The sequence below is a fragment of the Natrinema salifodinae genome, from assembly GCF_900110455.1.
In the GTDB taxonomy this organism is placed as follows: Archaea; Halobacteriota; Halobacteria; order Halobacteriales; family Natrialbaceae; genus Natrinema; species Natrinema salifodinae.
Genome location: NZ_FOIS01000004.1, coordinates 671,970 through 785,490, shown reverse-complemented (window position 1 = coordinate 785,490; position 113,521 = coordinate 671,970). Strand labels below are relative to the sequence as shown.

General features: G+C 67.4%; 107 protein-coding genes (2 of these 107 only partly in view). 51 read left to right on the top strand and 56 right to left on the bottom strand.

Going from position 1 to position 113,521, the window contains the following annotated elements; translation table 11 throughout:
• From leuS to BMY29_RS18090, 5 genes are all read left to right on the top strand, one after another.
• Positions 1-670: the final stretch of a leucine--tRNA ligase gene (gene leuS, locus BMY29_RS18110; RefSeq protein ID WP_049991521.1), read on the top strand. Its footprint begins 1,979 nt before the window's first position; only the last 670 of its 2,649 coding nucleotides appear in the window; its start codon lies off the left edge, out of view; its stop codon occupies positions 668-670.
• A 331-nt stretch (positions 671-1,001) separates the two neighbouring features.
• The gene (locus BMY29_RS18105; protein WP_049991522.1) at positions 1,002-3,278 is read left to right on the top strand and encodes a methyl-accepting chemotaxis protein; all 2,277 of its coding nucleotides are present in this window, start codon (positions 1,002-1,004) and stop codon (positions 3,276-3,278) included.
• Positions 3,275-4,039: a bacteriorhodopsin gene (locus tag BMY29_RS18100; protein ID WP_049991523.1), complete on the top strand. Its 765-nt coding sequence runs from the start codon at positions 3,275-3,277 to the stop codon at positions 4,037-4,039. Before BMY29_RS18105 ends, BMY29_RS18100 begins: the two co-directional genes overlap by 4 nt.
• Before the next feature lie 174 nt (positions 4,040-4,213).
• Positions 4,214-4,975 carry a YqjF family protein gene (locus BMY29_RS18095; protein WP_049991524.1) on the top strand — a complete coding sequence of 254 codons (762 nt, stop codon included), beginning with the start codon at positions 4,214-4,216 and terminating at the stop codon, positions 4,973-4,975.
• Positions 4,976-5,121: 146 nt separating this feature from the next.
• The gene (locus BMY29_RS18090) at positions 5,122-6,564 is read left to right on the top strand and encodes a sugar porter family MFS transporter (RefSeq protein WP_081985502.1); all 1,443 of its coding nucleotides are present in this window, start codon (positions 5,122-5,124) and stop codon (positions 6,562-6,564) included.
• Positions 6,565-6,682: 118 nt separating this feature from the next.
• Here BMY29_RS18090 and BMY29_RS18085 read toward each other — a convergent pair whose 3' ends face one another.
• From BMY29_RS18085 to BMY29_RS18075, 3 genes are all read right to left on the bottom strand, one after another.
• Positions 6,683-7,675 (bottom strand): ornithine cyclodeaminase family protein, encoded by a 993-nt coding sequence (locus BMY29_RS18085; RefSeq protein ID WP_049991526.1) that lies wholly within the window; start codon positions 7,673-7,675, stop codon positions 6,683-6,685.
• Between the two features lie 286 nt (positions 7,676-7,961).
• Positions 7,962-9,623, bottom strand: coding sequence for a thermosome subunit alpha (gene thsA, locus BMY29_RS18080; protein ID WP_049991527.1), 1,662 nt, complete (start codon positions 9,621-9,623; stop codon positions 7,962-7,964).
• Between the two features lie 367 nt (positions 9,624-9,990).
• Complete coding sequence (locus BMY29_RS18075; RefSeq protein WP_049991528.1) at positions 9,991-10,548, bottom strand: KH domain-containing protein; 558 nt, start codon at positions 10,546-10,548, stop codon at positions 9,991-9,993.
• A 112-nt stretch (positions 10,549-10,660) separates the two neighbouring features.
• On the opposite strand from BMY29_RS18075, the gene BMY29_RS18070 reads away from it, so the two are divergent.
• On the top strand, positions 10,661-11,425 hold the full coding sequence (locus tag BMY29_RS18070; protein ID WP_049991529.1) for a proteasome assembly chaperone family protein: 765 nt from the start codon (positions 10,661-10,663) through the stop codon (positions 11,423-11,425).
• A 27-nt stretch (positions 11,426-11,452) separates the two neighbouring features.
• Here the strand turns inward: BMY29_RS18070 and BMY29_RS18065 are convergent, their stop codons facing one another.
• A complete protein-coding gene (locus BMY29_RS18065; protein ID WP_049991530.1) occupies positions 11,453-11,956 on the bottom strand; it encodes a metallophosphoesterase in 504 nt (167 codons plus the stop codon).
• Between the two features lie 271 nt (positions 11,957-12,227).
• Here BMY29_RS18065 and BMY29_RS18060 point away from each other — a divergent pair, with 271 nt between their 5' ends.
• Positions 12,228-13,838, top strand: a complete 1,611-nt coding sequence (locus tag BMY29_RS18060) for a bifunctional metallophosphatase/5'-nucleotidase (protein WP_049991531.1) — start codon at positions 12,228-12,230, stop codon at positions 13,836-13,838.
• A 42-nt stretch (positions 13,839-13,880) separates the two neighbouring features.
• Here BMY29_RS18060 and rio1 read toward each other — a convergent pair whose 3' ends face one another.
• Entirely contained in the window at positions 13,881-14,750 is an 870-nt protein-coding gene (rio1, locus tag BMY29_RS18055) for a serine/threonine-protein kinase Rio1 (RefSeq protein ID WP_049991532.1), read from the bottom strand.
• A gap of 102 nt (positions 14,751-14,852) precedes the next feature.
• On the opposite strand from rio1, the gene BMY29_RS18050 reads away from it, so the two are divergent.
• The 4 genes from BMY29_RS18050 to ligA all read left to right on the top strand — a co-directional run bounded on the left by BMY29_RS18050 (position 14,853) and on the right by ligA (position 19,295).
• Entirely contained in the window at positions 14,853-15,245 is a 393-nt protein-coding gene (locus tag BMY29_RS18050; RefSeq protein ID WP_049991533.1) for a 2Fe-2S iron-sulfur cluster-binding protein, read from the top strand.
• 71 nt (positions 15,246-15,316) lie between these two features.
• Entirely contained in the window at positions 15,317-16,723 is a 1,407-nt protein-coding gene (locus BMY29_RS18045; protein ID WP_049991535.1) for a selenium-binding protein SBP56-related protein, read from the top strand.
• A gap of 25 nt (positions 16,724-16,748) precedes the next feature.
• A complete protein-coding gene (locus BMY29_RS18040; RefSeq protein WP_049991534.1) occupies positions 16,749-17,126 on the top strand; it encodes a 2Fe-2S iron-sulfur cluster-binding protein in 378 nt (125 codons plus the stop codon).
• A 90-nt stretch (positions 17,127-17,216) separates the two neighbouring features.
• Complete coding sequence (gene ligA / locus BMY29_RS18035) at positions 17,217-19,295, top strand: NAD-dependent DNA ligase LigA (protein WP_049991910.1); 2,079 nt, start codon at positions 17,217-17,219, stop codon at positions 19,293-19,295.
• A gap of 33 nt (positions 19,296-19,328) precedes the next feature.
• On the opposite strand, the gene BMY29_RS18030 is transcribed toward ligA, so the two are convergent.
• From BMY29_RS18030 to BMY29_RS18005, 6 genes are all read right to left on the bottom strand, one after another.
• Positions 19,329-19,928: a GNAT family N-acetyltransferase gene (locus tag BMY29_RS18030; RefSeq protein ID WP_049991911.1), complete on the bottom strand. Its 600-nt coding sequence runs from the start codon at positions 19,926-19,928 to the stop codon at positions 19,329-19,331.
• 149 nt (positions 19,929-20,077) lie between these two features.
• Positions 20,078-20,269: a hypothetical protein gene (locus BMY29_RS18025; protein ID WP_049991912.1), complete on the bottom strand. Its 192-nt coding sequence runs from the start codon at positions 20,267-20,269 to the stop codon at positions 20,078-20,080.
• A 54-nt stretch (positions 20,270-20,323) separates the two neighbouring features.
• Entirely contained in the window at positions 20,324-21,319 is a 996-nt protein-coding gene (locus BMY29_RS18020) for an ArsA family ATPase (RefSeq protein ID WP_049991939.1), read from the bottom strand.
• Between the two features lie 99 nt (positions 21,320-21,418).
• Complete coding sequence (locus BMY29_RS18015) at positions 21,419-22,381, bottom strand: ABC transporter permease (protein WP_049991913.1); 963 nt, start codon at positions 22,379-22,381, stop codon at positions 21,419-21,421.
• Complete coding sequence (locus tag BMY29_RS18010) at positions 22,378-23,310, bottom strand: ABC transporter ATP-binding protein (RefSeq protein WP_049991914.1); 933 nt, start codon at positions 23,308-23,310, stop codon at positions 22,378-22,380. The genes BMY29_RS18015 and BMY29_RS18010 overlap by 4 nt, the downstream gene beginning before the upstream one ends.
• A 124-nt stretch (positions 23,311-23,434) precedes the next feature.
• Positions 23,435-23,704: a DUF7967 family protein gene (locus tag BMY29_RS18005; protein WP_049991915.1), complete on the bottom strand. Its 270-nt coding sequence runs from the start codon at positions 23,702-23,704 to the stop codon at positions 23,435-23,437.
• A 132-nt stretch (positions 23,705-23,836) separates the two neighbouring features.
• Between BMY29_RS18005 and BMY29_RS18000 the strand changes: the two genes are divergently transcribed.
• The 7 genes from BMY29_RS18000 to BMY29_RS17970 all read left to right on the top strand — a co-directional run bounded on the left by BMY29_RS18000 (position 23,837) and on the right by BMY29_RS17970 (position 30,940).
• A complete protein-coding gene (locus BMY29_RS18000) occupies positions 23,837-24,562 on the top strand; it encodes a hypothetical protein (protein WP_143067738.1) in 726 nt (241 codons plus the stop codon).
• A 26-nt stretch (positions 24,563-24,588) separates the two neighbouring features.
• Positions 24,589-26,355: an excinuclease ABC subunit C gene (locus BMY29_RS17995; protein ID WP_049991916.1), complete on the top strand. Its 1,767-nt coding sequence runs from the start codon at positions 24,589-24,591 to the stop codon at positions 26,353-26,355.
• 115 nt (positions 26,356-26,470) lie between these two features.
• A complete protein-coding gene (locus BMY29_RS17990; RefSeq protein WP_049991917.1) occupies positions 26,471-27,049 on the top strand; it encodes a DUF192 domain-containing protein in 579 nt (192 codons plus the stop codon).
• A 91-nt stretch (positions 27,050-27,140) separates the two neighbouring features.
• The gene (locus BMY29_RS17985) at positions 27,141-27,434 is read left to right on the top strand and encodes an SUI1 family translation initiation factor (RefSeq protein ID WP_049991918.1); all 294 of its coding nucleotides are present in this window, start codon (positions 27,141-27,143) and stop codon (positions 27,432-27,434) included.
• Between the two features lie 193 nt (positions 27,435-27,627).
• On the top strand, positions 27,628-28,110 hold the full coding sequence (locus BMY29_RS17980; protein ID WP_049991919.1) for a GNAT family N-acetyltransferase: 483 nt from the start codon (positions 27,628-27,630) through the stop codon (positions 28,108-28,110).
• Positions 28,111-28,195: 85 nt separating this feature from the next.
• Entirely contained in the window at positions 28,196-29,521 is a 1,326-nt protein-coding gene (nrfD, locus tag BMY29_RS17975) for an NrfD/PsrC family molybdoenzyme membrane anchor subunit (protein WP_049991920.1), read from the top strand.
• A gap of 192 nt (positions 29,522-29,713) precedes the next feature.
• Positions 29,714-30,940, top strand: coding sequence for a putative manganese transporter (locus tag BMY29_RS17970; protein ID WP_049991921.1), 1,227 nt, complete (start codon positions 29,714-29,716; stop codon positions 30,938-30,940).
• A gap of 43 nt (positions 30,941-30,983) precedes the next feature.
• Here BMY29_RS17970 and uvrB read toward each other — a convergent pair whose 3' ends face one another.
• Positions 30,984-33,047: an excinuclease ABC subunit UvrB gene (gene uvrB / locus BMY29_RS17965; RefSeq protein ID WP_049991922.1), complete on the bottom strand. Its 2,064-nt coding sequence runs from the start codon at positions 33,045-33,047 to the stop codon at positions 30,984-30,986.
• Positions 33,048-33,290: 243 nt separating this feature from the next.
• On the opposite strand from uvrB, the gene BMY29_RS17960 reads away from it, so the two are divergent.
• Positions 33,291-33,557 (top strand): DUF7553 family protein, encoded by a 267-nt coding sequence (locus BMY29_RS17960; protein ID WP_049991923.1) that lies wholly within the window; start codon positions 33,291-33,293, stop codon positions 33,555-33,557.
• A gap of 131 nt (positions 33,558-33,688) precedes the next feature.
• On the opposite strand, the gene BMY29_RS17955 is transcribed toward BMY29_RS17960, so the two are convergent.
• From BMY29_RS17955 to BMY29_RS17935, 6 genes are all read right to left on the bottom strand, one after another.
• Positions 33,689-34,111 (bottom strand): DUF2267 domain-containing protein, encoded by a 423-nt coding sequence (locus BMY29_RS17955; RefSeq protein WP_049991924.1) that lies wholly within the window; start codon positions 34,109-34,111, stop codon positions 33,689-33,691.
• A gap of 87 nt (positions 34,112-34,198) precedes the next feature.
• Positions 34,199-34,597 (bottom strand): DUF2267 domain-containing protein, encoded by a 399-nt coding sequence (locus BMY29_RS17950; RefSeq protein WP_049991925.1) that lies wholly within the window; start codon positions 34,595-34,597, stop codon positions 34,199-34,201.
• A gap of 122 nt (positions 34,598-34,719) precedes the next feature.
• Positions 34,720-35,817: a saccharopine dehydrogenase family protein gene (locus BMY29_RS17945; protein WP_049991926.1), complete on the bottom strand. Its 1,098-nt coding sequence runs from the start codon at positions 35,815-35,817 to the stop codon at positions 34,720-34,722.
• A 122-nt stretch (positions 35,818-35,939) separates the two neighbouring features.
• Positions 35,940-37,070: an ORC1-type DNA replication protein gene (locus BMY29_RS17940; protein WP_049991927.1), complete on the bottom strand. Its 1,131-nt coding sequence runs from the start codon at positions 37,068-37,070 to the stop codon at positions 35,940-35,942.
• A 60-nt stretch (positions 37,071-37,130) separates the two neighbouring features.
• A complete protein-coding gene (locus tag BMY29_RS20725) occupies positions 37,131-37,298 on the bottom strand; it encodes a DUF1059 domain-containing protein (RefSeq protein WP_143067737.1) in 168 nt (55 codons plus the stop codon).
• A 252-nt stretch (positions 37,299-37,550) separates the two neighbouring features.
• The gene (locus BMY29_RS17935) at positions 37,551-39,611 is read right to left on the bottom strand and encodes a MutS-related protein (RefSeq protein WP_049991928.1); all 2,061 of its coding nucleotides are present in this window, start codon (positions 39,609-39,611) and stop codon (positions 37,551-37,553) included.
• 79 nt (positions 39,612-39,690) lie between these two features.
• On the opposite strand from BMY29_RS17935, the gene BMY29_RS17930 reads away from it, so the two are divergent.
• The 3 genes from BMY29_RS17930 to BMY29_RS17920 all read left to right on the top strand — a co-directional run bounded on the left by BMY29_RS17930 (position 39,691) and on the right by BMY29_RS17920 (position 42,797).
• Positions 39,691-41,316, top strand: a complete 1,626-nt coding sequence (locus tag BMY29_RS17930) for a SagB/ThcOx family dehydrogenase (RefSeq protein WP_049991929.1) — start codon at positions 39,691-39,693, stop codon at positions 41,314-41,316.
• 210 nt (positions 41,317-41,526) lie between these two features.
• Positions 41,527-42,486: a DUF368 domain-containing protein gene (locus BMY29_RS17925; protein ID WP_049991930.1), complete on the top strand. Its 960-nt coding sequence runs from the start codon at positions 41,527-41,529 to the stop codon at positions 42,484-42,486.
• An 80-nt stretch (positions 42,487-42,566) separates the two neighbouring features.
• Positions 42,567-42,797, top strand: a complete 231-nt coding sequence (locus tag BMY29_RS17920; protein ID WP_049991931.1) for a hypothetical protein — start codon at positions 42,567-42,569, stop codon at positions 42,795-42,797.
• 25 nt (positions 42,798-42,822) lie between these two features.
• Here the strand turns inward: BMY29_RS17920 and BMY29_RS17915 are convergent, their stop codons facing one another.
• From BMY29_RS17915 to BMY29_RS17905, 3 genes are all read right to left on the bottom strand, one after another.
• A complete protein-coding gene (locus BMY29_RS17915) occupies positions 42,823-43,164 on the bottom strand; it encodes a hypothetical protein (protein WP_049991932.1) in 342 nt (113 codons plus the stop codon).
• A 104-nt stretch (positions 43,165-43,268) separates the two neighbouring features.
• The gene (locus tag BMY29_RS17910) at positions 43,269-44,213 is read right to left on the bottom strand and encodes a metallophosphoesterase family protein (protein ID WP_049991933.1); all 945 of its coding nucleotides are present in this window, start codon (positions 44,211-44,213) and stop codon (positions 43,269-43,271) included.
• 95 nt (positions 44,214-44,308) lie between these two features.
• A complete protein-coding gene (locus BMY29_RS17905; protein WP_049991934.1) occupies positions 44,309-45,298 on the bottom strand; it encodes an aldo/keto reductase in 990 nt (329 codons plus the stop codon).
• 202 nt (positions 45,299-45,500) lie between these two features.
• Between BMY29_RS17905 and BMY29_RS17900 the strand changes: the two genes are divergently transcribed.
• Genes BMY29_RS17900 through BMY29_RS17890 form a run of 3 tightly spaced genes read left to right on the top strand, consistent with a single transcriptional unit; the run spans position 45,501 to position 46,982 of the window.
• Positions 45,501-45,830, top strand: coding sequence for a DUF5789 family protein (locus tag BMY29_RS17900; RefSeq protein ID WP_049991935.1), 330 nt, complete (start codon positions 45,501-45,503; stop codon positions 45,828-45,830).
• 40 nt (positions 45,831-45,870) lie between these two features.
• Complete coding sequence (locus tag BMY29_RS17895) at positions 45,871-46,458, top strand: YciE/YciF ferroxidase family protein (RefSeq protein ID WP_049991936.1); 588 nt, start codon at positions 45,871-45,873, stop codon at positions 46,456-46,458.
• A 14-nt stretch (positions 46,459-46,472) separates the two neighbouring features.
• Entirely contained in the window at positions 46,473-46,982 is a 510-nt protein-coding gene (locus BMY29_RS17890; RefSeq protein ID WP_049991937.1) for a YciE/YciF ferroxidase family protein, read from the top strand.
• Between the two features lie 10 nt (positions 46,983-46,992).
• Here BMY29_RS17890 and BMY29_RS17885 read toward each other — a convergent pair whose 3' ends face one another.
• Positions 46,993-47,580, bottom strand: coding sequence for a cupin domain-containing protein (locus tag BMY29_RS17885; RefSeq protein ID WP_049991938.1), 588 nt, complete (start codon positions 47,578-47,580; stop codon positions 46,993-46,995).
• A 374-nt stretch (positions 47,581-47,954) separates the two neighbouring features.
• On the opposite strand from BMY29_RS17885, the gene BMY29_RS17880 reads away from it, so the two are divergent.
• Complete coding sequence (locus tag BMY29_RS17880) at positions 47,955-49,136, top strand: glutamate-cysteine ligase family protein (protein WP_049991941.1); 1,182 nt, start codon at positions 47,955-47,957, stop codon at positions 49,134-49,136.
• A 50-nt stretch (positions 49,137-49,186) separates the two neighbouring features.
• Here the strand turns inward: BMY29_RS17880 and BMY29_RS17875 are convergent, their stop codons facing one another.
• Entirely contained in the window at positions 49,187-49,759 is a 573-nt protein-coding gene (locus tag BMY29_RS17875; protein ID WP_049991942.1) for a DUF6789 family protein, read from the bottom strand.
• Positions 49,760-49,877: 118 nt separating this feature from the next.
• Between BMY29_RS17875 and BMY29_RS17870 the strand changes: the two genes are divergently transcribed.
• The 3 genes from BMY29_RS17870 (at position 49,878) to BMY29_RS17860 (ending at position 52,424) form a co-directional block, all read left to right on the top strand.
• Positions 49,878-50,846: a Gfo/Idh/MocA family protein gene (locus BMY29_RS17870; RefSeq protein WP_081985515.1), complete on the top strand. Its 969-nt coding sequence runs from the start codon at positions 49,878-49,880 to the stop codon at positions 50,844-50,846.
• 123 nt (positions 50,847-50,969) lie between these two features.
• Positions 50,970-51,812 (top strand): ATP-dependent sacrificial sulfur transferase LarE, encoded by an 843-nt coding sequence (gene larE, locus BMY29_RS17865; RefSeq protein ID WP_049991966.1) that lies wholly within the window; start codon positions 50,970-50,972, stop codon positions 51,810-51,812.
• A 255-nt stretch (positions 51,813-52,067) separates the two neighbouring features.
• The gene (locus BMY29_RS17860; RefSeq protein WP_049991944.1) at positions 52,068-52,424 is read left to right on the top strand and encodes a hypothetical protein; all 357 of its coding nucleotides are present in this window, start codon (positions 52,068-52,070) and stop codon (positions 52,422-52,424) included.
• Positions 52,425-52,550: 126 nt separating this feature from the next.
• Here BMY29_RS17860 and BMY29_RS17855 read toward each other — a convergent pair whose 3' ends face one another.
• From BMY29_RS17855 to BMY29_RS17835, 5 genes are all read right to left on the bottom strand, one after another.
• Complete coding sequence (locus BMY29_RS17855) at positions 52,551-52,835, bottom strand: amphi-Trp domain-containing protein (protein WP_049991945.1); 285 nt, start codon at positions 52,833-52,835, stop codon at positions 52,551-52,553.
• Between the two features lie 100 nt (positions 52,836-52,935).
• Positions 52,936-54,786 carry a nitrite/sulfite reductase gene (locus BMY29_RS17850; RefSeq protein WP_049991946.1) on the bottom strand — a complete coding sequence of 617 codons (1,851 nt, stop codon included), beginning with the start codon at positions 54,784-54,786 and terminating at the stop codon, positions 52,936-52,938.
• A 394-nt stretch (positions 54,787-55,180) separates the two neighbouring features.
• Entirely contained in the window at positions 55,181-56,554 is a 1,374-nt protein-coding gene (locus BMY29_RS17845) for an MFS transporter (RefSeq protein ID WP_081985516.1), read from the bottom strand.
• A gap of 6 nt (positions 56,555-56,560) precedes the next feature.
• Positions 56,561-58,732, bottom strand: coding sequence for an assimilatory nitrate reductase NasA (gene nasA / locus BMY29_RS17840; protein ID WP_074854847.1), 2,172 nt, complete (start codon positions 58,730-58,732; stop codon positions 56,561-56,563).
• Between the two features lie 353 nt (positions 58,733-59,085).
• The gene (locus BMY29_RS17835; protein ID WP_049991947.1) at positions 59,086-60,087 is read right to left on the bottom strand and encodes a twin-arginine translocase subunit TatC; all 1,002 of its coding nucleotides are present in this window, start codon (positions 60,085-60,087) and stop codon (positions 59,086-59,088) included.
• Between the two features lie 140 nt (positions 60,088-60,227).
• Here BMY29_RS17835 and BMY29_RS17830 point away from each other — a divergent pair, with 140 nt between their 5' ends.
• The 3 genes from BMY29_RS17830 (at position 60,228) to BMY29_RS17820 (ending at position 63,810) form a co-directional block, all read left to right on the top strand.
• On the top strand, positions 60,228-62,582 hold the full coding sequence (locus tag BMY29_RS17830; RefSeq protein ID WP_049991948.1) for a twin-arginine translocase subunit TatC: 2,355 nt from the start codon (positions 60,228-60,230) through the stop codon (positions 62,580-62,582).
• A 105-nt stretch (positions 62,583-62,687) separates the two neighbouring features.
• On the top strand, positions 62,688-62,864 hold the full coding sequence (locus BMY29_RS17825) for a ribbon-helix-helix domain-containing protein (protein WP_049991949.1): 177 nt from the start codon (positions 62,688-62,690) through the stop codon (positions 62,862-62,864).
• 316 nt (positions 62,865-63,180) lie between these two features.
• Positions 63,181-63,810: a hypothetical protein gene (locus BMY29_RS17820; protein ID WP_049991950.1), complete on the top strand. Its 630-nt coding sequence runs from the start codon at positions 63,181-63,183 to the stop codon at positions 63,808-63,810.
• Positions 63,811-63,834: 24 nt separating this feature from the next.
• On the opposite strand, the gene BMY29_RS17815 is transcribed toward BMY29_RS17820, so the two are convergent.
• Complete coding sequence (locus BMY29_RS17815) at positions 63,835-64,659, bottom strand: 23S rRNA (uridine(2552)-2'-O)-methyltransferase (protein ID WP_049991951.1); 825 nt, start codon at positions 64,657-64,659, stop codon at positions 63,835-63,837.
• Positions 64,660-64,756: 97 nt separating this feature from the next.
• On the bottom strand, positions 64,757-65,734 hold the full coding sequence (locus BMY29_RS17810; RefSeq protein WP_049991952.1) for a DUF106 domain-containing protein: 978 nt from the start codon (positions 65,732-65,734) through the stop codon (positions 64,757-64,759).
• Between the two features lie 189 nt (positions 65,735-65,923).
• Here BMY29_RS17810 and BMY29_RS17805 point away from each other — a divergent pair, with 189 nt between their 5' ends.
• The gene (locus BMY29_RS17805; RefSeq protein ID WP_049991953.1) at positions 65,924-66,823 is read left to right on the top strand and encodes a polysaccharide deacetylase family protein; all 900 of its coding nucleotides are present in this window, start codon (positions 65,924-65,926) and stop codon (positions 66,821-66,823) included.
• Between the two features lie 37 nt (positions 66,824-66,860).
• Here the strand turns inward: BMY29_RS17805 and BMY29_RS17800 are convergent, their stop codons facing one another.
• Positions 66,861-67,871 carry an asparaginase gene (locus tag BMY29_RS17800; RefSeq protein WP_049991954.1) on the bottom strand — a complete coding sequence of 337 codons (1,011 nt, stop codon included), beginning with the start codon at positions 67,869-67,871 and terminating at the stop codon, positions 66,861-66,863.
• A gap of 143 nt (positions 67,872-68,014) precedes the next feature.
• Here BMY29_RS17800 and BMY29_RS17795 point away from each other — a divergent pair, with 143 nt between their 5' ends.
• Both BMY29_RS17795 and BMY29_RS17790 read left to right on the top strand, forming a co-directional pair.
• Positions 68,015-68,758: a DNA polymerase sliding clamp gene (locus BMY29_RS17795; protein WP_049991955.1), complete on the top strand. Its 744-nt coding sequence runs from the start codon at positions 68,015-68,017 to the stop codon at positions 68,756-68,758.
• A gap of 185 nt (positions 68,759-68,943) precedes the next feature.
• Entirely contained in the window at positions 68,944-69,249 is a 306-nt protein-coding gene (locus BMY29_RS17790) for a HalOD1 output domain-containing protein (RefSeq protein ID WP_049991956.1), read from the top strand.
• Here the strand turns inward: BMY29_RS17790 and BMY29_RS17785 are convergent.
• Positions 69,246-70,148, bottom strand: a complete 903-nt coding sequence (locus tag BMY29_RS17785) for an alpha/beta fold hydrolase (RefSeq protein ID WP_049991957.1) — start codon at positions 70,146-70,148, stop codon at positions 69,246-69,248. The genes BMY29_RS17790 and BMY29_RS17785 overlap by 4 nt on opposite strands.
• 244 nt (positions 70,149-70,392) lie before the next feature.
• Here BMY29_RS17785 and priL point away from each other — a divergent pair, with 244 nt between their 5' ends.
• Entirely contained in the window at positions 70,393-71,481 is a 1,089-nt protein-coding gene (priL, locus tag BMY29_RS17780) for a DNA primase regulatory subunit PriL (RefSeq protein WP_049991958.1), read from the top strand.
• 45 nt (positions 71,482-71,526) lie between these two features.
• Here the strand turns inward: priL and BMY29_RS17775 are convergent, their stop codons facing one another.
• On the bottom strand, positions 71,527-71,793 hold the full coding sequence (locus tag BMY29_RS17775) for a DUF7472 family protein (RefSeq protein WP_049991959.1): 267 nt from the start codon (positions 71,791-71,793) through the stop codon (positions 71,527-71,529).
• Positions 71,794-71,998: 205 nt separating this feature from the next.
• Between BMY29_RS17775 and BMY29_RS17770 the strand changes: the two genes are divergently transcribed.
• Positions 71,999-72,622, top strand: coding sequence for an SWIM zinc finger family protein (locus BMY29_RS17770; protein ID WP_074854833.1), 624 nt, complete (start codon positions 71,999-72,001; stop codon positions 72,620-72,622).
• 115 nt (positions 72,623-72,737) lie between these two features.
• On the opposite strand, the gene hjc is transcribed toward BMY29_RS17770, so the two are convergent.
• From hjc to BMY29_RS17755, 3 genes are all read right to left on the bottom strand, one after another.
• Positions 72,738-73,256: a Holliday junction resolvase Hjc gene (gene hjc, locus BMY29_RS17765; protein ID WP_049991961.1), complete on the bottom strand. Its 519-nt coding sequence runs from the start codon at positions 73,254-73,256 to the stop codon at positions 72,738-72,740.
• A 109-nt stretch (positions 73,257-73,365) separates the two neighbouring features.
• Positions 73,366-74,178: a CPBP family intramembrane glutamic endopeptidase gene (locus BMY29_RS17760; protein ID WP_049991962.1), complete on the bottom strand. Its 813-nt coding sequence runs from the start codon at positions 74,176-74,178 to the stop codon at positions 73,366-73,368.
• A gap of 106 nt (positions 74,179-74,284) precedes the next feature.
• Positions 74,285-78,655 carry a PAS domain S-box protein gene (locus tag BMY29_RS17755; RefSeq protein WP_049991963.1) on the bottom strand — a complete coding sequence of 1,457 codons (4,371 nt, stop codon included), beginning with the start codon at positions 78,653-78,655 and terminating at the stop codon, positions 74,285-74,287.
• 280 nt (positions 78,656-78,935) lie between these two features.
• On the opposite strand from BMY29_RS17755, the gene BMY29_RS17750 reads away from it, so the two are divergent.
• A complete protein-coding gene (locus BMY29_RS17750) occupies positions 78,936-79,193 on the top strand; it encodes a HalOD1 output domain-containing protein (protein ID WP_049991964.1) in 258 nt (85 codons plus the stop codon).
• A gap of 159 nt (positions 79,194-79,352) precedes the next feature.
• Here the strand turns inward: BMY29_RS17750 and BMY29_RS17745 are convergent, their stop codons facing one another.
• From BMY29_RS17745 to BMY29_RS17735, 3 genes are all read right to left on the bottom strand, one after another.
• Positions 79,353-80,636 (bottom strand): adenosylhomocysteinase, encoded by a 1,284-nt coding sequence (locus tag BMY29_RS17745; RefSeq protein ID WP_049991965.1) that lies wholly within the window; start codon positions 80,634-80,636, stop codon positions 79,353-79,355.
• A gap of 258 nt (positions 80,637-80,894) precedes the next feature.
• Entirely contained in the window at positions 80,895-81,677 is a 783-nt protein-coding gene (locus BMY29_RS17740) for a hypothetical protein (RefSeq protein WP_049989483.1), read from the bottom strand.
• 129 nt (positions 81,678-81,806) lie between these two features.
• Positions 81,807-83,102, bottom strand: a complete 1,296-nt coding sequence (locus BMY29_RS17735) for an amidohydrolase (protein WP_049989484.1) — start codon at positions 83,100-83,102, stop codon at positions 81,807-81,809.
• A gap of 109 nt (positions 83,103-83,211) precedes the next feature.
• Between BMY29_RS17735 and BMY29_RS17730 the strand changes: the two genes are divergently transcribed.
• Positions 83,212-83,883 (top strand): stage II sporulation protein M, encoded by a 672-nt coding sequence (locus BMY29_RS17730; protein ID WP_049989350.1) that lies wholly within the window; start codon positions 83,212-83,214, stop codon positions 83,881-83,883.
• A gap of 111 nt (positions 83,884-83,994) precedes the next feature.
• Positions 83,995-85,059: a DUF4382 domain-containing protein gene (locus tag BMY29_RS17725; protein WP_074854831.1), complete on the top strand. Its 1,065-nt coding sequence runs from the start codon at positions 83,995-83,997 to the stop codon at positions 85,057-85,059.
• A gap of 86 nt (positions 85,060-85,145) precedes the next feature.
• Here the strand turns inward: BMY29_RS17725 and BMY29_RS17720 are convergent, their stop codons facing one another.
• Both BMY29_RS17720 and BMY29_RS17715 read right to left on the bottom strand, forming a co-directional pair.
• Positions 85,146-87,749, bottom strand: a complete 2,604-nt coding sequence (locus BMY29_RS17720) for a heavy metal translocating P-type ATPase (protein ID WP_049989351.1) — start codon at positions 87,747-87,749, stop codon at positions 85,146-85,148.
• Between the two features lie 84 nt (positions 87,750-87,833).
• Complete coding sequence (locus BMY29_RS17715) at positions 87,834-88,424, bottom strand: AsnC family transcriptional regulator (protein WP_049989352.1); 591 nt, start codon at positions 88,422-88,424, stop codon at positions 87,834-87,836.
• A gap of 126 nt (positions 88,425-88,550) precedes the next feature.
• Here BMY29_RS17715 and BMY29_RS17710 point away from each other — a divergent pair, with 126 nt between their 5' ends.
• Entirely contained in the window at positions 88,551-88,748 is a 198-nt protein-coding gene (locus tag BMY29_RS17710) for a heavy-metal-associated domain-containing protein (RefSeq protein ID WP_049989353.1), read from the top strand.
• A 2-nt stretch (positions 88,749-88,750) separates the two neighbouring features.
• Here the strand turns inward: BMY29_RS17710 and BMY29_RS17705 are convergent, their stop codons facing one another.
• Together BMY29_RS17705 and BMY29_RS17700 are read right to left on the bottom strand one after the other, a co-directional pair.
• On the bottom strand, positions 88,751-89,029 hold the full coding sequence (locus BMY29_RS17705) for a hypothetical protein (protein ID WP_049989354.1): 279 nt from the start codon (positions 89,027-89,029) through the stop codon (positions 88,751-88,753).
• Between the two features lie 74 nt (positions 89,030-89,103).
• Positions 89,104-91,479, bottom strand: coding sequence for a heavy metal translocating P-type ATPase (locus BMY29_RS17700; RefSeq protein ID WP_049989355.1), 2,376 nt, complete (start codon positions 91,477-91,479; stop codon positions 89,104-89,106).
• 145 nt (positions 91,480-91,624) lie between these two features.
• On the opposite strand from BMY29_RS17700, the gene hisG reads away from it, so the two are divergent.
• Positions 91,625-92,512: an ATP phosphoribosyltransferase gene (gene hisG, locus BMY29_RS17695; RefSeq protein ID WP_049989356.1), complete on the top strand. Its 888-nt coding sequence runs from the start codon at positions 91,625-91,627 to the stop codon at positions 92,510-92,512.
• Between the two features lie 202 nt (positions 92,513-92,714).
• Here the strand turns inward: hisG and BMY29_RS17690 are convergent, their stop codons facing one another.
• Positions 92,715-93,140 carry a DUF7344 domain-containing protein gene (locus BMY29_RS17690; protein ID WP_049989357.1) on the bottom strand — a complete coding sequence of 142 codons (426 nt, stop codon included), beginning with the start codon at positions 93,138-93,140 and terminating at the stop codon, positions 92,715-92,717.
• A 407-nt stretch (positions 93,141-93,547) separates the two neighbouring features.
• Complete coding sequence (locus tag BMY29_RS17680; protein ID WP_006671604.1) at positions 93,548-94,108, bottom strand: TATA-box-binding protein; 561 nt, start codon at positions 94,106-94,108, stop codon at positions 93,548-93,550.
• Positions 94,109-94,314: 206 nt separating this feature from the next.
• On the opposite strand from BMY29_RS17680, the gene BMY29_RS17675 reads away from it, so the two are divergent.
• Positions 94,315-95,412 (top strand): THUMP domain-containing protein, encoded by a 1,098-nt coding sequence (locus BMY29_RS17675; RefSeq protein ID WP_049989359.1) that lies wholly within the window; start codon positions 94,315-94,317, stop codon positions 95,410-95,412.
• 4 nt (positions 95,413-95,416) lie between these two features.
• Here the strand turns inward: BMY29_RS17675 and BMY29_RS17670 are convergent, their stop codons facing one another.
• From BMY29_RS17670 to BMY29_RS17660, 3 genes are all read right to left on the bottom strand, one after another.
• Positions 95,417-95,860 carry an acyl-CoA thioesterase gene (locus BMY29_RS17670; RefSeq protein ID WP_049989360.1) on the bottom strand — a complete coding sequence of 148 codons (444 nt, stop codon included), beginning with the start codon at positions 95,858-95,860 and terminating at the stop codon, positions 95,417-95,419.
• An 85-nt stretch (positions 95,861-95,945) separates the two neighbouring features.
• The gene (locus BMY29_RS17665; protein ID WP_049989361.1) at positions 95,946-96,950 is read right to left on the bottom strand and encodes an AAA family ATPase; all 1,005 of its coding nucleotides are present in this window, start codon (positions 96,948-96,950) and stop codon (positions 95,946-95,948) included.
• Positions 96,951-97,000: 50 nt separating this feature from the next.
• Complete coding sequence (locus BMY29_RS17660) at positions 97,001-98,143, bottom strand: DUF7282 domain-containing protein (RefSeq protein WP_049989362.1); 1,143 nt, start codon at positions 98,141-98,143, stop codon at positions 97,001-97,003.
• 374 nt (positions 98,144-98,517) lie between these two features.
• Here BMY29_RS17660 and rnz point away from each other — a divergent pair, with 374 nt between their 5' ends.
• The gene (rnz, locus tag BMY29_RS17655) at positions 98,518-99,474 is read left to right on the top strand and encodes a ribonuclease Z (protein ID WP_049989363.1); all 957 of its coding nucleotides are present in this window, start codon (positions 98,518-98,520) and stop codon (positions 99,472-99,474) included.
• A 77-nt stretch (positions 99,475-99,551) separates the two neighbouring features.
• On the top strand, positions 99,552-101,525 hold the full coding sequence (locus BMY29_RS17650; protein ID WP_049989364.1) for a DUF460 domain-containing protein: 1,974 nt from the start codon (positions 99,552-99,554) through the stop codon (positions 101,523-101,525).
• A gap of 21 nt (positions 101,526-101,546) precedes the next feature.
• Here the strand turns inward: BMY29_RS17650 and BMY29_RS17645 are convergent, their stop codons facing one another.
• On the bottom strand, positions 101,547-101,807 hold the full coding sequence (locus BMY29_RS17645) for a DUF8015 family protein (protein WP_049989365.1): 261 nt from the start codon (positions 101,805-101,807) through the stop codon (positions 101,547-101,549).
• A 94-nt stretch (positions 101,808-101,901) separates the two neighbouring features.
• Positions 101,902-102,081, bottom strand: coding sequence for a DUF7470 family protein (locus tag BMY29_RS17640; protein WP_049989366.1), 180 nt, complete (start codon positions 102,079-102,081; stop codon positions 101,902-101,904).
• A 137-nt stretch (positions 102,082-102,218) separates the two neighbouring features.
• Between BMY29_RS17640 and eif1A the strand changes: the two genes are divergently transcribed.
• A complete protein-coding gene (eif1A, locus tag BMY29_RS17635; RefSeq protein ID WP_049989367.1) occupies positions 102,219-102,509 on the top strand; it encodes a translation initiation factor eIF-1A in 291 nt (96 codons plus the stop codon).
• A 715-nt stretch (positions 102,510-103,224) separates the two neighbouring features.
• Positions 103,225-103,470 (top strand): hypothetical protein, encoded by a 246-nt coding sequence (locus tag BMY29_RS17630; protein WP_143067736.1) that lies wholly within the window; start codon positions 103,225-103,227, stop codon positions 103,468-103,470.
• A 691-nt stretch (positions 103,471-104,161) separates the two neighbouring features.
• Here BMY29_RS17630 and BMY29_RS17620 read toward each other — a convergent pair.
• The 3 genes from BMY29_RS17620 to BMY29_RS17610 form a co-directional block, all read right to left on the bottom strand.
• The gene (locus tag BMY29_RS17620) at positions 104,162-105,274 is read right to left on the bottom strand and encodes a pyridoxal-phosphate-dependent aminotransferase family protein (RefSeq protein ID WP_049989370.1); all 1,113 of its coding nucleotides are present in this window, start codon (positions 105,272-105,274) and stop codon (positions 104,162-104,164) included.
• A gap of 298 nt (positions 105,275-105,572) precedes the next feature.
• Positions 105,573-106,115, bottom strand: coding sequence for a plastocyanin/azurin family copper-binding protein (locus tag BMY29_RS17615; protein ID WP_049989371.1), 543 nt, complete (start codon positions 106,113-106,115; stop codon positions 105,573-105,575).
• Positions 106,116-106,242: 127 nt separating this feature from the next.
• Positions 106,243-107,481, bottom strand: coding sequence for an MFS transporter (locus tag BMY29_RS17610; protein ID WP_049989372.1), 1,239 nt, complete (start codon positions 107,479-107,481; stop codon positions 106,243-106,245).
• 143 nt (positions 107,482-107,624) lie between these two features.
• On the opposite strand from BMY29_RS17610, the gene BMY29_RS17605 reads away from it, so the two are divergent.
• Positions 107,625-108,203, top strand: a complete 579-nt coding sequence (locus tag BMY29_RS17605) for a DUF6517 family protein (protein WP_241471261.1) — start codon at positions 107,625-107,627, stop codon at positions 108,201-108,203.
• Here BMY29_RS17605 and BMY29_RS17600 read toward each other — a convergent pair.
• On the bottom strand, positions 108,182-108,520 hold the full coding sequence (locus tag BMY29_RS17600) for a DsrE family protein (protein ID WP_049989373.1): 339 nt from the start codon (positions 108,518-108,520) through the stop codon (positions 108,182-108,184). The two genes, BMY29_RS17605 and BMY29_RS17600, sit on opposite strands and share 22 nt — an antisense overlap.
• 200 nt (positions 108,521-108,720) lie before the next feature.
• Here BMY29_RS17600 and BMY29_RS17595 point away from each other — a divergent pair, with 200 nt between their 5' ends.
• From BMY29_RS17595 to BMY29_RS17585, 3 genes are all read left to right on the top strand, one after another.
• Entirely contained in the window at positions 108,721-110,064 is a 1,344-nt protein-coding gene (locus tag BMY29_RS17595) for an O-acetylhomoserine aminocarboxypropyltransferase/cysteine synthase family protein (protein ID WP_049989374.1), read from the top strand.
• Complete coding sequence (gene metX, locus BMY29_RS17590; protein ID WP_049989375.1) at positions 110,061-111,311, top strand: homoserine O-acetyltransferase MetX; 1,251 nt, start codon at positions 110,061-110,063, stop codon at positions 111,309-111,311. The genes BMY29_RS17595 and metX overlap by 4 nt, the downstream gene beginning before the upstream one ends.
• A 138-nt stretch (positions 111,312-111,449) precedes the next feature.
• Positions 111,450-112,247 (top strand): DUF7978 family protein, encoded by a 798-nt coding sequence (locus BMY29_RS17585; protein ID WP_049989376.1) that lies wholly within the window; start codon positions 111,450-111,452, stop codon positions 112,245-112,247.
• Positions 112,248-112,415: 168 nt separating this feature from the next.
• On the opposite strand, the gene BMY29_RS17580 is transcribed toward BMY29_RS17585, so the two are convergent.
• Both BMY29_RS17580 and serB read right to left on the bottom strand, forming a co-directional pair.
• Positions 112,416-112,805, bottom strand: coding sequence for a hypothetical protein (locus tag BMY29_RS17580; RefSeq protein ID WP_049989485.1), 390 nt, complete (start codon positions 112,803-112,805; stop codon positions 112,416-112,418).
• Positions 112,806-113,002: 197 nt separating this feature from the next.
• Positions 113,003-113,521 carry the 3' portion of a phosphoserine phosphatase SerB gene (gene serB / locus BMY29_RS17575; protein ID WP_049989486.1) on the bottom strand. 132 nt of this gene lie beyond the right edge of the window, so only the last 519 of its 651 coding nucleotides appear in the window; its start codon lies off the right edge, out of view; it ends in the stop codon at positions 113,003-113,005.

Below are 113,521 nucleotides of genomic sequence, written 5' to 3'. Positions count from 1 at the left end.
CGACGAGTACGACGACCTGACGTTCAACAAGGCCCTGCGCGAGACCCAGGATCTGACGCGAACGCTGCGCCAGTACGCCGACTACACCGAGCCCCACGCCGAAACGTACGAGCGCGGGCTGTCGGCCGTCGTCCGCCTGCTCTCGCCGGTCGCACCCCACCTGGCCGAGGAGCTGTACGCGGAACTGGGCAACGACGGGTTCGTCGCCGACGCCCCGTGGCCGACCGCCGAGATCGACCGCGACCGCGTCGCCAATCGACGGCGCCTGGTCGAGAACACGCGCGAGGACATCCGCGACATCGTCGAGGTGGCCGGCATCGAGGACCCGCAGGCGATCGACGTCGTCATCGCGCCCGAGTGGAAGTACGACGCCTTAGAGATCGCGATCGAGAGCGACGCCGACAACCTGATCGGCGAGCTCATGCAGGAATCGCACATCCGCGAACAGGGTGACGCCGCCGCCGACTACGGCCAGGACCTCCAGGCCGAACGGGAGGCGCTCTCGATGACGCTGGCCCCCGAGGCGGAGCACGCGGCCCTCGAGTCGGCCGCCTGGCTGATCGAACGCGAGTTCGAGGCGCCGGTGACCGTCGTCCGGGCCGACGAAGCCGACGACGACGTGCTCGCGAACGCCGAGCCCGGCCGGCCGGCGATCGAGATCGACGACTGACGCCGCGATCCGAGCCGCTCTCGGTCCCGCGGCTCGACGAGCGAAACCGACCGCTGTTTTCCCGTCGACACGGGACGAAAAACGGATTCGAAGCGGGGTTGCGCCATCGGTCCCGAAGCTGTTGCTCGTAAACGAAATTTTAGTTCATTCGACACTATTGCGAGAGAAATGATATTCGGTCGTCAACGGCTGGCGATGGAATTGTGACACGATCGTAACTGACACACTATCGAGAAAATCAAGCTAATCGATACATTCAATTGGTGTGGGTGAGCAGTAGTCGAGAAGGCACCGAGCAGCGTCGCGCTGCTCGAACCACGCATGTGACAATATGGCACTTGAGGACTATATCCCTGATCGGCTCAGAGAAACGTACAGCGTAAAGATCGGACTGCTCTTCCTGGTGGTCGCCGTGATGTCGATTCTCGTCACCGGGCTCTTCTTCGGCCACGTCACCGGTTCCGTCGGCCCGGAAGCCGAGGGCCACTTCAGCGACCGGACCGACGACCGCAGCGACGTCGCCGGCGCCTGGCTCGAGACCAATGCCGAAACGGCGTCCGGCCTGGCGACGGACGCGGTCGTCCAGGAGGGGGAGTCGGGCGCGGTTGGCGAGCGACTCGCGGCGGTGCAGTCGGCGCGATCGGATCGGGTCGCGGAAATACACTATCTCGACGGCGACGGGAGCGTCCTCGCAAGTAGCGACGACGCGGCCGTCGGCGAGAATTTCTTCGCGACGGCCGGAATCGAGGGTGCGACGGACGGGCCGAGCAGTCCCCATCAGGGGCTGACGACCGACGACTCGGTCCTCTCGTTCGTCGCCGACGTCGACGGCGAGCAGCGGTACGTGGCCGTTTCGGCTCCCGTCGACGCGTTCGCGTCGATCCTCGAAACCGGCGGGGACGGAGACGGGAGCGCCCGGACGGTCGTCACCGACGCCGACGGCGAGCCGATCGCGGCGGTCGGCCACGAGGCGTCGGTCGGCGACGACGCGGTGCTCGCCGCGATCCCGACGGCGGGAGACGGCGTCGCGACCGGCGTCCCCGAGGGCACCGACACGGAGTTCGCGGCGACGGCGGCGACGATCGACGCCGGCGGCGAGCCGCTGACGGTCACGACCTACGACACCGCGACGGCCGTCTACGGCCCGCAGCTGACCGCGACGTCGTCGCTGCTCGCCCTGCTCATGGTCTTCGTTCTCCATCTCGGTCTCGTCGGCGTCGTCATGGGCGGAAACGTCTCGCTGAACCTCCGGCAACTCGGGAACAAGGCCGAGCGGATGGGGAACGGCGACCTCGCCGTCGACTTCGAGACCAACCGGGTCGACGAGGTCGGCGTCCTCTACGGCTCGTTCGCCTCGATGCGGGACTCCTTGCGGGAGACGCTCACCGATCTCGAGAGTCAGCGCGAACGCGCCCGTGAGGCCCAACAGCGGACCGAACGGCGCAACCACGAACTCGAGACCGAGGCCGAGCGCTACAGCGAGGTCATGGCGGCGTGTGCCGACGGCGACCTCGAACAGCGACTCGAGCCCAAGACCGACCACGACGCGATGGTGTCGATCGCCGAGGCGTTCAACGAGATGATCGCCGACCTCGAGGACGCGATCGCGCAGGTCACGGAGATCTCGGCGGACGTCGCTCAGACGAGCACCGAGGTCCAGAGTAGTTCCGACGAGATCCGGCGGGCGAGCCAGGAGGTCAGCACGTCGGTCCAGGAGATCTCGGACGGCTCCGCGAGCCAGGCCGAGGACCTGTCGATGGCGACGACCGAGGTCAAGGAGATGTCCGCGACAGTCGAGGAGGTCGCCGCCGCGACGAGTACCATCGCCGAACAGTCCAGCGCAGTCGACGAACTGGCCACGGACGGCCAGCGGGCGGCCGCCGAGACGACCGCGGAGATGCACGCGGCCAGCGAGCGAACGGAAGCCGTCGCGGAGACGGTCCGCTCGCTCGACGACGAGGCCGAACAGATCCAGCAAGTCGTCGAACTCATCGACGAGATCGCCGCCCAGACCAACATGCTCGCGTTGAACGCGGCCATCGAGTCCGCCCGGTCCGAAAGCGCCTCGAGCGAGAGCGGCGGCTTTCAGGCCGTCGCCGACGAGGTCAAGGAACTCGCCGAACAGACGCAGGCGGCAGTCGAGGACATCGAACGCATGATCGAATCGATACAAGGGCGGGCGGCGACGAGCGCAGTACAGATCGAGGAAGCCGAGACGACTATCGGCACCGCTACCGAGCAGGTCGACGATCTCTCGGCGAAGCTCGATCGGATCGCAACCGAAATCGAACAGGTCGCCGCCGGCGTCGAGGAGATCGACCAGGCGACCGACGAGCAGGCCGACTCCGCCGAGGAACTGGCGACGATCGTCCAGGACGTCGCCAGCGTCGCCGACGAGACGACCTCGCAGGCCCAGCAGGTGGCGGCGGCCGCCGAGGAGACAACCGCGACGATCAGCGACGTCTCGGCCGAGGCGACGCGGCTCGACGAGCGGGCGGCGGACCTGGCCGACGCGGTCGACGAATTCTCCGTCTCGACGGGAACCGAACCGGAGGCGGATCCAGCCGCCGCTCCCGCGGGGACGGACCAAGGAGGTGAGAGCCGATGATCCCCGAACTCCAGCTCTACCGGATCGCCTTCTACGTGATGACGGCCGCAATCGTCGGCTTCCTCGGGTGGATCGCGCTGCTACCCTCGGGGAAGCGGCGGTACTACCTCCCGGTCCCGATCATCTGCGGGACGCTCGCGCTCTCGAACCTCGGGATGTCGCTCGAACTGTTCCGGATCACGACCGCGAGCGGCCAGCCGATCCCGATGACCAGGTACATCGACTACCTGGTCGCGACGATCATCATGGTCGTCGTCGCCGGGTGGATCGCCGGAGCCAGCCGGCGGACGCTGGTCGCGACGGCCGTTCTGGTCGCGGCGTGGGTCGGCTCGACGGCTGCGCGCTATCTCCTCGAACCGCCGCTGAACGCGGCGGCTGGCCTCGTCACGATCGGATCCCTCGCTGCGCTCGTCTACCTGATCGTCTGGCCGCTCACGAGACGCTCCAGCGAACAGAGCGGCGAACGGGTCCTCCTCTACGGAAAGCTCCGGAACCTACTGGTGCTGCTGTGGGTGTTCTACCTGGTCATCGGCTTCGTCTCCCGTCAGGGACTGGGGCTGCTCGACGCCTTCAGCGGGATCTTCTTCGCGGCCTATCTCGATGCCCTCACCCGGATCGGGTTCGGGATTCTCGTGTTGCGCGCGACCGACGCCATGGACCAGGTGATCGACGGCAGCGGATCGACCGACGCGGGCGACGACGGGTCGGGCGGCGTCACCCTCGAGACGGGCTCCGAACCGGGTATCGATCCGGCCGACTGACGACCGCTTCCGGGCCCGTGATTTCACGGGTTTGATTCCCACTCCGCGGATCCGCGATTCGCGCTCTTTTTCGAGACTCCAACGAGGGCTGAACCGCCATCGGACCTAACAGCTGCCTATCCATTTTATACGCCGGTCCGTCGTACGGGTTCGACAGCACCTGTTGGTTCGAGGATGATCGAACAACGCACGGATCCCTTCCGATGGACGTTCGCAGACGGGTCGTCGCCGAAAGCACCTCACGTCGCCTCGATGACGTGGCGGGACGGGCTGTTCGTTCACTGGCCGGTCGATCCCGACGAGCTCCGGCCCCACGTGCCGAGTCAGCTGACCCTCGAGACGCGAGACGGCCGCGCCTGGCTGAGCGTGGTCCCGTTCGTGCTCACGAACGTCGGGCTCCGGGGGACGCCGTCGATCGCGCGCCTGGCCTTCGCCGAACTCAACGTGCGGACGTACGTCAGGTATCGGGGCGACCCCGGCCTGTTCTTCTTCAGCATCGACGTCGGGAGTCCGCTAATCGCCGCGGCGGTCGGGCGGACGACGCGATTACCCGTCTATCGCGCGCGGATGCGCGTGGGCGCGACAGAAAACGATCATGTCGCCTTCGCCAGCGAGCGCACGGCGTCGAAGACTGAAGGCGGCGCTCCCGCCCGGTTCGCCGCGACCTACCGACCGGATGGGGAGGTTTTCACCGCGGAGCCGGACTCCCTCGACTACTGGCTCACGGCGCGGCGCCGGTTCTACGCGCCGGAGTCGGACGGCATCCTGTCCGGTGAGATCTCCCACGACCCGTGGCCGCTCCAGCCCGCGGCCGTGACGATCGGCGAAAACACGATGTTCGAAGCGGCTAATCTTCCGCAACCGACGAGCGAGTGCATCGCTCACTACTGCAAAGAGCTCGATATGACGGGATCGATCCCCCGTCGACTCGGGTAACGTGAAACTCGATATCTCGTCACGAGGTAGCGGACCACAATTATAGTCAGTCGGAAAGGTAGATAATATAATTTGATTACATATCTGAGCGAGGATCGGTGGGTTTGTTAACTATGGTCTGAAACAATCTTCAATAGCAAATAGCAATGTCGACGACACACACAGGAGCGACCGGTAATGGACGGAATCCGTTCGTTTACGTCGTCGCGGCCCTGGCCGCGCTCAACGGGCTACTGTTCGGATTCGACACCGGCGTCATCTCTGGCGCGATGTTGTACATTCGAAACACGTTCGACCTAACGACGCTGTTCGGCGTCTCGTTCAGCGCGTCGTTCATCGAAGGGATCATCGTCAGCGGGGCGATGGTCGGCGCGATCATCGGTGCAGCCGTCGGCGGTCGGATCGCTGACCGCCTCGGTCGGCGGCGGCTCATCCTCGTTGGGGCCGTCATCTTCTTCGTGGGCTCGCTCATCATGGCGATCGCCCCGACCGCCGAGGTGCTGATCATCGGTCGGATCATCGACGGCATCGGGGTCGGCTTCGCCTCCGTCGTCGGCCCGCTGTACATCTCCGAGATCGCACCGCCGAAGATCCGCGGCTCGCTGGTCTCGCTGAACCAACTGACGATCACCAGCGGCATCCTCATCGCGTATCTCGTCAACTACGCGTTCTCCGCCGGCGGCGAGTGGCGCTGGATGCTCGGCCTCGGCATGGTCCCCGCGGCCGTCCTCTTCGTCGGTATGCTCTTCATGCCCGCGAGCCCCCGCTGGCTCTACGAGCAGGGCCGCGAAACCGACGCCCGCGAAGTGCTGTCCAAGACCCGCGTCGAGAGCCAGATCGACGCCGAACTGCAGGAGATCAAAGAGACGATCCACACCGAATCCGGCACCCTCAGCGACCTGCTTCAGCCGTGGGTGCGACCGATGCTGGTCGTCGGGGTCGGCCTGGCGGCCTTCCAGCAGGTGACCGGCATCAACACGGTCATGTACTACGCGCCGACGATCCTCGAGTCGACCGGCTTCGGCGACAGCGCGTCGATCCTCGCGACCGTCGGCATCGGTGCCGTCAACGTCGCCATGACCGTCGTCGCGGTCCTGCTGATCGACCGCACCGGCCGCCGCCCGCTGTTGCTCTCGGGCCTGGCCGGCATGACCGTCATGCTGGCGATCCTCGGGATCGTGTTCTACCTGCCCGGCCTCTCCGGCACCATCGGCTGGGTTGCGACCGGGAGCCTAATGTTGTACGTGGCCAGCTTCGCGATCGGTCTCGGCCCGGTCTTCTGGCTGATGATCTCCGAGATCTACCCGATGGAAGTTCGGGGGACGGCGATGGGCGTCGTCACGGTCATCAACTGGGCCGGCAACTTGATCGTCTCGCTGACCTTCCTCGGCCTGGTCGACACGCTCGGGCAGTCCGGCACGTTCTGGCTGTACGGCCTGCTCTCCCTGTTCGCGCTGGGCTTCTGTTACCAGCTCGTCCCCGAGACGAAAGGACGGTCGCTCGAGGAGATCGAGGCCGATCTCCGCGAGACGGCGGTCGGTCGCGATGCCGGCGGCGACCAGGCTGGAACCGCGAAGTCTGACGACTGACACCGCAGTCTACCGATTGCGGTCCGCGATCACGCTGCTTTTTCGCCGAAGATAGCGGGGAGAGACGGTGCGCCGTCGCGAGCGGAACGGAGACGACGACGCGAGGACGGCCGGGCGGCTACTGATCGGTGTCGATCATTCCGAACTCGTAGCCGTCGCCGTCCGCACTGGCGTTCTCGTAGACTACGCGGGCGGCCGCGACGTCCTGGATCGCGAGCCCGGTCGAGTCGAAGACCGTGATCCCGGTATCGTCGGTCCGGCCTGCCTTCGCACCGACGACGAGTTCGCCGATCTCGCCGTAGATGTCCGCGTCGGTCAGGGTTCCCTCACCGTACGGGACGTTGATCTCGCCCGAGTGGGTACACTGCTCGTGGTCGTCGATGACGATCCGAGCCGCCTCCAGAAGTTCGTCGGTCAGTTCGTGTTTCCCCTCGGCGTCGGCACCGATGGCGTTGACGTGCGTGTGCTCGCCGACGTCGTCTAGCCCCACGATCGGGTCCTCGACCGGCGTCACCGTCGACAGAACGTCGCAGCTACCGGCCTCGGCGATCGATCCGGCGCGAACCTCGAACCGGTCCTCGTAGGTCTCGACGAACCGTTGGACGCGGTCCTCGTCGGGATCCGAGACGACGACCTTCTCGATCGGGCGGACCTCGCTGATCGCCTCGAGTTGCGTGTACGACTGGACGCCGGCTCCGACCAGGCCGAGGCTCGAGGCGCCCTCGACGGCCAGCTGGTCGGTGGCGACGGCGGCCGCGGCGCCGGTCCGTTTCATCGTGAGCGTCGTCCCGTCCATGATCGCGAGCGGAAACGCGGTCTCGGGATCGGAGTAGATCATCGTCCCCAGGACCGTCGGCAGGTCGTGGTCCGCGGGGTTGTCCGGGTGGACGTTGACCCACTTCACGCCGGCCGCGTCCCACTCGCCCGTGTCGAGGTAGGCGGGCATCGACCGGAAGTCCCCGTTGTACCGGGGCAGGTCGATGTAGGACTTCGCGGGCATCTGCGTGTCGCCGCGCTCGAAGGCCCCGAACGCCCCCTCGACCGCGTCGATGACGTCGGCCAGGCGCGCGTGGTCGTCGACCGCGTCGCTGTCCAGTAGAAGCGTGTTCATGACGGCAGATTTTGCGAGCGGCCACTTAAGTCGTACTACCCGTTACGGTGCGGGAGACTCCCAAGCAGGTCGAAATCGGCGTCGGCGGACGGCGGACTGCGGGAGTGCGATCGAAGCGCGAAAACGGAAATTCGGGAGCGTGGTCCGCGAACGGTCGGCGAAAAGCGGGGCCGACGCGAGTCGGAGAGATGGGCCGTCGCGGTTGATCGATGATCGGTCCGACAAACGCGCGCCAGCGTGGCGCGGTGCAGGTGGTCGGTGTGTGGGTGGCTCGTGGCCGGCCGGCTTACATCATGCCGCCCATGCCGCCGCCCATACCGCCCATGCCGCCCATGCCGCCGCCGGGGCCGCCGGGCATCTCCTCGTCGTCGTCGTTGTCCTCGACGGCGAGGTCGCCCGCGGCGATGACGTCGTCGATGCGCAGCAGCATGACGGCCGCCTCGGTGGCGGACTCGATGGCCTGGGTCTTCACGCGCAGCGGCTCGTAGACGCCCTCGGCGTCCATGTCGATGGTGTCGCCGGTGTAGGCGTCCAGGCCGGCAGCGGTGTCGCCGCCGTCGTGGGCGCTACGCAGTTCGACCAGCGAGTCGATGGGGTCGAGTCCAGCGTTCTCGGCCAGCGTGCGCGGGATGACTTCGAGCGCGTCGGCGAAGGCCTCGACGGCGAGTTGCTCGCGGCCGCCGACGGAGTCGGCGTAGTCACGGAGCGCGAGCGAGAGGTCGATCTCGGGCGCGCCGCCGCCGGCGAGAACCTTGCCGTCCTCGATGGTCGTCCGGACGACGCCCAGCGAGTCCTCGATGGCGCGGTCGATCTCGTCGATGACGTGCTCGGTGCCGCCGCGGAGGATGAGGGTGACGGCCTTGGCGTCGTCGACGTCCTCGACGAAGATGCGCTGGTCGCCGGCGATCTCCTTCTGGGCGACGCTGCCGGCGAAGCCGAGGTCGTCCTCGGTCAGGTCGTCGACGTTCGAGACGGGGCGAGCACCGGTCGCGCGGGCCAGCTGGGTCTGGTCGCTGGACTTGACGCGGCGGACCGCGATGATGCCCTCCTGGGCGAGGTAGTGCTGGGCCATGTCGTCGATGCCGCCGTCGACGAAGACGACGTCGGCGCCGACGTCGGCGATCTGCTCGGCCATCTCGCGCAGCTGGGCCTCCTCCTGCTCTAAGAACTGCTCGAGCTGGTCGGGGTCGGTGACGTTGACCTCAGCGTCGATTTCGGTCTCCTTGACCTCGAGGTCGCCGTCGATGATCGCGACGTTGGCGTCCTCGGTGAAGTAGGGCATGTTCTCGGAGACGCGCTCCTTGTCGACGATGACGCCCTCGACGAGCTCCGAGTTCTCGATGGAGCCGCCGACGACCTTCTCGACTTTGATGTTGTCCGTATCGACGCCGTCGTCGTCCGCGACTGCGCGGACGGCGTCGACGACGAGTTCGGAGAGCAGGTCCTTGGCGCTCTCGGCGCCTTTGCCGGTCATCGCCGTCGCGGCGATCTGCTCGAGGACGTCCGTGTCGTCCTCGTCGACGTCGATGGCGATCTCTTCGAGGGCCTCCGTGGCCTGCTCGGCGGCCTCGCGGTACCCCTGGGCGAGGGTGGTCGCGTGGATGTCCTGGTCGAGGAGGTCCTCGGCCTGGCTGAGGAGTTCGCCGGCGACGACGACGGCACTGGTCGTCCCGTCACCGACCTCGTCCTCCTGGGTCTCCGCGACTTCGACGATCATGTCGGCCGCGGGGTGGTCGATGTCCATCTCCGAGAGGAGCGTGACGCCGTCGTTCGTGACGACGACGTTGCCCGTCGAGTCGACGAGCATCTTGTCCATCCCCTTCGGGCCGAGCGTCGTCCGTACCGACTCGGCGACGGCCTTCCCGGCCTGGATGTTCATCGACTGCGCGTCTTTCCCGGAGGTTCGCTGGCTCTCCTCCGAGAGAACGATGAGGGGCTGGTTGCCCATCTGCTGTTGTGCCATGGTCACCGAAGGATTGATTGCTATTCTATATAATTCTTTTGCTGCCGGTCTAATCGGGCCCCGAAAACCGGCCCCCGTCTTGCGTTTCCGATCCGATGGCAGTTCTGGTATTTATAGCAATACGCGAGAAGGGCCTCGAGCCCGACGTGTCGCTCCGACAGTAATTCGGGAGACGATCTCCCTCCCACGGACCACCTCGGACGGCGCCGCGGCTGTTCGAGCAACTCGCTGAACCCGGTTCGTCGTCGGTTGCGAAGGACGAGGGTCGATCGAAGTCGACGCTATCGAAGAAGCGATTAGAGACGAGACGTGGCGAGATGAGAAGTAGCAACGAACGGACCGATCGTACCGATCAGGACTGCCCGCCGGGGAACCGGTGGTACTCCATTCCCTGATGTTTCATCTCGTTGTGCTTCTCCTCGAGGAAGGAGTAGACGGCACCGTGGGGCGCACCGTCTAAGAGCATCTCGGCCGCGCTGCGGACGGCGTCGACCTCCTGTGGCGCGCCGATGATCCCGAGCGTCGAGCCGTAGATGACGACGTCGGCCCCGGTCAGTTCCTCCATGAGTTCGCGGGTTCGGCCGCCCTCACCGATGAGCCGCCCCTTCTTCCGTTTCATGTCGTTCTTGTTGCGGGCGGCGGCGTCGATGTCGACCACGTCGAACAACATCATGTCGTCCTCGAGCAGTCGCATCGCGTCCTCGGGGGCGAATCCGCGCCCGATGGCGCGGACGATCTCGGGGCCCTTGAGGCCGCGGACGGGATCGCCGACGGTCTCGACGGCGACGGAGCCGTTCTCCGAGTCGATGTCGAGTCGAACTTCCGCTTCCGCTTCGATCTCGCGCATCGTTTCGCCTCCTTCGCCGATGAGAACGCCGATGCGGTCCTGCGGAATCTTCACGTGCTGCATACGGTACGATACTGGCTGGGCGAGGTTAAGGCCTTGGTCCGCGAGTCCCGGGCGGACGCGGCGGGAAGACCCACGGCGGTGGTATAAGGGCTGGTCCGGCGTAGCAACGCACATGGCCCCGGCTCCCGATCCGACCTACGAAGTGTCCGTTTCGACCGACGACCCGCTCGCGGGACCGCTGCTCGTCGGCCTCTCGAACGTCGGCCTGGCGGGACTCACCGCGGTCGACCACCTCGTCACGCACCTCGAGTTCGACCAGGTCGGTCACGTTCGATCCCGCGGGCTCCCGGACATCACCCCGGTCGAGGACGGCGAACCGCGACACCCGATGCGCCTCTACACGTCGCCGGCGGGCGACTACTGCGTCCTGCTGAGCGAGCTATTTGTGCCGGTCTGGGCGGCCGACGTGTTCGCGGACGGCCTCCTCGAGTGGATCGACGCGACCGAGATCGACGAACTGGCCGTCTTTCACGGTATCCCGTATCCGCACGGACCGGAAGAACACGACGTCTTCTCCGTCGCGACGCCGGAGTACCGAGAGCGACGGCTCGGCGGGACGGACGTATCGCCGGCCAGCGGCGGCGTCCTCGACGGCGTCGCCGGCGAACTGACGGCTCGCAGTCTCGAAGGGGAGGCCCCGCCGCTGGGCGCGTACATTACGCCGACGCACCCGCCCGGTCCGGACCTCGGAGCGGCGCTCCGGTACCTGGGCCTGCTGGAGACCGTTTACGGACTCGAGATCGACGACGAACAGCTACGCGAACATGCCGCGGAACTGCAGCGGTACTTTGCCGAACTTGCGGACCGCATGGAAGCGCTCGAATCGCAAGAGGGGATCGCCAATCAGAGCTTCCCGGAGGATCGGATGTTCATGTGAGGGGGCGGGGCCGGCGACGCGGCGGCGCTACTCGCGTACCGATCGGAACCGAACCGACTCCGAGCGCGTGTCGACGATCGCGACGGTTCGGTCGTCCTCGGACTGCGGCAGGAAGTGCGCACCGGGGTTGAGCACCGTCGTCCGCCCCTCCGCCGAGAGTTCGCGCTCGTGGTGGTGGCCGTAACAGACGAAGTCGTAGGTCTCGCCGGCGGCGATCGCCTCGACCTCTGCGAGCTGTTCGCCGTGGAGGACGGCGAACGAGAGCCCGTCGAACTCGATGTCGGCGAAGCGTCCGTGCAGCTGGCTCTCGCCGCCCAGCGAGTCGAATGCACCCTGGAGGTTCGCGACATCGCCGTCGTTGTTCCCGAGGACGCCGTGAAGTTCGAAGTCCTCGAAGTAGGGCACCATCAACGGTGCGACGAAGTCGCCGCAGTGAATGACGGTCTCGACGCCTTCCGCCTCGAAAATCTCGGTCGCGCGCTCGGTCGCTTCGACGTTGTCGTGCGTGTCCGAGACGATGCCGACGTTCATACGCGTTCGCGCGAGGGCGAGCCACTAAGGCGTTCGGGCGTTCGACGAACCGTGACGCCTCAAGCGAGAGTAAGATGCGAAACGACCGGACCGCAATCGATCGCGGTGCCCGCCGCGTATCGACGGCGGTCAGTACGACTACGGAGAACTCGGTACCGGACCCCTGATCTCCCCACAGATCGGCGATCGTCAGTCCGGTACGTATCCGTACCGTCGTTACATATATAAATTCCAGTAGACATATTAGCGGGACTTCCGAGGGAGTTCGTATATGCCATCGGAACCCGCGGACGGGATCGACAGACGGCGGCTCCTGAAAGGCGTCGGCTCCGCGAGCGTCGCCGCACTGGCGGGCTGTGCGTTCGACGACACGTCGGACTTGGCCGACGGAGAGACGGACGGCTCGAGCGGAGACGATACCGACGAACCGACGACCGTCCGACTCCTCCACGACACCCACCTCCACGGCTCGATGGGCGACCTGGAGGAGTCGCTCAACGTCGCGAACTACTTCGGCCTGATGGCGGACCAGGCGGCGGCCGCACCCGAGGGCAACGCGCTGGTCGTCGGCAACGGCGACGACCTGCACACGTCCGTCGAGTCGTCGGTCTTCGACGGGGAACACATGGTCGAGTTGCTCAACGCCAGCCCGCTGGCCTACGACACGTTCGGCAACCACGAGTTCGATAACGGGCCGGCAAGTCTGCGCGAGAACGTCGCCGACAGCGAGTTCACCTGGGTGAGCGCGAACGTCCGCGACGACCGGACCGGCGAGGTGTTCGCGGCCGAGGAGGGAGCCAAGCGGTACGCCCTCGAGGAAATCGACGGCGTCCGGTTCGGGATCACCGGGCTCGCGCCGGCCGACACCCCCGACGTCACCTCCGTCGGCGAGCACGTCGAGGTGCGCGACCCCGAGACCGCAGCCGAGGCGGTTGTCGCCGACCTGCGGGACGAGGGCGCGGACGTCGTCCTCCTGCTCTCGCACCTCGCCAGCCCCGTCGCGGCGGATCTGGTCGCAGCCGTCGACGGCATCGACGTCGCCGTCGGCGACCACGCCGCGATGGTGTACGACGAGCCGAAGGAGATCGACGACGCCGTCGTCTCGGTCGTCGGCGACGAGTTCGAATACGTCGGCCAACTGGATCTCGACGTCGGGAGCGACGGGGTCACCGACCACTCGTTCGAGCGGTACGACCTCGACGCGCAGGTCGAGGCGGAGGACGTCGACCCCCACGAGGACGTCCGGTCGCTGCTCGCGGACTACCAGCGCGAACTCGAGTCTGAGCTCGACGTGGTGATCGGCGAGACCGACGTGCCGCTCGACGCGCGGACCGAAACCGTCCGCAGCGAGGAGTCGAACCTCGGAAACTGGCTGGCCGACGTCGTGCGCGCGGACGTCGACGCCGATGTCGCGCTCCAGAACGGCGGCGGCATCCGCAGCGATCAGTTGTACGAGGCCGGCGAACTCACCAGGCGAACGATCGTCGACATCCTGCCGTTCCCGAACCGCACCGCGAAACTCGAGGTGTCGGGCGCGACCCTCCGCGAGGCGATCGAACGCGGCGTGAGCGCGGTCGCGGAGGGCCACGGCCGGTTCCCGCAGGTCAGCGGGATGGCCTACGCCTACGAGCCGGACGCGCCCGCGGGCGACCGCGTCGAGGCGATTACCGTCGACGGGGAGCCGCTCGCGGACGACGCGACGTACGAGCTCGCCACGAACGATTTCGTCGCGAGCGGCGGCGACGGCTACGAAGTACTCGCGGACGCCGACGTGCTCGTGCCCGCGGACGAAGGGACGCTCCTGTCGGCGCTCGCGATCGAAACGATTCGAGAGGAAGCAGTCATCGCACCCGAAACGGAGGGGCGGATCGAAATCGTCTGAGGGAGACGTTCGAGGCGGTCGGGAAGCGGCGGCCGGTGGAGCTCAGTCGCGCGACGGATCCGGCTCCGGACTCGTGACGAACTCGAGTAAGTCGTCCGGATCGGTCTCGAGCCCCTGGCGGGAGAAGAAACTGGCCACGTTCCGGCAGTCGCGCTCCAGAAAGTCGCGGCTGTTGGGGTGGTGGACCGTGACGGCCTGGCCGAGGTCGATGAGCACGAGTTGACCCTCGTCGAAGACGACGTTGTACTCGCTGAGATCGCCGTGGATCAGGCCGGCCGAATAGAGCCGGCGCATGTACTCGCGCATGACCTCGTAGGCGGTCTCGGGGTTCTCGATCTGGACCTCGCCGAGCCGCCTGGCGCGGCCGTCCTCGTTGCCGATGTACTCCATGACGAGGACGTTGCGCTCGGCGGCGATCGGTTCCGGGACCCGGACGCCGGCTTTCTTCGCGCGCCGGAGGTTCGCCAGCTCCTTCTTGGTCCAGGCGAGGACGACGTCTTTCTTCTTGCCGCCCAGGCCCTCGAACCTGGGGTCGCCCTCGAGGTAGTCGCGCATCTGCCGGAAGTTCGAGGCGTTGATCCGGTAGACCTTGACCGCGACCTCGCGGTCGTCGCCCAGCGCGTGGTAAACGTTGGCCTCCTTGCCCGTCGAGAGCGGCCCGCCGAAGGCCTCGACGTAGCCGTCCTGGACCAGCTTGTACAGCGCCGCGAACGTCGCATCGTCGAACACCGACTGCTCGACCTTGAACTGGTCGGCGTCCTTGATCCGCTCTTGGAACTGGTTGAACTCGCGGTCGCGCTTGCGGGCGATCCGGTCCGCCTCGGTGTCCGAGACGTCGATCTCCTCCCACTCGTCGCCCGGGGTCTCCGCTTCCTCGAGGTCGACCAGGCCGTACTCCGTTCCCTGTCCCATCTGTCCGCGCCTACGGGCCGGGTGCGGGTAAAGACTGGGTTCCCGCCCGTCCGTCGCACGCCAGTGCTTTTCCCCGACAGCCCCGAACCAGCGAATCGAACGATGACCCGCTACGACGTCACCCTCGAGTGGCCCGACGGCCGAACGCAAACGATCGACGCGTCTGCGGACGAGACGGTCCTCGACGCGGCCCAGCGGTGCGGCGTTCGGCTGCCGTACGACTGCCGCGAGGGGACCTGCATCACCTGCGTCGGCCGGCTGATCGGACTCGAAAACGGAACCGACGGCGACGAGACCGATACCGACGCGGACGGGGCCGCGCAGCCTCCCGACCCCGCGGACGCGTTCACCTATCGGCGGTCGCCGGCGGCGTTAACGGACGACGAGCGGGCCGACGGCTACGTCCTGCTCTGTATCGCACACCCGCGAGCCGACTGCCGCATCGAAGTCGGACCCAGGGTCCGGGCGGCGGTCGGCGACAGTCCGTGGGCGTAACTCTCGCGTCGCTTTCGTCCCGACGCGACACCCCGAACAGACTTATTTACGTGTTCGTGGTCGGGAACACCATGAGTGACGTGAGCACACCAGACGACGCCGAATCAGGGCACGACCACGAGCACCACCACGACCACGAGGGACCCGGCTACGCGACGCCCCAGGCCGCCATCGAGGAGGGCGACCGAGAGAAGCTGGCCTACGTGATGAGCCTCTACGTCGGGACGGACATCGACGCGTCCGACTTCGTAGCGGTCGTCGATATCGACCCCGACTCCGACACGTACTGCGAGATCGTCGACCGGATCGAACTCCCCAACCGCGGCGACGAACTCCATCACTTCGGGTGGAACGCCTGTTCCTCGTCGTGTCACATGGAGGGGCTCGAGCGTCGACACCTGATCGTCCCTGGCCAGCGCTCCTCGCGGATCCACGTGATCGACGCGAAAGACCGGCGGAATCCCGAATTAGTCGAGGTGATCGAACCCGAGGAGGTCTTCGAGTACGACCTCTCGGCGCCCCACACCGTTCACTGCGTCCCGGACGGCCAGATCCTGATCAGCATGCTCGGGGACGCCGACGGCGACCTCCCCGGCGGCTTCCTCGAACTGAACGAGGACTTCGAGATCGAAGGTCGGTGGGACCCGCCTGGCGAGATCGAGATGAACTACGATTACTGGTACCAGCCCCGCCAGAACGTGATGGTCTCCAGCGAGTGGGCCGCGCCGAAGACCTACTACCCCGGGTTCGACCTCGACGACGTCGAAGCGGGGGAGTACGGACAGCAGCTCCACTTCTGGGACTGGGAGGAGGGCACGGTCGAGCAGACCATCGATCTCGGCGAGGAGGGGCTGATCCCGCTGGAGGTGCGATTCCTCCACACGCCGGAGTCGACCCACGGGTTCGTCGGAGCCGCGCTCTCGTCGAACATCTTCCACTTCTGGCGGGACGAGGAAGCCGGCGAGTACCGCGCGGAGAAGGTGATCGACTTCGAATCCCGCGAGCACCCCGACTGGGACATGCCGGTGCCCGCGCTGCCGACGGACATCCTGATCTCGATGGACGACCGCTACCTGTTCGGCTCGAACTGGCTCCACGGCGAGGTTTGGATGTACGACATCTCGGATCCGTCGAACCCGCGACGGGCCGACTCGCTGTCGGTCGGCGGCACCTTCGGTGAGGTACAGGAGGTTCAGGGCCGCGAACTGGCCGCCGGCCCGCAGATGGTGCAACTCTCGCTGGACGGCGAGCGGCTCTACTGGACCACCTCGCTGTTCTCCTCGTGGGACGAGCAGTTCTACCCCGAGGAGGGCGAGCAGGGCTCGGTGATGCTGAAGGCCGACGTCGACCCCCGGAACGGCACCCTCGAACTCGACGAGGACTTCCTCGTCGACTGGGGCGAGTGTCCCGACGGGCCGGCCCGCGCCCACGAGATCCGGTGGCCGGACGGCGACTGCACGAGCGACGTCTGGCAGTGACCGAAGCGAGGTGGCGACCGGGTCCATGACGAGCCACGACGTGACGCTCGAGTGGCCCGACGGTCGAACGCGACGCATCGACGTCCGCGAGGACGAGACGGTCCTCGAGGCCGCCGAGTTCGCCGGGGCCGTGCTCCCGTACGGCTGTCGCACCGGCGCCTGCGGGACCTGTACCGGACGGTTACTCGAGGCCGGCGGAACGGACCGCTCGGACGGGGACGGCGACGGGAGCGAGACCGGCGTCGACGACGCCTTCGCGTACCGGCGGCTCCCCCGCGCGCTAAAGGACCGACACCGAGAGGCCGGCTACGTGCTGCTGTGTCTCGCCTCGCCGCGGACCGACTGTCGGATCGCAGTCGGCGCGAGCGTCCACACCGAACTGGTGGACAACCCCTGGAAGTGATGCGACCGGCTCGGTTCCGCGAGCCGAGACCAGGCCGACGGCGCGGCGCGGTCAGTAACGTTAACGGGAGCGAGCGGCTACTCCCGGGCAATGTCAGTCGCCGACGAGGACGAGGAGAACCCCTACCTCCGGGATCCGCCAACCGACTTCGCGCCGGTCGCGGAGCTCTCGGAGGCGGAGGCCGAGCGCCAGGTCGAGCAGTTGCGCCAGGCCATCCGCGAGCACGACCGCCGGTACTACGTCGAGAACGATCCGATCATCGCCGACCGGTCCTACGACGCGCTGTTCGCCAGGCTGCGCGAACTCGAGGCAGCCTTCGACCTCGACCATCCCGACAGCCCGACGCGCAGCGTCAGCGGCGAGCCCATTGAGGAGTTTGACACGGTCGAGCACGTCGCGCCGATGCTCTCGATCGACAACAGCGGGGAGGAGGCGGACGTCCGGGAGTTCGACGAGCGCGTCCGCCGCGAGGTCGGGGACGTCCGGTACGTCTGCGAGCCGAAGTTCGACGGCGTCTCGATGGAGTTCGTCTACGAGGACGGCAGCCTCGAACGCGCCGTGACCCGCGGAGACGGCCGCGAGGGCGACGACGTGACGCGCAATGCCCGCACCATCGGCTCCGTCCCGCAGCGGCTCCGCGGCGACCACCCCGACTTCCTGACCGTCCGCGGCGAGGTCTACATGCCCAAGGACGACTTCCAGGCGCACAACCGCGAGCGCATCGAGCGCGGCGAGGAGCCCTTCGCGAACCCGCGCAACGCCACCGCCGGCACGATCCGACAGCTCGACCCCTCGATCGTCGCCGAGCGGCCGCTCGCGGTCTTCTACTTCGACGTGCTCGACGCCAGCGATCTCGAGGACAGCCACCGGGACGAACTCGAACGCTTTCCCGAGTACGGCCTGCGGACCAACGACCGCGTGGAAGTCGTCGACGACATCGAGAGCGCGATCGACTACCGAAATCGGTTGCTCGAGGAACGTGACGACTTGGACTACGAGATCGACGGCGTCGTGATCAAGGTCGACGACCGCGAGGCTCGGGAGGAACTCGGCCGGACGGCCCGCCACGACCGCTGGGCGTTCGCCTACAAGTTCCCCGCCCGCGCGGAGGTCACGACGATCGCCGACGTGGCGGTCCAGGTCGGCCGCACCGGCCGGCTCACGCCCGTCGCCCTACTCGATCCGGTCGACGTCGGCGGCGTCACGGTCTCGCGGGCGAGCCTCCACAATCCGGAGGAGATCGCCGAGAAGAACGTGAACGTCGGCGACACCGTCCGCGTCCAGCGCGCGGGCGACGTCATCCCCTACGTCGAGGAGGTCGTCGAGAAAACCAACGAGGGCCACTACGAACTGCCCGACAGCTGCCCGATCTGTGGCAGCCCGGTCGAGCGCGACGGCCCCATCGCGTTCTGTACCGGCGGGCTGACCTGCGACGCGCAGCTCCGGCGATCGATCGAGTACTACGCGAGCGACGACGGCCTCGACATCGAGGGTTTAGGCGAGCAGAGCGTCCGCCAGCTGGTCGACGCCGGCCTGGTCGCGTCCGTCGCGGACCTCTACGAACTCGACCGCGAGGCCCTCACCGACCTCGAGGGCTGGGGTGAGACCAGCGCCGAGAACCTCCTCGCAGAGCTCGAGACGAGCCGCGAACCGCCCCTTCCGGACTTCATCTCTGCGCTGGGCATCCCCCTCATCGGGCCGACGACCGCCCGCGAACTCGCCCGCGAGTTCGGCACCTTCGAGGACGTTCGCCAGGCGGCGAAAAACGAACCCGAGCGCCTCGAGGACGTCGACGACGTGGGCGAGACCGTCGCCGAGACGATCCACGAGTTCTTCGCGAGCGAGGCAAACGCCGCCGCGGTCGACGACGTGCTCGCCCACGTTTCCCCGCAGGAGGCCGACACCGGCGTCGGCGGGGACGAACTCGACGGTCTCACCTTCGTCTTCACCGGCTCGCTCGAAGCCATGACCAGAGGCGACGCGCAAGAACTCGTCGAAGCCCACGGCGCAAACGCGACGGGCAGCGTCTCGGGCAACACCAACTACCTGGTCGCCGGCGAGAGTCCGGGGGCGACGAAGCTGGAGGACGCGGAGGCGAACGACGTGCCGATCCTCGACGAGGCGGCGTTTCGCGAGTTGCTGACCGATCGCGGGATCGACCTCGAGTAACCGAACCCGACTGCGGGCCGCTCGGTCGGGGCGCTACGGGGAACGGTTCCGCTCCCACTCCTCGCGAGAGATGCTGTACCTGATCGAATCGCGCGGCTGGCCGTCGACGACGATGTCGTTGCGAATCCGTCCCTCCTTGCGGCCGCCGAACCGCTCCACGTACGACTCGATGGCGCGCCGCGAGTTCTCGTTGTCGGGATCGTGCGTCACCGCGACGACGTCCAGATCGAGCCAATCGAACGCGAGTTCGAGCAGCCGACCGGCCCGCTCGCCGGAATACCCCCGCCCCCAGAACGGTGTCCGAAGCCAGACGCCGAGGGTCCCCAAGCGGCGATCCCAGTCGGGTTCGAGGCCGGCGAGGCCGGCCAGCTCGCCGGCGCGGTCGCCCTCCATCGGCTGAAGCACGTAGATCGCGTCCTCACCGGCCTCGAACCGCTCCCCGCACTCGGCGACCCAGTCGAACGCGTCCTTGGGATTTTCGTACGGGTCCCAGGTGACGTATTCCGTGATGGCCTCAATATCGGGTGCGTCCGCCCGGGCGTGCTCGTACAGCTCGAACGGGTCGACCGTCTCGGGGTGGAGCCGCTCGTATCGGAGCCGCTCGCTTTCCATCTCGGCGGGGAAGATCGACATACCACGCGCATTCGTGTAACTACAGAAAAGCTTGTTTGTCGGAACGCATCACCCGTGACGGTCGTCTAAAGACACGGTTTCGATCCGCTCCGCGATCCCGACGCGAAGCAACGCTTCTCCGGTCCGACGGCGCAACGGTGCGACAGCGCTCACCGCCGTCTGGCGAGTGCAACCGCGACGGCGACGGTCGCAGCGGCGACGCCGATCACCGTCGGCAGGGGCTGTCCCGATCCCAACTCCCAGCCGAAAACGTGCGTGCCGACGACTGCGACGAGCGCGACGGCCAGGCCGATCGTCGTGAGGAGCGGGGACGCGTTCGAGGATCGATCGAAGGATGCCACGGTCGAACGCCGGGTCTCCGAGAGGATAGACCTAAGCCGGGCGACACCGCCCGCTCAGTCCGGCAGTCGGTCCGCGACGACCGCGAGCGACTCGCGGCCTTGGACCTCTCCCTCGAGCTCCGGCAGCGTCAGGACGTCGAGTTCGGGAAACGTCGCCCGGATCTCGGCGAGTCGCTCCTCGTGGCGCTCCCTGCGCTCGCGACAGCGCGGACAGCCCTCGTGGGGGGCCTCGAACACGCGGTTCACGACCAGGCGTTCCACCGACACGCCGGCCTCGCGGAGCCGCGCGACGAGCCGTTCGGACTCCGAAATCGCCATCGACTGCGGGAGGAGGACGACACGGAACTCCGTGCGCTCGGGGTCGACCAACAGCTCGCGGGCGCGCTCGAGGCGTGCCTGAAACGCCGCCAGGCTCTCTTCCTCGTCGTCGGATCCACCCAGCATCGACATCGGACCGAACATCGCCGTCCGGGCCGCGGTCCCGATCCGGCGCGCCTGGCCGCGCAGCGAGCGGGTCGTCTCGAGCGCCCGGCTCATCACGTCGGGCATGTCGAACAGCCGGAGGGTGTGGCCCGTCGGCGCGGTGTCGAAGACGACGACGTCCCACTCGCCCGAGTCGACGTACTCGACTAAGAGGTCGAGCGCGGCGATCTCGTCGCTGCCGGCCGGCGCGCCGCCGGCGAAGAGTCGCTCGACCTCCGCGTCGGAGAGGCTGATCCCGGCGCTGCGGAGGTCAGCGGCGAGCGCCCGCGCCAGCGTTTCGTAGCGCTCGCGCTGGGTCTCGGGGTCGATCTCAACGGCCCAGAGACTGCCCGCCGCCGCCCGATCGGCCCCGTCGGCGCGCGCTGGCGAGGGTTCGATTCCGTCGAGTTCGGTCGGCTCCGACCCGAGGTCGGCCTCGAACGAGTCCGCCAGGGAGTGGGCGGGATCGGTCGAGACGACGAGCGTCTCTCGGCCCGCGCCGGCCAGCGAGAGCCCCGTGGCCGCGGCGCAGGTCGTCTTGCCGACGCCGCCCTTGCCGCCGTAGAAGATGCAGTGGGTGTCGGTCACGGCCGCGCGTACCACTGCGGGAACCGTAAACGGACCACCCGAGCGAGAACGAGTCGAACGCGCCGAAGAACGGGATCGGACCGCAGGCGTCGATGGCGATCAGATGTCGACGCGGTCGAACCGGTAGAGCGCGACGGCGATCGGGACGACGATCCAGAACAGGAGGATGACGAAGGAGAACCAGTCCTCCAGGAAGAAGGGGACGCCGTTCGGATAGGCGACGTCCCGGACGGTCGTACCGAGCTCCTCACCCGAGAGCGCGCTGAAGATCGTGATCGTGTTCTGGTATGCGTTGCCCGGATCGATCATGTCGATGAACTGGGCCCAGCTGGGCAGTCGAGTCAGTTCGACCTGTTGACCGCCCAGCCCGGAGACGGTGTACGTGACGCCCTCAATGTACCCGCGGTTCATCAGGAGCTGTAGCGCCTGCTGGATCGAGTTCCAGACGATGTAGAACAGGACGAAGACGCCGAACATCCCCGCGCCGGCCATCGTCGTCGAACGGGTCAGCGACGACAGCGAGACGGCGATGCTCATGTACGCGAGCGCGTAGAGGAGTGTCATCGCCAGGAAGGCGATGTACGCGGAGAGCGAGAACTCCGAGACCGCGAACGCGACGGCGACCATGGCGATGAGAAAGCCGATGATGAGCGACAGCGAGAGCACGGCCGTCCGGCCCAGCAGCTTCCCGAGAAGGACGTCCTTCCGGGAGTGGGGCAGCGAGAGCAGGACCTTGATGCTCCCGGTCTCGCGCTCGCCGGCGATAGATTTCCAGCCGAGTACGAGCGCGATCAACGGAATGATCAGCTTACACACCTGGCTGACCATCGAGATGAAGTTGAGCGTCGTGAAATCGTCTGGATTCGCCCACGAGAGGAAGCCGGCCAGGACGGCCATCAGCGTGAAGAAGAACGCGCTCAGGCCCCAGAACAGCCACGACCGGACCGAGTCCTGAAAGTCCTTCTTCGCGATCGTCCGGACGCTCTCTATGTTGACCGAACTCGTCGGCGCACCGCCCGCGCTCGACTGCGTTTCGGGTGCGGTTCCGGTTTCGGAACTCATCGCGCTTCCACCCCCGTGCCGGCGCCCGTGGTATACGACTGGAAGACGTCGTCGAGCGAGGCTTCAGTCGTCGAGAAGTCCCGCACGTCGATGCCGCGGTCCTCGAGCGCCGAGAGGACCGCCGTCTTCGAGCCGTCGACCTGCACGACGATCGTCGGGGGCTCCCGGCCCTCGACGGTTGCGCCGCCGACGTCGGGGAGCGAGCGGATCGCCTGAAGGGCGTCGTCGTCGATCCGGTCGACGGTGACCCGCAGCGAGGTGCCGCCCTCGACGGAGTCGCGAAGCCCCTCGACGGAGTCGACGGCGACCATCTGGCCGTCCCGGAGGATGCCGACGCGGTCGCAGACCGCTTCGACCTGCTCCATGATGTGACTCGAGAAGAAGACGGTCGCACCCCGCTCGTTCTCCTCGCGGACGATTTCGCGCATCTCGCGGGCTCCGTTGGGGTCGAGGCCGGTGGACGGCTCGTCTAAGATCAGGATATCGGGCTCGCCGACCAGGGCCATCGCGAGCATGAGCCGCTGGGACATCCCTTTCGAGTACCCGCCGGCTTTCCTGTCGATCGCGTCGACCAGGCCGACCCGCTCGAGTAACGCCTCGGGCTCGTCGGCGGCGCCCTTGGACTCGATGGCAAACTCGAGGTGCTGGCGGGCGGTCAGCCGGTCGTAGAGTTCGACGCCTTCGGGGAGAACGCCGGTGCGCTGGCGGATCTCCCGGCTGCGTCGTTGGGCGTCCATACCGAGGACGCTGACCTCGCCGGCGGTCGGGCGGGCGAAATCGAGGATGACGTTGATCGTCGTCGACTTACCGGCGCCGTTCGGACCGAGGAAGCCGAACACCTCGCCCTCGCGGACCCGAAAGGAAAGGTCCTCGAGCGCGAGGGTCTGACCGTAGGACTTGGTCAGGTCGTCGACTGTGATAGCGGCCATGTCCGTGTGGTCGCGGCGTTTCCCGATAAGGTTTATGACACGCCTATTACAGGCGAAACCATCCGTTTCGGGATCGGTATTGCCTCGGTTCCGCCGGTTCGACCGACGCTACCCGAAGAACTCCTCAGATCGGATCGTTCGGATCGTACCGGTCGGCGGTCCGATCGACCTCCGCGGCGTACCGCTCGCGCGTCTCCTCGTCGGGAACGTCTTCGAGTTCGTCCTCAGGGATCTCGGTGGCCGCGGTGACCTCGGCCCCGGTCCGCAGCGCCGTCGAGGACCGCTGGCGCTGCTGGTAGCGCGAGCCGTCCGGCGTCGCGTAGACGAGGGTTACGAAGTCGCGGTCGCCCAGTTCCCGTTCGACGAGCCAGCACCGTACCGTCGAGTCGCTCATGCGCGTCGGGTTGGCGGTCGAGCACCGAGAATGTACCGCGTCGAAGCCGCCGTCCGATCGGAAGGGGGAGCCTACGCGAGAAACGAGCCCGAGCGTACTTGTGGGTCGGCGTCGGACCAGCGACGAGCACCGATGGCCCGGATCAGCAGCGAGCGCGCCGACCGCGTCGACCGGTGGACCGAGCGCGTCGACCAGCTGTGTCGCGACGGCGAGACCGTCGAGCACCGCGTCGACCTCGCGTCCGCGACGGTCGCGGTCACCAGCCACCGCGTGCTGGCGTTCACGCCCGACGCCGACGGGCCGAACTTCCGCCACGTCGAGCGGCCGAACGTCGGCACCGTCACACTCGAGACGACCAACCGACTGGGACTACTCTGCTGGGCGCTCGTCGCCGCGTTCGTCGGCGTCGCGTTACTCGAAACGGCGACGGCCGCCGACTTCACCGCGCTCGTTCCCGGCGTCGATCCTCCCGCTACCGGATCGCTGCCCGGCGCGGGCCGGGTTGCACAACTCGCCGAAGGTGCGCTCGGAGCGGTCGAGACGGCCCTCCTGGTGGTGGAGTGGGGCATCCTTGCGATCGGGGGGATCGCGATCGTCCTCGCGGCCGTCCTCGTCGGGGCGTACATCCGGTCGCGTTCGCAGCGGCTCGTGCTCAGGGTCAGCGGTGACGAGGACCTGGTACTGTCCGTCGGCGACGCCGAGTTCGGGGCCGACGACATCACCGAACTCGAGGCCGCGATTCGTCCGGGGTCGGCGTCGGAGACGGAATTGGAGCCGAGCCCCACACATGAGGGTACAAGCGACGGCCGGAGCGAGCGGCGCGCCGACGACCGGCGCGGTCCCGAGGAGTCAGCCTGAAATTCGCCGACTTCCTAGGGCCGCCGATGAACGCCGACGGGGTTCGCGAGCGTGCCGGATCGTTGCCGCGAGAGCCCGGCGTCTACCAGTTTCGGGAGGACGATACCACCCTCTACGTCGGGAAAGCGGTCGACCTGCGGGATCGGGTGCGGTCCTACGCCGATCCCCGAAGCGCCCGGATCCGCCGGATGGTCGACCGCGCTGACGATATCGAGATCGCCGTCACCGACACCGAGACGCAGGCGCTGTTGCTCGAGGCGAACCTGATCAAGCGCCACCAGCCTCGCTACAACGTCCGACTGAAGGACGACAAGTCCTACCCGATGATCCAGTTGACGGCCCACGAGGCCCCCAAAATCGAGATCACCCGCGATCCCGACGGCGAGGCGAAAGGCGCCCCGGGTGCGAGCGGGCCGACCGTCTTCGGTCCGTTCACGAACAAGGGCCAGGTCGAGACCGTCGTGAAGGCCCTGCGGGAGACCTACGGCGTCCGCGGCTGTTCGGACCACAAGTACGCGGGCCGCGACCGGCCCTGCCTCGACTACGAGATGGGGCTGTGTACCGCACCCTGCACTCGCGAAATCGACCTCGAGAGCTACGGCGAGGACGTCACCGCCGTCGAGCGCTTCCTCGAGGGCGAGACCGGTATCCTCGCCGACCCGCTGCGCCGCGAGATGGAAGCTGCCGCACAGGACCAGAACTTCGAGCGCGCGGCGAACCTCCGAGACCGGCTCGAAACCGTCGAGGCCTTTCACGGCGAGGGCGGCGAGGCGGTCCAGTCGGTCGGCGACGAGCGGGCCGTCGACGTCCTCGGCGTCGCCATCGAAGGCGAGGACGCCACCGTTGCCAGGCTGCGCGCCGAGGACGGAAAGCTGATCGACCGGGACCGCCACACGCTCGAGGCCCCGGCGACCGAGGACGGCGAGGCGGTCCCGAGCGTCCTGGCAGCCTTCATCGTCCAGTACTACGCCGAGCGCCGGCTGCCGGACGCCCTCCTCCTCCCCGAGCGCCACGGCGACGCGGAGGTCGCCGCCTGGCTCGACACCGAGGGCGTTGCCGTCCGCGTGCCGGGTGCGGGCCGGGAGGCCAAGCTCGTCGACCTCGCGCTGAAGAACGCCAGGCGCAACGCGGGCCGGCGCGACGAGTGCGGGATGCTCGCGGACGCGCTCGACCTCGACGCGGCCCGGCGAATCGAGGGGTTCGACGTGAGCCACGCCCAGGGGAAGTCGGCGGTCGGTAGTAACGTCACCTTCGTCGACGGCAGCGCCGAGAAGGCCGACTACCGGCGGAAGAAGCTGACCGACCAGAACGACGACTACGACAACATGCGGACCCTCCTCGAGTGGCGCGCCAGGCGGGCCGTCGAGGGGCGGGACGACCGACCCGATCCGGACCTGCTGCTGATCGACGGCGGCGAGGGGCAACTCGAGGCCGCCCGCGATGCGCTCGCCGATGCGGGCTGGGACGTGCCGGCGGTCGGCCTGGCGAAGGCCGAGGAGCGGGTGATCACGCCCCGCCGGGAGTTCTCGTGGCCGAGCGACGCGCCGCACCTGCATCTCCTCCAGCGGGTACGCGACGAGGCCCACCGCTTTGCGGTGCAGTATCACCAGACGATCCGCGACGAGGTGAAGACGGTGCTCGACGATGTCAAGGGCGTCGGCCCCGAGACGCGCAAGCGACTACTCGGTCGGTTCGGCAGCGTCGAGAACGTCCGCGAGGCGAGCGTCGAGGACCTCCGGAGCGTCGAGGGAATCGGCGAAAAAACCGCCGAGACGATCAAGTCGCGACTCTAAGGCGGCTCGGTGCAATATCGCCGGTCGGGTAACCGACGGCTCGAATGGACAGACCCGCTGAGTGTAATCGATAGCTGACAAAAACCACTTATCCCGGATCGTTGGAACGGCTGACATGAAAGACACGTGGACTCGGCGACATGTGCTCGGGCTCGCCGGGACAGTCGCGGCCGCCGGCTGTCTGAATGCGATCGATCCGAGCGACGAGACGGACGAGCCGACCGACGGCGACGAGACCGAACCGGGCAACGGAACGGAGGCCGACGACGGCGACGACGAGGAATCGACGGTCCACGCGGACTACGAAACGACCGAGGTCACGGTCGGTACGCCCGAGGGTGACGAACTGGGCGAGGTGACGGCGGCGATTGCCGACACGGACGACCTGCGATTCCTCGGCTTGAGCGATACCGAGGAACTCCCCGAGGACCGCGGGATGCTGTTCGTCTACGAGTCGGTCGAGGACCGCACCTTCGTCATGCGGGAGATGGACTTCGGGATCGATATAATCTACGCCGACGCGGACGGCACGATCACCGGAATCCACCACGCGTCCGAACCCGGCCCGGACGAGGACGGGAACGAGCAGGAATATCCCGGTCGAGGCCAGTACGTGCTCGAGGTCAACTACGAGTGGACGAGTGAACGCGACGTCAGCGAGGGGGACGTACTGGCGTTCGATCTGGACGGGTAATCGGCGCTCTCCTCGCCCCGTCTCGTCGCCGCGGCGTGCTCTTGCGAACGCAAGGACAGGGCTATCCCCTGTCACCCACCCATGTGACTATATGGCAGACGACGAACTCGACGACCTGCTCGACGAACTCGACACACACGGCGACCTCGAGACCTCCCAGCAGGTGCTGTCGATCCGCACCGAGAGCCGGCGCTACGACAAGCCGGTGACGATCATCGAGGGGTTCGACCTCCCGGACTCGGAAGTCAAGTCGATCGCATCGGATCTGAAGAGTTCGATGGGGACGGGCGGGACGGTCGACGACGGCCGCATCGAACTCCAGGGCGACCACCGCGACCGCGTTCCGGACCTGCTCCGCGATCGGGGGTTCGACGTCCAAGAGTGACGGAACGAGGCGACGTATCGCGTACCGCGTCGGTCCCCGCACGAACCCGGCACCGTCACCGTCGCTGCCGACCGATTCCGACAGTCACTCGCGCGTTCTTCGGGGGAGGGCGAGCGGACCGGCGACAGGTGGAAATTCCGTACCTAACTGAGACGGTGAAACCACTTTGCCACTCGCCGTGGTAGCGCGCAGCATGGATATCAGACCAGCTAGCCGCGACGATCGCGAGCGCATCAGGACCGTCGCCCGCGACACCTGGCACGACACCTACGACGAACTCGACGGCGAGACCATCGACGAAACGATCGACGAGTGGTACGGCGACGAGGCCCTCGAGACGGCGCTGTCGAAGCCTGGGACCGCCTTCCTCGTCGCGGAGAAAGAGCGCGAAATCGTCGGTTTCACCCACGGCGTCGTCACCGAGGAGGAGGGCGACGTCCTCCGGATGTCCGTCCATCCGGACCACCAGGGCGAGGGGATCGGCACCGCGCTGTACGAGCACCTTCGCGAGGACTTACAGGACTTCAACATGGAACGGATGCGCGCGATCGACCTGGCCTCGAACGAGGGCGGCCGGAAGTTCTACGAGACTCACGGATTCGAACAGACCGACGAGGACGAGGTCGAGATCGGCGGCGAGCAGCGGCGGGAAGTGGTCTACACGCTCGAACTGTAGCCGACCGTCCCGTTCGCGTTGTGCCGTGCTTGCAAGTGCATAGCAGGGACGCAAGTGAACCGGTAATGACGAGCACTGTAGCACGATGGGGACGAAAACGCCGAGCGAGGCCGACATCCTGCGACCGATCGGAACGACCTCGAAAACGTACTTCGCGCTGGTCGCTATCGCGGGACTGGCGTTCACCGCCTTTCTCGTCGGCTGGGGGTACCAGATGGCGAAGGGCATGGCCGTCACCGGCCTCGGTGACTGGGGGAGCGGCGGCGGCGCAACCTGGGGCATCTACATCGGCGCGTTCATCTGGTGGGTCGGCATCGCCCACGGCGGGATCATCCTCTCGGCCGCCGTCCGCCTGCTGGGCATGGATCGGTACATGCCGGTCGCACGACTCGCCGAGTTGTTGACCATCGCCGGCCTCTCGGCCGCCAGCTTCTACATTATCGTTCATCTCGGTCGCCCGGACCGGATGGTCACGAGCGTCGTCGGCCACTACCACGTCACGGTCCACGCCTCGCCGCTGGTGTGGGACGTGACGGTCATCACGGCGTACTTCGTGTTGACGGCGACCTACCTCGGCCTGACGCTGCGCTACGACGTCAGTCGTCTGCGCGATGACCTGCCGGACCGGCTCGATCCGATTTACAAGCTCATGACGATCGGCTACACCGAGCGGGAGGATCGGGTCGTCGAGCGGATGGTCTGGTGGCTCGCGCTCGCGATCATCATCATGGCCCCGCTGTTGCTCCACGGCGGCGTCATTCCGTGGCTGTTCGCCGTGATCCCGACGATGCCGACCTGGTTCGGCGGCGTCCAGGGGCCGCAGTTCCTCACCATCGCCCTGACTTCGGCGATCAGCGGCGTTATCCTGCTCTCGTTCGCCTTCCGCCGCGCCTACGACTGGGATCACATCATCACCGACGACATCTTCCGCGGGCTGTTGCTGTGGCTCGGCTTCTTCTGTCTCCTCTTCCTGTGGCTGCAGCTCCAGCAGAACATCACCGGGCTGTTCACGGCGCCCGTCGACCTCACGCACGCGGCCGAGGCCAGGGCCACCGAACCGCTCTACCTCCTCGCGATGGGACTGGTCTTCGTCGTGCTGACGTACATCTTCGCCCAGGCGCTCCGCCCGGAACTATTTACGAAGCGACGAGCCGCCGTCGCCGGGATCGCGGTGCTCGCCGCGACGCTCACCGAGAAGGTGCTGTTCGTCGTCGAGGGGTTCCTGCACCCCACGTTCGACATCTACCACGCGACGCCAGGCGTGTACATTCCGAGCCTGATCGAGATCGCGTCGATCACTGGGACGATCGGCATGGTCGGCCTGTTCTTCCTCAGCGTCGCCAAGGTGTTCCCGGTCGTCGAACTCCACGCGATCGAACACCTGCGGGACGACCACGAATCCCACGACTAGCGACGCGGCGCTCCTTCCTCGACGTCTTCGTTCCCACCGAATTCCGCACATTCGTCCCCTCCTTCCCAGCGGTCCGCGGGGTCGTATCGCCCGATTGTAACTACCGGCAGCTATTTAGCGCATGGTGCTAAACCTATTTTTAGATATGTCTAATCCTCTCGCGGTGCGGCCACCGATCGCAGGTGATCGCCCGTGAACGAGCTGCTGACGGTCCTCCTCGAGTCGCTGCGGGACGGCTACGTTCAGGTGAGTGCGTTCGTCGCGGTGACGGTGCTCGCGTTCGGCCTGGTCCAGTACCGAACGGACGGTGCCGCGCTCGCCGCGGTCGAGGACAACGAGCGACTGCAGGTGCTGTTCGGCGGCCTGCTCGGACTGACGCCGGGCTGTGGCGGCGCGATCGTCGTGATGCCGCTGTACGTCCGCGGGACGGTCAGTTTCGGCACCGTCGTCGCGACGCTGGGTGCGACCGCGGGCGACTCGGCGTTCGTTATCCTCGCGCTCGCACCGGAGGCCGCCCTGTACGCCTACGCCATCGCCTTCGCGGCGTCCGTGGTCACGGGGTACCTGGTCGATTCGGTCGGCCTGGGCGTCTCGCGGGTCGACGCCGCCGTCACGCAGCTCTCGCCCGCCGCGACGCCGGACGGCGGCACCGTCGTCAACAGCGGGGTCGGGCCGAACCCGGCCCACGACTACGCCGGCCCGGCCCCGACCCACGCCCACGAGAGCGGCCCCGATCGGCACTCTCGAGTCCTCACGCCGATCTCACACCTCGCACACGTCGCGTGGTGGCTCGCCGCCGTCGCGGGGCTGGTCCTCGGAACGCTCTATCTGCTCCGGGGCGGTCCCGAGGTCCCGATCGCGGTCGGCCTCGGATTCGACGGGCTCTTCACCGTCACCGGGATCGTCGGCGCACTCCTGTCGCTGTATCTCTACGTCGTCGGCCGCCACTACGTCGGCGAGGGGGAGATCGCACGGGCTCGAGACTCCTTCGCGTCGGTGTACGATACGCTCACTCACGCGGCGATGGAGACCAGTTTCGTCACCGTCTGGGTGCTCGTGGCCTTCCTCGTCTACGAGTATTTCGTCCTCCTCACGGGGGCGAACATCGCCACGCTCGCGGCGGCGGCCGGCGTCCTGGCGCCGATCGGCGGCGCGGCCGTGGGGCTGATCCCCGGCTGCGGCCCGCAGATCCTGCTGGCGAGCGTCTACGCCGAGGGCGGGCTGCCCTTTTCGGCGCTGACCGCCAACGCGATCGCTCAGGACGGCGACGCCCTGTTTCCGTTACTGGCGGTCGACGCAAAGGCCGCTATCGTGGCCACGATCTACAACTTCCTGCCAGCCGTCGTCGTCGGCGTCGCGCTCCACCTGCTGTGGGGCCCCGTCTTCGGGATGGCGGAGTTCGGGTTCGGCGTGCTCTGATCGGGCGGATCGAACTTGATAGAAATAGGGCCGTGCCCGCGCGTCAGAACTCCTCGGTCGGCGGCGCGATCCCCTCGTCCTCGTCGCCGCCCTCGAGGTCGAACTCTTCTCGGACCTCGCGAATCCGGTCGCGGATGTCGGCGGCGAGTTCGAACTCGAGGTTGCTCGCGGCCTCCTGCATCTGCTGCTCGAGTTCGTCGACGTAGCGGGCGGCCTCATCCTCGTCCTCGAGCGACTTGCCCGAGACCTCGCTGGTGTCTGTCTTGCTGCCGGGCAGGTTCGTCTCGCCGATCTCCTTCTCGATCGTCGTCGGCTCGAAGCCGTGCTCCTCGTTGTACTCCCGCTGGATCTCGCGGCGGCGCTGGGTCTCCTCGATCGCCGACTCCATCGCGTTCGAGGGCTCGTCGGCGTAGAGGACGACCTCGCCGTTGACGTTCCGGGCCGCCCGGCCCATCGTCTGGACGAGCGTCGTCTCCGACCGGAGGAAGCCCTCCTGGTCGGCGTCCAGAATGGCGACCAGGCTCACCTCGGGGATGTCCAGGCCCTCCCGCAGGAGGTTGATCCCGACGAGCACGTCGATTTCGCCCAACCGCAGCGAGCGGATGATCTCGTGGCGCTCTAAGGTGTCCGTCTCGTCGTGCATATAGGCGACGTCGACGCCTGCTTCTTCGAGGTACTCCGTGAGATCCTCGGCCATCCGCTTCGTGAGCGTCGTGACCAGCGTTCGCTCGTCGCGCTCGATGCGCTCGTCGATGCGGTCCATCAGGTCGTCGACCTGGCCGCTCGCCGGCGAGACCTCGACCTTCGGGTCGACCAGGTGGGTCGGCCGAACGATCTGTTCGACGACCCGGTCGCTGTGCTCGTCTTCGTAGTCGCCAGGCGTCGCGCTCACGTACAGCGTCTGGTCGGTCTTCTCCTCGAACTCCTCGAAGGTCAGCGGGCGGTTGTCGTAGGCCGTGGGGAGGCGAAAGCCGTTCTCGACCAGCGAGTCCTTCCGGGACTTGTCGCCGGCGTACTGTCCGCGGATCTGCGGGAGGGTGACGTGGGACTCGTCGACCACGGTGAGGAAGTCGTCGGGGAAGTAGTCGAGCAGGGTGTACGGCGCGTCGCCGGACTCGCGATCGGAGAGGTAGACCGAGTAGTTCTCGATGCCGGAACAGTAGCCGGTCTCCTGCATCATCTCGAGGTCGAAGGTAGTGCGCTCATCGATGCGCTGGGCGGCGATCATGTCGCCCTGGCGCTCGAAATAGGAGATGCGCTTGTCGAGATCCTCGCGGATCTCGTCCATCGCGCGCTCGAGTTTCGTCTCGGGGATCGAGTAGTGCTCCGCCGGGTGGACGAGCACGGCCTGCTGGTCGCCTTTGGTCTCGCCCTCGAGGGGATCGACCTTGACCATGCGGTCGATCTCGTCGCCCCAGAGTTCCACGCGGACCGCGTACCGGCCGTACATCGGGTAGATCTCGATGGTATCGCCGCGCACGCGGAAGGTCCCCTGCGTGAAGTCGACGTCGTTGCGCTCGTAGTTCAGATCGACGAGCTGGGCGAGCAGTTCGTCGCGGCCGATCTCCTGGCCGACCTCGAGGCGCAGGGACATGTCGACGTAGTTGCGCGGATCACCGAGGCCGTAGATGGCGGAGACGGAGGCGACGACGATGACGTCCTCGCGTGTAAGGAGCGAGCGGGTCGCGCTGTGGCGAAGCCGGTCGATCTCGTCGTTGATCGAGGCGTCCTTGTCGATGTAGGTGTCGGTCTGCTCGACGTAGGCCTCGGGCTGGTAGTAGTCGTAGTAGGAGACGAAGTACTCGACGGCGTTGTCCGGGAACAGGGTCCGGAACTCCTCGTAGAGTTGGGCCGCCAGCGTCTTGTTGTGGGCGATGACCAAGGTCGGCTTCTGGATCTCCTCGATCGTCCACGAGACGGTGTTCGTCTTGCCCGAGCCGGTCACCCCGAGCAGGGTCTGTTTGTCCATGCCCGACCGGAACCCGTCGGCCAACCCCTCGATCGCGTCGGGCTGGTCGCCGGCGGGTTCGAAGGGCGCGTCGACCTCGAACGGACGGTCGACGTCGGGACGATCCGGCTGAAGCGGACCGCGAGAATCGGAACTCATTATCTATCGATAGCAGGAGTTCGAGGCACTTTACCCGCTCGCATGTGAGCCGCGACCGCGTGACGGTCGCGCGGCGCGCCGACGCCGCACTGATGGGGTCCCGCCGCGGCGGGCGAGAATCGGGGCAAGAGGACCCGTAGGCTGAGAATACGACCGCGTACGCTCCACTTTCGGCCGCCACCGACCTCGTACGTGGACAGTGCTCGCCCAACCGTTATGACTCGCCTCGCCGTGGCTCGGCATATGACGGAGCAACTCCAGCAGGCTCGCGACGACCTCGAAGAGGCGGCGAAGTCAGCCGACGACGACGTCCGCGACGATATTCGAGAAACCACCGACGCGTTCGCCGACTACGTGATGGGCGACACCGAACCCGATCACGCCCTCCTCGACGAACGGCTCAACACGCTCCGCCAGGTCCGCGAGCGAGCGGACGGCAACACCCGAGACAAGGTCGAATCGGCCATCGAGTCGGTCGAAGACTACCGCGAAACAGTCGACCAGGCCTGACGCTGGCCGACGCCGACCTGTCGACCGAAGCTTGCGGTCAATAGTCGAACCAAAACGAGGCGGCGGCTGCGAACGGCGCGCCGTTCGCGGTCGAAATCGAGATTGGGACCGGACCGGAGCGTCTCGAGGGATCAGTACTCGCCAGGCGTCCGATCCGCCACGTCGACGTCCGCGTCCGTCTCCGCGAGCAGTTCTTCGAAGCCGTAGTGACGGAACTGGTCGGCCACGGCCGCGCGGTCGCTTTCGTCGATCGCTTCGAGGACCGTCCCCAGGACGGTCGTCGCCGCTTCCTCGCCGTGGAGATCGACGGTGTCCATGCGCTGGTCGATCCGCGAGATAAACTCCTCCTCGGAGAAGCGCTGGCCGGACTCGCCCTGGGTGAGGTACCGGCCCAGGTCGCCCGGTAGCTGCGCGGCCAGATCCTCGGCCTCGTCCGCGCTCAGTCGCTCGCCGAGCGTCTGGAGGACCGCTCGCGTGGCGTCGCCGGCCGATTCTTCGTCCGCGTCGGCGGCAGCGCGATCGCTCACCTTCTCGAGCAGTTCTGCCTGTTCCATGTCCGTGTCAACGGCGATGTCGTCCCTCACGGTTCGGGCGGCACGTGCCGGGTTCGTGCGCACCGTCGGCCGGACGCCGCTCTCGTCCTAACTCGTGGCGCCGGGCCCGGACTCCGGTACGATCGCCTCGAACCCGAGCTCGTCGAGCCGTTCGCGCAGGCCGTCGGCCTCGTCCTCGTCGATGTGTTCGAGCAGCGTGCCGACGACTGCCCGTGCAAGCCGCTCCGGATCCTCGACCGCGGCGCGGTCGGTGCGCTCCGCGACGCGCTCGAGGAACTCGTCGTAGGAGAGGCTCCGGCCCGACGCCCCGTCGGTGAGGTGATCGCCGATCTCGTCGGGCAACTCGCCGTCGATTCGCTGGAGCCGCGTCTCGTCTACCCGCTCGCCCAGCGCGGACAACACCGCCTGGGTCGCGTCCCGCGCGTCGGCTTCGTCTGAAAGCGTCGCCTGGCGTTCGACGGCTTGATAGAAGTCGTGGCGCTCCATATCGGCCGCTTGGACGGAGCCGCCCGTGGCGATTGGGCCGGCGACTGCCGGCAGGGAGCCGGACGGAACGGGACGGCGCCCAGTGGCGATTCGCTCGCGGATCGCCTGATCGCTTCGGACCGCTATCTGAGCAGCGGATTGACCGGCGAGGACGCGTCCGGCGTCGACTCGTCGAAGAAGCCCTCCACGCCGTCGAGTTCGAAGACGAAGTCGGCGCCGAACGCGCCGGCCGGCGTCTGGAACCCGGCGTCGGCGTCGCCCGCGAGGACGCGCTCGGCGACCGTCACCGCGCCGTCGACGGTGACGACGTACGGGTCGGGCGTCCGCAGCCGGGAGACGACGCGCTCGCCGTCCGCACCCTCGGTCCGCGCTTCGCCCCAGATGTACGCCGACCCACGCCGGCGCGCCCGCTCGGAGGGGCCGTCGCGGACGCCTGCCGCCTGCTTCAGTAGCCACCGGACCGGTTTCGACTCGAACACCGGCGCGAGGTAGCGATGCAGTTTCAACCCGAGGCGAGCGGGCTGGGGCATCACCGCGTACATCTCGACGTTCGGGATCCCGGTCGTGTAATGGGTCGTCGAGATATCCCCCATCGGCATCGTCACCGCTGGCCGCTCGCCGCGACCGAAGTCGATCTCCCGGGTCCGCCAGGCCGTCGGCACGCCCTCGAGGCGGCCGTCGCGACGGACGGCGCCGCCGGTGTCGGCACCCTCGATGACCGTCCTGACGGTGCCGATCGACGGGATCCGGAACGCGTCGACGCCCAGCGCGAGCGCGTCCGCGTCGGCCAGCCGATCCGCGAGGTGGGCGGCCAGGCAGTCGATCGGAATCGTCGAGAGGGCGGCGGCCGGCAAGAGGGTGATCCCGGCCTCGGTCGCGTCCGCGTCACGATCGCGGATCGCCTCGATGACGGGTATCTCGCCGGTGATGTCCACGTAGTCCGTTCCGCTCCGGAGACAGCCCTCGACGAGCGGTTCGGCGGTGTTCGAGAACGGGCCGGCGCAGTTCAAGAGGCAGTCGACGTCCGCGAGCGCCTCGGCGACGGTGTCGGGGTCCCCGAGATCGAATCGCCGACCCGCCTGGCCCAACTCGTCCACCTGCTCGCGAAGCTGCTCGCGGTCGCGGCCGGCCAGAATCGGGTCGAGCCCGCGGTCGATCGCCTCGCGGGCGACCAGGGTCCCGACGTAGCCGTACGAGCCGTATATCAGGAGCGTTGACATGCTGTGCGCCGGCTACAGTCCGTCGGCGGTTAAGCAGCGGGCCGGAATAGGACGGAGGTGGAAGAGGAGGAGACCACGAGTCGGCCCTGCGACGGGACAGCCGAGAGCGCGCGGAGTCGCCGTCACTCGAGTCGTTCGAGCACCGCGTCCTTCTCGTAGGACAGCGAGAGCGACCGCGAACGGCCGCGACCGTCGACGTCCGCGTAGTCGGCGTCGATCAGCCCGAGCTGGTCGAGCTTGTTGACGATCTCGGAGTAGCGCGTGTACCCCAGATCGGTCTCTTCCCGGAAGGCCTCGTAGACCTCGCCGGCCTGGCGGCCGTCGTTGTCGGCGATCACTTCGAGCAGCGTCTGCTCGGTGTCGGTCAGCCCCGACAGCGAGCGCGAGAGGTTGATGTACTTGGACTTCTCGTAGGCATCCTCGACGTCCTGGCGCTCGACGGTGCGGCTGGCGCGCATCTCGGCGGTGAGCCCCGCCCGACGCAGTAGGTCGATGCCGACTCGGAGGTCGCCGCTCTCGGCCGTGAGATCGGCGACGTACTCGAGCGTGCTCCGGGAGATGACGCCGTCGTTGAACCCGCGCTCGACGCGCTCGGCGAGGATGTCGACGATCTCGGGCTGGTCGTAGACCGGGAAGTAGACGTCCTCCGGACGGAAGACGCTCTGGACCCGCGAGTCGAGTTCCTCGATCACGTCCAGCGCGGGGTCGGAGGAGACGACGATGACGCCGATCTTCGCGCCGGGGTACTCCTCGTGGGCTCGCAACAGCGAGTACAGCGTATCCGAGGCCTCGTTCTCGTAGAAGAGGTAGTTGACGTCGTCCAGGGCGACGACGAGTACTTTGTCCTCCTCGACGAGTTTCTCGGTGATCTGGCCGAATAACTTCTTGAACGAGATCCCCGAGGACGGCGGCTCGTAGTCGAACGTGCCCTCGAACAGCCGGGAGAACACGGAGTACCGCGTCGAGTTGACCTGACAGTTGACGCGGATCGTCCGGACGTCGCTCGTCTGGGCGCCCACCTCGTCGAACAGCTTCTGGATCGCGGTCGTCTTCCCCGTCCCGGGCGGTCCGCGAGCCATGACGTTTAGCGGTCGCGACCCCCGCACCGCCGGGCGCAGCGCGTACGTCAGGCTCTCGGTCTGGCCCTCGCGGTGCTTGAACGTCTCGGGGACGTAGTCGATTTCGAAGACGTGTTCGTCCCTGAACACGGATTCGTCCCACGACAACATCCCCTCCTCGGGGTCGTCTGCCATCACTTTCACCACGCTGTCGGAGCTACTTAGATGTTTGCCGAATCGACGGCGCGAGCCGCCTCAGGCGGCCTCGATCCGCTCGAGCCACCGATTGAGATCGGCCGGCGCGATCCGACTCCGGTGGGCGACCCGAGCGTGGGCCCGCGCGAGCCGCGCCGCCTCGTGGTCGGCGTCGCAGCGGAGCTCGAAGGAGCAGCCGTTCCTGGGACACTGGAATTCGTACGGCATGCGCTAGCACAGGGAACGCGGGGCGGTAGGTATTACACTTGCATACCCCAGCGAGTTTAACGACTCGCCGACCGTCTCGAACGGCGACCGGCCGATCGACGGCCGCCGCGCCGACTCACAGAGCCAGCCGCGACCGCCCTCGACGCATCGAGCAGCGCCGGCGAGACGGGCGCACTCGCGACTATTCACGAATTGGTCGTACGCAGCGCGCACTCACGGCAGCCAAGCCCGCACGCGAAGCGGCCCCGCCCGTCAGTCGAACTTCTCGAGCAGGCGATCGTAGAAGACCGGCTCCGGTTCGCCCTCGTCGGTGACCGCCGCCCCGCCGTTCGTCGCTACCCCGTCGCGGGCCTCGTCGGCTAACTTCTCGACGATCAGTTCCGGCGTCGAGCGCGCCAGATGGTCCTTGACCGGCGAGCGGTTCACCTCGAGTTCGCCGTCGACCAGTCCCACGGCTTCGATCCCGTCGACGGTTACGTCGAAGTCGGCCATCTCGCGGATTTCGTCGGCCAGGTGGGAGACGAACACCGCCGTTGCGCCGTTTTCCTCGAGCGCTTCGAGGATGCCGGCGATGATCTTCGCCGAGGCACCTGGTTCGGTGATGCTCTCGAGTTCGTCGACCAGGACGAGCGACCCCTCGCCGCCCTCCGCGAGGTCGGCGAACTCCCGGACGGTCGACTCGAAGGCGCCGGCGTCCAACGTCCCCTGGGTCTTGGCGTGGTAGTGCAGATCGTCGAACCGCCGCAGGCGGACGTTCTCGGCCGGGACCGGCAGCCCCATGTGCGCCAGAACGACCACGCTCGCGACGAGGTCCAGCGTGGACGTCTTCCCGCCGCTGTTGACACCCGAGAGCAAGGCGACGCCCGCGACGTCGTAGTCGACGGGATCGATCGCCGCCAGCGGTTCGTCGAGCAGGGGAGAGCGCCCGCCCTCGATGGCGAAGCCGACGGTATCGCCGCCCGCGCTCCCTACTTCGTCCGGGTCGACGAACTCCGGCATCGTACACTCGAAGTCCCGGGCGAACCTGGCGACGGCGAGTTCGACATCCAACTCGAGCGCGTCGCGGACCAGCTGCCGAGCGCCCGCCCGCTGATCGGCCAGGTCGGCCGCCAGTTCGCGCTTGAGCCGTCCGGCGCGTCGCTCCTTGGCCGCCGTGAGCTCCTCGCGAAGCCGACCGACCGCGTCCTCGTCGCGCTCGACCGGGAACGTCGGTTCGTCGCCGAAGGCCCGCCTGGCGATCTCGGCCTCGCCGGGGTCGAGATCGAGCGCGTCGATCAGGTGCTCGCGGGCCGCCTCGACGGCCGCGGCGTACTCGTCGGCCAGTTCCCGCGAGAGCAGGGAGTCGACGCCGGCCCCGCGCTCGACCAGCGAGAGCAGGTCCGAGCCCTCGATCGTGACGTCCTGCTCGCGGATCGCATCTCGGAGGCGGTCGTTCGCCGCGCTCTCGGCCGCGCTCGCCGCCGCGTCGAGGTCGTCGACCGCCGTCGTCAGCCGGTCGAGTTCGTCGTCGCCCGCGACCGTGCCGTCCTCGGCCAGCCGCGAGAGGCCGTCCTCGAGCGCGTCGAGGTCGCAGGCGGGCTCTAGGTCGGCGGCGCGGTGGACCTCGACCGCGGCCTGCAGCCGATCCCGATTGCGCGCGAAGAAGGCGAGCGGTCGCTCGGGGACGACCTCGGCCGGGTTCTCTAAGGCGTCGGGCCGAACCTGGACGTCGCCCTCGACGGTGACGCCGGCGAACGACTCGTCGAGCGCGATCACCGTCGAGTACCCCCGCGCGAGTTCGGCCAGGCCCTGCGCGTCCTCGACGACCTCGACGGAAAGTTCCGGGATCGCCGCCGCGGCTTCCGAGTACCGTTCGGCATCGGTCGTCGCCAGGCACCGTTCGCGGACCCGCACGTCGCCCGGCTCTCGGAGGGGTTCGACGCCCTCGAGAGCGTCGCGCACCTCGGGGTCGGGCTCGCGCTCGATCGCTTCGCGAGCGAACGTCTGGACCTCCGCGATGCGCGAGCGGCGGGGGCTCGGGTAGATCGTCTCGAGCCGCTGGGCGGCGTAGTCGGTGACCGTCCGCTCTTTGAGCAGTCCGAGGACCGCGCGGTAGACCTCCCTCGCGCGGTCGGTCGCGAGGAAGCCGCCGGGGTCGTCGTGGTCGAGTCGGATCGCGCCGCGCGCGATCCGGGCGGCCCGGCCCTGACTGATCCCCGGTGCGGTCGCGATCGCCGCGACGTCGCCCGTCCGAAGCGCGCGCTCGGGATCGTCGAGTTCAGACAGCGCTCGGGCCGTCTTCTCGCCAACGCCCGGAATCGACTCGAGGTCCATGTTCTCCAGCGGCGTATCTAACCGGAGCGAGAAAAACCTCCCGCCCGGGTTTTTCGTGGTTGCCGTGGTAGCGCGCCGCATGACGACCGGGGCGCTCGACTACCACGAGCGAACGAAGCACTCGCCCAGCAGCGTCCGCGAGGGCGGTCACGGCCTCGATTTCGACAACAAGCCGACGCCGTACAAGGAGTATACCGACCTCCCGAAGAAGACTCTGGCCGATCGGATCCGCCCGCCGCGACAGCCGGCGCTGGCGGCGATCGCCGAACCGACGCCTGACGGCGACCCGAGGCGAGAGTGCCGGCCGGACCTCGAAACCGTCACCACCCTGTGTTACTACGCCGCCGGCGTCACGAAGGAGATCGAAAAGCGCGGGCGCTCGCTGCGCTTTCGCGCCGCGGCGACCACCGGCGCGCTCTACCACGTCGACCTGTACGTCGTCTGCGGCGATCTCGACGGGCCTGGCGACGAGACCGGCGAACCGAGCCGCGATCTCGCGGCCGGCGTCTACCACTTCGATCCCCGGACGCTGTCCCTGGACGTCCTCCGCGAGGGGGACCACCGCGGCGCGCTCGCGAACGCCAGCGCGCACGAGGGCGTCGCCGACGCGCCCCTGACGATCGTCACGACCTCGACCTGGTGGCGCAACGCCTGGAAGTACGGGGATCGGACCTTCCGCCACGCCTTCTGGGACTCCGGCACGACGGTCGCGAACCTGCTGGCGGTCGCCCACGCGCTCGACTACCGCGCCGAGGTCGTCACCGGCTTCGCCGACCGACCCGTCGCCGACCTGCTCGGCGTCGATCCCGAGCACGAAGCGCCCCTGGAACTGGTCCCGATCGGCGCGGGCGACACCGTTTCCGGCTCCGACCCAGCATCGACTGCCGACGAGATCGAGTCGATCGATCCCGACACCGCGCCGCTCTCACCGAACGAGAAACGGTTTCCACTGATCCACGAGGCCTGGTCGGCCGGCGCGCTCGACGATGGGAGCGCGGCCGACGCCTGGCGGGCGTCGAAACCGGTGGGGACGATCGGCACGCGCGGGCCTGGCGACGGCGAGCGAGTGGCGCTCGAGCCAGTCGACCGCGAGACGGCCTCGGGCCGTCCGGTACACGAGACGATCCGCCGTCGGGGCTCCTGTCGCGAGTACGAGCGCGAGCCGATCAGTTTCCGGAAACTCTCGACGGTGCTCGATCGGGCCGTTCGCGGGGTGCCGATGGACGTGCGCCGCGCGGGCGAACGCGGCGAGTCCTCGAACGCGCGAGCGGAGGACGCGGGGGCCGAGCCGCCGCTGTCGTTCGTCGATCCGTACCTGCTCGTCAACGGCGTCGACGGCCTCGAGCCCGGCACCTATCACTACCAGCCGGCCGACGGCGAACTCGAGCGCCTCCGGGCCGGCGAACTCCGCAGTGAAGCGGGTCACCTCGCCCTGGACCAGCGCCTCGGCGCCGACGCGGCGGTCTGCATCTACTTCCTGACCGATCTCGAGGCGGTCGTCGACGCGCTCGGCGACCGCGGCTATCGAGCGGCTCAACTCGAGGCGGCGCTGACGGCGGGCCGGCTGTACCTCGGAACCTACGCTCACCGCGACCTGGGCGGGACCGGACTGACGTTCTACGACGACGTCGTCGCGGACTGCTTTGCGCCGCGGGCAGCGGGGCAGACGCCGATGTTCCTGTACACGATGGGACGGCCGGCCTGAGCGGCGACCGGTGTCCCGGTTCCTGCCGACTGGCAAGAGACGCGAAAGAGATGCGTTACCATGCGCTGTCGAGGGTGTGCACTTTTATACGCATCGACGGGGACGTCCCGGCTATGCAGCCAACACGGCGGCCCGATCGTTCGGGTTCGCGACGGTGGTGCCGAGCGGAGCCGATGCCGACCGCGAATCGGACGCACCGAGAGCGTACGCATGGTGTATGAGCGAACCGACGTCGTGATCGATCGCCTCGAACTGCTTCGGGCCTACGCCTACGGGCTCTGCATGGGCACGGCGGACGCGCTCCCGGGCGTCTCCGGGGGGACTGTCGCGCTCCTGCTCGGCTTCTACGGACGGCTGATCGCCGCCGTCACCGCGTTCACGCCCGGGCGGGCCATCGTGATCCTCCGCGGGTACCGTCCCGAGCGCCGCGACCGGGCGCGGGAGGCGCTGCTCGAGATGGATCTGCAGTTCCTGCTCCCGCTGGGCGTCGGGATGGTCACCGCGGTCGTCCTCATCGCCGACGTCGTCTCGTCGCTGGCCGAATCCCAACCGGTCGCGCTCTTCGGCTTCTTCACCGGGCTGATCGCGGCCTCGGCGATCACGCTGGGCCGGAGCCTCACGTTCGACTCGCCGAAACACGTCGCCGCCGCGGTGACGGGGGCCGGCATCGCGCTGGTGGTCGCCGCCGACCTCGTCGAACTGCCCGGCGGCGGCCCGGCCGTGATCGCGTTCGCCGGCGCGATCGCCGTCAGCGCGATGATCCTGCCGGGGGTCTCCGGCTCGCTGATCTTGATCCTGCTCGGCCAGTACGTCTTCCTCTCGTCGGAGCTGAGCGCGTTCGTTCGCGCCCTCGGCGACCTGCTCGGCGGCGGCTCGATCGCGGCCGTGACCGAGCCGGGGACGACCGTGGCGCTGTTCGTCGCCGGCGGCGTCGTCGGCCTGGTCACGATCGCTCGCGTCGTCCGGGCCGCGCTGGCCCGCCACCGCGGGATAACGCTGCTCTTCCTGGTGAGTCTCATCGCCGGCTCGGTGCCGGCTCCGCTGCACAACATCGGCGAGAGCTACGCCTGGACGACGGAAACGATCGCGCTGACCGCCGCGTGGGCGGCGCTGGGCGCGGTGATCCTGTTCGGGCTCGAGTACCTGGTCGGCGGGTTCGATCCGGAGTAAGCGGCCTGCCGTCTCGCTCGCGTTCTCCGGCTTGCGCGCTCCGGGACCTCCGTTATCGCGTCGCCTCGACTAGGACAGGTATGCCACTGACGAAACTCCTCGGTTCGAAAGCGACGCGATCGCTGACGGTCTTCTCGGTGCTCGCGGAGGCAAAACGCGAGTTCGGCCGCGGAAACAGGACGCGCGGCGTCCTCTTGCTCGGCGTCGCCGTCCTCGCCTGGAAGTGGACGGTCATCGGCCTGGCGGCGCAAGCCGTCGTCAAAGTGCTCCGTCGCGGTCGGCCGCCGACCGCGAGTGCAGCGCCGGCGTAACTGTCGGCGAGCCCCTCGAACGGCGTTAGTCCCCGAAGTCGGCGTCCTCGAAGTGCTCGTTCGCCAAATCGTCGATCATCTCCTCGATCTCCGCTCGCGTGTCCTCGTCGAGGTCTTCGACGGCGCCGACGCCGTGGCCGCCGCTTTTCGCCGTCTGCAGGGCGTTCTTGTTGAGGTTCCCGTCGGGGTCGACCACCGGGAGTTTGAGGTCCGTGAAGTTCTCCGGCGGGAAGCCCGACGACGAGAGGATGAAGTGGTCCGCGACCTCGCCGACGTCGTCGGTGTCAAAGTCCTCGAGTTGCGGTTCGGCCCACTCCTCGGACGTCGTGCCCGAGAAGTCGGGCTCGTGCATCTCGTAGTCGGTCATAAGTGAACACTACGTGCGCCGATAAATCGGCGTATTCCCTGCGTTTTCAACTTCGACGCGGTCGGCCTCGGCGACTCGATCGGAGGCGGATGCGGGTGCGAGTGCTACGCGAAGTCGTCGACGAGCGGCGCCGTCGCTAACTGCGCCGCCGAGAGCAACACGCGGTCCTTCTCGTGACCGTGTGCGATCGACTCGACCATGCCGTCGGCGTCGGTCAGCGGGACGAACCGGACCGTCGTCCCGCGCTCGTCGACCTCGAGCAGGAGGAGCGCGTGCGGGAACGAGGAGACCGCCGGGACGGTGAGTTCCGTGACGCCGTCGTCGCGCTGGACTGCGGGAAAGTGGAGGTGCCCGGTGACGACCAGCGCCGCGTCCCGCATCGCGAGCAGATCGACCAGCGGCTGCGGATTGGTGAACCCCGGCACGTCCCCCGCGACGGGTAACTCGGCGCTGTATCGCTCGTAGAGTTCGCCGGTCGCCGGGAGGTTGTGATGGACCGTCACGATCGCTGACTCGGGGTCGGCGTCGGTCAACACCTCGTCGAGCCACAGCAACTGGTCGGCGTCGATTCGCCCGTCCCACGTCTCCGCGGGCGAACCAGGCGTCGCGGCGTGACTGTCGAGTCCGATCACCTCGAGCCCGCCGAGTTCGACCCGAAACGGAAGTCCGTCGGGCGTGTACCGGGCTTCGAACTCGGGAATCGGCAGCGACTCGCGCTCGTCGAACGTCGTCGGAAAATCGTGGTTACCGGGGATCGCGACCGTCGGCGGATCGAACGCGGCGAGGTCGTCGAACAGGTCGAACTCCTCGGGGACGCCATTTCGGGTCAGATCCCCCGCGACGAGGACGCCGTCGACGGCCCGCTCGTTCACGCATTCGACGGCGGCCCGAAGGTGGCGCTCGGTCCGATGAAAGACCTTCCACGTCCCCGTGGCGTCGGTCGCGAGGTGGACGTCCGCGAGCACCGCGAGCCGCGTCGGCTCGGCCGCGGTCGGCCGCTCGAGCCTGGCGAGGACGCGGCCGTCGTGATCGTGGCACCGGTCCGTCATAGCGGAGCCGACGCGAGCGAGGCGGGTACTCCTTGCGCCGGCAGTCGTCGAGACCGACGGGCGCGGCGGGGGATTTCCAGTCCACTCGGGCCGCGCTACCAGCGGAGGTGGACGTGCTCGGCCACGTGCGCCTCGTAGACGTCCCGGACCGCACCGCGGACGCGGTTGGACAGCGGATCGAGCTCCGAGACGGCCGCGTTGCTCCGGACGTGTTCGGGCGAGGTCGTCCCGGGAATGACGGTCGAGACCGCCTCGTGATCGAGGATCCACCGGAGCGTGAGGTCGGCCATCGACAGCCCCCCGGGGACGTGGGGCTCGAGCGCCTCGACGGCGTCGTGGCCCGTCTCGTAGGGGACGCCGGCGAACGTCTCGCCGACGTCGAAGGCCTCGCCCTCGCGGTTGAAGTTCCGATGGTCGTCCGCGGGGAACGTCTGCTCCCGATCGAGCGCGCCCGTCAGCAGCCCCGACGCGTACGGGACCCGAACGATCACGCCGACGTCTTCCGTCCTCGCCCGGTCGAAGAACAGCTCCTTCGGGCGCTGGCGGAACGGGTTGAAGATGAGCTGGACGGTCTCGACGACGTCGTACTCGATTGCCTTGAGCCCCTCTTCGACCGTCTCGACGCTGACGCCCGCGTGGGCGATCTTGCCCTCGTCTTTCAGCCGGTCGAGCGCCGCGAAGGTCGACGGCTGGTAGTACGCCTCGGTCGGCGGACAGTGCAACTGGAGGAGATCGAGGGTTTCCTCGCGGAGGTACTCGCGGCTCCGATCGACGAACGACGAGAGGTGGTCGTAGTCGTAGCGATCGGCCTCGTGGGGATCGAGCCGGCGGCCGGCCTTCGTCGCGACGAAGACGTCGTCGTGAGCGTCGCACTCGTCGAGCACGCGACCGACGTGGCGCTCGCTGCGGCCGTCGCCGTACACGTCCGCGGTGTCGACGAAGTCGATCCCCGCGTCGAGGGCCGCACGGACGACCTCGCGGCCCGTCTCGTCGTCGACGTCGCCCCAGTCGCCGCCGATGTTCCAGGTCCCGAGGCCGACCTCGGAGACGGCCCGCCCGGTCGAACCGAGTCGTCGATGGTGCATGTGCGTGTGCGACCGGTTCGGGCGGACCGGCCTATGCCTTGGCCTGGCGGCAAGCCGTCGCGACGCCGTTCGGAATCGTACCGAGTTCGGATATCGAGAGTCCAGCGTAGAGTTCGTCTATTCAGCGTATAGGGCACCGCTGGCGAGCGGTCGTCGTTTGCAGGCTATAGTACTTTCCCGCCCATCGGGATAGGAGCGCCCGATGAGCCACATCGACGACGACGCCGACGAGATCAGATCCCTGGCGGTCGGCGAGATCAGTCAGCTGTTCGGGGGCGCGACGTTCCCGATGACGACCGACGAGGTGCTCGCGGAGTACGCCGACGTCGAGATCACGTACCCGCGCAACTCCGACTCGCTCGAGACGATCCTCGAGACGTCCGGTCACGAGACCTACGAGACGAGAGACGAACTCGAACTGGCGATCCTGAACGGGGTCGGGCGAGACGCCGTGGGCCGACCGCGGTACAGCGACCGCGGCGATAGCCCGCACGACACCGACGACCACATGCGACCGCGCCAGTCGTTCTGAACGCCGACCGCGTCCGATCACCGATCACGACACGAGAGCCATGAGCACGACTACGACCACGCCACGCGACGCACTCACGACCGAGTTAGAGCGCCTCTACTACGTCGAGCGGGAGCTCTGCGACGAGCTCGAGACGCTGGCGGCCGACGTCTCGATCGACGCGTTAGACGACGGCCGGGCGACCGGTTGTCGGGAACAGCTCTGCGAGACGATCGACGAGCACTGCTCGGAGACGCGGCGCCACTGCGAGCGCATCGAGAACGCGTTCGACGCGCTCGGCGAGGAGCCCGCGACCCGACGCGTCCCGGAGTTCGACGGCCTGATCGCCGACAAGGAGAAGTTCAACAACGTCGTCCTGAACGACGAACTCCGGCCGCTGTACTATGTCGAGACCGTCCTGAAGCTCGAAGCCCTTGAGTGTACGAGCTACGAGACGGCGCTGTCGCTCGCGAGCACGATAGAGGGCGAGGAGAGCGAGGCCGTCGTCGACGCCCTCCGGCCGAACTACGACGACGAGCGGGCGATGCGAACCGACGTCGAATCGCTGGCCGACGGCGGGGCCGTCGACAGACTGCTCGCGGCGAGCCCGGTCGACGACGCCAGGCGCGAGTCGCTCGATCGAATCTGAGTTTCCACACTACCATGAACGTCGAAACACTCGAGGACCTCTTCGGCTACCAGCTACAGCACGCCTACTACGTCGAACGGACCCACGTCGAACTGCTCGACGAGATGGCCGCCGACGCCCGGAACGACGACCTGGCCGAGCGGTTTGCGACCCACCGCGACGAGACCGAGCGCCAGGCCGAGCGACTGGAGGACGTGTTCGCGGCGATGGGCCGGCAGCCGCGGGCGAGCCGCTCGCGGGCCGTCGACGGGTTCGCGGCATCGCGGCGGAATCGCATCGAGTCGAGCGACGGAAACGAGGACGGCCAGGCGCCGCCGATGCACGTCGACCTCGGGATCGGGCTCGCGGCCGAGCGCCTCGAGATTCGTACCTACGAGGGGCTGCTCAGGCTGGCGGGCCGACTCGCCTACGCGGACGACGTCGTCGAACCGCTCGAAGCGACCCTCGCGGAGGAACGGGAGACCCGCCAGCGGCTCGAGGACGTCGAGACGGAGACGTCGATCGTCGACTCGCTGGAACACTGACCGGTCCCGGTCACTCCTTCGCAGCGGCGAACTCGGCCGGCGACCGAACCGCGAACCGGGGATACCGGGGACGGCGGCCGGCGAGCCGACCGATCGGTGCGGCGAGCGACGCCAGCGTCCGCTGGAGCGCCACCGGCACGCGCGCCAGAGCGAACTCCTCGCGGTAGGTGTCGGCCAGCACCGCGAGTTGAAGCGGGCCTGGCAGCCCCCAGTCGTTGGTCTTCCCCTCGCGAGCGAGCCCGAACAGCGTCTCGAAGAACGCCAGGCTCTCGAGCGCGGGCCGCAACTCGATTTCCGTGCGGACCGGTTCGTCGCCGTCGTTCCAGATGGTGTGTTCGGTCTCGGGGAGCACCGCGAATTTCGTTCCGGGAGTCGCCGTCCACTCGTCGCCGTCGATCCGGACGCCGAGCCGACCGCGCTCGACCGCGATCCGTTCGGTCTGGGTCGGGTGGACGTGGTCGACTTTTCCGACCGCGAACCCGCCGGGTTCGAGGACGTACTCGATCCGGAGCGCGGCGTCGGTCCGCTCGCGGACGGCGACCCGTTCGCCCGTCACGGGGTTCGCGATGACGGGTCCGGCGCCCGGACGCGGACTCATAGCGACCTCCGAGAGCGGGTGTCGGTGTCCGTCTCGCCGATCACAGTACTCATAGTACTAGACGGGCTTCGCCGCTGTCGCTGAAAAGCGTTCATCGCGCGAATGACGGCCGCCTCTCCGGGAGGGAGACGGACCGCGGAGCGACTCGTCGGGACGGATCGCCGCGACGGCGCGGCCGGCGATAAAGTACGACTGGCGGCTGCAGGGACCGATCACTTCGGCAGACCGAACTAATTCGGGACAACCACCAACGAGACCGGAACCGGCCAACCGAATCGGGCGACGTCTTTTCGAGGCGTATCGACGGCAGAGTGACCGATCGCCGAGCACCGCTCGCCGACTACCAACCGCCGATCGACCGGACGCACGCGAGTATGAAAACGAGCATCGAAGTCGAGTACTGGGTCGTCGACAGCGACGGAAACCTGACCGAACCGGGACCGCTCGCGGAGGTCTCCGAGCGGACGGAGCAGGAGTTCGTCGAACCGCTGTTCGAACTGAAGACGCCGCCCTGCGAGTCGGTCGCCGAACTCCGGTCGGCGCTCGTCACGGAACTCGAGGACGTCCTCGCCACCGCGGCCGAGGTCGACAAGCACCTGGTCCCGCTGGGAACGCCGATCAACGGCGACGCGATCGACCGCCGTCCCGGCGAGCGAGGGCGGATCCAGCAGGCGGTGCTCGGCGCGAACTTCGACTACGCGAAGTACTGCGCCGGGACGCACGTCCACATCGAGAAGCGCAACGTAACCGACCAGCTCAACGCGCTCATCGCCCTCGACCCGGCGCTCGCGCTGGTCAACTCCTCGCCGTACGTTCGGGGCGAACGGATCGCTAACGGCGCCCGCGCGTACTGCTATCGGCGGAAGAGCTACGAGGGGTTTCCGAACCACGGCCAGCTCTGGCGCTACGTCGAGAACGTCGGCCAGTGGCACCGCCGACTCGAGGAGTGCTACGAGGAGTTCGAGAACGCCGCGCTCGAGGCGGGCGTCGAGGCCGACGCCGTCGAGCGCAACTTCTCGCCCGACGACGTGGTCTGGACGCCCGTCCGCCTTCGCGACTCGATGCCGACCGTCGAGTGGCGCTCGCCCGACGCCGCCCTCCCGAGTCAACTGCTTCGCCTGGTCGACGACCTCGAGACGGTGATGGAGCGGCTCCATCACACGAACGTGCGGATCGCCGACGACGGGTACGGCGATGGCGGCGACGCCGGGACGACGGCCACCGCCGAAGCCGACGAGAGCGACGACGGCGGATCGGCGTCGCCTGGCGAGCCGGGGCCAGGCGGCCACGCGGGCTACGTCACGAGCAACGGGATCGTCCTGCCCGCGTTCGAGACCGTCTGGGACCTCGCGGAGACGGCGATGGACGCCGGCCTCGAGTCGACGCCCGTCGCGAACTACCTCCGGCGGATGGGCTTCTCAGTTGGAGACTACCATCCGATCGCGACGCGGGTCGACGGGCGTCAGTACGTGACGCAGGCCGACGCCCGCGAGCTGCGACTGGAGTACGCGAGTCGACTCGAGGAGGACGTCGAAGAACTACGTCGGTTGCTGTAGCCGATCGTCGACGGCGGGCGGCGGCCGCGTCTCGAGCCGCGCCGCGTCCGTCAGTTACCGTCGCCGTACTCGTACTCCCGGTCCGGGTCCGCGACGCCTTCGGTTCGGGAGCCGATCCAGGCGCCCAGCGAGAGGCCGTAAACCAGGTGCCCGGCGTGGAAGAGGGCGAGTTCGTCGGCGTCGAGGCGGATGTCGAGTAGTTCTTTCAGCATGACCTGGGCGCCGAACGCCGAGAGGACCATGCCGTAGATCGAGCCCCAGACGAGCCCGCGCTGTTCGGGCTCGATGGCCTCCCCAGCGTCGTACAGGGCGAACAGGCCGCCGAAGACCGCGCCCGAACTGACCCCGTAGAGCAGATGCAGGGCCAGGCCGGCGACCGGGTGCTCGTCGGGGTCGTCGTCGCCGGTGACGTACTGCGACCAGAAGTTCGCCGACGGGGGTAGCGACCGCAGGATCGGCAGCCGGAACGCGGTCATGATCAGCGTCGCGACGAATCCGGCCTGGATCCCGCGACCGACGGCGTCGGCGAGGTGTTCCTCGCGCGAGTGCTCGTCGACCTCGCTCGTGTGCCCTTCGGTCTCGGCGATCGAACGCAGGCGTCGCAGGTGATCTGACACAGCCATAGTGGTCCGGATAGCAATCCTACCACGGACGGCGCCTTAACCCTCCGGCGCGCTGTTTACTGGTCGCCGCTCGCCGATGCTGCTGGAATATTTATACGTGTTCGCGAAACACACGGGTATGGATTTCGGCGTCCTCAGTACGGCGGGCATCGCACAGAAGGCGTTCCTTCCGGGAATCGAGGCCAGCGGCCACGACGTGACGGCCATCGCCTCCCGCGACGAGGCCGACGCGCGCACCGTCGCGGCGGAGTACGGAATCGAGGACACCTACGGCGACTACGGCGACCTCATCGCAAACGCCGACGTCGACGCCGTCTACGTCCCGCTGCCGAACGCCCTGCACGCGGAGTGGACGAAGCGCGCGGCCGACGCCGGACTCGACGTGCTCTGCGAGAAGCCGCTGGCCGTCGACGCCGCGGAGGCGAGCGACGTCGTCGACTACTGCGCGGAGCGGGACGTGACCCTGATGGAGGCGTTCATGTACCAGTATCACCCGCGGACCGAGCGCGCGATCGCCCTGGCCCGGGACGAACTCGAGGACGTGCGCTCGGTGGCGGCGACGTTCAAATACCGGCTCGACCGGACCGAAGACATCCGTCTCTCGCCCGACCTGGCCGGCGGGAGCCTGATGGACGTCGGCTGCTACGCCGTTTCGCTGGTTCGCCAGGTCCTCGGCGAACCGGAGCGAGCGTACGCGAGCACGACCGACACCCGCGACGCCGGCGTCGACACGGAGCTGACCGGCGTCCTCGAGTACGCGGACGGCGCGACCGGTCGGGTCTCGTCCGGGTTCGACACGCGGGGCGTCCAGCGCTACCGCATCGAGGCGGCCAACGGCTGGGTCGAAGTCGAGAACGCGTTCGACGTGCCCGACGGCGAACTGCAACTCGAGTACCGGATCGACGGCCGTCGCGGCGTCGAGACGTTCGACCCGGTCGACCAGTTCCGCCTCGAAATCGACCACTTCGCCGACCGCGTCGCCGCCGGCCGGCCCCCGCGGACGGACGGCGACGAGGCGATCGCCAACATGCGGGCACTCGACGCGCTGTCGGAAAGCGCCGAGCGGGGCCAGCCCGTCGACCTCTGACCGCTGCGACCGCCGTGTGAGCGACCGCGCCGCGCGAGTCGCGTGGAACCGTCCGGCCAACCCGACCCGTTCGACCCGCCTGGCGACAACGTCCTTTTGCCCGTGCGGTTCGAACTCCGGTTCATGACAACGGTCGAGGCGAAACTCGAGGCCGCCCGCGACGATCTCGCGGCCCGCGACGGCGTCCTCGTGGCCTTCTCCGGTGGCGTCGACTCGAGCGCGGTGGCCGCGCTCGCCCACGACGCGCTCGGCGACGACGCCGTCGCCTGCACCGCCAAGAGCGAGACGCTCCCCGAGGCCGAACTCGAAGACGCCAGGCGCGTCGCCGACGAGATCGGAATCCGCCACGAGATCGTCTCCTTCTCCGAACTCGAGAGCGACGCGTTCGTCGAGAACGACGACGATCGCTGCTACCACTGCCGGACGATGCGACTCGGCGAGATGCTCGAGACCGCCCGCAGCCTGGGGGTTAGCACGGTCTGCGACGGGACGAACGCGGACGACCCGGGTGCGGGCCACCGGCCTGGCCTCCAGGCGGTCGAAGAACTTGACGTCCACTCACCGCTGCTGGCCCACGACGTCACGAAAGAGGAGGTCCGAGCGATCGCCGAGCACTACGACCTCTCGGTCGCCGACAAGCCCTCGATGGCCTGTCTCTCCTCGCGGATTCCGACCGGCCTCGAAGTCACGGAAGACCGGCTCACGCGGATCGAACGCGCCGAGGCGCTGGTGCGCCAGTGGGGGTTCGACCAGTTCCGTGTCCGCGACCACGACGGGCTCGCCCGGATCGAGGTCTCGCCGGACGAACTCGACCGCGCGCTGGAGCGCGAGTTCGTCGAGACGGTCCGCGCGGAGCTGTCGAAGCTCGGGTTCGACCACGTCACCCTCGATCTCCACGGCTACCGGACCGGGAGCGTCAGTCCCGAGACGGAATCCGATGCCGCCGAGTCATCGAGCGACGACTGAGATCGGCCGCCTGGTTTCCGACGATAGCCGCGGCTGACGACCGCCGACCGATCGCGACCGTCCCGGACGAATTCGACGCCAGTCCGACAGGAAATTAGCCGATCGTCCGCTTATTTTCGGCTCTCAGGAACGCATACCCAAAATATAATTCCGATTTCGGGAGAAAACCCATCATTGGTGAAGGTACTGGACTAGCGTCCGGTAATATTGCGTATTGCGATACGAACGTAGCCCTTGCCTCGGTATCAATGACCGATGGACGCCGACGTGCCGCCCGAGTGGAACGCAGAAGAGTGTCGGACCTACACCCCAGCCGACACGGACCGAGAAATGGAGTATCGGACGTATCGCCACGAGTCGGGCGACCTCCGACTCAAAGTCGCGCCGGCCTCGCTCGACGGCGAGGACCACCCCGGCTACGCGCTGACCGCGACGAGCTACCCCGGACTGGACCTCTCGGAGACGATCCGAATCAGGACCGTCCTGACCTTCGAGCGGTGCAACCGGATCGGTCGCGAGTTCATGGCTCTCTTTTCGGCCAGTTACGACGGGCCCGGATCGCTCGAGAACGCGCTCGACTACGCCTACGAGCGGACGCGAGAGCACCGCTGACGCGGCGGTGCCGGACTAAGACGCTAAAATCGCGACTGCGATCGAAATCGGGAACGGAAGAAACGGAAAGGGCCACAAGGGGCACACGTAATTCGTCGGAAATCGGGTCGAACTGCCGGCCAGTGGCTATTCGATTCGTAACCCGCCGCTCGATTCGCCGTCCGCGTCGCTTTCGTCCCACTCGAGTTCGAACTCGACGCTCAGTTCGCCAGGCGCGTCCGTCGGCCCCTCGCGTTCGGCTTTGACCTCGAACGTCGGGCGCGCGGGCGGGTCGAGCGTCACCGAGTCGTCGCCCGCGGCGAGCGTGATCGGCTCGCCGGCGTCCAAGTTGTCCGCGACGCGACGGAGCAACGACGCAATCTCCGCGCGGTCCAGGTCGCGTTCGGATTCGAAGAGTATCTCCTCGGGCATACGAGAGTCTACGCGCCGTGAACGAATAAGTGCGCGCTCGCCGACCGCTCAGTGAGAGGACCGCGTCGAAGGGACCGAGACGATCGACCGCGTCGTCGACTCAGTCGTCCGACGGCGCCGCGGACTCCTCGGCCGCGGCGGCCGCCGACGCCTCCTCCGCGAAGGGGTACCAGGACTGCTTGGCGTCGGCCATGTACGGCGCCTCGAAGTCCGTCTCCTCGGGCTCGCAGAATTCGATCAGCTGTTCCTCGCCCGTCGCGTCGACCCACTCGCGGAACGTCTGGCCCCGGACGGCTTCACCGTCCTCTCGAGACTCCTCCGGAGTCTCGCACTCCCGGTGGGCCGCGTAGGCCTCGAGCAGGTTCCGGATCGCGCCCGGCGCCTCGTCGGCGGGCACGCGCTGCTGGACCCAGTCGATGAACGAGGGATCTTCCCCGACGCCGCCGCCGACGCCGATGTCGAAGGCCTCGACCATCTGGCCGTCCTTGCGGGCGCGCATACCCTGTAGCCCGATGTCGGCGGTCATCGCCTGGCCGCAGTCGGCCGTACAGCCCGAGTAGTGCATCTTGATCGTGCCGACGTCGTCGGGCAGGTCGACGTTCGCGTTGAGCCAGCGCAGCATCCGAGCCATCCGAGCCTTCGTCTCGGTCAGCGCGATCGAGCAGAACTCGGTGCCGGTACAGGCCATCGCGCCGCGCTCGAAGGGGCTCGGCTCGGGCGGGTACTCTTCGAGCAGCGGTTCGTCGAGCAGTCCGTCGAGGTCGTCGTCCGCGACGTCGACGACGACGGGGTTCTGGCGGCGGGTCAGCCGAACCTCGCCGGAGCCGTACTCGTCGGCCAGATCGGCCAGTTCGACGGCGTCCTCGGCCGGCAGCCGGCCGACGGGGACGCTCAGGCCGACGTAGTTGCGCCCGTCCGCCTGGTCGCCGACGCCGACGTGGTCGTGCTGCCCGTCTTCGACGGGTCGGCCGGCGTTGTAGGTGTACTCCTCGCGGACGTCCTCGCCGGCGGTGTGCATCTCGAAGTCGACGTACTCTTCCTGAAGCGTCTCGCGGATCTTTTCCATGCCCCAGTCCTCGGCGAAGAACCGGGCGCGGTTCTTCGAGCGGTTCTGCCGGTTCCCGTAGTCGTGGTAGAGTTCGACGAAGCCGCGCCCGACCTCGTAGGCGTTCTCGGGCCGGACGAAGACGTCCAACGGCGTCGCGGCGCGGGGCTGGCGACCGCCGAGGCCGCCGCCGATGCGGACGTTGAAGCCCCGGACCGTTTCGCCACCGTCGGACTCATCCGACGAGCCTCCGGCTTCGCCGGAGACGTCGATCTCCTTGGTCGCCGGCTCGAACCCGATGTCGTTGATCGAGTCCTGCGCGCAGCCGACCGTACACCCCGACACACTGATGTTGAACTTCCGGGGCATGTTCGCCAGGTCGTCGTCCGTCCGAAGCTCCTCCTCGAAGCGCTCGAGCAGGGGCCCGGACTCGACGAACTCCTCGGCCTTCCCGTGGAGTGGGCAGCCGGAGATGTTGCGCATCGTGTCCCCGCCCGAAGAACGGGAGTGGACGCCGACCGACTCGAGTTGCTCCCAGATTTCGGGGACGTCCTCGAGTTTGATCCAGTGCAGCTGGACCGACTGACGGGTCGTCAGGTCGATCCAGCCGTTGCCGAACTCGGGGTTTTCGACGGGGCCTTTCGCGTAGTCGCGGGCGACCTCGCCAATGGCCCGGAGCTGACCGGGCTCTAAGATGCCGCTGGCGTTGGTCAGCCGCATCATGAAGTACGACTCCTGCCCGTCGCGCTGGTGGAACAGCCCCCAGAACTTGAACCGAGTGAACCACGTCTCGCGTTCGTCCTCCGGAATCGCCTCGTAGCCGCCGTTCTCGGCGAACTCGAGGATGCGCTCGCGGACCTCGTCGCCGTAACAGCCCTCCTTGCGCTCCTCTTTCTTATGCGCCATCGGCGATCACCTCGCTGACCGTACGATCGAATCCGAATTCCCGAAGATCTTCGCCAAACATCTCGTGATTCACGTTTTCACGTCATGTTCCTAAACCATATAACACTAATCGTTGACGAATGCGTTATTTCTATCGCCTTTCGGAGCCAGACGTAGCATCTCCAATGGGATATGATCTGTATTAGGACGTATATCGCGACCGTCCCCACGGGTCGACTGGGCGATTTCAAAGGCGAGGTGTGGTTCCGATCCCGAACCGGAGGGTCGTCTCGATCGTGATCACGATGATCACGGCCGCGGTCACCGGTTCGGTCTGCTGCCGGCGCACTTTACGAGCGGTCGATTCAACGGCAAGTTCGACGATTGGGCGAACCGAGAACTCGAAACCGAACGATCAGTCGTCGGCGGGAATCGGGCCGTCGTCCGGAATCGGCTCCACCTGCGCTCGGTAGAGTCCGCCGGCGAGCCCGATCGAAACGACCGCCAGGCCGAGGAAGACGACGAAGCCGTTCGCGTAGCCGGCGGTCCCCTGCAGGTCGACGAAGAGGCCGAGTACGGGCGGGAGAACGAAGCCGCCGAACGCGCCGAGTCCGCCGACCAGGCCCGACGCGCCGCCGACGGCTTCGGGCACGTACGTCGGGACGAGTTGGAACACCGCCGCGTTAGCGACGCCGATGCCGATGCCGAGCAGGACGGTCGCGGCCAGTGCCGATGCGACGGTCTCGGCCGCGATCAGGCCGGCCGCGGCGATCCCGATCAGGAGGAAACTCGCGATCGCGGTCCGCTCGCCGCCGACCCGGTCGCTGACGACGCCGCCTGGCACGCGGATCAGCGCCGCGAGCAGCGTGAACGAGATCGCGGTGACGGTCCCGGCGCGTCGCGTTCCGAACCCGTGGACGGCCGTCCAGTAGGAGGGAAACCAGGTCGCGAGCGCGAGGAAGCCGCCGAAGGAGACGAAAAACAGCGCGACGAGCACCCAGGTCCGCGGGATGCTCGCGGCCTGGCGGATCGAGGCCGTCGCGTCGTCGTTGGGAAACAGTTCCTGCCCCCGAGCCTCGGCGCGCCGTTTCGCGGCCGCGGGCTCGAGCCCCCGCTTCCGGAACTGGAACGAGGGCGCGTCGACGGCCAGGGCCGCGTACGCGATCGTCCCGCAGACGAGGATGGCGAACCAGGCGAGGTACGCGCCCGTCAGCCCGAGCGCGGCGAGCGCGAACGGAACGACGAGCGTGAAGAGTCCAGGCGAGCTGTTGCCCAGGCCGGCGTACACCGCGAGCATCGTCCCCTGGCGATTTTCGGGCGACCAGTAGGACGTCTGGGCCGAGCCGACCGAGAACGTCGCGATGCCGCAGCCGGACAGCGCGCCGAACAGGAACACGAGCGGGTAGTGGGCCGCCGACAGGTCGTCGAGACCGACGGTCAGGAGGATCGCCGAGAGGCCGGCCATGCCGACGATGGAAGAACCGAGCAGGGTGAGAAACGGTTTCTTCGCGCCGACGTCCTCGACCCAGGCGCCGAAGGGGATTCGGAGCAGCGAGCCGGTCAGTTGGGGCGCGGCGACTAACAGGCCGAGCGCGAGCCCGGACAGCCCCATCGCGTCCTCGAGTTCCGCGGCGACGGGGCTGTAGAGGACGACGCCGGTGAAGCCGACGAAGAAACCGAGCGTCGCGGCCGCAACGCCCCGCCGCGGGCTCCCGCGGATCTCGGGGTCGCCGCTCGCGTCCGTCGACGCCTGGTCCCGGTCTCGATCACCGTCTGGGCTCGCGGACATGGACGATCAGGCGCTGGCTTCCGCGACGGCCCCGACGTCGCGCTCCCGCGGCGATTCGAGGCGGACCGCGCACTGCTTGAAGTTGGGCTCGTTCGAGCGGGGATCGACGTCGGGCAGCGTGAGATCGTTGACGTCGGGGTGGTGGATCGGCAGCCAGACGACCCCATCGGGGATCGCCTGGTCGGTCTCGACGCGGACGGTGACCGACGCGCGCCGGGAGACCACGCGACCGTACCGCGCGTCCTCGTCCTCGCTCTCGGCCTCCGTTTCGGCGCCGTCGGCGTCGACCGGCCCCTCCAGCTCGTCCGCGAGCGCGGCGGCCGTCGCCGGGCTGACCCGCGCCGTCGGCGGCTCGTCCTCGCGGGTCCGCACGCCGGTGTTATACGCGTCCGGGCGACGCGCGGTCGTCAGCGTGAGCGGGTACGACTCGTCGGTCGGCTCCGGCAGCGGCCTGGCCTCACCGGTCGAGAACCGGGCGCGGCCGGAGTCGGTGGAGAAGGACCACGATTCCGACTCGGCGTCGGGTTCGTCGTCGCCGTCCCCATCGGTGTCGTTCCCGCGCTCGTAGTACCGGTACCCCGTCGAGACGTCCGGTTCCGGTGCCGGCCAGCGGACCGCGTACTCCTCTTCGAGGCGGTCGTAACTGATCCCCGAGAGGTCGGCGGGCGTGCCCGCGGTCAGCGCGGCGAGTTCGTCGAAGATCGCCTCGGGTTCCGGCGACGCCGCGAACAGGTCGGGGACGAGCCGGTCGGCCAGGTCGCCGATCAGTTCGAGGTCCGTCCGAACGCCCGCCGGCGTCTCCGTCGCGGCGCGGACCCGGGAAACGGTCCGTTCCATGTTGGTCGTCGTCCCCTCGGACTCGCCCCAGGTCGCCGCGGGGAGGACGACGTCGGCGAGTTCGACCGTCTCGCTGCGGAAGGCGTCCTGGACGACGAGGAACGCGTCCTCGAGCTTCTCGCGGACGCGAGTTGCGTCCGGCATCCCCGCGACGGGGTTGGTCGCGACCGCGTAGACGGCCTCGACGTCGTCGCCGATCGCGTCGACGATGCCGACCGGTCCCGGCCCCGGATCGTCCGGGAGCCGCGAGACCGGCACGTCCCACGTCTCGGCGACCTCGCGGCGGTGCTCGGGGGCCGCGAACGGGCGGTGACCGGGCCAGGTCCCCTTCGAGGAACAGACCCGGGCCCCCATCGAGTTGGCCTGGCCGGTCAGCGAGAACGGTCCCGAGCCGGGCCGCAGGTTGCCGGTCGCGAGACAGCAGTCGATCAGCGCGCCCGCGGCCGCGGTGCCGTTGACGCTCTGGTTGATACCCATCCCCCAGTACAGGAGCGTCGGGTCGTCGAGGGCGGCCGCCAGGCGGTCGACGTCGGCCATCGAGACGCCGGCCATCGCGGCGGCCTCGGCCGCGTCGGGCAGTTCCGCGCGGAGTTCCTCGAAGCCGGTCGTCGCCGAGGCGACGAAGGCCTCGTCGACGCGGTCGGTCTCGACGACGCGGGCGAGGACGGCCCGGGCGAGCGCGAGGTCCCCGCCCGGTTCGAGCGGGACGTGGTGGTCGGCGGCCTCGGCGGTTTCGCTGTGGACCGGATCGACGACGATCAGTTCGGAGTCGTCCGCGTCGGCCGACTGGCGGATCCAGCGGAACATGACCGGGTGGGCGGCCGCCGGGTTCGCGCCCCAGATCAGGTGGGTCTGGGCCTCGGGAACGTCGTCGTAGGTCGGCGGCGGCGCGTCGCTGCCGAAGGCGTCGTAGTAGGCCGTCACCGCGGAGGCCATACACAGCGTCGTGTTGGCGTCGTAGTACTTGGTTCCAAAGCCGCCGCGGGCGAGCTTGCCCAGGGCGTAGGCGGCCTCGTTGGTCTGCTGGCCGCTGCCAAGGACGGCGACGCCGTCGCCGCCGGTTTCGAGTGCGGCGTCGAGCCCCTCCGCCGCGCGTTCGAGGGCCGACTCGATGGTCGTCGCCACGAGTTCGCCGTCCTCGCGCACGAGCGGCCTGGTCAGCCACTCGCCGTTAGGATCGGCCGTCTCGCTGACGCCGCGCTGGCACGCCAGGCCCTGGTTGACCGGATGGGCGGCGTCGCCGCGGACGGTCTCGAGGCCGTAGCCGCGGTCGGGGGCCCGCTGGACGTGGCCGCAGCCGACCGCACACCGCATACACGTGGTGGGAACGAGATCGGTCACGGCGTCCACCCCCTGGCTTCGGGACGAACGAACAGGTGTGATTTACAATCACACTCGACGGCGAGAGATTCGGCCAACACCATCAAGATTTTCACAGTACAAGAGGAATATGTGGGGCTACTAAACGCTAATCGTTTACAAACACGTTATTTTCTCCCGGAAAGGAACCGGGGTTGCCAATATGCGAACGGATGGATACAATATAAGGCCGTTATATGACGGGGAGCCGGACCGCGATCGGACGCGCGTCCACCGATGGCACCACTATGTAGCTAATTGACGATTGTGTCGGACGAGAGCAACGGACGCCGGACGCTGCAACCGATGGTCGAACCGTGAGGATCGCGCTCCGGTCACTCCGCGCCGACCCACTTGAGGACCAGCAGCGTCCCCTCGAACAGGAGGATCATCGTGACGGCGACGAGGATCGGCGCCATCATCGTCGGGTCGATCGTGAACATGAACGCGACCCCCGCGAAGGCCGCCCAGAAGTACAGCCGCTTCTGGGCGAGCCAGCGACGGGTCGTCACGCCCATCATGATCGCCAGCATGATGAACAGCGGAATCTGGAAGACGATCGCCAGAAAGCCCGTCAGCGTGATGATCAGGTCAAACGTGTCGCCCAGCGCGTACGCGATCTCCGCGCTGCCCTCCGCGTAGTACGTGAAGTACTGGAAGAGCATCGGCAACACGAGCACGTACGAGAACAGCATCCCGCCCGCCGCCAGCACGACGCTCGTGGGGACGGCCGCGAGGTAGTACTTGCGCTCGTGGGGGTACAGCCCCGGACGCATGAACAGGTAACACTCGTAGACGAACGCCGGGAGCGCGACCATGATCCCCAGCAGCGAAGAGATCTTGATCCGGGTCAGCCACAGCTCGAGCGGATGGTAGACGTGCGGCGGCGGGACCTCGCTGATCTCGTAGGGGAAGACATTGAACCAGACGAACTCGATCGCCTGGGAGGCCCACAGCAGCCCGATCGCCGTCCCGCCGGCCCCGAACAGGAGCACGACGGCCAGGCGGAGGACCATCTCCTCGATGTGATCGGCGAGGGGCATCTCCTCGTCGCCTGGCGGCGTCGAGATACCGCCGACGTCGTCGTCGGGATCGGGATAGGCCGGTTCGGGGTCGTGGCGGTCGCCGACGACGCCTTCGCCGTCGGTTTCGAGCGTCGGATCGTCTGCGGGTGTAGACGAGTCGGTATCGGACGCGGACTCGGAGTTGGTAGCAGAATCGGTATTAGGATCGGAATTCGGCGTTCCACCGTCGGTGACTGGCTGTCGCTCGCCAGAATCGCCCCGCGGCTTCGCGGGACTCTCGACGTCGCGCCCATCGGCCGGCTCGTCCGACATCTACGGGGTAGTGATAGGCCACCGGTTATAGGCCTTTTTCTTACGACCACCCGGCGAGAGTGACAAGGGTCGGTCAGCGGCTACGCGAACGGTGTATACACTCGAAAGGTTGATAACTGGATGTCAGTTACCCCAACCCAATGAGTTCTGCCGTCGACGAGGACACCGCCCGAGCCATCAATAGTGGCCGGGAGACGATCGGCGCACTTCTATCGGGCGCGCAGGCGCACCTGCAGAAGGTGTTTATCGTCTTCCTTCTGGGGTTCGTCGGCTCCTTCTACGCGCTCCGCGTCGTCATCTGGGACTTCCTTAAGGCGACCGCAACGGGCCAGATGAACGACGCGGTCGCCGGTTCGACCGACGTCATCACCAGGACGCCGTTCGAGGTGATCCTGTTACAGGCCAAGATCGGGATGATCACGGGAATCATCGTCGCGATTCCCGCGTTGCTCTTCTTCTCGCGCAAGTCGCTCCGTCGCCGCGGCTACACGAGCGCCGTTCCGATCTCGAAGGGGTACATCGCCGGGTTCGTGGTGATGGCGCTCTCGCTGTTCTGTGCCGGCGTTATCTACGCCTATAGCGTCTTCTTCCCGTACGCCTTCGACTTCCTCGCGGGCAACGCCGTCAGCGCCGGCGTCAAGCCAAGCTACGGTATCACCGAGTTCACCGAGTTCATGGCCTTGCTGACGCTGTCGTTCGGCCTCGCCGCCGAACTCCCGCTGTTGATGGGGGTGCTGTCCTACACCGAGATCATCCCCTACGAGACGTTCCGAGACAAGTGGCGCGTCGCCGTCATCGCGATCGTCGTCTTCGGGGCCCTATTCTCGCCGCCGGACCCGTTCACGCAGGTCATGTGGGCGACGCCGATGGTCATCCTCTACGTCTTCAGCCTCGGCCTCGCCAAGGTCGTCACCAACGTCCGCCGCCGCGGCGCGGCCAACTCGCCCGGCACGGGGACCGAACACGTCAAACGGCGCCTCCTCGAGTTCGGCGCCGCCGTCACCGCCGTCGCAGTTGCGACCGCCGTCGCGGTCAACCAGGGCGCCTTCGACTACCTCCGTGAGATCGTCTATCCGTCCCTTCCGGAGTGGCTTCGACCCGCCGGGCCGACTGGCCTCGAGACGATGGCGATCGAACACGGCCTGGCCGGCGAGATCGCGGTCGGACTCGTCGTGGCCCTCGTCGTCGGCTTCGTCGCGCTGCTGGGCTATACGATTCACGTCCTCCAGCAGCCCGTCTATCCGCGCGAGGGCGACATTCGGCGGGCCGACTCCCCCGAGGACATCGACTTCGAAACCCTCGAAGCCGAGGACATCGCCGACGTGCCGACGCAGGTCTTCCAGCGGATGAGCGAGGACCAGGCGCTGGACTACTCCCGCCAGGCGATGTACGACGATAACCGGGCGAAGGCGGAGGCCATCCTCGACCGGTTCGATACGATTCAGGAGTCCGTCGGCGCCGATGCCGGCGCGTCCGGGTCTGGATCGGGAGCCGCGGCCGCAGGCGGCGCTGCGACGGGCGCCGAGGGGGGCGAGGACGACGACAGCCTCATGGCGAGCACCGCCGCCGGGATGCTCGACCCCTTCACGGAGGACGAGACGACCGAGGACGATATCGGCGGCTACGCCTACGACATCGCCTTCATCCTCAACAGCCTCACCTCGAAGGTGTTCCGCCTCGTGGGGCTGTTCATGGCCGTCATGGGCGGGACCTTCTTCTGGCTCTACTCGGGCGGGCTCGGCGACGTTCTCCAGCTCTTCCTCAGTCGGGTTCCCCAGCACGTGCTCGACGAGGTCGCCGCCCGCAACGACATCGACCTGACCGAGGTCGACGATCTCGATGCGCTCATCGAAGCGATGGACATCGTCGTCGCGCTGAACCCGGTCGAAGTGCTCATCTTCGAGGCGAAGGTCAGCGCGCTCGCCGGGCTCGTCGCCACCCTCCCGCTGGCGCTGTACTACGCCTGGCCCGCCGCGAAAGAGCGCGGCCTGGTCTACGGCGACCGGCGGACGTTCGTCGTCTGGGGCGGCGGCCTCCTGGCCGGCTTCGCCGCCGGGACCTACCTCGGGTTCTTCTGGGTCGCGCCGTCGATCATCTCGTATCTGGTCTCGGACGCGATCAGCAACGGGATGGTCATCTCCTACCGGATCAAGAGCTTCTTCTGGCTCGTGATCTTCACGACCGTCGGCATCGGCTTCCTGCTGAACATCATCGTCACGATGGCGCTGTTCCACGCCGGCGGGATCGTCAGCTACCGGACGATGCTCGATCGCTGGCGGCCGGTCGTCGTCGGCACGTTCGCCCTCGCGGCCTTCTTTAGCCCGAAGGGCGTGCTCATGATGCTCATGTTCGCGATCCCGATCGCGGTCACCTACCTGCTCGGCCTGGCGGTCCTCTACGTCCTGACCGGCGGCGGGCGGCTGTTCGGCGGTGGCGGCGGCTCTGCGGCCGAGCCCGATGCGGAGGGCGAGACCGGCGCTGTCACCGTGGAGTGAGCGCAGCGATGCCGCCGGTACCGCTGCCGGTATCGCCGCCGTCTCTTCCGTCGAGGACGGAGCCGACGGCTTAAGTCGGGGGCTTGCGAACGGCTACCCAGACAGATGCCAAAGATCAGCGTCGAAATCCCGCAAGAGCTACTCGACGACTTAGACGATCACGTCGGCGACGAGGGGAAGTTCGTCAACCGCAGCGACGCGATCCGCGCCTCGATCCGGAAAACCCTGGACATTCTGGACGAAATCGACGAACGACACGATCGACTCGAGGAAGAACCGTGAGTTCGACCGCGGTCTTGAGACCGTGAAACCCCATCGATAGCCATCTCACCGGTGTCCATTAGCCGATAGTAAGACGCGTTCTCGAACTACGCGGGGTACGAAGCTCACCGAACTGCGTCGGTTTGGCTAACTCTCTGTTCGACCCTTAGCCATAAATATCTCATTCGTGGATTCCCTTATTTAACGCAAGTATTTCCAGATATAATACTAAGACCACAGAGGGTGTATCTTGCGTCGGATCATGTCAACGAAAGATCCCGGAAGTAGCACTTCACGTCGAACGATTCTCCGAACAGTCGGTACCAGTGGCGCAGTTGTGACGGGGTTAGCGGTCTCGACCAACAGCAGTGTCGCCCAGGCAGAATACGAGTCGGAACTACAACGTCTCGAAGACCAGTACGATTCGGAACAGGCGATCCAGCAAGCGGTGGACGAACACGCCTCGGACGTTCTCCAATCGCTCTCTGAGCGCGACGTTATCGAGAGTGCATCCGCTTCGTCGCTTCCGCTCGCGGAGTCCCTCGAGATCGAAGCGATAGAGACGTCGGAGGGAAGCGACGGAGTCGCCGCCACAGCGATCGTCGAAGAAGACGAACCGACCGGGTTCATCGCAATTTCGCAGACGACCGATGACCACGATCTCTCGCTCTACGTCCAACCCGAACGTGAGCACGCCTACGCGTACGTGACAGATGACGACGGTACCACGCTGTTCAAGTCGGCCTCGGATGACACTCCGCGGACGGCATCGGCCGAAGACGACTCCGTGACGATACTACAGTCGTGCGACGAAGTCTGTTACGAGGCGAGGTGTACGGACGAGAGCTGTTATTACTTCTGGAACGTCGGCATCGACTACAGATGTTGTGTCGATTCGTCAGGAAACGAAGACTGCAGCCGTACCGGAACGTCCGGGTGCCAATGTGGAAACCGGGAATGTCAATGAGATCCTGACTGAGAGACAGCCACGCTATGACCGGTCGAGGCGCCGGGCGAACCCGAAGTTCGGCTTGACGTCCTCGACGCGCACTTCGACGGTTTCGCCGACCTCGGTTCCGGGAACGAACAGCCGGTAACCGTCGACCGAGGCGATGCCGTCGCCCTCGCTACCGACGTCTTCGACCTCGACCTCGAGTTCGTCGCCAGGCCGCACCGACGCGGTGAGCCGACCCTTGCCGATGAGATAGAGCTCCGAGGACTCGTCGCGGCTGGCCTTCGGCGAGGTCGCGCGGACGTACTGGAACTCCTCCTCGACGTCTGCCCGGAACGCGTCGACGTCCGGCCCCTCGAAGACCTTCACGACGAAATCGCCGCCGGTGTCGAGCAGTTCGAGCGCCGTCTCGAAGGCCTGGCGAGCGAGGTGCAGCGAGCGGGCCTGGTCGAGCGAGTACTCGCCGGACATGTTGGGGGCCATGTCCGAGATGACCGCGTCCGCGGGCCCGCTGGCCCGCTCCCGATCGGCGGCGGACGCCGCCCCATCGACGGTTCCGCCGGCGGCGTCGATGACCCGGTCGCGGGTGCGCTCCTGGGTCATGTCGCCGCGGATCGTCTCGATCGTATCGTGGTCGTCGAAGTCCTTGATCCGCTGGAGGTCGACGCCGATGACCGTGCCGTTCTGTCCGACTTCCTCGGCGGCGACTTCGAGCCAGCCGCCGGGGGCGGCCCCGAGGTCGACGACGGTATCGCCGCGGTCCAAGACGTCCTCGAGTTCGTCGAGCTGTTTGAGCTTGTAGGCCGCGCGGGAGCGGTACCCCTCCTGTTTGGCCTTGTTGTAGTAGTGGTCTTTCCGTGCCATCGCGAGATCACTCAGTTGCCGATTCTAACGGGCCGAGACGGATAGGTGTCGCGACTCGCGACGCGGTACGGGAGGGCCGGCGTGACCGCCGATCGCCCTACGAAGACGAGGATGAGGACGACGACGAGGACGCGGTCGAGCCGACGCGGAACAGCTTCTGTATGAGCTGTCGAGCGGCGATCGAACAGCACAGGTACCAGGCGAGCCACGTCTGTAGCGGACCGGCCAGCGGCTCCTGCCAGGTGACCGCTCCGGCGATCGGGACGACCAGGCCGGTCTCGTTGGGGCCGAGGTGGCCGCCGCGGACCTTCCAGCGGAGCCAGAGGAACACGGGGATCGTTAGGAGCATGATCCAGACCATCGGGCGGAACTGCACTTTGAACATGCCGAGCTGGTCGCCGGCGGCGGCCCGCTGTTCCTCCCGGATCCGTTCGAGGGCCTCGTCGTCGCCGCGGTCCGTCGCGGCTTCCCGTCGTTCCCGGAGTCGCTGCATCCGCCGTTGGTACTCCTGGAGCTTCTCGCGGTCTAGCAGCCGCGACTGCAAGGCGGTCGAGTAGATCCCGGTGACGATCGCCAGGAGGACGATGACGAGGTGAAACGGAACGAGATCGGTGATCGGTCCGAAGGCAGCGCTCTCGGCCACCGCGACGATGTCTCGGATGCTAGCGCTCCAGTAGCCGGCGAACAGGAGGAGCGCGAACGCACCTGCGGCCTTGTCCGCGGTCGTCCAGCTCGGCGACTCGATCGTCTCCGGGTGCGCGCTCTCGATCGCGTCGCCCTCGGCCGTGACGTCTTCGGCCTCGTCGCCATCGACTGCGCCGTTTTTGGCCGTGTCGGTCCCGCACTCGTCGAGGTAGGTGCGGACCCGCTCGGGGTCGGCGATCGCGAACCCGGTGCCGGCGCTGACCAACACTTCTCGCTCGATGAGTCGGCCCCACTGGTCGCTGGACAGCGCGTCCCTGACGTCACTCCAGTCGAGCTCGTCGGAGCCGCCGTTCGATCGCTCGTAGACGACCGCTAACGCCTCTCGGATCGACGGATCCTCGAGCAGGAGTTCCAACTGATCGATCGGCATTCGATACTCGAGGCTCCGTCCAGTGATACTATCAACCCTTTCGTTCCGAAAGCCCGTCCCTCAGACGGTACCGGTCACTCACGGATACGTTCCGGTTCGCGTGATAGTCATCGAACGCTGGAATCGGACGTTATCTCCGACAGGAGGGGCACTATTGGACGGCTCGTCGAATTCGAGAGCGGTGTTATCATGGGAGATATCGACGTTGCGATCGGTGTCGACGCGGACTGCGTCGCCGGCTGGCTCGGCTCGTACGGCGGCGCGGACTCACCGGCGGACCTCTCGCGCGGGCTGTCGGCGGGGACCGAAGGCATTCCACGCCTCCTCCAGCTCTTCGAGGACGAGGATATCCTGACCTCGTGGTACGTGCCCGGCCACACGATCGACACGTTCCGAGAGGAAGTCGAGGACGTCGCGGCCGCCGGCCACGAATTGGGCGTCCACGGCTACTCCCACGAGAACCCGACGGACCTCTCGCGCGAGCAGGAAGACGAGATCCTCCAGGTCTCGATCGATCTCATCGAGGACGTCACCGGCGAGGAGCCGGTCGGCCACCGCGCGAGCTGGTGGGAGTTCAGCGAGAACACGCCCGAACTCGTCGAGAAGCACGGCTTTCGCTACGACAGCAGCCTGATGGAACGGGAGTTCGAACCCGGCTGGATGCGAAAGGGCGACGACTGGACGCCGATCCAGTACGATCAGGATGCGGATACCTGGATGGAGCCCTACGAGTACGGCGAGGAGACCGACGTGGTCGAGATCCCCATCAGCTGGTACCGCGACGACATCCCGCCGATGCTGTTCATCAAACAGCCGCTGTACCACGCCGGCTACAAGGATCCGGCGATGCTGTACGAACAGTACTACAAGCGGCAGTTCGACTTCCTCTACAACCGTCGCGGTGCGGGCGTCTACACCTTCACGATTCATCCGGACCTCCACGGGCTCCCCCACATGATCTCGCACTTGGAGGAGTTCATCCAGTACGTCAAGGGCCACGAGAACGCCGAATTCAAGACCTTGGAGGAGATCGCCCGGAAGTACGAGGACGATCCGTCGGTCTACGAGAGCGAGGGCGACTACGTCTGAACCGGCCGGGAACCGAAATCGAACGTTTGTCGGACGCTCAGTCGGCGAACGCTCGCCGAACCGCGTCCTCGTCGTCGAACGCGGTCAGCGCCAGCGTCAGCTTGATTCGGGCCTTCTGGGCCGGCAGGTCGCCCGCGAAGATCGCGCCGTACTCCCGGAGCCGATCGCCGCCGCCGACCCCGCCGTAGACCGGCGCGGTGCGTCCCTCGAGACAGCGCGACGCGACTACGACCGGGATACCCTCGCGGATCGCGTCCCGGACGGCGGTGCCGATCCCTTTCGTCGCGTTCCCGATCCCCGTCGCCTCGAGGACCAGGCCGTCCGCGCCGGCCGCGATCGCCGCGTCGACCAGGTCGCCCGTCGCGCAGCTGCCGCTCTTGATCGTGTAGACGTCGGCAGCGAGCGAGTCCGTCGGGAGACGGGTCGATTCGCTTCGGAGCGGGCGGTGGATCGCGACGCCGTCGCGGCCGACGGTGGCGACCGGGCCCGTCGCCACGGAGCGAAAGGTCTCGAGTTTCGAGGTGTGCGTTTTCGTGACGCGCCTGGCGGCGTGGATCTCCTCGTTGAAGGCTACGAAGACGCCGCAGCCGCGGTCGTCGCTGCCGTCGCCGTCGTCGACACCGTCTCCCTCGCGGTCACGAAAGGCGTCGGCGGCCCGGACCGCAGTGAGCAGGTTCGACGGCCCGTCCGCACTGTACTCGTCGGGTCGGCGCTGGGCCCCGGTGGCGAACACCGGCGTTGCCGGCCCGACCGCGACGTCGAGATAGTACGCCGTTTCCTCCAGCGTGTCCGTGCCGTGGGTGACGACGACCGCGTCGACGTCCTCGTCTCCGTCGAGTTCGCGGACCCGGTCGCCGATCGATTCGAGCGTTTCGGCGTCCATCTCGTAGCTGGGCACCTGCGCGACCTGCTCGACGTCGACGTCGGCGTACTCCGCCAGCGCCGGCACCGCGTCGACGAGTTCGCGACCGCGCCTGGTAGGCGTGGCGCCGTCGTCGCCGCCGGTGCTCGCGATCGTCCCGCCCGTGCTGAGTACGGTTACGTACATCGCGTTCGCAGGGGATACCAGCGCCGCCCTCAAAACACCGCGCCCGTCCGCGGCGGGGCGCGAGTTTGGGAGACGGCACCACGAACCCGCCGCCCGCGCGTAAAGGGTGGCTTTTTATGTCGACCGTCCGTACGCCGACTCATATGTTCAAGGCCATCGTGAGCGCGGAAACGCTCACCAGTGCGCTCGATTCGATAAGCGTGCTGGTCGACGAGTGTAAGATCCACCTCGAGGAAGACGGACTGGAGATCCGGGCCGTTGACCCCGCGAACGTCGGGATGGTCGACCTCTCGCTCGATGCAGCTGCCTTCGAGTCCTACGAAGCGGACGGCGGGCTGATTGGCGTCGACCTCTCGCGACTGGAAGACATTGCCGGTATGGCCGAGTCCGGCCAGCTCGTCCAGCTGGAACTCGACGAGGAGACCCGGAAGCTCCACATCCAGATCGACGGACTCGAGTACACGCTCGCGCTGATCGACCCCGACTCGATCCGCCAGGAACCCGACATTCCGGACCTCGATCTGCCCGCGGAGGTCGTCCTCGAAGGGAAGGACGTCAACCGGTCGGTGACGGCCGCCGACATGGTCAGCGACCACATCGCACTCGGCGTCAACGAGGGCGAGGAGTCCTTCTACGTCGACGCGGAGGGCGACACCGACGACGTCCACCTCGAACTGACCCGCGAGGATCTCATCGATCTGCAGGTCGGCCCCGCCCACTCGCTGTTCTCCCTCGACTATCTGAAGGACATGAACAAGGCGATTCCGTCCGATACCGAGGTCACGCTCGATCTCGGTGAGGAGTTCCCCGTCAAGATCTACTTCGGCTTCGCGGAGGGCCAGGGCCAGGTTACCTACATGCTCGCGCCGCGGATCCAGAGCGACTGACGCGAGCGGCCGGTTTTCTGCGACTCCGATACCTGAACGCGTCGACTCCGGCACCGATCGCCGGCGGCGCCGACCTCGTTTTTCGTGCCGAGCGCGACAGTCCCTCGTTCACGTCTCTTCGCCTCACTTAAAAATGCGATATGGGAAGGTGAGCGGCTACCAGCGGCTGTCACCACCGGTTTACCATGACCTCCACGGACGATTCGGACGAACCGCGAGACGACGAGTACGTCACGACGTTCGATCCCGAGGACGACCGGCCGAGCGAGGTGATCGTCACCGCAGTCGCTGCCATCCGCGGGGCGGAACCGGCCGCGCTGTCGCCCCTGTACGACGCCGTCGATCCGGCCGCGCTCAACGCCCTGTTCGAGCATGCCCAGCGGGTCGCCGCTTCCGGTTGTCATCGAGTCTGGTTCACGTACGAGGGGCTCGACGTGGGCATCCGAACTGACGGGGAGATTCGGATTCGGGACGCCACGGGGGCGAGCTAGAGCGTCGCCGTCGCGCTCCGTGATCGCTCGCATTCGTCGAGAAACGACAGCAGCCGCTCGTTGACGGCGTCGGCGTTTTCGATGAAGAAGAGGTGCGAGCCGCCCTCGATACGTTCGAGGCGGCTGTCCGAAATCTTCTCCTCGAGCAGTTGCGCGTTCTCGACGGGGACGACCCTGTCCTCGGTCCCGTGGAGGATCAGCGTCGGCACGCGGAGCGCATCGAGTCGGTCGCTGACGTCGAAGTTCAGAACGGCGGCCGCCTGAGCCTCGCGAGCGGCCTCGCCGGCGTCCTGTTCTAACCGCCACTCGATGATCTGATCCATCAGGTGCGGGTTCCGGTTGGTGAACCGCTCGTTGAAGGCGGGGCGCATCCGATAGCGGAGTTTCTCCCGTTCGTTGGCCCCGTCCGGCGTCTCGAACATGTGCTCCTGAGTCTCGTCGGGCACCGGCGCCGCGTCCGGCCCGCCGTGAGTTGTACAACAGAGCGTCAGCGACTTCGCCCGCGAGTACTCCAGCGCGTAGCGCTGGGCGATCATCCCGCCCATGCTCGCTCCGACGATGTGTGCGTCGTAGATCCCCGCGTCGTCGAGCACCGCCTCGAGGTCGGCCGCCAGGCCGCCGATCGAGTAGCCGGCGAGTTTGAACAGCAGCGGCGCGCGGAGCTTCTGCGGGAGCCGCGGGACGAGCGGCGGCAGGCCCGTATCGGAGCGACCGGTCCCCCGGTTGTCGGGAGCGATCATGTCGTACTCGTCGGCGACGGCCGCGCGCTGCCAGCGCCACATCCAGCGACCGAAGCCCAGCCCCTGGACGAAGACGACCGGGGCGCGTCCCTGTCCGTCGCCGTCGCGCCGCTCGTGCTCGTAGTAGATCGACACGCCGTCTCGCGTCGCCTGTGGCATACCGGTTCCGACGCGTCGGACGCCCTTGAAATCGATCCCCGATGCGGACTCGCCCGCCGCGGTCGGCTCGACGGATCGACCGACGCGCGCCGGTAAAACGATTTTATCGACGGCGAAATCGAGGGCCTCACGGCCGGTAACGGCGGTGCATTCTCGGCCGCGAGCCGTCAGTCAAGACGGGCTATAAAATAACGCACTGTGATAATCAGCGCGTTTATCCGGTCGCAGTAACATCGTATTACCGATGCAGCGACTCCACGCCCGGTACCCGTTTCTCGAGGCCGCGCGCGAGTCCGTGGCGACGGAGGCGGTCGACCTAGCGACCGTCGTCGAGCAGGACCGGGCGGTCATCGATCGCGCCCGTCAACGCGTTATTACCGCCCTCGAAGACGGATCGACTGGGTCCCCACACCGTGATCCCCGAATCGAGTTGCTCTCGTATCCGGTCGCCCGCGTGCTCGTCTCGATGGTCGCGGAACACGTCCTCGTGCGCAAGTACGCCCGCGCCGAGGCCGCGACGGCCTACGAACGGTTCACCGCCGACATGGCCGACACCACCGAGCTGAAGAGCGTCGAGTCGACCGACCTGGCCCTCGACGAGTTGCTCGCCGAGTTCGACCTGCGAGACGACGTCCGCGAGCGGCCCGACGGCGACGGCTATCGGATCGACGTCGGCGCTTACCTCCCGCTGGCCGAGGACCTGTGGGACGACGAGTGGCGCCTGGTTAATCGGCCGTTGGCCGCGGGCGAAGTGCCGGTGGACGAGGACGAACTTCTGTCCCTACTTCGGGAAGCGATTCGGACCCGCATCGAGGACGGCCTTCCCTTCGAGGTGCCCGACGCCATCGCGACGACGCTCGAGGACGACGCCGCCGAGATCCGAGAGGTGCTGGCGGACCTCGAGCTAACCCGCGAGATCGACACCGTCGTTCCGGAACTGTTCCCGCCGTGTATGAAGGCCCTGCTCGATCAGATCCAGAAGGGCGAGCACCTGCCCCACCACTCCCGGTTTGCCGTCACTGCCTTCCTGACGAGCATCGGGATGACCACCGACGAGATCGTCGATCTCTACCGCGTCAACTCGACGTTCGGCGAGGAGATGACCCGCTACCAGACCGACCACATCCGCGGGGAGAGTTCGCCAACGGAGTACTCGCCGCCCTCCTGTGCGACGATGCAGTCCTACGGCGACTGCGTGAACAAGGACGACCTCTGCGAGCGCATTCCCCACCCGATGGCCTACTACGAGGAGCGGATCGACGACGCCGACGACGAGGACTTAGAGGACTGGCGCGAGAACGAGGCGACCGAGGCCGAATCGGCGAGCGACTGAGCGTTTACTTCGCGATTTCGAGAAATACGTTACGTCCGCGAGCGATCAGACCGCGCTGCCGGCGTCCGAATCGTCGTCGTTCGTCTCCAGGCCGTCTTCGGGGTCGTTCAGCACGTAGGCCAGGCCGAACCCGATTCCGGTCAGCAGGAGGATGAAGCCGACGATGGCGAAGACGAGCATCTGGCCGCCCTCGGGCGAGAGGGTGCTGTTGGCCGCTCCGTACTGGGAACCGATGGCGACCATGGCCGCCAGCATCAGGACGACGGCGGAGATGGACACGGTGATTTCGATGAGCTGGTCGCGCTCGAGCATTGTCGGATCGATTTCGTCGGCCGGGTGAAAAGCGCTTCGAAGGGGGCCTCGATCGGCGGCCGGTCAGGGACCATCCGGCGGGGACGACCGGCATCCTATAAACTGCCGACCGGAGCATGCAAGCGCGCCCGTTATCCTTCTCGACCCCCTACACACGTCGAATAGCCAGCCGACCAGCGACCTGCAAGTCCATCTCGACGCACCTATGAAAACAACAGCGTCACCGAAAGCACCGCTTCCAGTACCGTCACCCGAGCACCTCACGAAGCGATCGCGCCGGGCCCGCACCGAACCGATGTCGGTGCTGCCCCTCGGCGACGGCCTCTACGAGGTCGAATCCGCCAGCGATCACACCTACCTGGTCGACCTCGAGGCCGGTCGCTGTACCTGCCCGGACCACGTCTTCCGCGGCGCCCGCTGCAAGCACATCCGCCGGGTCGCGATCGAAATCACCGAGGGCCGATCACCGCCGCCTGGCGAGGTTGCGGTCGACTGTCACGACTGCGGCGAGACGATCTTCGTCGACGAGGACGAACCCGCGCCGTTCTACTGCGAGGACCACGCGATCTTCCCGGGCGACACCGTCGTCGATCGCGAGACGGGCGACCGACTCACCGTGGTCGACGTCTCGGACCTGCGGGCCGACGCCGTCGAGATCGGCGCGGCCGATACGACGGTCGCCGAGTACGAGACGAACGCGGACTACGATCCGGACGTGCCCGTGGTCGGGGCGGTCTACCCCCACGCCACGGTCGCGCGCCGCGGCGTCGTCCCGTCCTCGCTGAAGGTCTACGTCTTCCCGCGGACGCGCTTCGAGAAAGCGCAGTAACGAGACCGCGATCCGAGACGCGATCGCTGTCTCCCCGTTTTCGCGTATTTCACTGCCGTCGGTCGAGCAGCGGCAAGCGACCAGCGTCGTGGCTCGTGTGCAGTTTTCGGACCCGTTAGTCGAGCAGTTCTGCGGCCTCGTCGATGTTCATCACGCCCTGCTCGACCGCGTTCAGCACGCGGACGATTTCCTCGTCCGGACCGTCGTCGGGTTCGCCGACCTCCTCGAGCGTGATCTTCTCGGACTGACCGGTGAACTCGGGGAAATCGGTGCCCTCGGCCAGGGCCGTCTCCTTCTTGACGCGGTAGTTGCCGCCGTCGGTGACGTAGAGATCGCCGGGGTGGAAGAAGTACCAGTCCTCGCGGTCGAAGCGGACGCCGATCCGGGGTTTCGCGCCGAAGTTCTGCGCGAAGTAGGTCAGCGCCTCGACCTCCTCGCCGGTGAGGTAGATCGGATCGCCCGAGCTCGACTTCGCTTCGATCGCGTAGAACTGCTCGCCGTCGCCGGCGAGCACGTCGGGGAGTTCCCGTTCGGTCGCGGAGCCGCTCGCGGGCGCGCGCATCACCGCGAAGCCGGCCTCGTCGAGCGCGTTGACGAGTTCCCGCTCGCGGCGGTCGCCCTTCGCCTGAGACATACACCCCTCTCACCCGTGGGCGATAATAAAGGAACTGACGGCGCGGTGAAAGTGATCGAAATGCGACAGTTGGCGTCGGCAGCCGACGGCACCCGCAGACGGGCGCCGGCTACAGCGGGACCGCCGTCAGGAGGTCGACCAGCAGCGACGTCGACGGCTCGGCCGTTTCGAGGTCGTACTCGAGCGCGATGTAGAGCAGTCCGAACTGGACGCCGTTGAAGACGGCGTGGGCCGCGATGGGGACCAGCAGGTTCTCCGTCTTCGCGTAGAGGAACCCGAAGATGGCCGCGCCGCCGACGACGACCGCGACCGGGACCGTCGTCGCGAGCAGCGATTCCGAGAGGGTCGCGTAGACCGGCAAGTGGATCAGGCCGAAGATGACGCTCGCGATCGCGACCGCCTGCAATCGGGAAAACGCGTCGTAGAGCCGCTTCTGGACGATATTCCGGTAGAGGAACTCCTCGGTCGGCGCGTTGAACAGGAAGACGATGGCGATCATGACCAGAACCATCGTCTGATCGTCGCCGATGTACATCGAGACCTGGTTCTCCGCGGTCGGCAGCGAGAGCGCCTGGACGAGCAAACTGATGAGCACGTAGAACGCGATGCTGCCGACGATGCCGGCGAGGACGTATCCCCACTCCCGTCGAGTCGGGAACCGGAGGTCGACGTACGACCAACCCCGACCGCTGACGGCCAGGTAGAGCCCGCCGACGAGAGCTAAGCCGACGAATCCCAGGATCAAGAGGAGCGCCCGACTGGCGATCGACGCCTCCGTCGGCGCGTCGATCAGGCGCGGGTCCAGCAGGAACGCGGGCAGCGTCGTCACCTGCTGTGCGCCGAGTCCGAGGATCGCCAGGGCGGCGGCGACGAGCGTCGAGCGGAGCGGACCGTCGGTCCGGCGGCGTGTGGCAGTTGCCATACCGACGCCTACGGCCACCGGGTCCTTGGGCGTTCCTCTCCGCCGGAGTATCCGGCCGGCCGGGACGTCGAACGCGTCCCCGAAACGAGTTCGGCCCGCGCCCCGTTCACTCGGCGAGGGCCGGCACCTCGTCCTCGAACAACTGAGCCAACAGCCGCTGCTGACTGATCCGCAGGTGGCGGTTGATCGTCGGCTGGGTCACCCCGAGCATCGCGGCGATCTCCTCGCCGGTGCTCTCGCGGGGCCAGGCGAAGAAGCCGGCGAAGTAGGCCGTCCGCAGCACCTCGAGTTGGCGGTCGGTCAGGGCGTCGAACAGCGACGTGACGAGTTCGCTGCGCGTCGCCACGGAGTGCTCGACGTGGCGACGCGCCCGTAGTTCGACGCTGGCGTACTGCTCCGCGAGCATCTCGACGAACTCGCGGACGTCGGTGCCCGTCGGGACGTCGACGGTCAGCTCCAGCCCGTCACCGTCGGCGCGCATCGATCGCGGGCTGCCGCCATGGCGGACCAGGCGCGAGGCGACGACCTCGCCAGCGACGGTCGCCTTGAACCGACAAATGCCCTCCGCCTCACTGACGAGTCGGTAGTCCCGGACCGAGACGAGGTCGTCCAGCGCCGCTCGCACGTCCGCCGGGGGCGCGCCGCTGGTCTCGAAGAACAGCAGCGTCTCGTCGGCCGAGTGGGTTCCCAGCCCCTCGTACTCGACGCGCGCTCCGGTCTCGGCCGCGATCCGCGAGAGGAGGTCCGTCGAATCCTCGATTCGGAGCGTGAGTTCAAGCAGCGTCTCGGCGTGCAGCGCCTCCCGGGTCTTCGCCGCGTTGATCGCGTTCGCGATTCTCTCCCCGAGTTCCGTCACTACCGTCCGCTCGAGGTCGCCGAACGCGTCCGGCTCGTCGGCGTACACCGTGAGCACGCCGTAGGAGTACTCCTCGTAGGTCAACGGAACGCTGATGACCGACTGGAATCCCCGATCGAGGGCCTGGCGTCGCCAGGCATCGCTCTGGAGGCCTTCAACGACGTTCGAGACGACCGTCGGGGATTCGATCCGGGCGGTCCGGACCGACGGCTCGGCCGACGCGTCGTATTCGAGGGGAACGTCGTCTAAGTACTCCGCACCCGTGCCGGCCCACGCCCGGGGTTCGAGCCGCGTGCCGCTGGCGTCGACGGTGCCGAGCCAGGCGAACGCGACGGTCTCCGCTTCGACCAGGCGTTCGGGAACGGTCCGCTCGATCTCTGCGCGGCTGTCGGCGCCGATGAGCGACCGGTCGATCCGCCGGAGGAGTTCGGTGATCGAGATCTGACGGTTGAGCCGGCGGTTGCGTTCCTCGAGTTCCGCCTCTCGCTCGCGGAGGCTGGCCTCGCTCTCGAGGCGGTCGAAGGCGGCCTCGGTCGTGGCGACGAGCGTCTCGATCAGCCGGCGGGCTTCGGCGTCGATCGCTCCGATCCCCGACGCGACCGCGAAGATGCCGTGATCGCCGATCGGGACGACGACCCCGCTCTCGACGTCGGGGCCGAAGGCCCGCGAGCGGTCGAACGACGACGGGTCGTCGACGACCGTTCCCGCACCCGTCACGTAGGCGTTCCAGAGGACGGACTCGGCGTCGCCGACCGCGACCGACGGCGCGCCGTCACAGAGCGTGGCGAACCCGTCGGTGTACGCGACGGGCTCGAGTCGGTTGACCTCGGCGTCGAGCCCGTAGACGGCCACGCCCGCGGCCGCGAGGATCTCGTCGGCCGTCTCGACGACGAGTTCCGCGGTCTCCCGCTCGGTGTCGGTTCCGAGCAGGTCGCGGGCGGCCCCGTGGAGCGATTCCAGCGCCAGTTCGCGTTCCTTGTGCTCGGTAATGTCCTGGATCGTCCCGCGGATCCCGACGATCTCGCCCGTGTCGGGTTCGGTCCGCAAGTCGCCGTCCCCGTTTCCGCGCCCGATCTCAGCGTCCGCGTCGCCGTCCGCGCGAATCGGTTCGCCGATCGAACGGACCCAGCGCTCGGCCCCTTCGGTCGTTACCATCCGGTGTTCGAGCTCGTAGCCCTCGCCGTCCGCGAGCGCCCGATCGACGGCGGCGTGGACCTCGGCCGCATCGTCCGGGTGCGGGAACGACGACGCGAGGTCCGAATCGATGTCGACGTCCAGCGGGAGGTCGTAGAGCCGCCGCAGCCCGTCGGTCAGCGTGACGTCGGGGGGATCGACGCTGACGTCGAGTTCCCAGCCGCCGATGCCCGCGATCCGTTCCGCCTGTTCGAGCAACTCCGTCGTCCGCTCAAGTTCGCGTTCCCGGTCCTTGCGCTCGGTGATGTCGCGGATAACCCCCGCCGTCCCCGCGAACTCGCCGTCGGGCATCGGTAACAGCGCCATGTGATTCTCCGCGACGATCACGTCGCCGGCCTTCGTGGCGAGATCCATCTCGAACGTCCTGGAGAGTTCGTCGGCGTGGAGCAGCTCGCGGATCCGCTCCCGTGCGGTCTCGAGGTCCGCTTCGGCCATCACCGTCGACACGTGCTCCCCGATCAGTTCCTCGGGCTCGTACCCCGTAATCGGCGTGAGCGCGTCGTTGACGAAGGAGAACCGCCCTTCCGCGTCGATCGTGTACACTAGCTCGTCCAGCGCCTGGATGATCGTCTCGGCGCGCTCGAGTTCGCGCTCGCGCTCCGTGCGCTCGGTGACGTCCTGAACCGAGCCTCGGAGCGCGGCGATCTCCCCGTCGTCGCCGCGGACCGGCTCCCCCATCGTCCGCACCCACCGCAACTCGCCGTCCTCCGTGATCGTGCGGAGCTCCAGATCGTACGGCTCGCCGTCCGAAATCGCGCGGTCGACCGCCTCGCGGATCCGCGGTCGATCCTCGGGGTGGTAGTACTCGAGCGCCCGCTCGAGATCGATCGGGTCGTCGGGCGAGAGGCCGAGTATCCGGCGGACTTCGGCGGTCCACTGGAGGACGAAGGGATCCTCGGTCACGTCGAGTTCCCAGGCGCCGACGTTCGCCAGGCGCTGGGACTGCTCGAGCAGGTACGTCGTCCGCTCCAGGCGAGCCTCCCGCTCGCGGAGTTGGCGTTCCGTCTCCGTGCGATCGGAGATGTCCCGGCCGATGCCGACCTCGACGGGGGTTCCGTCCGGATCCTCGACCACCGACGCGATGAATTCGTAGGGAATCGAGTCGCCCGATTTCGTCCGCATCTCGGCCTCGACCCGCGTCTCGCCCGTCTCGAAGGCCGCCGCGATCGAGTCGCGGATCGCCGGCCGGTCGGCCTCGTCGAAGAAGTCCGGCGCGGTCATCGACTCGATCTCGGCGTCGGCGTAGCCGGTCACCGCGACCAGGCTCTCGTTCCACCGCTGGACGTCGCCGTCCTCGTCGAGGAGGTAGGCGACGTCGTCGACGGCGTCTAACATCTCGTCGGTGAACGCCTGCGCGCGCTCGAGCCGCCGCTCCCGCTCCTGAATCGTCTGGACATACCGGCGGCGTTCGACGGTCCCGCTCACCCAGCGGGCCAACAGGTCCACGAACGACGTTTCCGCCGGCGTGAACGGCCGCGATCGGGGCTCGCGGTTTAGGAAACAGACCGTTCCGTACGGGCCGTCCTCGAGCAGAATCGTCCCGCCGACGTAGCACTCGATCTCGAGGTCGTCGACGGCGGGACGGTCGTCCCGGCTCGGTTCCGCGGCGTCGTGAATACCCAGAACGTCGCCCGACGCGATCGTCTCGCGGCAGTACATCGCGGAGAGGTCCATCGTCCGTCCTTCCCAGTCCGCCGCGCGGCCGACGGCCGTCTCGATCGCGTACCGGTCCGCGTCCGCGTCGATTCGGGAGACGATCCCCGTCTCGATGTCCAGCCGCTCGCAGCCCAGGTCGAGCAGCCGCCGGAGCTTCGCCTCGTCCGTGCAGTTCGGATCCGACGTGATCCGGGACAGCTCCCGCCGGTACCGATCGCTCTCGGCGCGGCGCCGTTCGCGCTCGCACACCGCCGTCGCCAGGTCGTCGATCGCGTCGGACAGCCGCCCGAGCTCGTCGTCCCGATCGAGCGCGAAGTCGACGGCGGCCCCATCCCGCGAGAGGTCCCGATCTTCGAGCCCGCCTGCGGTCCCGGGGGCCGAGTCCGCTCCGTTCTCGCCGCCGGCTCTGCGCGAGGCGAACTCGCCCTCCCCGTCCACGTCGACGTCGACCGCGAACGCCCGGAGCTTTTGGGCGAGTCGCTCGATGTCGTCCGACCAACCAGGGTCGCGATTCGCGGCCAGGCCGACTAGAATCAGGCACACCCCTGGCCCCAGTCCCGGCTCGACCGATCCGAGACCGGATAGCGAACCGAGCTCGACGGCGGCGAACGCGGCCGGTTTCAGCGCCGGATCGGCGACGGTGATGGCGACGCTGACGGCGACGGCGAGCACGAGGACCGAGCCGAGGGATCCGAACGGTACCGCGACCGACCACCAGGTGCGCCTGGCGGGCGCGCTCGCGGTTCCGTCGGGAGTGGCGGGGATGATCATACGACCACTATGAAACGGGTGACGATGACACGCGCGGTTTCCGTCTCGGAACCACGCCGCAGTACTAACCCCTCTCTACAACGAGAGAAACCGATTCGGAGCGGGTTTCAACCGCTCGGTCGACCTGCGCGTCGCTCTCAGGTTCCCGCTCATAGCGGCCGTATACCGACCGAAACGCGGCGGTTTCGGCGGGGCGCTATACACGTAGCGCCGAGCTCGAGCCGAAATTACGTGTATAACGGGCAGGGGAATACCGGTCGGACCCGTCGGGCCGTTCAGGATGACTGGAACCACACTGGACTACCGCACCGATGCGATCAGTCTGCGAGTGATCGACGCCCTCGCGGACGCGACCGACACCGCCGCCCACGAACTCGAGCCGCTGTACCGCGTCGTCGATCCGGAAGCGCTCGATCGGCTCTTCCGGGACGGCGTCCCCGCGGGCGTTCGCGTCGAGTTCGAGTACGGCGACTCGGTGGTCGAGGTGCAAAGCGACGGCACCGTCGCGGTCGACGGAACGGTCCGTGACAGTGGCTAATCCTCGACGATCTGCGGAACTCGCGACCGACGAGCGGACACGAGCGCACCGAGACCGCCGTCGATTGTCTCGTTGCTGCGACCGACGGGGCGGGTGCGAAAACTAGGTGGGTACCGCTTCGACCGTCGGAAACCGGGATTCGAGCGATCCGACGCGAGCTTACGTCCCGTGACTCCAGCTGTCCATGTACTCGCGCTGGGTCTCGGTCAGCGAATCGTGCTCGACGCCCTCGGCCTCGAGCTTGATCTCGGCGATCTCGCGGTCGAGTTCGTCCGGTACGTCGTGGACACCGGGCCCGTACTCCTCGCCGTTCTCGAGCATCTCGCGTACGCAAACGGCCTGGACGCCGAAGCTCTGGTCCATCACTTCGACGGGGTGGCCCAGCGAGACCGGCGCCGCGAGGTTGACCAGGCGACCCTCGGCGATGACGTTCAGCCGGCGGCCGTCGTCCATTTCGTAGGCCTCGACGCCGTCCCGAGCCTCGTAGGTGTCGCCCGCGAGGTCGTCGAGCGCGTCGAGGTCGATCTCGATGTCGAAGTGGCCCGCGTTCGCGAGTAGGACGCCGTCCTGCATCGCTTCGAAGTGGTCTTCGACGATGACGTCGCGGTTACCGGTCGTCGTCAGGAAAACGTCGCCGACCTCGGCGGCCTCGTCCATCGGCATGACCTCGTAGCCCTCCATGTGGGCCTCGAGCGCGCGGCGGGGCTCGACCTCGGTGACGATGACGTTGGCGTTCTGGCCGGCAGCCTTCTTCGCGACGCCCTTGCCACAGTAGCCGTAGCCGGCGACGACGACGTTCTTGCCGGCCCACGAGAGGTTCGTGGTCATGGCGATCGAGGCCAGCGAGGACTCGCCGGTGCCGTGGACGTTGTCGAACAGCCGCTTCATCGGCGTGTCGTTGACCGCGAAGACGGGGTAGTCGAGCGCCCCGTCCGCGTCCATCGCGCGCAGGCGGTGGACCCCGGTGGTCGTCTCCTCGCAGCCGCCGACGATGCCGTCGATCAGTTCGGGGTAGTCCTCGTGGATCGCCGCGACGAGGTCCATCCCGTCGTCGACGGTGATCGTCGGCTCGTGGTCGATGACGGCCTCGATGGCGGCGTAGTACTCCTCGTCGTCGACGCCGCGCTTAGCGTAGCTGGTGATGTTCTCGTGGGTGTCCAGGGCGGCCGAGACGTCGTCGTGGGTCGACAGCGGGTTGCACCCCGTGACCGCGACTTCGGCGCCGCCCTCCGCGAGCGTCTCGACGAGCATCGCCGTCTTGGCCTCGACGTGCATCGCCATGCCGATGCGCTCGCCCTCGAAGGGCTGGTTAGCGACGAACTCCTCGCGGACGTGTTCGAGGATCGGCATGTGCTGGGCGGCCCAGTCCATCTTCCGGCGGCCCTTCTCGCGAGCGGCGTCGACGTCGTCTAGCTGCTCGCTGATCGGGGGATACGCACTCATACCCGTAGGGAGAGCGACCACGCTCAAAGTCCTACCGAAGCGGTGCCGCCGATGCACAGACGGCGGTGCCGCGGCTCCGGTCTGTAGCGCATCTCGAACCGCGAGCGCGAAAAAACGGAATCCGTAACGCCGATCCCGGGTCGAGGTGGGGACGGGTCTCGAACGGGATCGGGAACGCGTGATGTGCCTCTGATCGCTGAAGGAGGGCGATAGTCGGTCGAATGTCGGTCCCGGCAGTCGACGGGCGCTCGTCAGCGGTTAGCGACCGGCGTGACTCGGCGGGCCGCCGCCGTTCCCGCCGTTGCCACCGTTACCGTTTCCGCCGTTCGAATCGTCATCGTCGTCCTCGTCGTCATCGTCCGACGACGGTCCGGCGTGACTCGGTGGGCCGCGTTTGTCACCGTCGTCCGCATCGTCCGAATCGACCTTGTCAGGGCCACCGGCGTGGCTCGGCGGGCCGCGGTTGACGGTGTCGTCGTCACCGTGGCCAGGCGGACTGGCATCGCTCAGCGGACCCGCGTGATCGGGTGCGTTCCCGGGGTTGTTCTCGACGACGAACGAGGCGATTACGAGGCCCGTGGTTTCGTTCTCCAGACTCTCGTTACTCTTGGTCTCGTTGACGAAGTCGCTGACGAGCGAGCCGAAGTTCTCGGTCTCGGTGTCGTCAGTCTGGTTCTCGATCGTTTCGTTCCCGTCCGAGACGTTCTCGTCGGCGTCCGTTTCGTTGCCGTCGCCATCATCGACGATTGTGTCGGTATCGTCGGTTTCGTTGTCCGCCGACTCGTTCTCGTCACCGTCCTCGAGTTCGCCGTCGGTCTCGTTGTCGACCGAGTCACCGTCGTCCGTCTCGGTATCATCGACGTCGGTGGTCTCGTTGTCCTCGGTGTCGTCCGTCGCGTTTTCATCGTCGACCTCCTCCTGAACCAGCGACGGGGAGGCGTCGGTGGCGCCGCCCGTGCTCGCCGCCGCGGTCAGCGGCGCGAACACGGATGCGATCACCGCGACCGTCAGTACCAGTGCGAACAGTCGTTTCTGTCTCATTCCGAGCCGAACATTCATCAGTACGTGAATAAACCCCGTCGGCGGTTCGCGTCGTTCGACGGGCGCTCTCGGACGACGAGATCGATCTATACCGTTTATAAGAATACCTGAGCGTTCAATTTCGTTTCATTACTCGGCCCGCGAGACCAGGTCCGCGGCGTGATCCGCCGCCCGCTCTCGAACCGCCGTCTCGTCGAGCGACAGCACCTCGCGGTCGCGCATGAGCACCCGGCCGTCGCAGATGGTATGGCGCACGTCTGCCGCCGCGGCCGCGTACGCGAGGTGGCTCACCAGGTCGTGACGCGGCGTCAGGTGCGGTCGTTCGAGGTCGATCACCGCGAGGTCGGCCGGCGCGCCCTCCTCGAGGCGGCCCGATTCGAGCCCGATGGCGTCGGCGCTGCCCCGCGTGAGCATCTCGACGACCGCCTCGGCGGGCACCGCGCTGGCGTCGTCGGCCGCGAGTTTGCCGAGCATGGCCGCGTCGCGGGCCTCGTCCAGCATCGAGAGGTCGTTGTTCGAGGCCGCGCCGTCCGTGCCGAGGCCGACGGTGACGCCGGCGTCGAGCATGCGCTGGACCGGCGCCATCCCGCTGGCGAGTTTCATGTTCGAAGCGGGGCAGTGGATCACGCCGGTTCCAGCCTCGGCGAGCAGATCGATCTCGTGCTCGTCGACGTGGACGCCGTGGGCGACGAAGTCCTCGGGTTCGAGCATCCCGCGGTCGACGGCGTATTCGAGGGGACGAACACCGTGTTCCTCGACGATCGGCGCGACCTCGTCTGCGGTCTCGTTGGCGTGGTAGTGGATCGGCACGCCAGCCTCGCGCGCTTCGGGGACGAACTCCTCGAGGTACTCGCTCCCGACGGTCGTCAGCGAGTGGGGCATGAACGCCGTCGAAATCCGGCCGTCGGCCGCGCCGTCGTACTCCCGAGCGATTTCGAGGCTCGTCCGCGCGTCCTCGCGGGCGGCGTCCTCGTCCCTCCCGATGGTGACGATTCCATGACCCAGGCGAGCCCGCAGCCCCGCCTCCTCGACCGCGGCAGCGACCTCCGGGACGTGGAAGTACATGTCCGCGAAGGCGGTCGTTCCCGACTTGATCAGTTCGACCAGGCCGAGTTCGGCGCCCGCGCGGACGTCGTCGGCCGTCAGTTCGCCCTCGGCGGGCCAGATGTCCTCCTGCAACCAGGCGTCGAGCGGCTTGTCGTCGGCGTACCCCCGCAGGAGCGTCATCGCGACGTGACAGTGGCCGTTGACGAACCCGGGCGTCACGAGCGAGCCGCCGGCGTCGAGCGTCTCGTCGGCGTCGGCCGCCAGATCGGGGCCGATCTCGCGGATCTCGCCGCCGTCCTGATCGATCAGTACGTCCGCGGTCGTCACCGTCAGGTCGGGTCGAAGGACCCGCCCGCCGGCGATCGCCAGCGTTGTCATAGCACAGCGTTCTCGTCGGGCGGCCTTATACTGTCGATCCGAGCGATCGACGGCCTCGATTCGCGGCACTCGTCGGCGGATTTAACCGTTCGGTCGGGGAACGACCGGTATGGACGATCGATCGCGGCGCGTCCGGTTCCGGAGCGCCGTCGGCGACTATCCGCCCCGGACCGCGCTCGCCGACGCTTGGGACGAGCACCGTCGCTACGTTTGGTTCGCGGCGAGCCTGTTCGCGCTCGGGATCGTCGCCGGCGTCGCCCTCCTGCTCGCCGGCTACGACTTACTCGAGATCATCGCCGAACTGCTCGACGAGAGCCTCTTCCCCGATCTCGAGGCGGACGGGCTCGACCTGGCGCGACTCCTGCTCGTCAATAATACGCAGGCGTTCGCCGTCTCGATACTCGGGGCGCTAACCCTCGGGGTCCTGACCGCCTGGGCCATGGTTTTCAACGGAATCATCGTCGGGAACGTCGGCGCCGCCATCGGCACGAGCGTCGGCTTCGACTACATCTTCGTCGGCCTGATCCCCCACGGCATCTTCGAACTCCCGTCGCTGTTCATCGCCGCCGGCGTCGGCTTCCGGCTCCTCCACCGCCTCGGACAGCGAATTCGCGGCACTCGCGGTGCGGCCATCACGAAGCCGTACCTCTACCGGACGGCGCTGCTCGTGTTCGCCGCCTGGCTGTTACTTGCCGTCGCGGCGCTCGTCGAGGCGTTCGTCACGCCCGCGCTCTTGGAGGCGCTGTTCGCCGAGCGACTGGAGAGTGCGGGCGCGCCGTAGCCTCGTCCGGTACCGGCCACGATTCGGTCAGTTCAGCGGTCCTGAACGGTCGTGAACGGAGTGGACTGTCGACCCTTTTTCTGCGCTTCGGTGACTGTCTCCGGCAGAGATATGAACGGGCACGCGGTCAAACTGGTAGTCGTTGCAGCCCTCGTCGCAATCGCGGGCTGTGCCGGCGGTACCGGCGGCGAGTTGGGGAGTAGTTCGACGGACGATGACTCATCGAACACGATTGACGTGGACGGTGGCGGCACGGGGACGGCAGCGTTCTACGTTAGCGACGAGCCGAACGTGATCGACGACTTCGAGCACCTCAACGTGACGATCACGACGGTCGGCTTCAAGAAAACCGGCGTGAGCGACGGCGACGACGACGCGAACGACTCCGACGACGCGGACGCGGACGAGAACGACTCCGAGGAGGGAGCCGATGCCGACGAGAGCGACGCTGACGACGAGTCGGCGAACGAAACGTCGGCCGACGAGACGGACGACACGGACGCTGACGGTGAGGACGACGAGGGTGACGGCGAGCAGGACGAAGACGAGAAAGACGACGAAGAGGGCGAAGACGGGAAAGAGAAGAAAGATGGTGAAGACAGGAAAGCCGGTAACGACGAGGACAGCGACGACGGGAAGGCGGACGAGCGCTGGATCGAGCGCGACGTCGACGAGCGGACGGTCGATCTTACCGAGCTGAAAGGCGAGAACGCGACGATGATCGACGAGTTCGAGCTGCCGGCCGGCGAGTACGAGACCGTCTTCATCTACGTCAGCGACACGGAAGGCGTCCTGACCGACGGCAGCGAGACGCGGGTGAAACTGCCGAGCCAGAAGCTCCAGCTACACACGCAGTTCACCGTCGGCGACGGCGAACAGGTCGACTTCGTCTACGACATCGCGCCGCACAAAGCCGGCAAGAGCGGGAAATACATCCTGAAGCCGGTGATCAGCGAGAGCGGCACGGGCGAGGAGGTCGAGATCCGCGACGTCGATGACGACGCCGAGGACGGCGACGACGAGAACGAGAAAGAGAAGTCAGAGAAGAAAGACCGCGAGAAGGCGAACGACGACGAGGAGAAAGCCGACGAAGAGAAAGCCGACGAGGAGAAGCAGAGCGAGACGGCGGACGACGAGAGCGGAGACAATCCGCGGCTGACGCCCGCAGCGATGTGACGACCAGGCGTCGATAGCGACGTCCGCGGTCGAACTGATTTTCGAAGTCGAAGGGGCCGACTACGCGGTCCCCTCCTCGGGTCTGATCAGCGACGGAACCGCCCGAGCAGTTCGTAGTCCCGATCCGGCGTGTACCGCCGGAACAGCAGGCTGTTCGAGAGGACCGACACCGAAGACAGCGCCATCGCGCCGGCCGCCAGCACCGGCTGGAGCAGCCCGAGCGAGGCCAGCGGGATCAGCGTCGTATTGTAGCCAAGCGCCCAGACTAGGTTCTGCTTGATCTTCTGGAGGGTGGCATCGGAGATGCGGATCGCCTTCACCACGTCCAGCGGGTCGTCGCGCATCAGCGTCACGTCCGCGGCCTCGATGGCCACGTCCGTCCCGGAGCCGATGGCCGTGCCGACGTGAGCGACCGCCAGCGCCGGCGCGTCGTTGACGCCATCGCCGACCATCATCGCCTGGCGGCCCTCGGCCTGGATCGCCTCGACGGCGTCGGCCTTGTCTTCCGGCAGGACCCCCGCGCGGACGTTCTCGGGGTCGATCCCGACCCGCTCGGCGACGGCGCGGGCCGTCCGCTCGTTGTCGCCAGTGATCAGCATGACGTCGACGCCGCGCTCGCGGAGGGCGGCGACCGCGTCGGCCGCGCTCTCTTTGACCGTGTCGGCGTCCGCAACCACGCCCGCGACCGCGCCGTCGACCGCGACCAGCATCGCGGTCTTGCCCTCGCGTTCGAGGCGTTCCATCTCGGCCGCGGCGGGCGCGGAATCGACGCCCTCGCCTTCCAGCAGCCGCCGGTTGCCGACCAGGACCTCACGGCCCTCGACTGTCGCCCGGACGCCGTGTCCGGGAACGTTCTCGAAGTCTTCGGGATCGGCCAGGTCGAGGTCCCGGTCGTTCGCGCCCTCGACGATCGCTTGCGCGAGCGGGTGTTCGCTGCCGCGCTCGGCGCTGGCGGCCAGGCGGAGTACTTCGTCCTCGTCGATCGACGGCGGTGCGGTCAGCGATTCGGCCCCTCCGTCAGCGGCCGGCTCGCCGCCGTCGGCGGCCGCCTCGGGTTCGTCGCGCTCGACGGCGACCACGTCGGTCAGCGTCATCTCGCCGGTCGTCAGCGTCCCGGTCTTGTCGAAGACGACCGTGTCGACGTCCTTCGCGCGCTCCAAGACGTCGCCGCCCTTGAACAGGACGCCGTTTTTCGCGCCCAAGGTGCTGCCGACCATCGTCGCCGCGGGCGTCGCCAGGCCCAGCGCGCAGGGACAGGCGATCAGGACCGCGGAGGCGAAGACGACGACCGCGAACTCGAACGTCGAGAGGGCGGCCGGGCCGCCGCCGACGAGACCCCACAGCGGCAGCGCGCCGACGACGGCGGCCAGCGCCTCGGGGAAGAGGAACCAGACGAGGGCCCAGAGCGCCGCGTTCAGGATCACCGCCGGGACGAAGTACGCGGAGATGCGGTCCGCGAGGTTCTGGATCTCCGGCTGGCGCGACTGGGCTTCCTTGACGGTCTGGACGATCTGCTGGAGCGCCGTGTCGGCGCCGACCTTCGTCGCCTCGACGACCAGCACGCCGTTTTCGTTGACCGTCGAGCCGACGACCTCGTCGCCCGATTCCTTCTCGACGGGGACGGATTCGCCGGTGACCATCGACTCGTCGACCGCGGACTGGCCGTCGACGACGACGCCGTCGGTCGGGATCTTCTCGCCTGGCCGGACCTTCATCCGGTCGCCGACCGCGACGTCCTCGAGCGGCACCTCGCGCTCGGTGCCGTCCTTGTCGACCACCGTGGCCGTCTCGGCCTCCATCTCGAGCAGTTTCCGCAGGGCGTCGCTCGCCTGGCCCTTCGAGCGAGCCTCGAGGTAGTTGCCCAACGTGATGAACACAAGGATCAGGGCGGCGGTGTCGAAGTAGAGACTCCCCGCGAGCAGCCCCAGCAGAACGACCAGGCTGTAGAGGTACGCCGTCGAGGAGCCGAGCGCGATCAGGACGTCCATGTTGGCGGTCCGGTTCCTCGCGAGCGCGGTGTAGGAGTTCTCGTAGAACTCCCGGCCAAGCACGATCTGGACCGGCGTTGCGAGCAGGAACTCGACCCAGCCGAACTCGACGCCGAAGATCGTTTCGGGCAGGAGCGCCCCGTCGAGCAGGAACATATCGGCGAGGAAGACCAGGAACGGGGCCGAGAGGACGGCACCGAAGATCGTCAACCGGCGCTGACGGCGGATCTCCGCCTGGCGGGCCGCGTCCCGGCGCGCCTGGTCCGAGTCCTCGTCGCCGTCGTCGCGGACGGGCGTATAGCCGGCCCCCTCGATGGCGGCGTAGAGGTCCTCGAGGGAGGCGTCGGCGGGGTTGTACTCGACGGCGGCCTCGTCGGTCGCGTAGTTGGCCTCCGCGTCGACGACGCCGGGGACGGACTCGAGCGCGCGTTCGTTGGCATCGGCGCAGTTCGCACAGCTCATGTCCGTGATTCCGATCGAGCGGGTCGCGCGCTCGGCACTGTAGCCGGCCTCGTTGATCGCCGCGTAGATCTCGGCGAGTGATACCGCCTCGGGGTCGTACTCGACGGTTCCCTCGTCGGTGGCGAAGTTCGCGTTCGCCTCGACGACGCCGTCTATGGACTCCAGGGCATCGCTGATCGTCTGCGAGCAGTTCGCACAGCTCATGCCCCGGATGGCCAGGTGTGCGGTCTGGGTGCTCATTAGTGGCTAGTACGGGATCCGGATTTACCCCCTTTCTCCGTCATATCCCAAAGTTCAGCGCGGTCCGTTCTTTGGAACCGAAAGCTACGCGCCCTCTTCGAGCCGATCGTACCGCTGCTCGAACCGGCTCGAACAGGAGGGACAGCAGAAGTGGTACACCTCGCCGTCGATTCGAGTCGATTCGCCCTCGCTGTCGACGGTGTTGCCACACTCCGCGCAAGTGAGCGCGAAGGACGTTCCGTCGAGCGACGGCGTCCACTCGGCGTCGTCGATCAGCGTCACCTCGTAGTCGATGCCGTCGGCGTCCGGCAGGAGGCCGTCGAGCCACTCGCGGACCTGCCGGACTTGCGCGCGGGCGTAGAACCAGAGTTCGCCGTCCGCGGTGACGAACACGTGCTCGACGGCGTCGGCGTCCGTGAGGGTCGCTCTGGCGTCGTCGACGACGGCCGCGGGGACGGTCGCTCTGACGAACACCGGGACGCCCGCCCGGAGCTGTGACTGGTCGACGTCGACGGTGAAGCGTTCGATGATCCCGGCCTCCTCGAGCCGCTGGACGCGGTCCGAGACGGCCGGGCCGGAGAGGCCCACCCGCTCGGCGATTTCGCTGTAGGGCCGGCGAGCGTCCTCGCCCAGCAGCCGCAGGATCTCCATGTCGGTCTCGTCGAGGGTGCGCATACGGGCGGTTCGGTCCCGCGTGCAAAGAGCGTGGCGGGGAATACTTTCGAATTCAAAGCGACGGTCCGCGTCGCGTTTGCGTCGAAAGCAGTAAGTGACAAAGAGCGGCCGTTCCTAGATGGTCGTATGAGTCGAACCATCACCGTCGAAGGGATGTCCTGCGAGCACTGCGAACAGACCGTCGAAGACGCCCTCGAGGGCGTCGACGGGGTGACGTCGGCCGAGGCCGACCGCGACGCGAAGCAAGCGACCGTCGAGGGCGCCGCCGACGCCGACGCGCTCGTGGCCGCGGTCGACGACGCGGGCTACGACGCGACCGCGTAACCCTACCGCCGCGTCTCTTCTAATCGTCGGCCGTCCCGCGGACAGTAGTCGTACGCCTGGTTTCGCGTCTGAAAGCCACAGGACGGACACGTTCGAACCGCCGCTTCCTGCTGGTCCCGCTGCGATCGCCCCTTCTCCCCTCCCGAACCCCGAAACAGGAACGGCACGAACGGAACGAAGAGAAAGAACGCAAGCGTCTCGAACTGCCACCAGAGGACGGCGCTTACGAGGAGACTAGCCGCGAGTCCGACCAGTGCCGTCGCGGTTCGCGAACCGAGCATACGAGACGATAGTACCCCGGTGAAGAAAAGCAGCGTGTGATTCGCCCCGGCGGAGAATCGACTCGAGTCCCGGTTTAGTCCGCCGGCCGCGGTTCCTCCGGCGCGGCGACCCCCGGTAGGCTCGGAACCGAGAGGTCCACCCGCCGGAGGAACTGCGCGTTGATCGCGACGATCACCGTGCTGAGCGACATGAGCAGCGCCCCGACGGCCGGCGAGAGGAGGATGCCGATCGGGGAGAGAATTCCCGCCGCCAGCGGGATCGCGAACACGTTGTACCCCGCGGCCCAGACCAGGTTCTGCTGCATCTTCCGGTAGCTCTCCCGGCTCAGTTTCACCAGGCGGACCACGTCCATCGGGTTGTTCTGGACGAGGACGATGTCGGCCGACTGGACGGCGACGTCGGTGCCGCTCCCGATGGCGATGCCGACGTCGGCCCGGGTGAGCGCGGGCGCGTCGTTGACGCCGTCGCCGACCATCGCGACCAGGTCGCCACGCTCCTGCAGTTCGGTGATCTTCGCGTCCTTGTCGTCGGGCAGAACTTCGGCGAAGACGGTGTCGATGCCGAGGTCGTCGGCGACCGCGCGGGCGACGTCCGCGGAGTCGCCGGTTAGCATCGCCACCTCGAGCCCGAGGTCGTGGAGCGCGTCGACGACGCGGTCGCTCTCCTCGCGGATCACGTCCGCGAGCGCGATGGCGGCAATCGGCTCGGCCTCGCGGCTCGCGTGTCGCTTCGCTTCCGCTCGCATCTCCGAGGACTCACTGCGTTCGTCCTCGCGGCTCGCGGCGTCGCCGATCGCTCGATTCGAGGGCTCGCTGCGCTCGCCCTCGCGGAGCAAGTAGACGACCGTCTGCGCGTTCTCGCCGGCCCGATCGGCGAACGCCGCGAGTTCCCGGGGCACGTCGCGTTCGAGTCCGAACTCCGAGAGCAGGTTCGGCCCGCCGACGTGGATCCGCTCGCCGTCCACCGTGGCGCGAACACCCTTGCCTTTCAGCGCCTCGAAGTCCGTCGCGGTCTGCCGGGAGACGCCGCGCTCGTCGGCCGCCTCGCGGACGGCCTGGGCGATCATGTGTTCCGAATCGCCCTCGACGGTGGCCGCGAGCGCGAGGGCCTCGTCCTCGTCGATGCCGTCGACGGTCGCGATATCGACCACGCCCTGCTCGCCCTCGGTGAGCGTCCCCGTCTTATCGAAGACGACGGTGTCGAGATTACGGGCCTGCTCCATGGCGATGCGGTCCCGGACGAGCATCCCGTTGCGCGCGGCCAGGGAGGTGTTGATCGCGACGACCAGCGGGATCGCCAGGCCGAGCGCGTGCGGGCAGGCGATGACGAGGACGGTGACGACCCGCTCGACGGTCGCGGCGTCGAACCCCGTCGCGATCGTCCACGCGGCGGCCGTCACGAGGGCCGCGCCGAGGGCGACGTAGAACAGCCAGCCCGCGGCGCGGTCGGCCAGCGCCTGGGTCCGCGACCGGCTCGACTGGGCCTCCTCGACGAGCCGCATGATGCCGGCCAGCGTCGTCTCCTCGCCCGTCGCGCTGATCCGCACCCGGAGGCTGCCGTCGCCGTTTACCGTCCCGGCGATGACCTTGTCTTCGGGCTCTTTCTCGACGGGCATCGACTCGCCAGTGATCATCGACTCGTTGACGGCCGACTCGCCGTCTGCGACGACGCCGTCAGCGGGGACGCTCGCGCCCGGGCGGACGAGCACCAGGTCGCCTTCCTCGAGTTCGTTCGCCGGGATCTCCTCGGTCTCGCCGTCGTCGGTGAGCCGCTCGGCCGTGTCGGGCATGAGCCGCGCGAGTTCGTCCAGCGCGCTCGAGGCCCGCCGGACCGATCGCATCTCGATCCAGTGGCCCAGCAGCATGATGTCGATCAGCGTCACGAGCTCCCAGAAGAAGGCCGACTGGGCCGGGACGACGACGCTCGCCAGGCTGTAGACGAACGCGACGGTGATCGCCATCGAGATGAGCGTCATCATCCCGGGCGCGCGGTCCCGAAGTTCGGGGACGGCCATCCGGAGGAAGGGAAGGCCACCGTAGGCGAAGACGATCACCGCGAAGACGGGCGAGAGCCACTCACTGCCCGGAAACGCGGGGACGGAGAAGCCGAGCCACTCCTGGAGCATCTCGCTGTACAGGAGGACGGGGATCGAGAGCAGCGTCGAGACGAAAAAGCGCCGCCGGAATATCGTCTCGTGGCCGGCGTGCATCCCGCCGCCGTGAGCGCCGCCGGAGCGGTCGTCACCGTGACCGCCGCGGTGGCCGCCGTGCGCACCGTGGGCCGTTCCGTGCTCCTGTCGCTCGCTGACCTCCCGTCGGCCACGCTCGGCGTCGTCGGCCTGGTCCTCGAGCAGCGATCGTTCGACCCGATCCGAGCGCTCGCGATCGGAGTGAGCGTCGGTCTCGGCGGGATCCGGGCCGTCCTCGCCCCGATGGTCGTGATCGTCCATGAGCCGGTCCTCTGATTCTCCGCCCGTAGCTACCACACCGCGGATCAAGGAACTGGGGCCGGCGACTCCCGGGCACGGGGCCGGATGAACCGGAGATTCGCCCCGATGAAAAGACAATTCCCCGCCGCCGCCCAAGTGCGGGCATATGCGAATCGCCGTTCCCAACAAGGGCCGCCTGCACGAGCCGACGATCGATCTCCTAGAGCGGGCGGGGCTTCACCTCGAGAACGGTGCCGACCGGAAGCTCTACGCCGACACCGTCGACCCCGACGTCTCCGTCCTCTTCGCCCGCGCGGCGGACATCCCGGAGTACGTCGCCGACGGGGCGGCCGACCTCGGGATCACGGGCTTCGATCAGGTCCAGGAGGCCCGCGTCGACACCGTCGACGAACTGCTCGATCTGGAGTTCGGGCGCTGCCGGCTCGTTCTGGCAGCCCCCGAAGACGGCGACATCGAGACGATCGACGACCTGGCGGGCAAGACAGTCGCCACCGAGTTCCCGAACGTCACCGCGGACTTCTTCGCCGAGACCGGCGTCGACCCCGACATCGTCGAGGTCACGGGCGCGACAGAACTGACCCCGCACGTCGAGATGGCCGATGCCATCGTCGACATCACGAGCACCGGGACGACGCTGAAGATGAACCGGTTGGCCGTCGTCGAGGAGGTGCTCGCCAGTTCCGTCCGGCTGTTCGGCCGCGAGGACGTCCTCGACGAACCGAAGGTCGAGGAGGTCCGGACCGCTCTCTCCTCGGTGAAGCAGGCCGAAGGGAAACGCTACCTGATGATGAACGTGCCGCGAGCGCGTCTCGACGACGTCCGCGACGTCATTCCGGGACTCGGTGGCCCGACGGTCATGGACATCGCCGACGAGCGGAGCGGAGACGGAACCGGATCCGAGGACGACGGCGGCGACAAGGTCGCCGTCCACGCCGTCGTCAACGAACGGGACGTCTTCGAGACGATCACCGAGGTCAAGAAGGCCGGCGCGAGCGACATTCTGGTAACCGAAATCGAGCGTCTGGTCGAGTAACGGACCGGAGTCGAACGGGAGGCGGACCGGAGTCAGACGGGACGCGGACCGAAACGAACTCACGGACCGACGCGACGACGAGACGAACCGAGAAGAGGAAGAGGGCGGCGTTCAATCGTGGGTCGGAAGGGACGCCTCGCGCCGGTCGAACTCGGCGCGGGGTTCGAGTCCGCCAGGCGACGCGCGGCGGACGAGCGTGCCGTTACTCACAGTCCAGTCGGGACGCGATCGAACGGTCGAGCGACTCGGTCTCGAGGAGGGAGTCGAACACGGAGAGGTTTGCCGCCGGGCCGACGAGATTCCGGACGCGATCGTAGGCCACGACGTCGTTTTCTTCGAGCAGCGGGAGGTGGGTCCGGCACAACGAGACGTGGACGCGCTGGCGGAGTTGGTGGATCGTCGTCCCGATAGTCGCGTCGTGCTCGGCGTCGGCCAGGCGGGCGACCAGCGTGCGGACTGCGATCGGCTCGTCCGCGGCGAGGACGCAACGGAGAGCCTCGCACCGGCGATCGCTGTCGAGTAATCGCTCGATCGTCTCGCTCGGGAGGGACCGCCGATCGAGCGCGCTGGCACTGTCCGGATGAAGGCGCTCCGAAAGGGTCGGCGTTCGATCAGGGTGGATCGTCATGGGCACGGTAGACCCACAGAGAAGTCGCCGAATAAACGCAATCGGTCGTTTCATCGAGTGCAGGACGATTCAGGCGAATCAGGCCCGCTCGGACGCGATTGAACGGTCGCTAATCCGGTCCAAGCGAGGCGAAGTGGCGGCCGGGTATCGGAGTGATCGCCAGTAATGCATCGACTACTGCGGACGGCGACGACGCCGACCGCGCCGACGGCGTTCGGACGCGGTGTCGAGAGACGTCTCGAACGATCGAACGGGTGACGATTCGGGATCGACGCGACCGGCTCGAGCGCGACGGCCCGTCTCGGCGGCCGAGAATTCGCCGGGGCGCCGGCGCTCGCCGGGACTGACGCCGGTGGCGTCGACGATAGCGGGCGCTGGAACCGCTCGAACGGCGAGAACGGACGGCGTTACTCGAGCAGGCCGAGGTCCTCGAGCCGCGAGACGATCTTGTCGACGGCGTGCTCGGCGTCCTCGGGCTTCTTGCCGCCGGTGATAACGAGCTTGCCGGAGCCAAACAGCAGGGCGACGACTTCGGGTTCGTCCAGACGGTAGACCAGGCCGGGGAACTGTTCGGGTTCGTACTCGATGTTCTCGAGGCCGAGACCGATGGCGATCGCGTTCAGGTTGAGGTTGCGACCGAGGTCGGCCGAGGTAACGATGTTCTGGACGACGATCTCGGGGTCCTCGTTGACCTGAATCTGGAGTTCGCGGAGCTTGTCGAAGACGATCCGCAGGCTCTCGTGGACGTCGTCGGTCGACTTGGCACCGGTACAGACGATCTTGCCGGAGCGGAAGATCAGCGCGGCGGACTTGGGATTCTGGGTGCGGTAGACGAGGCCGGGGAACTGTTCGGGGTCGTAGTCGGCCCCTTCGAGGTCCATCGCGACGCTCTGAAGGTCGAGTTCCTGCCCGATACCGGTCGACGCCACCACGTTTTCGATGTTGATGGTGTCCTTGGGATCCGTCATAAGTCGCTTTAAAAGACGTATTTAAGGTTTATAAAGCTTAGTACCGCCACCTGATATATCCGGTATATACGCCCGCCGGCTGCGGTTGGTAACTCCGGAAACGCGTGCGCTTGCGGCCGAGCGAGTGAGATCCGCACACGAGCCCGCGCCGCGATCGGTTCGCGGAAAGCGGCAGGCTCATACTCGCCGCGCAGGGACGACGACACGTGTACCTGCTCGAGCTCGGCGGCGAAGACGACGCGTTCGCGGCCCGCGAAGCGGAAAGCGCCGCGAGCGGGGTCCGACGGATCGCTCCGGGCCTCGCCGTCTCGCGCGCGATCGTCCCCGAGCGCGTCCGCGGCCTGGCCTACACGCACCGCGCCAGCGATCTACTCGGCCGCGGCGATGCGGACGTTGCGAGCGCGGCGGCGGTGCTCGAGGCCGCGTCGATTGACCGCGAGGGCTCGGTCGCGGTGCGCGCGACCGACGTCCACGGCTCGAGCGGCGTGAGTACGGAACAAGCGGAACGCAAACTCGGCCAAATCCTGGTCGATCGCGGCTTTACCGTCGACCTCGACGACCCGGATCACGTCCTGCGGGCCGTATTTTCCGAGGGTGGGATCGAAACGGGCGGCAGTCTCGCCGCCGGGGAAACGGGCGACCTCTTCGCAGCCGAACCCGATTCGAGCGTCGAGGACGACGTCTCCGTCTGCGCGCTCGGCTGGCTCGTGGCCGAGAGTGTCCGCGACTTCGGTACCCGCGCGCCGACGGACAAACCCTTCTTTCAGCCCGGCAGCATGGACCCGCTGCTCGCACGCGCCGTCGCGAACGTCGCGGGCGCCCGCCCCGGCGCGACGGTCCTCGACCCCATGTGCGGCACCGGCGGCGTCCTCGTCGAGGCCGGCCTGGTCGGTGCGGACGTGATCGGCACCGACGCTCAGGCGAAGATGGCTGCCGGCGCTCGCGAAAACTTGCGGCACTTCCTCGAGTCTGACGCGCCCTCGCCGACCGGCGTCGAGCGCGGCTCGTGGCACGTCGGCCGCGGCGACGCGACCAGGCTGGCGCTCGCCGACGACGCGGTCGACGGCGTCGTCTTCGACGCACCCTACGGCCGCCAGTCGAAGATCGACACCCACCGGCTCGAGGATCTGGTCGCCGGCGCGCTGGCAGAGGCCGAACGGGTCGCCCCGCGGGCGGTCGTGATCGCGGACCGTTCGTGGGCGAGCGAGGCGCGCGCGGCCGGGTGGGAACTCGAGGCGGCGTTCGAGCGCCGCGTCCACCGATCGCTGACGCGGTACGTACTGGTGCTCGAGCGCCGGCGATAGCGAGTCAGCCGTTCGTCCCGAGCTCGCCGGCGCGGTCCCGCAGTTGATCCCCTTCTTCGGTCTCGACCGATAGCTCGGGTACCGCGACCGGCTCCCCGGTCTCGTCGATCGCGACGAACGTGAACGTCGACTCGGTCGTCGGCTCGGTGTCGCCGGTCCGGAGATCCTCGCGCCAGGCGCGCAGCGCGACGTGGACGCTCGTTCGGCCGGCGTCGAAGACGTAGGCCTCGACGAGCGCGGTGTCGCCGATGCCGATCGGGCGCACGAAGTCGAGTTCGTTCACGCGGGCGGTGACGCAGGTCCGACCGGCGAAGCGGATCGCCGACATCGCGCCGACCTCGTCGAGCCACTTCATCAAGGTGCCGCCGTGGAGCGTGTCGTTGTTGTTCGCGTGCTGGGGCTGGACCGGAAACCGATTCTGGATGCGCGTCTCGAGAAGCGTCGGCATAGCCGAGCGTTCGGTCGGCGTGACGATAACAGTCCGGTCCGTATCGGTGCGCGTCCGAGCTCGGGTTCGGCGGAGATGCAACCGCTCAGGCGTCCCGACCCAGTTCCGCCAGGAGGTGCGAGGCGTGAATCCGGTCGCTCGACCCCTCGTGCATCTCGAACTCGATATCGGCGGCCAGGCGGTGGACGCGCGCCAACTGCTCGCCCTGGTAGCGCTTGCGAGCGATCTGCAGGATCAACTCGAGTACTTCCTCGCCGTCTAACCCCTCGTCGACGAGCAGGTCGTCGAGCGTCGATCGGGCGTCAGTGAACTCGCCGGCCTCGGCGTCGTCTAACATCGACTCGATCTCCTCGTCTAAGCCGACCTCGCCGATCGTCTCGTAGGCCGCGCTCATCGTGAGTTCGCCCTCGTCTTCGACGGTCGTCTGGGCCGCCAGGATCGCCTGGCGGAGGTTGCCGTTAGCGTAGCCGGCGACGAACTCGAGGCCGTCCGCGTCGTACTCGATGCCCTCTTTCTCGGCGATGCGTTCGAGGACGGTGACGATCTCGTCGCTGGTCGGCGAGCGGACGGAGACGGGGAAACACCGCGAGCGGATCGGCGGAATGAGCTTGGTCGGCTGGCGCGTGGCGATGATAAACTGCGTCGTCCGGTGGTGTTGCTCCATGATCCGGCGCAGGGCCTGCTGGAAGTCCTCGCGGACGTCCTCGGCGTTATCGAGCAGGATCGTGGTGTAGCCACCCGAGACGGGGGCGTAGCTCGCGGACTCCTTGAGGACGTGGTTGATCATGTCCCGCTTGGACATCGAGGAACGCCCGACGAGGAAGTGCTCGAAGCGCGGGTCGTTCTTGATCTCGGTCTTCGTCCGGCTGAAGAAGTCAGCGACGTTGATCTCGACCAGGTCGTTGTCCGGATCGTCGTGGGCCTGGCGGGCCAGCGCGCGCGCCGCCGCCGTCTTCCCGCTGCCCGGCGGTCCCTGCAGGAGGAGGTTGATCGGCTCCTCGACGGCCCGCTCTAAGTACTCGCGGGCGTCGTCCTGTGGCAACTCGGCCAGCTCCGGGGCGTGGGTTTCGGTCCACAGCGGCGCGTCCATCGACCGCCGGTAGGACCGGGCCGGGTAAGAATCGGTCGGTTACCGATCGCTCACTCGTCGCCCGATTCGGGCTCGGAATCGCCATCGCCGCCCCCGTCGTCGCCGCCCCCGTCACCGCCGTCGCCCGCGTCCGCGAGCGTGAACGTCGTCTCGACGGGGTCACCCTCGTGTTCGATCGGCGACGCCGCGTCGACGTCGTCCGGGTCGCCCGCGTAGAGCGTCGCCGTCAGTTCGTCGTCCTCGCCGATTTCGGCGTCGTCCGAGAGGGTGACGGTGACGTTCTCGTGGTCGCCGGCGTCGAGGGTCTCGCTCGTCCCGACGACCGTCTCGTTGTGTTCGACTGCAACGAACCCGTCCTCGGGGATCGCGGCGGCGAGGGTCACGCTCTCGTTGCTCGCGTCGTCGACCGAGACGCTCGGATCGGTGTGGAACTCGAGGGCGATGTCGGAGACCTCGCCGTCGTCCTCGGTGTAGACGCCGATCGTCCGGTTGCCGGGCGGGGCGCCGGTCGTGTCCGTCTCGAGGGTCACGGTCCGCGACTCGCCGCCCTCGAGCTCTAGCACCTGACGCTCGATGACGGTCCCGTCGACGCGGACCTCGACGGGCTGTTGGGTCTGGTACTCGGTCGGATTGCGGATCTGCGCGTTCACGTCGATCGTCTCGTTGGTCGTAGCCGAGTCGGGGGCATCGAGCGACTCGACCAGGAACGAGTCGCCGGTCGCGGGTTCGTCGGTCGTCACCGTCGCGGTGTCGCTGACCGGGAACCCGTCCTCGAGGTAGGGTTGATCCTCCTCGCCGTCGGTCTCGTGATAGGCGAAGCCGTCCTCGTCGGACGTATCCTGGTGGACCGTCGCCGTCAGCGGGCCGACGAGCTCGCGGGTCGAATCGCCGTTGCGCTCGACGGTGACGTTCTCGTGGTCGCCGGCATCCAGGCGCTCGGAGACGGCCAGAGGCTCGTCGCCGCCGTCGGTGACGACGACGTACCCGCCGGCGGACAGGGAGACCTCCTGAATCGTGACGTTAGCGCCGTCGCTCCGCTGGTCCTCGAACGTGATCGAGGCTTCCGGATCGCTCTCGACGCCGAAGATGGCGGGCGCCTGGCCGACGACGATGCCGGCCGCGATGACGATCGCGATCGCGATCAGGATCGCGACGATCCGCTTTAGGCTACCGAACGTCAGTCTCGAACTCATTGGGGGTGTTGTCGTCCACGTCTTTGGACTCGATTGACGTAAAACGCGCAGTCTGTTCGCAAGACGGGGAATCGTTCCGAGCGGGTTTACCTGAATAGTCGCCAGTTACTACAGTACAGCTTCGGAGGTCATCGTTCGAACCGAACGGACACGGATTCGAACCGGACGGTCCGGCGGTCAGTAGGCGATTCCAACAGGGGTGTTGATACTAGTTACCACACTAGTATCGCGACGCAGCTGCGACCCGAATCGGCCACGGGCGCTCGATCGGAACGGTCGCGGGTGCGATTCCCACCCGACGGGTGCGGATCGCAACCGTTCGCCGTCCATGCGATCCGAAGCCGGTTTAGCCGCGGCGCGCAGAGGCTCCACCGATGCCACTGCGCGTGACGTTTCTGGGGACGGCCGGCGCGATTCCGACGACGGAGCGAAATCCGAGCAGCGTCTTCGTCGCCCGGGAGGGCGACGAGTTGCTGTTCGACGCCGGCGAGGGAACCCAGCGCCAGATGATGCGCTTCGGCACCGGATTCTCGATCTCGCATCTCTTCGTCACGCACCTCCACGGCGACCACGTCCTCGGAATCCCGGGCCTGCTCCAGACGATGGACTTCAACGACCGCGAGGACCCGCTGGCGATCCACACCCCCCACGGCACGCGCCGCCAGCTCAAGTCGCTGATCAACGCCCTCGACAACCGGCCCGCGTTTCCCGTGCGGGTCAACGAGGTCGGCGCCGGCGACGTCGCCTACCGCGCCGACGAGTACGAGGTCCGCGCGTTCGCGACCGACCACGACACCCGCTCGGTCGGCTACGCGCTCGTCGAGGACGACCGCAAGGGCCGGTTCGACCGCGAGCGCGCCGAGGAACTCGGCGTCCCCGTCGGCCCGAAGTTCTCGAAACTCCACGAGGGCGAGCCCGTCGAACTCGAGGACGGCACCGTCGTCGAACCCGACCAGGTCGTCGGCGAGCCCCGCCCCGGTCGGACGGTCGTCTACACCGGCGACACCCGCCCCGCCCAAGCGACGATCGAGGTCGCGGACGATCCCGACCTGCTGATCCACGACGCCACCTTCGCCGACGACCGCGCCGAACGGGCCGCCGACACCGCCCACTCGACGGCCCGCCAGGCCGCCGAGATCGCCACCCGGGCCGGCGCGGATCGCCTGGCGCTGCTGCACCTGTCCTCGCGGTACGCCGGCCACACCGATGATCACCTGGACCAGGCCCGCGAGGTCTTCGCGGGCGACGAGCAGCGGGTGTTCGTCCCCGACGACGGGCAGAGCCTCGAAATCCCCTATCCTGACGCGGACGCAGACGCCGACGACGAGTAAGTCGGCGACGCGGACGCCGGCGGCGCTGACTGCGAACCCGCGCCGGATTTATAGCCGACTCGTCCCTATAGGCCCCTGTGAGTACGCGAACGAGTGCGCTCGATGCAGTCGTCTTCGGGGTGGACATCCAGAGCGGTGACGTGCGCGGCGACGCGCCGTCGTACGCGCTGGCCGTCTACGACGGCGACGACGTCACTCGGGACGTCGTTACCCACCGCAAACTCCGGCGACTGATCGACGACGAGGAGCCGGCGATCGTCGCGACGGACAACATGTACGAGCTGGCCGCCGACAAGGACCAGCTCATCCACTTTCTCGGGTCGCTGCCCGCCGACACCCGGCTCGTCCAGGTGACGGGCGCCGAACAACCCGAGCCCCTCTCCCGCGTCGCGAAACGCCACGGCATTCCCTACGGCAAGGACCCGATGCAGGAGGCCGAGGCCGCGGCGCGGCTCGCCGCCCACAACGTCGGCCACGAGGTCTCCGCGTTCACGGACACGACGGAGGTCAAGGTCGCCCGCGGGCGCTCGACCGGCAGCGGCGGCTGGAGCGAGGACCGCTACACCCGCCGCATCCACGGCTCCGTCAAGAAACGGGCCCGCGAGGTCGAGTCCGAACTCGACGACGACAACCTCGAGTACGAGACGGATATTCGGGAGGCCTACGGCGGCTACGCCAACGCCGTCTTCACCGTCGAGGCCCGTCCCGGCGACATCCCCGTCTCGCGCAACCGATCCGGTGACGTCCGCGTCGAGATCGAGCGCCAGCGCCGCGACGGCATCGAATTTCGGCCGCTGGTCAAACGCCGCGACCACGTCATCGTCGGGATCGACCCCGGGACGACGACCGCCGTCGCCATCGTCGGCCTCGAAGGGGAGGTGCTGGACGTCTGGAGTTCGCGTACCAGCGACACCGCCGAGGTGATCGAGTGGATCGTCGAGCGCGGCCGGCCCATCGTCGTCGCGGCCGACGTGACGCCGATGCCCGAGACCGTCGAGAAGTTCCGCCGGAGCTTCGACGCCGCGGGCTGGACCCCCGAGAGCGATCTGCCGATCGACGAGAAGCAACACCGCACGCGCGAGCACTCCTACGATAACGACCACCAGCGCGACGCGATGGCCGCCGCGCTGTACGCCGTCGACGCCCACGCCGACCAGTTCGATCGCATCGCCGACAAGCTCCCGCCAGGCGTCGACCGCGGCGAGGTCACCGCCCGCGTCGTCGCCGGCGAGGAGAGCGTCGAGGCCGTTCTGGCCGACCTGAACGACGACGACGAGACCGAGGAGGAGTCGACCGAACACGAACCCCGCGAACTCACTGAGGAAGAGCAGCGGATCAAGGACCTCAAGCGCCAGGTCGACCGCCTCCAGTCCCACGTCGAGACGCTGGAGGGGCGACTCGAGGAGAAAGACGACCGCATCGACGACCTCGAGACCGAACTCAGCGTCGCCAAACGCGAGGAGCGCAAGGAGGTCCGCCGGGACCGCGAGGTGAGTCGCCTCGATCGGAAGGCCGACCGCTTGGAGCGCGAGCGCGACCAGGCCCGCGAGGAGGTCGAGGAACTCGAGAACAAGGTCGAGCGGATGAAGGCTCTCTGGAAGCTCGACCACTCGAACTTCAGCGACGTCTCCGCGGAGAAGGAGGGCCTGGTCCCGGTCAAGGTCGTCGAGAAGTTCACGAAGGGGGCGATCCGGGAGGCCGACGACCAGTACGGGATCGCGCCCGACGACGTGGTCTATCTGCGGGACGCAAGCGGTGCGGGTCGGTCGACAGCCAAACTGCTCGCGGACTTCGAACCGCGGGTCATCCTGAAGGATGGTGGCCTCTCCGAAATCGCCGACGAGATCCTCTTCGACAGTGAGATTCCGGTTGGCCCCGCGGATGACGTCGCCATGCAGGAGGTCGACGAACTCGCCGTCGCCCGCGAGGAGGACGTCGACGCGGTCATCGACGACTGGCACGAGCGCGCCGAGGACCGCGAGCGCGACCGCAAAGCGGCGATGGTCGACCGGCTCATCAGCGAGCACCGAGCCGGGGACAACGAGGCCTGAGTCGCGGTCGGACGACGACCGCTACGTTTCCGGCTCCGATTCCACCGGCGACAGCACCTGTGGCACCTCTTCGAGTTCGACCTCTTCGACCAGATCCTCGGTGTCGTCGACCGGCCCATTGACGAACAGCGCGTGCCCGATGAAGCCGATCGCGACGAACCCCAGCGCCGCGATCGCGGCCGGATACGGGACCGGCGTCGCGTAGCCGATGCCGGCGCCGATCCCGAGACTCGCCGCGATACAGACCAGGACCAGGTCGTAGTACTGAAGCGTGTATCCCATATCGGCACGACGGGAGCCAGTTGCAAAACGCTTGTACCTCAGTACCCCGGCATCGGGGTCGGGATCGGCTTCTGACCGCGACGCGGATCGCGATTTAGAACATTCCGAAATTCTGGAGCATCCCCGAGATCAGCGACTTGACGACCAGGCCCAGGCCGGCGAGGACGAGCGCCATGCCGACGGCGATCACGAGGTTCGCGTACGCGATGAGCGCGATGCCGGCGATCAGGATCACGAGTCCGACGATACCGAGCGCGCCGAGATTCTGCAACATACGCAGGCCTGCAGAGCCGAGCGGAATAAGCGGCGCGGTTTCCGTGCTCCGGGCGGCGGTCCCGGTCGCCGGTGACCGGTACCCGGTACTCGAGAGGGGTATAAAGGATTAAACCGCTCGGCCGTCAATCTGCGGCCATGAGCGACGACGGTAACGGTGGGCGGAAGAACCTCCGAATGCCAGAGGACGACGAGGTCTTCGCGACCGTCACGGACATGCTCGGGGCGAATCGGGTGAAAGTACGCTGCGCCGACGGGACAGAGCGCACCGCACGCATCCCGGGCAAGATGCAAAAGCGCATCTGGATCCGTGAGGACGACGTCGTCCTCGTCGAGCCCTGGGACTGGCAGGACGAGAAAGCGGACATCACCTGGCGCTACGAAAAGAGCGAGGCCGACCAGCTTCGGGAAGAAGGCCACATTCAGTAACTCGAAATTTTCCGCTGTCGTTCGAAAGACGCGACGCGTCTTTCGCGGTGACGAAACGCCGACGGCGTTTCGAACCACGGTCTGTCGCGCTGGTGGCTTCGCCACACCACGTGACGCTCTTCGCAAAATTAGCAACCGAGTGCGGAGCACCGGTTGGGCATCGCGGAGCTTCGCTCGGTGCAGTTTCGATCAAACGCGTCGGAAGACGTTTCGCGTCTTCCGAGCGCTCGTTCGCGGTCGCTCGCAAGAACATTCCTCCGTCCCTCCGCTCGCTACGCTCGTTTCGGGTCAATCGTCGGCCCGCGAGCGCCGACGGCGTTCGCCGAGAGCGTCCCGTGATAGAGACCTTCTTCCGACGGCCACCAGTAGTTATATTATAATTCAGATCATCTGTCACGATGGAAGCCGCGCGCTCCAAAACCGGACGCGGGGGCATGCGTACGAAATGCCCCGGGTGCAGGAACACCCGAGACGTGTGGCTTCCAAGCGAGCACTTGGTTGCCATGTTTCCATTACTGCTACCGAGACAAAAAGGTCTCGCACGACGGAGCGGTATCGTTCGCGATCAACTCGCATCCCCCGACGGCGGCCGCACCGCCGCGAGTCGGAGTTGGAGACGGAGTCGAAGTCGAGCCCGGAGTCGAAGCCGGAGCCGCGCGGATCGACACCGCCTCGATCAGCAGTCTTCCGGTCGACGACCACGGAGGCCGTGACGATGACCGCCAGAAGCGGCGACGCCGACGCGACGAGCGTCGACGACCCCCTCGCAGACGCCTGCCATCGCTGCGGCGAGTCGATTTATGACGACCGGATGATCCGCCTCTCGAGCGAGCCGTGTCCCGCACTCGACGACCGCTACGAAGCCGTTACCCGGTCGTACTGCCCCGACTGCGTCGCCGGGATCGGGATGATCGCGGTCGCGACCGATCCCGGGACGCGCTCTCCGACGGAAGCGGAGTGACACCCCCTCGGAACGGCGAGCCGTCATCGCGGTAGTGTCGCCGTCGAAACCGATCGGACGGCGCTATCGCACTGACGTTTTTTGAGACGGTGTTCGGACGAGGTGAAGGGCGCTGAGCAGTACGCGTACAAATCTAACAGTTGGAATCAGCCATCAGAATCGAATCGTCTCCGCCGAATCCGACGTCGATATCGATTTCTTCGTCGATCTCTTGTTCGTCGCGGTCGGTGCAGTCCACGGTCGCGCTGATGGTTTGTTCCGCTTTGCCGTCGAGAAATAGGGTGGCGGTATAGGTCGCTCCGTTCGGAGCGTTCGAGATAGCGTTCTTCTCCGTGCGGACGAACGGGTCCGCTCCGCTCGCGGCCGGTAATCGATACGTCCGCTCGAACGCCGTTCGGCCGTAGAATTCGATTGTGACGCGCGCCTCGTAGGATTCGCTCGTGTAATTCCTGAGTCTGAATCCGATTCCCCCGGTAACGGTCAGTACCGTCCATCCGGCCAGCCCTGCGAGTACGGAGGCACTTCCCAGTTGAAGGACGCGCCGACGCGAATACATGACTACGGACCGTCCTGTCGGAGAAATAAAATCTCCTTCGATTTAGAGAGACCCTCCGACGCGACTCCGGGCGCCAGGCGGTCGTCGCTACGGATGTGTGCGGCCCGATTTCGATTGTCGCCGTCGAGCGACGCGTTACAACCCGGCGACGTCTTCGATGGCGTCGGTCAGCGCCTCGATCGACTCGCGGTCGTGTTCGCCCATGTGGCCGATGCGGAACGTCTCCTCGCCGAGTTGCGAGCCGTAGCCGTTCGAGAAGACCATGTCGTACTCCTCGGAGACGGCCTCGATGGTCGCGGCGACGTCGATCCCCTGCGTGTTCTCGATACAGCTCACCGTCTGAGACTCGTAGCCCTCCTCGGGGAACATATCGAAGTGCTCGCGGGCCCACTCGCGCGTGTACTCGGCCATCTCCCGGTGGCGCTGATCGCGCGCGTCGTGGCCCTCCTCGAGCATGTGTTTCATCTGCTTGCGGTAGGCCAGCATGACGGGAATCGCCGGCGTGGAGTGGGTCTGGCCCTTTCGATCGTAGTAGTCGAGCGACCGCTGGAAGCCGCCGTACCACGACGCCGACTCGCTCTCGAGTTCGCGCTCGTAGGCCTCGTCGCTGACGACGCAGACCGCCAGGCCCGGCGGCATGGCGAAGGCCTTCTGGACCGACGTGAAGATGACGTCGATGTTGTGCTGGTCGATGTCGACGTAGTCGCCGCCCAGCGCCGAGACGGCGTCGACGATGAAGTAGGTGTCCGGATACTCCGCGACGACGTCGCCGATCTCCTCGATCGGATTCCGGACGCCGGTCGAGGACTCGTTCATCACGCAGGTGACGGCGTCGTAGTCGGTGTCGCTTTCTTCGAGGGCGTCGCGGACCCCCTCGGGCTTGACCGCCTGGCCCCACTCGTACTCGAGGGTGTCGACGTTCTTGCCGAGCCGCTCGGCGACGTTCGCCTGGCGCTCGCTGAAGCTGCCGCAGGTCGTCACGAGGACGTCCTCGTCGACGAGGTTGAGGATCGAGCTCTCCATGAACTCGGTCCCCGAGCCCGTGAGGACGATGACGTCGTTGTCGGTGTCGAGGAACGTCTTGGTGTCCTCGACGATGGTCGTATAGAGGTCGGTCATCCGGTCCATCCGGTGGCCGAACATCGGCTGGCTCATCTCCGCGATGACGTCCTCGCGCACCTCGGTCGGGCCCGGGATGTACAGCGTCTTGTCGGGATAGTTGGCTTTGTATTCGCGTTTCTTAGTCACGGAAACCACCTGAGTACGGCCTACTGGTTCACGAGACGGTATGGTACTTTTGATGCCGCATCGAGAACGGGACGGCCGACTGGTGGAGCGACCCCCGCGAGGAAGGCGTCCGGGGTGAGACCGGCACATAATGCGGCAGATTGTATCGAAGCGAACCGGACGGAGTATGGACGTGTCCCCGCCAATCGTGACGGGACGGATAACCGCGGTCACGAAAAGCGATCAGAAGAACGGGAAGTGTAGCGGGTTTATCGGCTGCGGCAGCAGACGCCGTGCCGAGAGCCGTTAATCGGCGACCTCACTCGCTGGATTCGTTGGACTCGTTACCGCTGTCGCCGCCATCGCCGCCGTCACCGCTCGTGGTCTCGATGGTGCCACGCATACCGGACGTGGAGTGGGGGTCGCAGACGTATTCGGCCATCTCGCTTGTGACCTCGATCTCGTAAACCTGACTGTCGCCCGGCTCGGAAATGGTATCCGTCGTGTAATCTTCAACAATCTCTTCGTTGTCGTTCCAGATTTCGAAGTTGTGGCCGCTGCCGTCGCCCTCGTCCCAACCGATCGTGTAGGTTTCGCCCTCGGTGAGCTCGATCGTCGGGTTTTCGACGTCTTCGATGTCAGACGGGTTCTTCCCGTGCCAGGACATGTTCTCGGCGCGGAACAGGATCTCCGTACCGGACTCGATCGTGTAGGTTTCGCCGCCACTGTCCCCGTCACCGCTGCCGTCCCCGCCGTCGTCGCCGTCGCCGCCGCTGCTGCAGCCGGCGACGAGCGCGGTCGAGGCCGCCGCTCCCGTGAGCTTCATCGCTGTCCGCCGTGAGATCGGATTATCTCGTGCCATCACCGGGAGTTGGTCCCTCGCACATAAAAATTGATACCTTCTCGGTTACAGTGTTATGTGACTGCATACACAAGAAACGAATTACAGTCTCCGGCGGGCGTTCGGTTCGACAGTCGCTAGCGGTCGGTCAGGCGTCGCCCCGGTCACCTGGCCTGAATCGTTCGGCCCGCTCGAGCGAGAGTCGCAGGAACACGGGCACCGTGACGACGGCGATCGCGATCTCGAGGCCGCCGACGACCAGAAAGGCCAGGTCGTAGCCGTGGGCGCCGGCGACGATCCCGCCGACGAGGAACCCGCTGAGAAACCCCAGGCTCCCGGCGAGATTGAACCCCGCCATCGCGATCCCGCGCTCGCTCTCGTCGGCCAGGTCCGTCACCAGCGCCATCGTCGCGGGGGAAACCAGCGCGCCGAGGACGCCGACGCCGACCATCGCGGCCGCGGCGGTCGGGACCGAGGGCGCAGCCCCGACGACGAGGATGCCGCCGCCGTAACATAGCGAGCCGACGACGATCGGGATCGTCCGGCCGATCCGGTCCGAGAGGGCCCCCATCGGGTACTGCAAGAGGGCGAACGGCGCGAAGAAACACGCCAGCAAGAGCCCGGTCGCCCCGGCGTCGAGGCCGAACGTCTCCTGGAAATACAGCGTCCCGACGAGCGCGAAAAAGCCTGCGGTGAGCCGATCGACGAACCCGAACGCGTAGGGGATCGACAGCGTCGGCCGCTGTCGGACGTTCTCGACGAGCGCGCGGGCGGTCCGACGGTCGTCGGCGCCTGGCGCGCGGTCCCCGACCCGAGAGACGAGGCCCCCCACGCAGACGAGCAACCCGCCGGCGACGAGCAACGGGGCGAGCGGGTGAAACTCCGTCAGTTGCCCGCCGACGGGCGCGCCGAGGGCGGCGCCGAGACCGATGGCGATCCCCGCCGCTCCCATGTTCCGGCCGTGACCGCCCCGGAGGTCCATCAGCATGGTCATCGTCAGGGAGAACGCGCCGATGGTCATCGCGCCCTGGAAGATTCGCACGAGGAGGACGCCCTCGAAGGGGATCGAGCCCACGAGCGGGACGGCCGCGAGGGCGACGTAACCGACGGCCCCGGCCAGCGAGCCGACGACGATGAAGGGCGCGCGGCGACCGGTCGCGTCGCTCGCCAGGCCCCAGACGCCGACGAAGGCGACGTAGGCGGCGAACTCCGCGACGAGGAACCACATGCTCGCGTCGAGCGGCGTCGCGGCGAGCGCCGACGCGGAGGCGTCGGCACCCAGCGCCGCCACGAGCGTCGCCACGCCCGGATACAGCAACACCTGCGAGAACAACACCGCGAAGACGAGGGCGGCGAGTACGGCCCGGTCGCGGTCACTCGAGTGCACGAGCGCCCCTTGGCGCTACGAGCCTATCAAATCGATCGTCTCGGCGAAATCGTCCCGCGAACGTGTCGCAGGATCCTGTCACTCCCAACCACACTGCTTGTCGGATCGATGCATTTTCGGTCTCAGCCGACGTGACCTCTCCGATGACAGTCACGCGCAGGCACCTACTCGCGGCGGGCGCGGCTGCCGGAAGCGGACTCGTCGCCGGCTGTACCGGGACCGTCCGGGACTCGCTGGCTTCGGCGCCGGCGACGATCGCCGGGACGACGCTCGACGGGACCGGCTACGACGAACACACCGTCGACGAGCTCGTTATCGAGCGGACCGTCAGTCGCTTCGGGATCGAACGCACCATCGAAGCCCGGAACTGGTACGCCGAGTACGACCGGGCCGTCTCGCTCGACGCGGTCGGGCTAACCCGGATCCAGGCCGCGGTCGTCGCCGTCCTCTCGACGCCGCAGGTGTCGGTCCTCGGGAAGACGTTCAACCCCGTCGGTGACTACTCGACCGACGATTTGGTCGAGCTTATTCAGGACCGGTACGACGAACTCGAGGACGTCGAGTCCGTCGACGAATCGTCCGTCTCGATCCTGGGCGCGGAGACGACCCTCGCGCGGTATCGCGCCGAAGCGCGGCTGATCAACGCGGATACCACGCTCGACGTCTACCTGCAACTCAGCGAGCGCGGAGCGACGGGGCGCTACGGCCGGATGTACGCGTAGCCCTCGCTCTGCAGCCTGGTGAGTTCGCCGCCGCCGGAGGGGACGGTCTCGACGCCGTCGACGAGATCGGATTCCGCGAGATCCTTCAGGTCGAGGGTGTTCCCGCAGGCTTTGACCGCGACGCCCGCGTCCAGTAGCGATTCGACCGCGTCGCTGCCGTCGCCGCCGGCCGTCAGCGGCTCGATCCCCTCGGCCTGGGCGACGATGGCGATATCGTCCATCTCGACGGACTCGTCCTGCGTGAGGTTCTCGGCGATGGTGAGTGCGGTCCGTTGCTGCTCCGGATCGTCGGCGATGAGGTGGAAAACGGTTTGCACGCATCGACGGACTCCCCGGCGCTCAGTAGGAGTTGGGCCTGCGAGCGAAACGGACCGACGAGGGAGCAGAGATCTCGCTTTCGGAGACGGCGGCTTCCGCGTCGGGTGACGCGACGACCCTTCGTGAGTGGCATTCTCTAGTCCGCGGATTTTGCCGTTACTGCGACGCATATGTCCCTGGAGTAGTATGCATACTAAACATGAGCGACGACGCGAGCGACGGGCACGACTCCGATTCCGACAACGAGCGCGGACTCGGGACGCGCAGCGTCCACGCCGGCCAGTCCCCCGATCCGGAGACCGGCGCGATGGCACCCCCGATCTACCAGACGACCTCCTACGTCTTCGAGGACGCCGACACCGCCGCCGACCGGTACGCGCTCGAAGACGACGGCTACATCTACTCTCGCATCGCGAATCCGACCGTCCGCACGCTCGAGAAGCGCCTGGCGGCCCTCGAAGGCGGCGCGGACGCGGTCGCGACGGCCAGCGGCATGGCGGCGCTCGACGCCGCGGTCCTGATCCTCGCGGAAGCGGGCGACAACGTAGTCTGCTCGACCGACACCTACGGCGGGACCACGGCCTACTTCTCGAAGACCGCGAGCCGACGGGACATCGAGACGCGGTTCGTCCCGACCCGCGAGTACGACGAATACGTGGACGCCATCGACGAGGACACCGCCTTCGTCCACGTCGAGACGGTCGGCAACCCCTCGCTGGTCACGCCCGACTTCGAGCGCGTCGCCGAGATCGCCCACGACAACGGCGTCCCGCTGGTCGTGGACAACACCTTCGCGACGCCCGCCCTCTGCCGGCCGCTCGAGCACGGCGCCGACGTCGTCTGGGAGTCGACGACCAAGTGGCTCCACGGCTCCGGGACCACGGTCGGCGGCGTCCTCGTCGACGGCGGCACCTTCCCCTGGGGCGAGCACGGCTACGACGAGATCGCGGGGCCGAACCACGCCTACCCCGACGTCGACTTCTCACGGGACTTCCCCGAGGCGCCGTTCGCCGCCGCGGCCAGGTTCCGCTCGCTGCGCAGCCTCGGCAACCAGCAGTCACCGTTCGACGCCTGGCAGACCCTTCAGGGACTCGAGTCCATGCCCCTGCGCGTCGAGAAACACTGCGAGAACGCCGCGATCGTCGCGGAGTACCTCGACGACCACGAGGACGTCGCCTGGGTCACCTACCCCGGGCTCGAGGACCACCCGACCCACGACAACGCGCGGCGGTACCTCGACGACTACGGCGGTATGGTCGCGTTCGGACTTAGGGAGGGGTTCGAGGCCGGCAAGGCCTTCTGCGAGAACGTCGAGGTCGCTCAGTTCCTCGCGAACATCGGCGACGCGAAGACGCTCGTGATCCACCCCGCCAGCACGACCCACGGCCAGCTCTCGCCGGAAGAACGGGAGGAAGCCGGCGTCACGGAGGACCTGATCCGGATGTCGGTCGGGATCGAGGACCCCGCGGACATCCTGGCCGATCTCGAGCAGGCGATCGACGCGGCCACACGCGCCTGTCGAGGAGCGGGTGAGCGTCCGTGACGACGAGAGACACCGTCGACCTCGGGGAGTTTCGATTCGAGTCCGGCGAGACGATCCCCTCGCTCGAGGTCGCCTACGAGACCTACGGCGAGTTCACCGGCGACAGCGCGGAGCCACGCTCCGCGAGCGATCGGGTGCAGCCCGAAAGCAACGCCGTCCTGATCTGTCACGCGCTGACCGGCAGTTCCCACGTCGCGCGCCGCCCCGACGCCGGCGACGACACCGCCGGCCAGGCCCGCGCCTGGTGGGGCGACGTCGTCGGCCCCGGGAAGGCAATCGACACCAGCGAGTACTTCGTCGTCTGCGCGAACGCGCCCGGCTCCTGTTACGGGACGACCGGCCCCGCCAGCGAGAACCCCGAAACGGGCGAGCCCTACGGCACCGACTTCCCGCCGGTCACGGTCGGCGACTGGACCCGCGCCCAGCGGCGGCTGCTGGACGAACTCGGCATCGGGCGACTCCGCGCCGTCGTCGGCGGCAGCGTCGGCGGGATGAACGTCTTAGACTGGCTGCGACGCTACCCCGACGACGTCGACCGCGCCGCCGCGGTCGCGACCGCCGCCCGCCTCGACGCGCAGTGTCTCGCGCTCGATACCGTCGCCCGGCGGGCGATCACGTCCGACCCGAACTGGAACGGGGGCCACTACTACGGCGGCCCCGAACCCGAGGACGGCCTGGCCCGCGCGCGCCAGATCGGCCACATCATGTATCTCTCGAAGGACTCGATGGCCCGCAAGTTCGGCCGCCGATCGGCGGGTCGGGAGACCGTCCGCGAGGAGACGCCGGACCCCGCGGCCGCATTCTTCCCGTACCGGGAGGTCGAGTCCTACCTGGACTACCAGGCCGACAAGTTCGTCGACCGGTTCGACGCGAACAGCTACCTCTACATGACCCGCGCGATGGACGACTTCGACCTCTCGGCGGGCTACGAGGGCGACGCCGACGCGCTCGCGGCCTTCGAGGGGGAGCTCCTTCTGGTGTCGTTTACCGGCGACTGGCACTTCACGGTCGACCAGGCGGAGTCACTGGCCGAGGCCTGCCGAGAGGCGGAGGTCGACGTGGCTCACCACGTGGTCGAGTCCGATCACGGTCACGACGCCTTCCTGGTCGAGCCGGAGAAAGTCGGGCCGCCGCTGTCGGGCCTGCTCGCGGACGGACTCGCGGGTCGGGCGATCACCGACACCGAGCCCGAGACCGACGACACCGGCGAGTTCGCGCCGGTGCATACGAGTCTGTTTTCCGAGTAGTCAGTTGTCGATACTAATTTCTGATAGAAATAGTTCGTCATCGAGCGCCCCGTTCCGCCGTCATCTCACCCCTGTGATACCCTAGCCTTGAGAGAATTTCTCGTAACTTATAATATTCTCCTATTTGACGTATCGGTGATGTCAACCGAGGAGCAGCTCGATTACGAGGAGGAATCGGCAGACCAGCAGCGGGGGCGACAGGACGACGAAAGCGACCTGCCCGTCAAAGAGGGAGCGGTGTTCGGCGCGATCGCGGTAGTCGCGACGTACTTCGCGCACCTGTTCGTGACGCTCGTGGCGTCCGCACGGACGACGCCCGAGATCACGCTGGAGCAGACGAGCGACGACATGGCGGTGGTCGCCACGGACCTGGTGAGTTCGTGGGTGGCGGCTGGCTGGAGCTACGTCGCATCGTTCGGCGTCGGATTCGAGGCTGCGGGAGAGTCCGCGACGATCACCGACGCGCCGAACAACGTCGCCGCCATCGCCAATCCGCCATTCTTCCTGATCGATACGGTCCTCTTCCTGGCGACGGTCGGCGCCGTAGTCGCCGCCGGATACGCCGTCGCGAGGTACACCGAGGCCGACGACGCCGTCGAAGCAGTCAAAGCCGGCGTGACGGCCGTCCCGCCGTATCTCGCGTTCGCGGTGATCGCCGCGTTCCTGATGACCCACACCTACTCCGAGGACGTGCTCGTGCAGACGCTCGTCGGCGATTCGTCGACCAGCCTCGGCAACGTGGCGACCCTCGAGTACAGCCAGTTCTTCAACGACGAGGGCAACGTCATCAGCGACGTCGAGTTCGGTCCGGCGACGATCGACGCGATCCTGTTCGGCGGGATCGTCGTCCCGGCCGTCCTCGCGGCCGCCGGCGGACTGCTCACCCAGTGGCGTGACGCGGTCGAGACCGCCGTTACCGCGGTCAACGAACGGTAACCACCGGTGTAACCCGGCCCGACAACGTTTCTTGTAGTACGATTTTTTGAAGCGCCGTGACGCAAGGACGGAGAAGAACGGAGAGAGGCCGAGAATCGAAGAGACGCATCGAGGGACGGAGAGGGGAAGAAGACGGAGAGAGGAAGAGGAGTTCCGAAACGGTAGCGATTAGCGACCGTCTCCCTGACCGTGGGCGAGGGCGGGGTCGGCGGAGACGTATTGGTTGGCGTTCGAGTCGTTCGAGCGGCGGCGAGCGAGCCAGTACTGCAGGTCGGAGACGAACAGCGCGAGGTTCTCGCGACCGAACAGTGCGAGCGAGATCCCCTGGGGCGAGCGGAACAGGGCGATCAGCGACCACATCGTTCCGGCGGCGAACGCGCCCGCGGCGGAGAAGGTCATCCCCAGCGTGAAGAACGTCATGCTGTAGGTGAACCCGATCCCCATCGACGGTAGACTGGTGCCGAGCGGGACCCGTGCGCTCGAATCGCGGAGCGTCGGGGCGAGGAAGATGATCGAGAGGCTGCTCCCAACCATGAACACGAGGTCTTGCCACATCATCATCAGCACTTACTCGATCCGTAGTTAAAACTCACACGGTCCAGAAATGGGATCTTAGGCCTTACATTCATCGAAAACGGACGATACGGCTGAAACGGGGAAGCGCTGCAACCGGGGCCCGCTAGCTGCGGATCGGGATTTTCCGCGAGAGGACAACTGGCGATTACAACCGCGAAACTAGTTATTATTCGTTCGGTTCAGCGATCGGTGAGGTGCCCCTCCTCGACCAGGGTCTCCCGCGCCTCGGCCATCGACGTGACGACGACGTCACAGTGCGGCTCGACCGCCGGCTTCGGATCGAAGCCGATCGCCAGGCCGGCGACCTCGAGCATCGGGAGGTCGTTGGCGCCGTCGCCGACCGCGACGGTTTCGGCGAGGTCGACGCCGACGTCGTCGGCCAGGGCCGCGAGCGCGTCGTCCTTGGTCCCCTCGATGAGGGGGCCGTCGACCTCGCCGGTCAGTTCGGTTCCGTCGTCGTTCATCGGGAGACGGTTCGAGACGATGTGGTCGACGGAGACGCCTTCGCGCTCTAAGGCGGCCGCGACGCCGCGCTCGAACCCGCCGGTGAGGATCGCGGTCGTGATGCCGGCCTCGTTCAACTCCGCGATGAGGTCGGCGGCGCCCTCGCGGAGGACGACCTCGTCGAAGGCGGCCGCGGCGTCTTCGCGGGGGAGTGCCTCGAGCAGGGCTGCGCGCTTGTGCAGGCTCTCGGCGTA

Coding starts and splice junctions, on each gene's coding strand:
- BMY29_RS17950 (WP_049991925.1), bottom strand. CDS start 34,597: ATGGAGCGCCACGACTTCTATCAAGCCGTCGAACGCCAGGCGACGCTT.
- BMY29_RS17715 (WP_049989352.1), bottom strand. CDS start 88,424: ATGCGCACCCTCGACGAGACCGACATGGAGATCCTGCGGCTGCTGGGC.
- BMY29_RS17985 (WP_049991918.1), top strand. CDS start 27,141: ATGGCAGACGACGAACTCGACGACCTGCTCGACGAACTCGACACACAC.
- BMY29_RS17995 (WP_049991916.1), top strand. CDS start 24,589: ATGAACGCCGACGGGGTTCGCGAGCGTGCCGGATCGTTGCCGCGAGAG.
- BMY29_RS17680 (WP_006671604.1), bottom strand. CDS start 94,108: ATGACGGATCCCAAGGACACCATCAACATCGAAAACGTGGTGGCGTCG.
- BMY29_RS18030 (WP_049991911.1), bottom strand. CDS start 19,928: ATGTCGATCTTCCCCGCCGAGATGGAAAGCGAGCGGCTCCGATACGAG.
- BMY29_RS18090 (WP_081985502.1), top strand. CDS start 5,122: ATGTCGACGACACACACAGGAGCGACCGGTAATGGACGGAATCCGTTC.
- BMY29_RS17720 (WP_049989351.1), bottom strand. CDS start 87,749: ATGAGCACCCAGACCGCACACCTGGCCATCCGGGGCATGAGCTGTGCG.
- nrfD (WP_049991920.1), top strand. CDS start 28,196: ATGGGGACGAAAACGCCGAGCGAGGCCGACATCCTGCGACCGATCGGA.
- BMY29_RS17945 (WP_049991926.1), bottom strand. CDS start 35,817: ATGTCAACGCTCCTGATATACGGCTCGTACGGCTACGTCGGGACCCTG.
- BMY29_RS17755 (WP_049991963.1), bottom strand. CDS start 78,655: ATGATCATCCCCGCCACTCCCGACGGAACCGCGAGCGCGCCCGCCAGG.
- BMY29_RS18015 (WP_049991913.1), bottom strand. CDS start 22,381: ATGAGTTCCGAAACCGGAACCGCACCCGAAACGCAGTCGAGCGCGGGC.
- BMY29_RS17665 (WP_049989361.1), bottom strand. CDS start 96,950: ATGGACGCGCCGCTGTGGACCGAAACCCACGCCCCGGAGCTGGCCGAG.
- BMY29_RS17835 (WP_049991947.1), bottom strand. CDS start 60,087: ATGTCGGACGAGCCGGCCGATGGGCGCGACGTCGAGAGTCCCGCGAAG.
- BMY29_RS17740 (WP_049989483.1), bottom strand. CDS start 81,677: ATGAGACAGAAACGACTGTTCGCACTGGTACTGACGGTCGCGGTGATC.
- hjc (WP_049991961.1), bottom strand. CDS start 73,256: ATGTCTCAGGCGAAGGGCGACCGCCGCGAGCGGGAACTCGTCAACGCG.
- BMY29_RS17725 (WP_074854831.1), top strand. CDS start 83,995: ATGAACGGGCACGCGGTCAAACTGGTAGTCGTTGCAGCCCTCGTCGCA.
- BMY29_RS17605 (WP_241471261.1), top strand. CDS start 107,625: ATGACAGTCACGCGCAGGCACCTACTCGCGGCGGGCGCGGCTGCCGGA.
- BMY29_RS17880 (WP_049991941.1), top strand. CDS start 47,955: ATGAAAACGAGCATCGAAGTCGAGTACTGGGTCGTCGACAGCGACGGA.
- BMY29_RS17795 (WP_049991955.1), top strand. CDS start 68,015: ATGTTCAAGGCCATCGTGAGCGCGGAAACGCTCACCAGTGCGCTCGAT.
- BMY29_RS17585 (WP_049989376.1), top strand. CDS start 111,450: ATGTCAACCGAGGAGCAGCTCGATTACGAGGAGGAATCGGCAGACCAG.
- BMY29_RS17895 (WP_049991936.1), top strand. CDS start 45,871: ATGAGCACGACTACGACCACGCCACGCGACGCACTCACGACCGAGTTA.
- BMY29_RS17860 (WP_049991944.1), top strand. CDS start 52,068: ATGGACGCCGACGTGCCGCCCGAGTGGAACGCAGAAGAGTGTCGGACC.
- BMY29_RS17910 (WP_049991933.1), bottom strand. CDS start 44,213: ATGACGGACCGGTGCCACGATCACGACGGCCGCGTCCTCGCCAGGCTC.
- BMY29_RS17875 (WP_049991942.1), bottom strand. CDS start 49,759: ATGGCTGTGTCAGATCACCTGCGACGCCTGCGTTCGATCGCCGAGACC.
- BMY29_RS17925 (WP_049991930.1), top strand. CDS start 41,527: ATGGTGTATGAGCGAACCGACGTCGTGATCGATCGCCTCGAACTGCTT.
- BMY29_RS17760 (WP_049991962.1), bottom strand. CDS start 74,178: ATGGCAACTGCCACACGCCGCCGGACCGACGGTCCGCTCCGCTCGACG.
- BMY29_RS17640 (WP_049989366.1), bottom strand. CDS start 102,081: ATGTTGCAGAATCTCGGCGCGCTCGGTATCGTCGGACTCGTGATCCTG.
- BMY29_RS17960 (WP_049991923.1), top strand. CDS start 33,291: ATGACGGAGCAACTCCAGCAGGCTCGCGACGACCTCGAAGAGGCGGCG.
- larE (WP_049991966.1), top strand. CDS start 50,970: ATGACAACGGTCGAGGCGAAACTCGAGGCCGCCCGCGACGATCTCGCG.
- BMY29_RS17800 (WP_049991954.1), bottom strand. CDS start 67,871: ATGTACGTAACCGTACTCAGCACGGGCGGGACGATCGCGAGCACCGGC.
- BMY29_RS17815 (WP_049991951.1), bottom strand. CDS start 64,659: ATGGCACGGAAAGACCACTACTACAACAAGGCCAAACAGGAGGGGTAC.
- BMY29_RS17805 (WP_049991953.1), top strand. CDS start 65,924: ATGGGAGATATCGACGTTGCGATCGGTGTCGACGCGGACTGCGTCGCC.
- BMY29_RS17940 (WP_049991927.1), bottom strand. CDS start 37,070: ATGGCAGACGACCCCGAGGAGGGGATGTTGTCGTGGGACGAATCCGTG.
- BMY29_RS18085 (WP_049991526.1), bottom strand. CDS start 7,675: ATGAACACGCTTCTACTGGACAGCGACGCGGTCGACGACCACGCGCGC.
- BMY29_RS18040 (WP_049991534.1), top strand. CDS start 16,749: ATGACGAGCCACGACGTGACGCTCGAGTGGCCCGACGGTCGAACGCGA.
- BMY29_RS17670 (WP_049989360.1), bottom strand. CDS start 95,860: ATGCCGACGCTTCTCGAGACGCGCATCCAGAATCGGTTTCCGGTCCAG.
- BMY29_RS17920 (WP_049991931.1), top strand. CDS start 42,567: ATGCCACTGACGAAACTCCTCGGTTCGAAAGCGACGCGATCGCTGACG.
- uvrB (WP_049991922.1), bottom strand. CDS start 33,047: ATGAGTTCCGATTCTCGCGGTCCGCTTCAGCCGGATCGTCCCGACGTC.
- BMY29_RS17955 (WP_049991924.1), bottom strand. CDS start 34,111: ATGGAACAGGCAGAACTGCTCGAGAAGGTGAGCGATCGCGCTGCCGCC.
- BMY29_RS17885 (WP_049991938.1), bottom strand. CDS start 47,580: ATGAGTCCGCGTCCGGGCGCCGGACCCGTCATCGCGAACCCCGTGACG.
- BMY29_RS17660 (WP_049989362.1), bottom strand. CDS start 98,143: ATGAGTTCGAGACTGACGTTCGGTAGCCTAAAGCGGATCGTCGCGATC.
- BMY29_RS20725 (WP_143067737.1), bottom strand. CDS start 37,298: ATGCCGTACGAATTCCAGTGTCCCAGGAACGGCTGCTCCTTCGAGCTC.
- BMY29_RS17690 (WP_049989357.1), bottom strand. CDS start 93,140: ATGACGATCCACCCTGATCGAACGCCGACCCTTTCGGAGCGCCTTCAT.
- BMY29_RS17825 (WP_049991949.1), top strand. CDS start 62,688: ATGCCAAAGATCAGCGTCGAAATCCCGCAAGAGCTACTCGACGACTTA.
- BMY29_RS18005 (WP_049991915.1), bottom strand. CDS start 23,704: ATGAGCGACTCGACGGTACGGTGCTGGCTCGTCGAACGGGAACTGGGC.
- BMY29_RS17790 (WP_049991956.1), top strand. CDS start 68,944: ATGACCTCCACGGACGATTCGGACGAACCGCGAGACGACGAGTACGTC.
- BMY29_RS17645 (WP_049989365.1), bottom strand. CDS start 101,807: ATGGGATACACGCTTCAGTACTACGACCTGGTCCTGGTCTGTATCGCG.
- BMY29_RS17615 (WP_049989371.1), bottom strand. CDS start 106,115: ATGGCACGAGATAATCCGATCTCACGGCGGACAGCGATGAAGCTCACG.
- BMY29_RS18065 (WP_049991530.1), bottom strand. CDS start 11,956: ATGAACGTCGGCATCGTCTCGGACACGCACGACAACGTCGAAGCGACC.
- BMY29_RS17750 (WP_049991964.1), top strand. CDS start 78,936: ATGACTGGAACCACACTGGACTACCGCACCGATGCGATCAGTCTGCGA.
- BMY29_RS17595 (WP_049989374.1), top strand. CDS start 108,721: ATGAGCGACGACGCGAGCGACGGGCACGACTCCGATTCCGACAACGAG.
- BMY29_RS17935 (WP_049991928.1), bottom strand. CDS start 39,611: ATGGACCTCGAGTCGATTCCGGGCGTTGGCGAGAAGACGGCCCGAGCG.
- BMY29_RS17730 (WP_049989350.1), top strand. CDS start 83,212: ATGGACGATCGATCGCGGCGCGTCCGGTTCCGGAGCGCCGTCGGCGAC.
- BMY29_RS18000 (WP_143067738.1), top strand. CDS start 23,837: ATGGCCCGGATCAGCAGCGAGCGCGCCGACCGCGTCGACCGGTGGACC.
- BMY29_RS17580 (WP_049989485.1), bottom strand. CDS start 112,805: ATGATGTGGCAAGACCTCGTGTTCATGGTTGGGAGCAGCCTCTCGATC.
- BMY29_RS17745 (WP_049991965.1), bottom strand. CDS start 80,636: ATGAGTGCGTATCCCCCGATCAGCGAGCAGCTAGACGACGTCGACGCC.
- BMY29_RS18105 (WP_049991522.1), top strand. CDS start 1,002: ATGGCACTTGAGGACTATATCCCTGATCGGCTCAGAGAAACGTACAGC.
- BMY29_RS17990 (WP_049991917.1), top strand. CDS start 26,471: ATGAAAGACACGTGGACTCGGCGACATGTGCTCGGGCTCGCCGGGACA.
- BMY29_RS17980 (WP_049991919.1), top strand. CDS start 27,628: ATGGATATCAGACCAGCTAGCCGCGACGATCGCGAGCGCATCAGGACC.
- BMY29_RS17850 (WP_049991946.1), bottom strand. CDS start 54,786: ATGGCGCATAAGAAAGAGGAGCGCAAGGAGGGCTGTTACGGCGACGAG.
- BMY29_RS17705 (WP_049989354.1), bottom strand. CDS start 89,029: ATGCTCGGTTCGCGAACCGCGACGGCACTGGTCGGACTCGCGGCTAGT.
- BMY29_RS17810 (WP_049991952.1), bottom strand. CDS start 65,734: ATGCCGATCGATCAGTTGGAACTCCTGCTCGAGGATCCGTCGATCCGA.
- thsA (WP_049991527.1), bottom strand. CDS start 9,623: ATGGGCAACCAGCCCCTCATCGTTCTCTCGGAGGAGAGCCAGCGAACC.
- BMY29_RS17785 (WP_049991957.1), bottom strand. CDS start 70,148: ATGCCACAGGCGACGCGAGACGGCGTGTCGATCTACTACGAGCACGAG.
- hisG (WP_049989356.1), top strand. CDS start 91,625: ATGCGAATCGCCGTTCCCAACAAGGGCCGCCTGCACGAGCCGACGATC.
- BMY29_RS17930 (WP_049991929.1), top strand. CDS start 39,691: ATGACGACCGGGGCGCTCGACTACCACGAGCGAACGAAGCACTCGCCC.
- BMY29_RS18010 (WP_049991914.1), bottom strand. CDS start 23,310: ATGGCCGCTATCACAGTCGACGACCTGACCAAGTCCTACGGTCAGACC.
- rnz (WP_049989363.1), top strand. CDS start 98,518: ATGCCACTGCGCGTGACGTTTCTGGGGACGGCCGGCGCGATTCCGACG.
- BMY29_RS17775 (WP_049991959.1), bottom strand. CDS start 71,793: ATGCTCGAGCGCGACCAGCTCATCGAAATCACCGTGTCCATCTCCGCC.
- priL (WP_049991958.1), top strand. CDS start 70,393: ATGCAGCGACTCCACGCCCGGTACCCGTTTCTCGAGGCCGCGCGCGAG.
- rio1 (WP_049991532.1), bottom strand. CDS start 14,750: ATGGGACAGGGAACGGAGTACGGCCTGGTCGACCTCGAGGAAGCGGAG.
- BMY29_RS18095 (WP_049991524.1), top strand. CDS start 4,214: ATGATCGAACAACGCACGGATCCCTTCCGATGGACGTTCGCAGACGGG.
- BMY29_RS17830 (WP_049991948.1), top strand. CDS start 60,228: ATGAGTTCTGCCGTCGACGAGGACACCGCCCGAGCCATCAATAGTGGC.
- BMY29_RS17870 (WP_081985515.1), top strand. CDS start 49,878: ATGGATTTCGGCGTCCTCAGTACGGCGGGCATCGCACAGAAGGCGTTC.
- BMY29_RS18050 (WP_049991533.1), top strand. CDS start 14,853: ATGACCCGCTACGACGTCACCCTCGAGTGGCCCGACGGCCGAACGCAA.
- ligA (WP_049991910.1), top strand. CDS start 17,217: ATGTCAGTCGCCGACGAGGACGAGGAGAACCCCTACCTCCGGGATCCG.
- BMY29_RS17900 (WP_049991935.1), top strand. CDS start 45,501: ATGAGCCACATCGACGACGACGCCGACGAGATCAGATCCCTGGCGGTC.
- eif1A (WP_049989367.1), top strand. CDS start 102,219: ATGAGCGACGACGGTAACGGTGGGCGGAAGAACCTCCGAATGCCAGAG.
- BMY29_RS18060 (WP_049991531.1), top strand. CDS start 12,228: ATGCCATCGGAACCCGCGGACGGGATCGACAGACGGCGGCTCCTGAAA.
- BMY29_RS17735 (WP_049989484.1), bottom strand. CDS start 83,102: ATGACAACGCTGGCGATCGCCGGCGGGCGGGTCCTTCGACCCGACCTG.
- BMY29_RS17700 (WP_049989355.1), bottom strand. CDS start 91,479: ATGGACGATCACGACCATCGGGGCGAGGACGGCCCGGATCCCGCCGAG.
- BMY29_RS17770 (WP_074854833.1), top strand. CDS start 71,999: ATGAAAACAACAGCGTCACCGAAAGCACCGCTTCCAGTACCGTCACCC.
- BMY29_RS18100 (WP_049991523.1), top strand. CDS start 3,275: ATGATCCCCGAACTCCAGCTCTACCGGATCGCCTTCTACGTGATGACG.
- BMY29_RS17855 (WP_049991945.1), bottom strand. CDS start 52,835: ATGCCCGAGGAGATACTCTTCGAATCCGAACGCGACCTGGACCGCGCG.
- BMY29_RS18075 (WP_049991528.1), bottom strand. CDS start 10,548: ATGCAGCACGTGAAGATTCCGCAGGACCGCATCGGCGTTCTCATCGGC.
- BMY29_RS17890 (WP_049991937.1), top strand. CDS start 46,473: ATGAACGTCGAAACACTCGAGGACCTCTTCGGCTACCAGCTACAGCAC.
- BMY29_RS17710 (WP_049989353.1), top strand. CDS start 88,551: ATGAGTCGAACCATCACCGTCGAAGGGATGTCCTGCGAGCACTGCGAA.
- BMY29_RS18070 (WP_049991529.1), top strand. CDS start 10,661: ATGGCCCCGGCTCCCGATCCGACCTACGAAGTGTCCGTTTCGACCGAC.
- BMY29_RS18045 (WP_049991535.1), top strand. CDS start 15,317: ATGAGTGACGTGAGCACACCAGACGACGCCGAATCAGGGCACGACCAC.
- BMY29_RS17915 (WP_049991932.1), bottom strand. CDS start 43,164: ATGACCGACTACGAGATGCACGAGCCCGACTTCTCGGGCACGACGTCC.
- BMY29_RS17630 (WP_143067736.1), top strand. CDS start 103,225: ATGACCGCCAGAAGCGGCGACGCCGACGCGACGAGCGTCGACGACCCC.
- BMY29_RS17905 (WP_049991934.1), bottom strand. CDS start 45,298: ATGCACCATCGACGACTCGGTTCGACCGGGCGGGCCGTCTCCGAGGTC.
- BMY29_RS17845 (WP_081985516.1), bottom strand. CDS start 56,554: ATGTCCGCGAGCCCAGACGGTGATCGAGACCGGGACCAGGCGTCGACG.